The sequence below is a fragment of the Streptomyces sp. 1331.2 genome, from assembly GCF_900199205.1.
In the GTDB taxonomy this organism is placed as follows: domain Bacteria; phylum Actinomycetota; class Actinomycetes; order Streptomycetales; family Streptomycetaceae; genus Kitasatospora.
In genome coordinates this window covers 7,401,760-7,517,102 of sequence record NZ_OBMJ01000001.1, presented here as the reverse complement: position 1 = coordinate 7,517,102, position 115,343 = coordinate 7,401,760, and the positions used below count along the sequence as shown (strand labels likewise).

The window sequence follows — 115,343 nt, the reverse complement described above, 5'->3', positions numbered from 1 at the left end:
CCTGTCGATCCTGGTCACGGTGTTCGGCACGGCCAGCCGCAACGAGGCCCGCCAGCAGGTCGGGGCGTTCCTGCGGCAGGCGACCCCGCAGCAGGCGCTGCAGTTCAAGGCGACCGGCAAGCTGCCGGCGCCGTACTCCTCGCAGGTGCTGGTGCACGGCATTGCCAGTGCCTTCCAGCTGGGCCTGGTCTTCGCGGGCCTCGCGGTGGTGATCGCCGCGCTCGTCATCAAGGTCCGCCGGCCACCGGTGCCGACCGGCGTCAGCCCTTCGGGGGACGGCACTTGACAGGGCGTCGGGGTGGACGGAAGAGTCCTATCAGCAATGGTTTTCATCTTCGATAACCATGCAGTGGCGGCTGCGCCGACGGCCGCCCACCGAAGCCCACGCACCCCCGAAAGAGGACCCCATGTCGCTCGACGTCTCCCCCGCCCTCCTCGCCCAGGCCCGGGAGGGCCGCGTCGACCAGGCCGACTTCCTCGACACCGTCCGCACCTCGCTCCCCTACGCCTACCAGGTCGTCGCCGGCCTCAGCACCGAACTCGCGGCCGGCGACGAGGAGTTCACCACCGACAACACCACGCCCAGCGACGACGAGCGCGCCCAGCTGCTGCGCGCGCTGGCCAGCAACGCCATCCGGGGCAGCCTGGAGGACCACTTCGGCGTGAAGCTCGCCTTCGTCAACTGCCACCGCGTCGCCGCCTTCCGCCCCGGCGCCGAGGACAGCGAGGCGTACCGCGAGTTCACCTCGCTGCACAACCAGATCCGCAACCAGAGCCCGGAGCTGCGCAGCTGCTGACGAGGACCGTACGACGGCCTTGACCGAGGCCGTACCGAGGCCGTACAGGGGGTCCGCGCGAGGGTACGCACCCCGGCGCTGACCCCTCCGTACGTGGCGCCGTGTTGCGCGCCGTTGCGGGCCGGTGTCCGGATCGCCCGCCGATCTTGTCCGGGCGGGCGGGCGCCGCCTACGGTCGGGAGGCAGCACGCCGCCCGGCCCTCCGGGGCCGGCCCGCCCCCCGCCTCGCCCCTGCCTCACACCCGCCTCACACCCCGCGGAGCCGCCCACCATGTCGACGGAACCCCGCCCGCTGCGGAAGCTCGGCTTCCTGACCATCGGGCTCTTCGACGAGACGGACCCGCGCCCGGGCCACGAATCCACCCTCGACCTCATCACCCTCGGCGAACAGCTCGGCTTCGACAGCGCCTGGCTGCGCCACCGCCACCTCCAGTTCGGGATCTCCTCCCCCGTCGCCGTGCTCGCCGCCGCCACCCAGCGCACCAGCCGCATCGAGCTCGGCACCGCCGTCACCCCGCTCGGCTGGGAGAACCCGCTGCGGCTCGCCGAGGACCTGGCCACCGTGGACGTCCTGTCCGGCGGCCGGCTCAACCCCGGTTTCAGCGTCGGCCCGCCCGTCCACTACGAGAACGTGCGCGGCGCGCTGTACCCGGACACCGCCGACCACGAGGACTTCAGCCCCCGCCGCGCCGAACGGCTGCTGGCCCTCGTCCGCGGTGAGGACGCCTCCGACTTCGCCGGTACCGAGGGCATCGAGGTGTACTCCCGCCGGGTCCAGCCGCACTCCCCCGGCCTGGCCTCCCGGCTCTGGTACGGAGCCGGCAGCCTGCGCTCCGCCCGCTGGGCCGGGGAGCAGGGCCTCAACCTGCTCACCAGCAGCGTGGTCAAGGCGGAGCAGGACGGCCCGCTCGACTTCGCCGCGATCCAGGCCGGCCTCATCCACGCCTTCCGCGAGCGCCACCCCGACGGCGAGCGCGCCCGGGTCTCCCAGGGCCTGGTGGTCATCCCCACCGACACCGCCACCCCCGAGCAGCGCGCCAAGTACGAGGCGTACGCCCTCGCCCGTACCCCGCGCACCCGCTCCCCGCAGGGCCCGGCCCGACTGCTGTTCGCTCCCGACCTGGTCGGCACGACCGAGGAGCTGGTCGAGCGGCTGCACGCCCACGCCGGCTACCGGGAGGTCGACGAGGTCGCCTTCGCCCTGCCGTTCAGTTTCGAGCACCGGGACTACGTGCAGATCCTCACCGACCTCGCGACCCGCCTGGGCCCGGCCCTCGGCTGGCGCCCCGCCCCGACGCCCGGCGTGGGCTGACCGGTCGGCCCACCGGGCACCTGCGACCGGCTCCGGAGCATCCCCTGGTCAGATGAATAAGCGCTTGCTTAGAATCGGGCGCGTCGGGTTCCCGAACCGAGCCGAACGCGCCCCCAGGAGACGTCATGACCGCAGACACCGCAGACACCGGAGCCAACCGCCAGGTCCGCCTCGCCCGCCGGCCGGTCGGGGAGGTGCGGGCGGAGGACTGGACGCACACCGGCGAGCCGGTCGGGGTGCCCGGGGACGGGGAGTTCCTGGGGCGGACGCGGTACGTCTCCCTGGACCCGGCGATGCGCGGATGGCTGGACGACCGGCCGTCCTACCTGCCGCCGGTGGGGCTGGGCGAGGTGATGCGGGCCGGCTCGGTGGTGGAGGTCATCGCCTCGAACCACCCGAAGTTCCGCGTCGGCGACCACGTCGTCGGGGCCTTCGGCGTGCAGGAGTACGCGGTGTCGGACGGCAAGGGCGCACTCGTGGTCGACCCCGCGCTCGCGCCGCTGTCCACCTACCTCGGCGCCCTCGGGATGCCCGGCATGACGGCCTACTTCGGACTGCTCGACGTCGGGGCGCTCAAGGAGGGCGAGACCGTGGTCGTCTCCGGCGCCGCCGGAGCGGTCGGCAGCATCGTCGGCCAGATCGCCAAGGTGAAGGGCTGCCGGGTGGTCGGCATCGCCGGCGGCCCCGAGAAGTGCGCGCTGCTCACCGAGGACCTGGGCTTCGACGCCGCCATCGACTACCGCGCCGAGGACGTCCGCAAGGCGCTGCGCACCCACGCCCCGGACGGCATCGACGTCTACTTCGACAACGTCGGCGGCCCGATCCTGGACGCCGCACTGACCCGACTCGCCATGCACGCCCGGGTGGTGATCTGCGGCGCGATCAGCCAGTACAACAACGAGAGCGCCGTCCAGGGCCCGTCCAACTACCTGTCCCTGCTGGTGCGGCGAGCCCGGATGGAGGGCTTCGTGGTCTTCGACTACGCCCGCCGCTACGCGGAGGCCGCCGCCGAGATCGCGGGCTGGATCGGCGACGGCCGGATCAAGGTCAAGGAACAGGTCGTGGAGGGCACGGTGGACGACTTCCCGGAGACCCTGCAGATGCTGTTCCGCGGCGAGAACACCGGCAAGCTGGTGCTCCGCCTGGGCTGACCGACGCCCTCCGGGCCCGGTGCGCGGGGCAGGGTGCCCGCGCACCGGTGCGGCACGACACGTGTCAGGGTCGATCGGCCGGCGCCGGCTGGGGCTCCGCGTCGAGCAGCCGCACCATGTGCAGCTTCGCGACGGCCAGTCCGTCCACCAGGACGGCCCTCGGCTCCCGGCCCCAGGCCTCGAAGCCGCAGGCGGTGTAGAGCCGCAGCGCCGCCTCGTTGCCCTCCGAGACGGTCAGCAGCACCTGCCGCAGCCGCCCGTCCTCGGCGGCCGTCCGCAGCACCTCCCGCACCAGCGCGCGGCCGATCCCCCGCCCGCCGGCGGCGCGGGCCACCGCCATGCCGTACAGCGTGCCCTTGTGCCGCTCCTGGCTGCGCCGGGACACCTTCAGCCCGGCGGTGCCGACCAGGGCGCCGGTGTCGTCGAAGGCCCCGAGCAGGGCGCCCGGCCCCTGCTCGGCCTCGGCCAGGCGGGCGAGCGTCGCCGCCAACGGCTTGGCGCGCTCCTCGGCATGACCGGAGGTGAAGGCGGTGGGCGTCTCGCGCAGCGCCTCCAGTCGGAAGGCCCGGTACGGTTCGGCGTCCGCACGGCCCAGCGGGCGGATGGTGACGGTCGCCCGGGCGGTGATGTGCTCAGCCGAGGCGGACACGGGTGCACCTCGTCAGGTACGGCAGGGCGATGGCGTCCCGGCCCGCGAGGTCCGGGTGGGTGGCGAGCAGCTGCTCGACGTCGGCCAGCAGGCGGGCGCGTTCGGCTTCCGGCAGGGCGATGACGTAGCTGCGGGAGGCGACCATGTCGATGATCCCGGCCCGGGTGGTCTCGTGCTCCCAGCGGATCTCCAGCCGCTCGGGCGGGCCGAAGGGGGCCGGGAGCACGGGCTCGGTGTCGATCCGCTGCCGGGTCGACCGGTGCATCAGTGCGCCCAGTTCGGCGGCCCAGGGCTCGGATTCGTCCCGGACGTTCCACACCAGGGCGAGGGTTCCGCCGGGAGCGAGGACCCGGGCGATCTCGGGGACGGCGAGCGCCGGGTCGAACCAGTGCCAGGCCTGTGCCACCACGACCGCGTCCACGCTCCCGTCCGGCAGCGGGATGTGCTCCGCCGAGCCGGCCCGTACGGCCGCCTTGGGCACCGTCGCGGCCAGCTGGGCGCGCATGCCCGCGTCGGGCTCGACCGCCACCACCTCCAGGCCCGCGTCGACCAGCAGCCGGGTCAACTTGCCCGTCCCGGCGCCCAGATCGAGCACCTTGCGGGCCTGCCTGGGAACCGCCGAGCCGATCAGCGCCTGGGGGTAGCCCGGCCGCCCGTGCTGGTAGGAGGCGGCGGCGACGCCGAAGGACCGCGCCCGCAGCCGCTCCGCCCACCGCCGGGTCGCCCCCTGCCGGGTCATCCCGCAGGCCTGCCCGATCTCCTCCCAGGTGGCCTCCTGCCCGCGCCGCAGCTCCTCGACCAGCTCCGTCCGCCGCTCCTCCAGCGCCGCGACCACCTCCGACAGCCGACGAAGCCCCGCGATGCCGCCGGCACCGGCCACCTCCGCCGCCACCCGCCGACCAAGATCGTTCGTCTCCATGGCCCCGCACCATAGGGGCAGTCGCAGCGCCCCGTCAACTGTCGCTGCTTCTGCAGGCAACAAATGTTGCCCACCACCTCACCCCATCCCCCGCACGGGTGATCATCGAGCCACCCCTTGACCGAGCACACCCGCCTTAGCACGAACTCCCGGCGGAACGCGGGGACTTGGGGCGGAAACCCTTAGCATGAGCGAATCCTGGCCGGGTTGGCGGTGCGGGGGCGGCGGGGCGAGAAGCCTGGTGCCGGACGGCGGACCGCCGCGAGCGGGACTGGTGTGCGAGATGTCGGTCATGTCCGGCAGGTCGCCACAAGTCGGTTGAGCGACAGTATTTTTGAGTCTCGGTCAGGAATGTCCTGAACTTGGCTATGCTGCAGCACCACGCCTCCGGAGCCGGTCGCCGTCCGTCCCCCTACTGTTCCGATCGTTTGAGGATTGCTGAATGCTTCGAGCTGGATCGTCACGCGCCAGACGGCGCCCCACGCCCCTGCTCGGCTGGCTGCTGCCGACCGCCGTGATGGCGACGGCGGTGGCGGTCGCCGCGGCGGTGGTGTCCGCCGGGGCCCGGGCCGGGGTGCTGTGGTGCGGGGCGACGGGCACCGTGCTGGTGGCGGTGGTGGCCGCCGAGTCGGCGCGCCGGGGGCGTGCGCTGGGCGAGCTGCGCGAGCACCACACCCGGAAGGTGGAGGACCTGGAGCGCCGGCTGGCCGGACAGGAGGACGAACTCGACCGGCTGGCCAAGGTCGAGCTGCGCAGGGTGGTCGCCGGTGCCCGGTACGGGTACTCGATGGACATCCTGCTGCAGCCGATCCGGCAGGAGGACGCGCCCGTCTCCCCGCGGTTCCGCAAGTCCCTGGTGGCCGTCACCCGCGGCATCGCCACCGCCGTCGACGACGAGGTCAGCCGGCGCGACTCCGCCGAGCGCGCCTTCGTCAACATCTCCCGCCGGGTCCAGGCCATCATCCACCGGCAGGCCAAGGACCTGCGGGAGATGGAGGACCGGCACGGCAACGACCCGGCGGTCTTCGACGACCTGCTGCGCCTGGACCACGGCAACGCGCTGACCGGCCGCCTGGCCGACAGTATCGCCGTCCTGTCCGGCGCCCGCCCCGGCCGCCAGTGGAACCGGCCGATCGCGCTCTACAGCGTGCTGCGCGGCGGCATGTCCCGGATCCTGGAGTACCAGCGGGTCGACCTGCACCCGGTGACCCAGATCTCGGTCACCGGCCCGGCCGTCGAACCGCTGATCCACGCCGTCGCCGAACTGCTCGACAACGCCACCCGGTACTCCCCGCCGCACACCCACGTGCACCTGAGCGCCTCCGAGGTGCAGAGCGGGGTCGCGATCGAGATCGAGGACGGTGGCCTCGGCCTCACCGACGAGGCCACCGCCCGCGCCGAGCGCGCGATGCGCGAGGCCATGGTCTCCAAGGACTTCGACGACCTGACCGAGTCCCCCCGGCTGGGCTTCGCCATCGTCGGCCGGCTCTGCCAGGCGTACGGCTTCCAGGTCTCGCTGCGCCGCTCCGCGTACGGCGGGGTGCGCGCAGTGCTGGTCGTACCGCAGGAACTGCTCACCACCGCTCCCCCGACCGGCCGGGCGCACGGCATCGGCGCCTTCTCCGGCCCGCGCCCGCTCCCGGCGAACTCGGCCCGGCACGCGGCACGGCCGTGGGGCGCCCGGACGACCTCGGCCGGGGTCGGGCCGTCGTACGGCTCGACCAACCCGTGGGGGTCCTCCGTCGCCGCGGGCGGGGACGACGAGGTGATCGTCACCGAGCGGACGGCCAACGGCCTGCCGCAGCGCCGCCGCCACGTGCCGATGGGCCGTTCCTTCGGCACACCGGCACGCGGCACCGCGCAGCCCGCCGGGCCCGCCGCGGGGCCGGCCTCGGGGCCGGTGGCGGGCTCGACGGCGCACCCGGACCAACCGGCGTACCCGCCGCAACCGGCGCAACCGGCCCGCCCGGCCAAGGAGCCGAAGCAGCCGGGCCTGTGGCTGGAGGCGTTCATGGACGGCTACAAGGGCACCGGGACGTCCGCCGGCGGCAGCGGCCCGGCCACGGGTCCGACCGGACCCACCAGTGAAGAGACCGCAGGGAAGGGCGAGCAGTGATTCCGCACCGCAGCAACATGGACTGGATCCTCAACGACCTCGCGGACAGCGTCCCGTACGTACGCCACATCATCGTGCTGTCCGCCGACGGCCTGCGGATCGCCCAGTACGGGGCCGACCCGGACACCGCCGACCGCCTGGCCGCGGCCTGCGCCGGACTGCAGAGCCTGGCCGCCGCCGTCGGGCACGAGTTCCCGCACGGCAACGGCGCGATGCGGCTGGTGGTGATCGAGGTGGACGGCGGCTACTTCTACCTGATGACGGCCGGGGACCGCGCCTACCTTGCGGTGCTCGCCGACGAGGGCGTGGACGCCGGTCTGGTCAGCCACCAGATGCGCGACCTGGTCGCCCGGATCGGCGAGCACCTGTCGACGCCGCCGCGCAACCCCGAGGTGGTCGCGTGAACCGGCCCCCGGCCCGATGCCTCGACGGCAGGGCGGGCACATGAACGAGCACAGTGAGGCGCTTGCATGACGGCAGACCAGGGCGGCTGGGACGGCCCCGAGCCCGACCGCCTGTACGTGATCACCCGCGGCCGCAGCGGGCCGTCCGGGCCGGGGGTCTTCGACCTGGTCACCCTGATCGTCTCCCGCGGCGAGCCGACCCCCGCCCTGCAGCCGGAGCACGCGGCGATCCTGCGGCTGTGCCGCTCCCCGCTCTCGGTGGCGGAGGTCTCCGCCTACCTGGAGCTGCCCACGAGCGTGGTCACCGTGCTGCTGGCGGACCTGCTCGACGACGGGCTGATCGAGGCCCGCGAAGCCGCCGTGCCCACGGCGGAACTCCCCGACCGTGCCCTGTTGGAGGCGGTGATCCATGGACTTCAGCGACTCTGACACGGTGGTCGGCCCGGACGGCGCGGACCTGCTGCCGGACTCCGTGACCACGGCGGTCAAGGTGGTGATCGTGGGCGGGTTCGGCGTCGGCAAGACGACGCTGGTCGGCTCGGTCAGCGAGATCCGCCCGCTGACCACCGAGGAGACCATGACCCAGGCCGGGGTCGGCGTGGACGACCCGACCGGGGTCGAGGCGAAGACCTCCACCACCGTGGCCATGGACTTCGGCCGGATCAGCATCAACGACCGGCTCGTGCTGTACGTCTTCGGCACGCCCGGGCAGGAGCGGTTCTGGTTCCTCTGGAACGGCCTGTTCGAGGGCGCCCTGGGCGCGGTGGTGCTGGTGGACACCCGTCGGCTGGAGGTCAGCTTCGAGGTGATCGGGCGGCTGGAGGAGCGCGGCGTGCCCTTCGTGGTGGCCGTCAACGGCTTCCCGGAGGCGCCGGCCGTCCCGGTCGTCGAGCTGCGCAGCGCGCTCGACCTGCCGCCCGAGGTGCCGATCGTCACCTGCGACGCGCGCAGCCGCGAGTCCAGCCGGGACACCCTGATGACGCTGATGCACTACCTGTACGAACTCGCCGCCCCGCGGGTCGGCTGACGCCCCGCCGACCACCCACATTCGCCAGCCCGAAACCGTCCCCCTCCCCTTGACCGGAGCCCCTGTGACCACCCCGTTCCCCGACGCCGCCCCCACCCCGCCGCCCGGCTGCCCGGCCCACGGCCGAGGCCCCGAACCGATCGGCCCGATCGGCCCCGGCGGCCTGCGGCGCCTCTACGGTCCGGACGCCGACGCGGACCCGGCGGGCCTCTACGAGAAGCTGCGCGCCGAGTACGGCGAGGTCGCCCCCGTCCTGCTGCACGGCGACCACCGGGCCTGGCTGATCCTCGGCCACGGCGCCAACATCACCGCGATGCGCGCCCCCTCGCTGTTCTCCCGGGACTCCCGTCTGTGGACGGCCTTCCGCACCGGCGAACTCCCGGTCGACTCCCCGCTGATGCCGGTGATCGCCTGGCAGCCGATCTGCGTCTTCGCGGACGGCGAGGAGCACCGCCGGCTGCGCGGGGCCGTGCTGGACGGCCTGAACCGCTTCGACCGGCGCGGCATCCGCCGCCACGTCCGGCGGTTCACCACCGACCTCGTCCAGGTCGTCGGGCCGACCGGCCGCGCCGAGCTGATCACCCAGTTCGCCGAGCACCTGCCGATGCTGGTGATGACCAAGCTGCTCGGCATGCCCGACGAGTACGGGCCCCAACTGGTGGACGCCGCCCGGGACCTGATGAAGGGCACCGAGACGGCGATCGCCAGCAACGAGTACGTGGTGGCCGGTCTGCGCCGGACCATCGCCATCAAGCGCGAGGACCCCGGCGACGACCTGACCAGCCACCTGCTGGCGCACCCGGCCGGGCTGACCGACGACGAGGTGATGGAGCACCTGCGGGTGGTGCTGCTCGCCGCCAACGAGACCACCGTCAACCTGATCGCCGACTCGCTGAAGATGGTGCTCACCGACCCGCGCTTCCGCGCCCACCTGTCCGGCGGCCAGATGACCCTGGGCGAGGCGCTGGACCAGGTGCTCTGGGACTCCCCGCCGATGTCGCTGGTGGCCGGCCGCTGGGCGACGGCCGACACCGAGCTCGGCGGCCAGCAGATCAAGGCCGGGGACCTGCTGCTGCTCGGGCTCGCGGCCGGCAACCTCGACCCGGTGGTGCGGCCCGACCCGACCGCCCCGCTGTACGGCAACCGCTCCCACCTGTCCTTCGGCGCCGGGCCGCACGAGTGCCCGGGCCAGGACATCGGGCGGCACGTCGCCGAGGCCGCCATCGACATCCTGCTCACCCTGCTGCCGGACGTGCGGCTCGCGGTGGAGGAGGAGGAACTGGTCTGGACCTCGTCCTGGATCTCGCGCCACCTGACGGCGCTGCCGGTGGAGTTCACCCCGCGCGACATCGACCCGGACCCGGTGTCGGTCGCCGAGGCGGAGCGGGCGGCCCAGCTGGCGGCAGAGGCGCAGCGGGCGGCGGACACCGCGCTGGCCGCCCGGATCGAGGCGGCCGGGGCCGCCGCCGGGACGGAGGGGGCCGGAGCCCCGACCGTCCCGGCGCAGCGGCGCCGCTGGTGGACCGTGCTGGCCGGCGTCTTCCGGCGCTGAGCGGTCCGCGTCCAGGGCCCCGGGGGCGCCGGCGGCGTCAGCCGTCGCGCCCGTCCCGCCCGTCGGTGCGGCGCCGGTACAGGGTGAAGGTGTCCACCGGGGTGAGGTCGCCGTGCGGCCCGTCGAAGGTGTAGTAGGTGACCTTCATGGTGGTGGTGCCGCCGCGCCGGTCGCCGGGGTCGACCTCGAAGGCGGCGAAGCCGTGGGCGTGTTCGCGGTCCTGGACGGCCGCCCACGGCGCGTCCTCGGTGAGCCAGACCGACTCCCGGTAGGGCGCGCCCGGCTTGGGGTCCTCCAGGCCGACGACCACTCGGCCCTTGGGCTGCGGGAAGAGGTCGTCCTGAGTGGTGGCGGCGTTGCCGCCCGCGCCGATGATCATGTGGACGGTGCCCCGCCCGGTGTCGACCATGTCCTTGCGGGTGTCGGTCGGCACCGGGGTGCGGGTGTCGTTGGGCAGGGTGCCGCGGACGGGGTGGGAGCGCTCGTAGTAGTGCTCGTGGCCGCAGACCACCAGGTCGACCCCGTAGGCGTCGAACAGCTCGCCCCAGGTCTCGCGGATGCCGAGGTCGCTGCCGGCGCCGTGCATGGAGCTGGAGATCATCGGGTGGTGCATGCAGACCACGATCCAGTCGATCGCCCGGCTGCCCCGGGCGGCGCGCAGCTCGCGTTCCAGCCAGCGCTGTTGGGCGCCGCCGGAGTAGCCGCGCAGGTAGCGGTCGCCGGAGTTCTGGATGGCCACGTCGTCGTTGGCGAGGCTGATGAAGCGCACCGAGCCGACGGTGAAGGCGTACCACATGCCCCGGGTCTCCTCGTCGGAGGAGGCCGAGGAGTCGGGAAGGGAGAAGTAGGCCTGGTAGCCGAGGGCGCCGATCGGGCCGTTGCCGCCCTCGTTCTCGTGGTTGCCGACGCAGGGCATCCAGGGGCGCAGCCGGGTGGAGCGGCTGTTGCTGATGAACCAGTCGGCCCAGGTCGCGGTGCGGCTCTGGCCGTGCCGGCCGGCGTAGGAGGAGTAGCAGAGGTCGCCGTTGACGAGGTTGAACAGCGGCCCGACGCGTTCGACGGCGGCGACGATGTCGGCGCTGGCCGAGGTGCCGACCTGGCTGCTCATGTACACCGGGTACTTGCCGAGCGGCGAGGGCATGCCGTCGGGGAAGTTGACCAGGCGCCGCAGGTTGGGGGCGGCCTGGTCGCCGAAGCTGGTGAAGGTGAACGGGGCCCGGCCGCGCGGCGCGGTGGTGAAGGTGCCCGTCTCGGGGGTCGCGCCGTCGTGGCCGGCGCTGTAGAGGTAGGTGGTGCCGGGGCGCAGGCCGGTGAGGCGGGCGTGGTGGACGTACACCTCGACCTTGTCGAGCGAGTCCCGGTAGGTGCGGGTCTCGGCCTGGACGACCCGGCCGAGGCCGCCGTCCGGTGAGCCGTAGCGCACCTGGGGGCGGCGGACGGACTGCGGGGTGAGCCAGGAGACGGTCATCTCGGTGCCGGCGTCGGTGCCGAACTGCAGGTGCAGGCCGGTCACTCCGGCCGTTCCGGCGCGGTGCGGGGTGGTCAGTAACAGCGGGCTGGTGGGGGCGTCGTCGGCCGGTCCGGCGGCCGCGGGTTGCGCGGCCGCCGTCGAGCCTGCTGCCACCAGGGCGGCGGCTCCGGCCGCCGAGGTGCCCTTGAGGATGGACCTGCGTGCAATGGTCATGGAAGCTCCGCCTGTCGAGTGGGGGGTTCGACGGGCAGTCACTTTAATGACATGTACGCGTAAAGACGATCGTTTCGACGAATCCGGCCGCAAGGAGACGGCGAGACACCCCTTAAAGCTTGCGGGCCAGCCCCCCGTACACCGAGACCTCCTCGTCGGCCAGGATCGGGGTCGCGGCGTCCCCGAGCTCCGGGTGCCAGCGGTTGATCAGGACCACGCCCGGCTCCTCCAGTTCCAGCCCGGCGAAGAAGCGCTCGACGCCCGCGTGCGAGCGGACGTGCACCTCGATCCCCGCCTCGGCGTAGCGGCGGGTGCCGATCGCGGCCCGGTCGGGCGAGGTGTCGGCGGTGCCGGCGGTCAGCGCCAGGAAGCTGCCGACGGGCAGGGCGTCCAACAGCTTGCGGACGGGCGGGTGCGCGGCCTCGTCGGAGAGGAAGTGGACGATGTTGATCAGCGTCAGCGCGACCGGCTCGTTCAGGTCCAGGGTGGCGGCGACCGCCGGGTCGGCCAGGAACTGTTCGGGCTCGCGCAGGTCGCCCTGAACGTAGGCGGTGCGGCCCTCGGGGGTGCTGGAGAGCAGTGCGCGCGAGTGGGCGAGCACGATCGGGTCGTTGTCCACGTACACCACGCGGCACGCGGGGTCGACGGACTGGACGATCTCGTGCAGATTGGGCGCGGTGGGAATTCCGGTGCCGACGTCCAGGAACTGGCGGATGCCGTGCACCTCGGCGAGCCGGCGGACCATCCGGTGCATCACCGCGCGGGCGGCGGTGGCACCCGCGCGGGCGCCGGGCAGGTCGGCGAGGACGCGGTCGCCGACCTCGCGGTCCGCCGGAAAGTTCGTCTTCCCGCCGAGCAGGTAGTCGTAGACGCGGGCGGAGTGCGCCCGGTCGGTGCGCAGGTCGACCTGCGGCGGCTCCTCGAATCCGACGTCCGTCAGCCAGCTGTCCGCGGCATTGAACTCCGGTACGTCCTCGTCCGGCGCATTGGTGTCCACGCGCTCGCCCCTCCCCGTTCGGCGGTCTGTCCGGACCACTCAACCACAGCCGATGATCATCCGTCAGGCGGTTCCCGGTGAACGGCGGGCGCCGGTCTGCGCCTCCCGGACGGCGGTGGCGAAGGAGGGCACCTTGACGGCCGTCAGCAGGCCGAGGGCGGGGCCCAGGGTGCAGAGGGTGACGTACCCGGGGATCACGCCGAGCCAGTGCCGGCCGCTCAGCCACTCGGCGAGCAACGGGAAGGTGCCGCCGAACGCGGCGATGGTGGCCGCGTTGACCACCCCGAGCCCGACCGCCCGCACCTCGGTCGGGAACAGCAGCCCGGTGAAGACGTTGAGCGTGCCGAGCACCGTCGCCACCAGCATCCCGAGCAGGACGGCGACGACCTGGAACGGCAGCCAGCCCTGGCGCAGCCCGGCGAGCAGCAGCCCGACCAGCGGGATCGGCAGGGCGAACCCCAGCCGGGCGACGGGCAGCAGGCCGAAGCGGTCGGCGGCGGCGCCGGTGAGCAGCATGGTGGCCAGCACCACGCCGAGCACCACGGTCATGAAGGAGGCCGCCTGCTCCTTGTCGATCACGTGGTAGGCGGCGGCGTACTGCGGCAGGTAGACCAGCGCGAAGTAGTAACCGACCGTCCCGCCCAGGGTGTTGAGGAAGACGGTCAGCACCGCCCAGCGGTGTTCGCGGAGCATCCGCAGGAAGGGCGGGCGGGCCGCCGTCGCCGTCCGGGCCCGGGCGCGGTGGAATTCGGCACTCTCCGGCGCCCACCGGCGCACCCAGACGGCAGCCAGTCCGAGCAGTGCGGCCACCATGAAGCCCCAGCGCCAACCACCGTTCTCCAGGCCGGACTTGCCGATGGTGTGGATGAGCAGGGTGAGCACCCCGAAGGAGAGCAGCGAGCCGAGGATGATCCCGCCGTAGGAGACGGAGCTGAAGGCGAAGCGGTGCCGGGGCGGGGCGGTCTCGGTCACGTACGCGGCCACGCTCGGCGCCTCCCCGCCGAAGGCGAGCCCCTGCACCACCCGGGCGAGGACGGCCAGGACGGCCGCCCAGACGCCGATCGCGCGCTGGCCGGGGACGGCGGCGATGCCCAGGCTGGCGGCGGCGATCACCGCCATGCCGAGGCTCAGGGCGAAACGCCGCCCCCGGGTGTCGCTGAGCCGGCCGATCAGGTACGAGCCGACCGGCCGGGCCACGAAGCCCACCGCGAAGGTGACGTAGGCGCCGAGGACCCCGCTGATGCCGTGCTTGCCGTGGCCGAAGAGGTCCGCGGCGAAGTAGGGCGCGAGGACGGCGTAGATGTTCCAGTCGAAGGACTCGACCACCGAGCCCACCGTGGCCGCCGCCAACTCCCTGCGCCGGCCGCCGGTTTCCGGGCTGTCACGGAGCGGGGTGACCGCACTGCTTTCTGTCATGGCCCCAGCATGGCACCGTTCGGGGCGCGGCGGAATCGGTCGGCCCGGCTTCGGCCGACGGCACCGGCCGGCCCGGCCCGGCCCAACTCCCGGGAATACCAATGTGACTGATGTGACCACCTGGTGATATTTGTGTGCGGTGCATTCCATGATCACCCACTCCTCGCGGCGCGCCCTGCCCGCCGCCGTCGCGGCCCTCACCGCCGCCGCCCTGCTGGCCGGCTGCACCGGCGGGAGCAGCGACAAGGCCGCGTCCACGACCGCCGCCACCGCCGCCACGCCGAGCGCGACCCCGACGCCCACCCCGACCGCCAAGCCCACCGGCGCCGCCGACCCGGCCCTCAAGGCCTTCTACGGCCAGCAACTCGCCTGGGCGGCCTGCCCGAAGGACCCGCAGAACGACGCGGACACCTCGGCCCTGCAGTGCGCCACCCTCAAGGTCCCGCTGGACTACACCGCGCCGGCCACCGGCACCCTGGACGTCGCCGTGGTGCGCAACCCCGCCACCCAGCCCGACCAGCGGATCGGCTCGCTGCTGCTCAACCCCGGCGGCCCGGGCGGCTCCGGCGTCCAGATGGTCACGTACGGCCCGAAACGCTTCGACGGCCCGCTGCACGACCGCTACGACCTCGTCGGCTTCGACCCGCGCGGCGTGGCCGGCACCAGCCCGCTCAAGTGCCTCGACGACCAGGCCAGGGACGACTGGCTCGACACCGACGCGCCCGGCGCCGACCACGGCAAGCAGCTCGCCGACGCCTGCCAGGCCAAGTACGCCCAGGTACTGCCCTTCGTCAGCACCCGCAACACCGCCCGGGACATGGACGTGCTGCGCGCCGCCCTCGGCGACCAGAAGCTCAGCTACCTCGGCATGTCCTACGGCACCTACCTCGGCTCGCTCTACGCCGAGGAGTTCCCGGACCGGGTCGGGCGGCTCGTCCTGGACGGCGCCACCTCGCCCTCCACGCCCCTGGTGCAGCACAACATCGAGCAGCAGGCCGGCTTCGAGCGGGCCCTGAAGGCCTTCGCCGCCGACTGCGTCACCAAGGACCCGTGCCCGCTCGGCACCGACGCCGGCGCCGCCCCGCAGAAGCTCGCCGACTTCCTCGACGGGCTCAAGGACAAGCCGCTGAAGACCACCCAGGGCCGCACCCTCACCTCCAGCGCGGCCTGGACCGGCGTCATCAGCCGGCTCTACGGCGGCGAGAAGGCCTGGAGCAGCCTGCGCAACTCCCTCGGCTGGGCCATGGTGCGCGGCAAGGGCGACGACCTGCTCGCCATCGCCGACGGCTACAACGGCCGTGACAAGGACGGCCGTTACGCGCCCTCCGCGGACGCCTACACCGCCATCCACTGCGCCGACGGCGCCACCGACGCCCCGGCCGGCGAGCAGCTGCAGGCCGCACTGACCGACCTCGCCGCCAAGGCCCCGCTGGTCAGCAAGCACGACCCGCTCGCGGCGCTGTTCGACCCGGACTGCCGGATCTGGCCGTTCCGCGCCACCGAGAAGCCGCACGTCATCACGTCGGCCGCCGCCGCGCCCATCGTGGTCGTCGGCAGCACCGGCGACCCGGCCACCCCGTACGCGTGGTCCGAGAAGCTCACCGCCGAGCTGGGCAACGCCGTCCTGCTCACCCGCGACGGCGAGGGCCACACCGCGTACGGCGCGAGCACGTGCATCCGCGCCTCGGTCGACGCCTTCCTGGTGGACGGAACCGTGCCGACGGCGGGGACGCACTGCCCGACGGACTGACCCGCGGCGTGCCAGGGCCTGCCCGGCAAGAGCCGCCGGACAGGCCCTGGCGAACGGTCCCGTGCGCCCGGCCCGCCGGCCGGGCGCACGGGACCGCTGTGCGTCCGGTGTCCGGGGTCAGCCGCGCGGCAGGACCAGGGACTGCACGTCCGGCAGCTTGCGCCAGTCGCTGGAGACGATGCCGGCGTGCGCCTTGGCCAGCTGCTCGACGCGGGCCCGGGCCTGGTCGGCCGTCGGGTCGGTGCCGCTGATCTGCGGCGCGACGTTCTGGGCGTCCGTCATCACCAGCAGGTAGTGCGCGGCGTCGTACCACGCGGTGTCGATGCCGTTGACGTAGGTCGCGGCGTCGCCGTCGAAGACCACGAACCACGGGCGGATCGAGGTGTCCGCGCCGGTGTACTGGGCCCGCGGGTCGCCCGCCGTGGCGCCGAGCACCGACGGGAAGACCTGGGCCTGGCCGATCCGGCCCGCCGCCGCGAGGTCGCGCAGGTGGCGGCCGTACTCGACGTCGGTGTGCAGGGTGTCGAAGGGGTTGCTCAGCTCGACGGTGCCCGGGATCGCGTACAGCAGAACCTTCCCGGCCAGCGCCGAACGGCTCGGCCAGTTGCCCGCCCGCACGGCCTCGTCCAGGGTGGCGTAGGAGCCGCCGCCGGGCTTGGCCAGCAGGTCGGCCGGGCGCAGCACGGCGGAGCCGAGGTGCTGGGCTATCAGCGCGTCCAGCTGGTCCGGGCCCATCCCGAGGTTGGCGGAGAAGCCCGGCTTCAGCTCCAGCTTGATCACCAGCGGCCCGGCGGCCGGGTGCGCGGCGAGCCAGACCCGCACGTCGTCCAGGCAGTTCTCCAGGTTCTTGTTGGTGCCGCCGCTGTACAGCTGGGAGGGCGTGGTCGCGGCGGTGCAGTTGTTGCTGTTGCCGAGCGGGTTGGAGTGGCTGACCTTCCACTCCTTGGTCACGATGTTCGGCCAGAGGTCCAGCTCGATCATCCCGGTGCCGGTGTCCAACCCCTGGGCCAGGTACGGGAAGGCGGCCGGGTCGTAGGTGTTGTGCAGGCCGACGGTGGTGGCCGAGCCGAACGGCAGGTCGCCCGTGCCGCTCGCGGTGGCGCCCGCCGGTGCGGCGTCCGCGGGGACGGTGGCCAGCAGCGCGGCGGCGCCGGCGAGCAGGCCGGCGGCGAGGAATCCGGACAGGGTACGGCGTGCGGTCATTGGGAACCCCCGAGGTTCGGAACGTGCCAGGGCGCCCTCTTCCGGGCGACCTGGCGAAGCATCGCCGACCAGGGCGTGCTTCGTGTGAAGAAGGCACGACAATAGCGTGACGGCTGAGCTGCTTCTCCCCCGCACCCCTCCCCTTCCGTCACCTGCGCTGCTTCCGCCACTTGCGCCCACCAACGGTGGTGACGGGATGTCACGGGATAGCGTGGGCGCGCGAACAGGGTGCGGTCCGTCCGCACCGAGGCGCCGAGCGACACGGAGGAAGCCGATGTCCCTGGTCCGGGTCCACAATTTCTCGATCTCCCTCGACGGCTACGGCACGGGCGAGGGGCAGAGCCTCGACTCGCCGTTCGGCCATGCCGCCGACCACCTGCACCGCTGGTTCTTCGACACCCGGACGTTCCGGCAGCTGCAGGGCCAGGAGGGCGGCGCCACCGGCGTGGACGACGCGATGGCCCGCACCTGGGGCGACGGCATCGGCGCCGAGATCATGGGCCGCAACAAGTTCGGCCCGCAGCGCGGCCCCTGGCAGGACGAGGAGTGGCAGGGCTGGTGGGGCCCCAACCCGCCGTTCCACACCCCGGTGTTCGTGCTCACCCACCACCCGCGCCCGAGCCTGGAGATGGACGGCGGCACGACCTTCCACTTCATCGACGCGACGCCCGAGGAGGCGCTGCGCCAGGCCCGGGAGGCGGCCGGCGGCAAGGACGTGCGGATCGGCGGCGGCCCGCGCACCGTCCGCGCCTTCCTGGAGGCCGACCTGATCGACCACCTGCACGTGGTCGTGGTGCCGATCGTGCTCGGCCGGGGCGAACCGCTCTGGGCGGGCCTCGAAGGGCTGGAGCAGCGCTTCACCACCGAGGCGGTGGCCTCCCCGAGCGGGGTCACCCACCTCACCTTCACCCGGCGGTAGCGGGCCGGGTCGCACGAAAGCCGAACGGCGGCCTCCCTGCGAGCTGCAGGGAGGTCGCCGTTCGGCGTTCCGGCCGGATCAGGGGCCGGCTGGAGCAGGGCCGGCCGGAGCAGGAGCCGCCGGAGCGGGGCTGCGCCGATCAGACCCGGTCGGCCGCGATCAGCACGTACTGGAACGAGCCGTCCTTGTAGGAGTTGATGAACGCCTCCTCGATGCCGGTCACCAGCGAGGTGGTGGCGCGCAGCTCCCAGTAGGGCAGGGTGTCCGGGGTCAGGTCGATGACGGCCTGCGGGACCAGGCGGTTGTCGGCCATCGCCCGCAGGTACTCGCGGCGGGAGTGGATGTTGCACTCGAAGTGGGCGTTGATCTGCGAGACCCACTTCGAGGGCTGCCCGTAACGCGGGTTCCAGCAGCCGGTGATGGTGACGTACCGGCCGCCGACGCTCAGCACCCGGGAGTGCTCGGCGAACAGGTCGTGCAGGTCGACGTACATGCTGGACTCGTTGTTCCAGGAGCCCGCGACCGAGCCGGTCTCGAAGGGCATGTCCAGCATGTTGGCGACCCGGGAGCGGACGGAGTCGCCGATGCCGAGCTCGGCGGCGCGCTTGTTGCCGAAGTCGGCCTGCTGGGTGGAGAGGGTCACGCCCTCCACCCGGCAACCGAAGCGCTGGTGGGCCATCACCATCGAGCCGCCGCGGCCGCAGCCGGCGTCGACCAGGAGGCCGTCGGCCGGGATGTCGCCGAGGTGGTCGAGCAGCACGTCGGCCTGGGCGGACTCCAGGCGGTGCAGCTCGGCGATCACCTTCTTCTCCCGCTCGCTGTCGGTCGGGTCGCCGATCGCGGCCTGGTCGATCTCGCCGATGCCGTAGTGGTGGTGGTAGAGGCCGTCGACGTCGCCCAGGCGAAGGTTGACCGGGCGAGCCTCGTGGTCCCAGTAGCGTGCGATGTCGCCCTGGTAGGGAGTCGCCGGGCCGGGGATGGACTTGCCGGCGGTGGTGATGTCGTCGGTCACGGACATGGATCTGCTCCAGAATTCTCACGCATGGTGGTCAGTTGGCGAGCAAAAAACGACTGCCGGGACGGATCGTCACCAGAAGTCGGGCAGGGTGTAACGGAAGGTGTTGGTCTGGTGCCAGTAGTGGTTGCCGTCGAGCCACGCGGACACCCCGCGCAGGAACCGGACGAGGGTCGGCACCGGACAGGCGACGGCCAGCGCGGCCGCCTCGGCCTCGAAGGCGTGCATCAGCTCGTTGTGGACCTCGACGGCCTTCAGGTAGCCCTCCTTGCGCGAAACGCCCTCGCGCTCGGAGATCACCACTGGCAGGTTCAGGTGCACCCCGGGGCTGGACAGCTCCTTGGTGTACGAGTACAGGTCGTTGACGATCGTGGTGGCGTTGCCGGCCAGCGCGATCACCCGTTGCATCGCGGGCAGCGCGTGCAGCTCGGCGGGCAGCTCGTAGCCGCCGACGGTGTCGGTGATCGTCGGGCAGGGGCGGAAGTTGTTGAACTGGCGCATCGCCAGGTACTCCCACACCTCCGGGATGTGGTCCGTCTCCGCCCAGGCGGCCTCGGCCAGGTACCCCATGTGCAACCGCGCCATGTCGTGCCGGAAGCGGTCCGCCTGGGAGGGCGTCGAGGCGCGGACGAAGTACTCCATCGCCGAGTGGTAGGCGCGCCGGGGCGCGTCCGCGGCGAGCGAGGCCTGCCAGGCCGGGTGGTACTCCGGCGTGGTGTGCAGCGCGTCCAGCGCGGTGTGCGCGAGCAGCAGGCGGCTGCCCAGACCGACGGGCGAGCCGCCGAGGTCCTCGCAGTAGCAGTCGTCCACCGCGTTCTCCGCCACCATCAGGCGGGCCGCGAGCATCAGGTGGTCGACGCTGGGCGCGTCGGGATGGCAGGCCACCATGTAGCGCCCGGTGGAGAAGCCGTCGAAGTCCTTCTCCCACTCCGGCGGGTAGAGCTCGATCTCGTCGATCGCCCAGGCCTTGATCTTCAGGCTGAGGGCCTCCACCCGGGCCGGGTCGGGCTCGGCGATCGGGTGGTGGTAGAGGCCGGGATCGGGTCGCCGGCCTTGGGCTTGCCGCCGCTCGGCGGCGCGGAGGCCTCCGGCTGTACCGGCACGGTCGGCACGGCCGGGACGTTCGGCTGCGCCTGGACGGCCGGCTCGGGGGCGGGCGCCTCGGGCACCTCGGTCCGGGGCGTGAAGTGCAGGCCCGAGGTGCCGAGTCCGCTGGGCCCGCGCAGGATCCGGTCCAGGGCGGTGGTGTTCACGCGCTCACCACCGCGGCGGGCGCATGGTCGAGCGGCGTGTCCGCTCTGCCGCGCAGGGGCATGAAGCCTCCTCTGATAAGGATCGCAAGATATGACGGGTCGTCATCCCGTCTGCCACGAAGGGGATCTCCGAACGCGGGCCCCGTCTCGCTCGGTTCCCCACCGTAGGCGCGAAGCCGCGTTCCGGAACGCAACGGACGATCTTCTTAACCCGATAGGGTGAACGTTCATGCTGAGGGCGCCCGGGCGAGCCCCTGTCATGCATCGGTCTGCCCGCCTGCCGCGTCAACCTGGCGACCATTGCCCGTGTCCCGCACCCGCCACCCGCGTTGGGCCGGTCGTGGCAGCGACTGTTCGAAGACAAAAGAGCTCAACCGGCGGCCGGCTGCCACGTGTTGGTCACACCTTCGCCCCGTTCGAAGGGAGCGCGCAGTGGCAGCGATCTCGATGCCGGACTTCTCCCTTCCGTGGCCGGCCCGCCTCGACCCCCGTCCGGAGACGGCGCGGGCACACAGCCTGCTCCGGGTCCGCGCGATGGGAATGCTCGAACCCGTCTGGGACGAGCAGCGGTTCAGCGCGATGGACTTCGCGCTCTTCGCCGCGTGGACGCACCCCGACGCCACGCCCACAGGATGGACGGGGTGATCTTCCAGCGCGCCGCCGGTCCCGACCACGGACGTAAGGAGGAGAAGAATGGGGCGCGGCGCCGAGCGAGGATCGGGGCCAGGAAGGAAGAGCAGCGCATGGAGAGCCAGGCCCGCAGCCGCACCGCACTGGTCGAGCAGCTCATGGAGCGCTATCCCGACGTGCCGCGGGAGGCGGTGATCAAGGAGGACCTGCTGCGCGGCGGGATGGCCTTCGACGAGTCCGCGCTCAGCGGCAGCGCCGGCGCCGACGGGGGCGGCGAGGTCAAACCGAAGTCGTACTTCATCTTCTCCTTCGACCACCGCACCCTGCCCGAGCTGGGCGCTGCCGCGCTCAACCGGCCGCCGGAGGAGGTCGTACTGACCGGCGGGCCGTACGGGCTGCGCCGCACGGTGGTGTCGGTGCGGGTCAACCCGGACTCGCCGTACCGGGTCGGTGCCGGGGAGGACGGCACGCTGGGCCTCTACCTGGACGGCACGCGGATCGCCGATGTCGGCCTGCCGCCGATGCCGGACTACTACCGGCACACGCTGGCCAACGGGAAGTCGGTGATGGAGGTCGCCCCGACCATCCAGTGGGGATACCTGATCTACCTCACGGTGTTCCGGGTCTGCCAGTACTTCGGCGCCAAGGAGGAGTGCCAGTACTGCGACATCAACCACAACTGGCGTCAGCACAAGGCCGCCGGCCGCCCGTACACCGGGGTCAAGCCGGTGGAGGAGGTGCTGGAGGCGCTGGCGCTGATCGACGAGCACGACACCGCCCGGGCCTCCCGGGCGTACACCCTCACCGGCGGCGCGATCACCTCGCACGTCGGCGGCCGGGACGAGGCCGACTTCTACGGGCAGTACGCCAAGGCCATCGAGGAGCGCTTCCCCGGCCGCTGGATCGGCAAGGTGGTGGCGCAGGCGCTGCCACGTGAGGACGTCCAGCGTTTCCACGACTACGGCGTGCGGATCTACCACCCCAACTTCGAGGTGTGGGACAAGCGGCTCTTCGAGCTGTACTGCCCCGGCAAGGAGCGCTACGTCGGCCGCGACGAGTGGCACCGCCGGATCCTGGACTCCACCGAGGTGTTCGGCCCCGAGAAAGTGATCCCCAACTTCGTCGCGGGCGTGGAGATGGCCGAGCCCTTCGGCTTCGCCACGGTGGACGAGGCGATCGCCTCCACCGAGGAGGGACTGCGCTTCTTCATGTCCCACGGCGTGGTCCCGCGCTTCACCACCTGGTGCCCCGAGCCGACCACCCCGCTGGGCAGGGCCAACCCGCAGGGCGCGCCGCTGGAGTACCACATCCGGCTGCTGCAGACCTACCGCGCCACCCTGGAGGAGTTCGGCCTCTCCTCCCCGCCCGGCTACGGCCCGGCGGGCCCGGGGAAGGCGGTCTTCTCGGTCAGCTCCTTCATGGACTCGCTGCCCGCCTGACGCTACCGGGGATCGGGGCCGCCACCGCGACCGGCGGCGGCCCCGATCCCCGGACCGGTCAACCGACTGGCTGCGGGCGGACGGTGAGGATCTGCTCGGCGCGGCCGATCGGCCCGTGCTCGTCGTGCAGGACGGTGCTGGTGACGCCGTGGCCGGCCGGGCCGAAGCTGACCCTGGTGTCCAGGCCGGTCCAGCGGCCCTCGGGGCGGCGGAAGAGGTGGATCGTCAGGTCGGTGTTGGGGAACATCCACGCGGTGGGGCTCTGCCGGACGGCGATGCCGTTGGCGGTGTCCACCAGGGCGACGAAGGAGGCCTGCGGGCTGCTGGGCTCGCCGGCGACCAGCCCGACCGGGGTGGAGATCCAGGCGGCGGCCCGGCCGGGGGCGCGCTCGCGGCGGCGGACGTCGATCGAGGCGATGTAACCGCCGCCCCACAGCTCGCTCATCGCCCAGGGCTCGAACTCCTCGGGGGCCGGGATCGGTTCGTCGTGCGTCCCGGCGACGGCGGCGGTGTCGAGCTCTGCGAGGAACCACGCGCGGGCCCGGACGACGGCGCGCTCCCCGATCACCACGGTGGCCTCGACCAGCTCGATGGTGCGCCCGGGCCGGACGGTCTCCACCGTGATCTCGAACTCCTCCAGGGCGATCAGGCCGAGTATGTCGAAGCTGATCCGGGCCAGCGCCAGGCTGTCGCCGGTCTGTCGGCGGTCGGCCCCCTGGGAGTCGGCGCGGTGGCCGTCGGCGCGGTGGCAGTCGATGGCGTGGACGATCAGGCCGGCCAGCGGGCTGAAGTGCTGCTCGTCGGGGTGCCAGGCACCCTGGGCGTGCGGGGTGGGCTTGTAGCTGTGCTCGCCGGTGCGCTGGTAGTAGCTCTCGGGCGCGGTGGTGGGGGTGGTCACGGGCGCTTCTCCTCGGGCCGATCGTGGTGCGCCGGGCGGGGCGCCGACGGGTTGCGACGGCGCCCGACCTCGGCGTTCAGGATCGTAAGGGGCCGAACCGCCGCCCGGCCGTGGCGGTGACGCATCCCACACCCGGTGCGCCCTCGGACAGCGCGCGGGCAGCCGGCGGGCTGTCAGTGCGCGACGAGCGGGTAGTGGTCGGAGAGGTCGGTGTAGGTGTAGCTCTTGCCCCAACTGCTCACCGTCCAGGGCGTGCTGTGCACCCGGGCGACCTGGTTGGTGTACTGCTGGGGGCGGGCGTGGTCGGCGCGGTAGAGAACGTAGTCGAGGTCCTCCTTGGGCTCGCCCGGGTAGCGGTAGGCGGCGACCGAGTTGTCGGCGGTGTCGAAGGAGTACGGCCAGCCGGTGCGGGCGGAGGCCGGGGCGAGGTTGCCGTTGGTCAGCAGGGCCTGGTACTCGGAGCCGTGGGAGTCGATGTTGAGGTCGCCGGCGAGGACGATCGGCTCGTCGGCGGGGATCCGCTTGCCGTCCAGGAAGGTGCGCATGGCAGTGAGCTGCCTGGCCCGGATGTCCGCCGCCTGGCCGCTGGAGCAGCCCGAGTCGGTGGACTGCAGGTGGGTGCCGACCACGTGGGTGCGGCGGCCGTCGACGTCCAGCACCGCGTAGGCGAAGCCCTTGTTGGACCAGTAGTCCGAGCCGCAGGCGTCCTTGTAGACGTACTGCTCCTTGTGCAGGATCGGCCACTTGCTGAGCAGGGTGACCCCGCCGTCCTCGGGGGTGGTGGAGCTGTAGCTGCCGGAGGTGGCGTCCCAGCCGCTCGTGGACCGGCCGACCACGGGCGTGTGGTACGGGTAGGCGGCCGAGGCCTTGGCGACCAGTGCGTCGGAGGCCGCGTTGTCGAAGGCCTCCTCCAGGACGACCACGTCGTGGCCCTGGAAGAAGTCCGCCGCGGCGATGGCCTGCGCCCGGTACTGCTGGCCCCAGTTGGGGTAGAGGTTGGTGCTCATCAGGAAGACGTTGTAGGTGAGCACGTCGAGCGGGGGCGCGGTCGTTGGTGCGGTCTCGGCCGAGGCGGGGGCCGCGCCGAGCGTGGCGATCACGGTGGCGGCGGCACCGGCGGCGAGGGCACGGCGGACGGACGAGAGCGACATCTGGGCTCCGTGGGGTCGGGGGAACAGCGGGGAACAGCGGGGATGTGACGTGGACCCGCCGGACGACGGGATGGTACGTATCCAATGTGCTTGTCCGTACGGTCCGCAAGACCTCGGACGAGCACCGGGTGAACTCGCGGGTAACGTCGACGGTGACTCCACGTCAGCTTCACACCGGATCCACGGCCGGCCCGGGGCCGGGCCACCCGGGTTCCCAGCCGTCCGGGCCCGCCGTCACACTGTCGCAGGCACGGAAAGCGACAGCACCGAACGGGGGATCCATGGCCGGGAAGAAGAACGGGAAGAAGAAGCAGAAGCGACCGCTCGCGGAGGGGGTCGTCCGGCCCCCGAAACGGGTCCGCAGACGACCCGAGCCGAAGCTGTCGCCGCGGGCCGTCCGCCGCACGGCATGGCTGGTCGGGCTGCTCACTCCGGTGCTGATGATCGGACTGGCGGCGCTCGGTACCAACCCGGACTACGCGGTCCTCGGCGGCGTCCTCGCCTTCCTGGTGTTCGTCGCGGGCTTCCTCGGCCTGGGCCTCGTCCGGCCCGGCGGCTGGGTCATCTGGCCGGCCGTCCTGTTCGGGGTGCTGCTGCTGGTGCTGCCGGTGTCGAGCCTCCGCGCGCAGATCATCGCCCATCGCGGGGTGGAGACCGAGGTGGTGGTCACCGCGGCCCACAGCTCCCGGGACAAGAGCGGGAGGGTGAGCTGGACCTGCGACATCCGCCGGGCCGACGGGCAGCCGCTGCCGCACGGCCAGGTCGGCGGCTTCGGCTGCTCGGCCCGGGCCAAGGACACCACCGAAACCGTACTGGTCGACCCGGCGGGCTGGGCCCCGCCCGCCCCCACGGACGAGGACCTCTCCTTCCGAGGCAGCGGCGTCTACGTCGTCGCCGTACTCGCCGCGCTGTGGGGCCTGCTCACTCTCGGCGCGGCCCGGCGCACGCTCCGGGAGCCGAACGCGACCGCGGGTCAGAAGGCCGACCAGGAAGGCAGGGTCGGTGCCAGGGCGGGCGGCAGGGGAGGCGGCCGGGGCGCCGTATGAAGCGCGTACACCCCCTGTCGGGGCCCGGGGAGGCAGGCGTAGGGTGCGCGGTGTGAACGAACTGATCTTCCGGGGGAAGGACCTGTTCCGTCCCTCGTGGTCGAACCTCATTCCGGTGCTGCTGGTGCTCGGTCTCCAACTCGGCCTCGGTGCGTGGAAGCTCGGCCCCCTGGGCACGTTCTGGCTGGTCTTCGGGACCTTGGCGCTCGGCGTGCCGCTCTTCGTCATCAGCTGGCGCTCCTGGAGCCGGGTCGGCACCGACGGCATCACCATCAACTGGGGTGTCGGGCGCGGCCGTACCCACCCGTGGCACGAGGTCCGGTGGGTCGACGTGCGGGAGACCAAGGGCAACGGCTCGACCTCCTACGCGGCGCGGATCCATCTCACCCGCGGGCGGCGCCGCTCGCTGCCCGGCCTCCAGACCAGCGCGATCTACCCGGCCGTGGACTTCGACGTGAACTTCCAACGGCTGGTGAACTGGTGGGAGTTCAGCACGGACCCGACGCAGCGCAGCCGGCCGGGGAAGCAGCTGCGGGACCGGGTGACGCCCACGGTGTTCGGTGTGATCCTCGGGCTCGTGCTGTCCGCCGGGGTCATCGTCGTCGTCATCCTGCAGGGGCCGTAGCGCGGTCGGCGCGCCGGCCGGACAGCGATCGGCCCCGGCTCCCCGTGCGGGAGCCGGGGCCGACCTGTGTTCGGCCTGCCTGCGGCGAGGTCAGCGCTGCGGCGGGTACGGCTGCCCCTGCGGCGCCGGGTACGGCTGCTGCGGCGGGTACGGCTGGCCCTGCGGCGGGTAGGGCTGCTGGGACGGGTAGGGCTGGCCCTGCGGCGGCACGTACGGCTGGCCCTTCGGTGCCGGGTAGGGCTGCGGGGGCGCCGGGTACGCCTGCTGCGGCGGGTAGGGCTGCCCCTGCGGCTGGGGGTAGGGCTGGCCCGGTGCCATCGGGTAGGCCTGCTGCAGGGGGTACGGCTGCCCCTGCGGCGCGAGTTCGAAGGGCTGCGAGCTCGGGTCGATCGACCCGGGCGGGAAGGCCGCGCTCAGCTGGTCCATCTCGGCCCGCCAGTAGCGGTGGATGTTCAGCCGGGTCGGCTTGGCCTCGCCGGGCAGCTGCAGGTACATCCGGCTCCAGAGGGAGGCCCGCTTGACCTGGCTGACCGGGAAGGCGTGGCGCGGGTAGACCGCGACCACGTCGCCGGGCCGGTTGGTCCAGCGGCTGGCCGTGTTGACGACCACCGAGCTGTTGGTGAGCGTCAGGAAGTAGAACCGGCGGGTCAGGGCGACGATCAGGCCGAGCAGCGGCACCTCGTCGAAGACCGCGTTGAGCCACGGGCTGGGGCCGGTCTCCACGTGCACGCACGCGATGAAGGCCTCCCCCGGTGGTGCCACCTGCGAGAGCTTCTCGATGACCTGGGCCTTCTGCTTCGCCCGGCGTATTGCCATGCTTTCGGTACCTCTTGCCCGTCGGGTCCGCCGACCTTGCTCGGCGGAAAAATCGGCTGAGGCTAGCAGGTGGTGACGAGGCCTTGAACAGCCCGTTTAGGCAAAGCTTTTGCCCCTTTTTCCCATCGCCGCCGGACGGTTAAAGCCTGGGACAAAAATTCGCGCGCAGCCTTGCCGATAATGTGATCAGATGTGTATGCACTGTGGCGCTGCGAGCCACAGGGGAGGAAAGGCCCGGTCGTCCGATCAGGCCCAGTCACACAGGAGTTGTGCACCATCAACACCGCCATCCGCCGGGCCGCCCGCGGTGCGATGCCCGTCGCCGTCACCGCTTCCGTCCTCGCCACCGGCCTCGCCGCCTGTGGCACCGTCGAACAGCTCTCCGCCGCCCAGAAGGTGTCCAAGGCCTTCGGCAAGGTCGGTGACGGCAAGTCGGCCGGCTTCAAGCTCTCCATCGACGCCACCCCCGAACAGATCCTCGCCTTCGACAAGGCCACCGGAGCCGGGAACAAGGGCCTCGTCGGCACGGCCACGGGCGGAAAGGGCGCCGGCCGCAAGGGCTCCGGCGGCGGGCTGGACGAGCAGAGCGCCAAGGCGATGTCCGGGCTCGCGCTCTCCGTCGCGATCTCCGCCGACAAGCCGCTCAAGGACATCGAGGCCTTCAAGAGCGCCGCGGGCTCCGGCGGCAGCAACGACCTGACGCTCGACAGGTCGGTGCGCGTCTCCTACGTGCTCTCCGACCGCAGCGGCACCGCGCTGCTGGAGTACCGCCAGGTCGACGCCAAGGGCTACCTGCACGTCGACGCCAAGGGCCTGGTCAAGCTGACCGGCGAGGACCCGTCCCAGGTGGACGCCGCCGGCAACGACCTGCCCGCCGACCTGGGCGCGGTCAAGGACGTGCTGGCCGGCAAGTGGGTCGCGCTCGACCTCCAGGAACTCGCCGACGCCGCGAAGAAGTCCGACGGCAGGAAGGCCGCGCCGAGCCCGGTGCCCAGCGCCGACCCGGAGGCCGCCAAGCAGCTGCTCAACTCGCTCAAGGACGTGCTCGGCCGCACCGTCACGTACGAGGACAAGGGCACCAAGGACGGCGCCGACCACATCTGGATGAGCGCTCCGGCCCGCCAGCTGGTGGACGAGCTGTTCAAGGCCGTCAGGCCGGTCGCGGACAAGTTCCCGCAGCAGTTGGGGAAGTTCCCGGCCCAGGCCCCGACCGACGTGCCGGACCGCAAGGTCGGCGTCGACCTCTACCTGAAGAACGGCGCCCTCTCCTCGGCCACCTTCGACCTCGCCCAGCTGCAGAGCAAGGTCGAGCCGGGCGTCAACTTCCCGGTGAAGCTCGCCTTCGACCAGTCGGCCCCGGACGTCCAGGCCCCGGCCGGCGCGACCAAGCTGACCAGCGACGACCTGATGAAGGCGGTGCTCGGCCTGGCCGCCGGCCCCGGCGCCGGCCTCGACCCCAAGGACGCGGGCGGCGCCCCGCCGCTCACCCCCGCGGCACCGCTGACCGACGCGCAGCTCAAGGAGCTCGCCAAGCTCGGCGTCCCGGAGGAGCAGGCGCGCGCCTTCAACACGCTCGGCATGACCTTCGAGGACATCAAGGAGATCGCGCAGGAGGGCTGATCCGCTCCTCTGCCCCGCTCCTCCGGGTCCGGCACGACCGGCCGACCGCCACCCGCGGTCGGCCGGTCGCATTTCCGGCCCGTTCTGCCCTTTCTCCGGCCGTACTCCGGCCTTGTCACACCCGCGTGCGGCGCCGGGCCGACAACTCGACCCGGCCGGAGCGGAGGTGGCTGCGGTGGCCGTCGGTGAACTCCAACCGCAGGCTGCGGTCGGCCTGGACGTCCACCACGACGGCGCTCTCGACGGCGGCGTAGGACGTCTCGCGGTATATCCACACCCGGTCCCCGACGTGGAACTCCGCCGTCTCCGAGACGATCACCGCGCTCACCTCCGCTCCGCTCCGGCCCCCGCACAGGGAGGTACGGACGGAACGCCCCTGCTGCTCAGGCGTGGGCGGCGGCGCAGTCGGGGTGGCCCCAGCTGCTGCCGACCTTGGTGATCTTGTCGCCCTTGGCGTACGGGCGGCTGCACGGGCAGGTCCCCGGGTAGCGGGCGGCCAGGGTGCGGGAGGTGCCGGTAGCGGTACCGGTACCGGTGCTGCGCGTCTTGGGGGCCTTGGGGGCCTTGGTGGCGGCCGCCGGGTCCGGTTCGGGCAGGTTCGCGGCGGTGCCCGAGGCGTCCTGCTGGGTGCGGGCGGCGTCGCTGGCGGCCTTGTCGGCAATGGCGTTCAGCGGGTCGCCGTCGACCTGGTGGGCCGGCACGTACACGAAGGTGACGTCCCGGCCCTCCAGCAGCGCGTCGATCGCCTGGATCAGCTCCTGGTTGGCGACCGGCTTGCCGGCCGCCGTCTTCCAGCCGTTGCGCTTCCAGCCCTTCAGCCACTTGGTCACCGAGTCGCGGGTGTAGGTGCTGTCCAGCCGGACCTCCAGCGGCACCGCTGGGTCCGTCGACGCCAGCAGCCGCTGCAGCGCCGTCAGTTCGCCCACGTTGTTGGTGCTGTGCCCGAGCGCTCCGGACTCCCAGCGCTGGGGCGCCCCGGCGGCGTCCGCCACCACGTAGGCCCAGCCCGCCGGACCGGGGTTGCCCTTGGCTGCTCCGTCACACGCTGCAATGACTCGTTCGACCATGCCCCGATCATGCCTGCTCGGACCGGCCCGGGCCAAAGTCGCCCGGTCGCCCGATCGCCCAGGAGCGCCGAGCGGTGACGGCTCCCGGGGCGGGCTGCGCCGCACCCGGGGCGGCCTGGCAGGATCTCTCGCCATGGCATCCAGCGCGACACCCGGGACCTCCGGTCCCGGCCCCGACCCCAGCCCCCGGCAGCGGCGCGGCCGGGGGAAGAAGGACGACCTGCCCTGGCCGCGCCGCCCGCTGCTGACGGCCCTGTGGATCCCGGCCGCGACCCTCCTGCTGCCGGTCGGCGGGGCGCTCGGCGCCTTCGGGCCGTGGCTGCTGCTGCCCTCCCTGGCGCTGGTCCTCACCGGCTTCGTCGGCCTGGTGTACGCCGTGTTCAGCCTCTGCCAGGTCGGCCCGCTGCGGTTGGCGGCCCTGGCGCTGCTGCTCGCCCCGGCGATCGGCGTGCCGCTGCTGAGCATGAGCACCGCCCAGGCCACCGTGCTCGGCCTGCACGGCGTCGCCCACCCGGGCACCGTCACCGGCGTGCGGGTCAGCCACGGCAAGACGACCACGTACAGCTGCGCCGTGCGCTACGCGGACGTCCCGGGGCGCGGCAGCTCGGTGCGGTGCGGTGCCTGGGACGCGGTGGGTGAGCAGGTCAGCGTCACCGAGGACCCCGACGGCCTGGTCGACCCGGAGTTCACCTCGGCCGCCACCGGCGGGCGCTTCGACCTCTCCCTCGTCGGGCTCTCCGACGCCGCCCTCCTCGTCGTCGCGGGCTCGGCGGCCGGCCTCGGCGCCGCCGTCCATCTCCTCCGCGCCCGCCGCGCCTGCTCGCTGCAGCCCCCGCAGCCGCCGTTCCCGCCGCAGCCACAGCCACAGCCACAGCCACAGCCACCGAAACCGTTTGCCGGGTGAGCCGGGTACGGACGATCATCCCGACATGGAACCTCTGGAACACCCGCAGTCCGTGATCGTCCTGGACGGGCTGACCCTGCGCCGCTTCGCCGGTGAGGCCGACCTGCCCGAGCTGTTCGCGGTGATCGACGAATCGCTGGAGCACCTGCGGCCGTGGATGCCCTGGGTCGCCGAGCACAGCCGCGCCACCACCGCCGAGTACCTGGCGACCAGGTCCGAGCAGTGGGAGAACGGCCGGGACCACGCCTACGCGATCGTGCTGGACGGTGCGATCGTGGGCGCCTGCGGGCTGTACCGGCGCGAGGACGGCCCGGACGACGTCCGTGAGATCGGCTACTGGCTGCGCCCGTCCGCGACCGGGCGCGGTCTGGTGACCCGGGCCACGGCGGCCCTGGTCGACCAGGCCTTCCGCCTCCCCGGCGTGGAGTTCGTCGAGATCGTCCACGACGCGGCCAACCACGCGAGCGGCGCCGTCCCGGCCCGGCTCGGCTTCACCGAGCACCTGCGCCGCCCGCGCGAGGTGGCCGCCCCGGCCGAGAGCGGTGAGGAACTGGTCTGGCGGCTGACCCGCGCCCGGTGTGGGGCCTCGGCGGTGGCCGCGGGGTGACCCCGGCGGTCCGCGGCTGTGGGGGAGGCACGCGGACCGCCGGGCGCGCCCGGCCGGACGGGACGATCCGGCGGCGCCGGGGAACGGACGCTGCGAAGGCCTTGCCTCCGCGCGGAGCGCCCCTTTCGAACCCCGCTGCCCAGCCGCGGACCCTCACCCGCGACCTCGTGCGTCCGTTCCCACGCCTCGGAGACCTCCCTGGGCGAGCCCGATAACAATTTCTTCGGATCTCCCCACCGGCAGGTGAGTTGACGATCGATCCCCCGGACGGACCCTCGGCCCGGAGGCGCCCGCCCGGACGGCGGATCGGCGCGCTGGTCCAACGGCGCGCGGGTCCGCCGACACCCGGCCAGGAAGCTTGTACCGAAAGGTCCGTTTCCCCATACTTCCGGTCAGCGCCTGTCAGGGGCAGATCATCCGTCGTGCTCCCGGACGGCACCGGCCGGAATCCGCCCACCGCCTGACCGCGCCTCACGGCCCCCCCACCCCCCGGGGGCCTCTCACTCCCGGAGGACATCGGTGAGGACCAAGCGCAGGACCCCCCGCCCCGGCACCGCTCGACGCCGCACCCGCCTGCTCGCCGTGGCCCTCGGCCTGCTGACCGCCACCGCGGTCGCCGTGCCGGGCGCCGCGGCCGCCCCCGGCCGCACCCCCACCCCGGTCCCCGCCCACGCCCCCGAACCCGAACGGCTCGCGGCGCTCAGCGACGCCGTCCTGAACGCCGAGGTCGACGGCACCGCGTGGTACGTCGACCAGACCGCCGGACGCGTCGTGGTGACCGTCGACAGCACCGTGACCCCGGCCGGGCTCGCCAAGATCATGAGCGCCGCCGGCCCCGACTCGACCGCGCTGACCGTCCAGCGCGTCCCCGGGACGTTCACCCCACTGGTCGCCGCGGGCGACGCCGTCTACGGCGGCAAGTACCGCTGTTCGCTCGGCTTCAACGTGGTCAGCGGCTCGACCTACTACTTCCTCACCGCCGGACACTGCGGCAACGTCGCCCCCGACTGGTACACCGAGGCGGCCCACACCAACCGGATCGGGCCGACGGTCAGCTCGACCTTCCCGTCCCACGACTACGCGCTGGTCCGTTACGACAACAGCGCCCTGCTCCACCCCGGTGGCTTCACCTCCGCCCCGAACGCCGTGGTCGGCGAGTCGGTCAAGCGCACCGGCTCGACCACGGGCACGCACAGCGGCAAGGTCACCGGGCTCAACGCCACCGTCCGCTACACCGACGGCGGCACCGTGACCGGCCTGATCCAGACCAACGTCTGCGCCGAACCGGGCGACTCCGGCGGCCCGCTGTACGACGGCACCAAGGCGCTCGGCCTCACCTCGGGCGGCAGCGGCGACTGCACCTTCGGCGGGACGACCTTCTACCAGCCGGTGAACGCGGCGCTGGCCGCCTACGCCTCGTACGGGGTGAACGTCTACTGAGCGGTCCCCGAACCGACCGGCCGCCGGCCCGCTGCACGAAGCAGCGGGCCGGCGGCCGTGGTCGGGTCGGCACCCCCGGGTGAGCCGTCAGCCCGCGTACACGTCCTCGACGTACCGCCCGCCCTCGATCAGCCCCTGGAGCCAGGCCTGGGCCCGCTGCTCGTCGGCCCCCGGCGTGCGCTGCCGGTACAGCTCGCGGAAGGCGGCCCGAACGCCCGGGGCCATCCGCCCGCCGTCGCCGCACACGTACACCTCGGCGCCCGCCGCGAGCAGGTCCCAGACCTCGGCCGCCTCGGCCGCGAGGCGGTCCTGCACGAAGCGCCGCCCGGCCTGCGGCCGCTCGCTGAAGGCGGGCCGCATCGAGACCGCGCCGGCCCGGTCGGCCGCCTCCAGCTCGGCCCGGTGCAGGTAGTCCGCGTCCGGGTCGTCGCAGCCGAAGTACAGCAGCGCCGGGGCCAGTTCGGCGCCCTCGGCGAGCAGGGCGCGGCGGTCGGCGACGGCGCCGCGGAAGGGCGCGAGGCCGGTGCCGGCCGCGATCATCACCACCGGGGTGCGGTGGGCGATCCGGAAGGCCTCCCGGCAGGGCTGGACCCGGGCCAGGACGGTGTCCCCGACGGCCAGCCGGGCCAGGTGGCCGGAGCCGGTGCCCCGGTAGGTGCCGCGGCCGGAGCGGGCCGGGGCGGCGAGCACGGAGACCATCAGGTCCACCTCGCCCGCCCCGCCGGTGGGCGAGGAGGAGATCGAGTAGTGCCGGGGCCGGATCGGCGGCAGCAGCTCCAGCAGCACCGGCCAGCCGAGCGCGCCCCGCAGGGCCGGGAAGTCCTCGATCAGGTCGAGCAGCGTGCGCGGGTCGTCCTCGGGCAGGGCGCGCAGGGCGGCCTGCTCGGGCGGGCAGGGGTTGTGGTCGGCCAGCGCGGCGCGCTGGGCGGTGCTCGGACGGTCCTGCAACTCGACGTGGTGGGTGAGGAGTTCGCGCACCGTCAGCGGCCGGTCGACGGCCAGGCCGGTGCGCCGGTGGGCCACGATGTTGAGCACCGTCTCCGGATCGGCGCCGAACAGCCCGGCCGCGCGCTCGACCAGGGCCGGGTCGTTGGCCGGCAGCACGGTGAGGTGGTCGGCGGTTCGGTAGCCGGTGCCCTCGGGCAGGGCGAGGCGGACCAGCCGCTTGACCCGGGGGTAGCCGGGGTCGGTCAGGCTGTCGACAGCGGTGACGGTCAGCTCGGTCATGCCGTGCCGGGCGGCCAGCGCGTCCAGCGGGCCGCCGGCCACCTCGGTCACCGTGTACGCGGCCTCCTGCTGCGGCCCGGCGGGGGCGTCGGCGTCCCCGTACCGCTCCAGCAGGGCGGTGCGCAGCGCCTCGGTGAACTGCCGTACGGTGCCGGACAGGTCGCCGGAGGCATCGGCCTCGGCACGGGCGAGCAGCCGGGTGCCGCCGAGGGCGGCGAGCCGGTCGTCGATCAGGGCGGGGATGCGCTGGTAGGTGGCGGCGTAGGTGCGGTCGCCGATGCCGAGCACCGCGTACTCGACACCGTCCGCGGCCCCGTCCGGCCGGCCCTCCTGCTGGAGGCGGCGGACGAAGGCGACCGCGTCGTCGGTGGGCTGCCCGTTGTACGAGGCGGCGGTGATCACCACCGGCCGGTCGGTGGGCAGGCCGTCCGCGTACGCGTCCAGCGGGGCGATCGCGGTGTCGCAGCCGAGGTCCGCGGCGACCTCCGCGAGCCGACGGCTGAACTCGCGGCAGGCGCCGTAGTTGGAGCCGTGCAGGAGCAGCAGCCCGGTGCCCTGGCGGACCCGCCCGGGGCGCTCGGCGATGGTTCCGCCCTGAACGTCGGTAACGGCCTGAGCGGCGGCGGCCGCGGGGGCGGGGGTGCGCCGGGCGAGGGCGAGGGTGAACTCGTCGGGCTTGATGGTGAGGGTCTGCTTGATGGTCAGCCGGTAGTCGGCGTGGTCGATCAGCCGGTAGCGGTGGACCAGCATGCCGAGCAGCATGGTCGCCTCGTGCAGCGCGAACTGCCGCCCGATGCAGGCGCGTTCGCCGGTGCCGAAGGGCTTGAAGGCGTGCGGGGAGCGGGCCGCCTCGGGCTCGTCGTCGAAGCGGGAGGGATCGAACAGCTCGGGGTTGTCGCCCCAGGCCGGGTCGCGGTGCAGCATCGGGGTCGACACGAATACCGTCTCCCCGGCGCGCAGCGGGATCCGGCCGCCGAGCAGGGTGTCCTCGCGGGCCTCGCGGCTGAAGGCGGGCGCCGTCGGCCAGAGCCGCAACGCCTCGTTGAGGACCTGGCGGGTGTACCGCAGCCGTCCGACGTCCTCGTAGGAGGGCTCCGGGTCGGCCTGATCGCCCCAGAGCTCGTCCACCTCCCGCTGCACCTGCCGCAGCACGGCCGGGTGCTTGACCAGGTAGTACAGGGCGAAGGAGAGCGCGCCGGAAGTGGTCTCGTGGCCGGCGATCAGGAAGGTGATCACCTGGTTGCGGATGTTCTCGGCGTCCAGCCGGGTGCCGTCGGAGGGGCGCACCGCGCCGAGCATCAGGCCGAGCAGGTCCTCGGCAGGGCCCTGGGCGCTCTCCCCCGCGCGGGCGGCGATCACCTCGTCCACCACGGCGGCCAGGTAGTCGGCGTCGGCCCGGAAGGCCGCGTCGCGCTCGCTGTGGTCCAGCTCCGGGTCGCGGGTGAGTCGGGTCATCGCCCAGTCCAGGCAGCGCACCATCGCCTCGACGAAGGGGTGCGGCTCGTCCCGGTCGAAGGAGCCGAAGTCGAAGCCGAAGCCGGCCAGCCCGATGGTGTCCAGGGTCATCCGGGTCATGTCGCCGGGCACGTCCACCGGCGCTCCGGCGGCGGAGCGGCCGTCCCAGGAGTCGATCAGTCGGCGGGCCACCCGCAGCATCACAGGGTGGTAGGTGCGCATCGAGCCGAGCGCGAAGGCGGGCATCAGGATGTCGTGCGCCCGCGCCCAGTTGGGCTCCTCGTTGTACGCGGTGAACAGGCCGTCGCCGGTGAACTGGCGGACGTTCTCCAGCGCGGGGCCGATCGACTTGGTGAACCGGGTCTCGTCGGCCAGCTCCTCCACCAGCTCCAGGCCGCTGACGATCAGGCTGTCCCGGCCGTGCAGCCGCTGGACGAAGGCCGGGCCGTGCTCTCTGGCCAGGTCCATGGTCCGCAGTGCCGGGACGGCGACGGGCGGCATCGCGGAGATGTCCACCAGGGGGACGGCCGGGGTCGCGGTGGCGGCTCCGGCTCCTGCTTCCGCTTCGACAGCGGTTTCGGCCCTCGCCTCGGTCATGGTGTCGGTCATCGGTGGTGGTCCCTCCCACAGCAGGAAATGTGCGGCTCCCTCCACTCTCCGCCCACCGGGAGGGAGGCCCGCCCGCGGCCACTACATGATTGTGTAGTACCGGGGGCGTCCGCGGACTTGCCCACGGACCGTCAGCTCTGGTGCGCGCGGGCGCCACGGGGAGGAGAACCAGCGATGCGACCGACCGAGGAGTGCGGCCCCGTGCCGGAGGACCCGCAGCATGCCGTTGTGGTCTGGCGCAACCGGGCGCTGCGCCTGCTGGACCACGTGCCGCTGCCGATCGCGGTGGTCGAGTTCGGCGGCCGGACGCTGATCGTCAACCGGGCGATGGCGGCCGAATTCGGGCTGTTGCCGGGGCAGTTCCGCAGCCGTAAGATCCTGGAGTTCTTCACCCTCCGGGACAGCGACACCCTGCAGGCGCTCGCCGAGGCCGTCCGGCTGCACCGTCGCTCGCGGTACCCGGCCCGGGTGTCCTGGACGCCCGCCTGCGGCGGTGAGCGGCAGGGCGTGATGACCGTCGACCTGGTCAGCGACAGCCCGGAGCAGACCCCGAACCTGCTGCTCTCGCTGCACACCGTGGAGCCCGTCCCGGACGTCCCGCCGCCGCGCCCGCGGGCGGAGGCCAGCCCGGTCGAGGCGCGGATCCTCGCCGCGGCGGCCCGGGGCGCCACCACCGCGCAGATCGCCCGGGAGATCGGCCTCACCACGGACGGGGTGAACTACCACCTCGCCCGGCTCTCCCGGCGCTGGCGGGTGCCCAACCGCACCGCCCTGGTCGCCCGCGCCTACGCCACCGGCGTCCTGGCCGCCGGCACCTGGCCCCCGGAGCCCGCGGTGAGCTGATCACCCGTCAACCCACGCAGCGCAGGGCTGCCCACAGGTCGAGCCGGTCCTCCAGCGTCAGCAGGTTGCGCCCGGTCAGCTCCTCGATCCGCTTGATCCGGTAGTGCACCGTGTTGACGTGCAGGTGCAGCGCCTCCGCGGTCCGTGACCAGGAGGCGCTGTGGCGCAGGAAGGCGTCCAGGGTGTCCAGCAGGGAGACGGTGTTGGTCCGGTCGTGCTCGATGAGCGGTGCGAGGACCCGGCGTCGGAAGTCGGCGGTGATCTCGGCGGGCACCCCCCGCAGCAGCGTCTCCAGGGAGGTGATCCGAGAGCAGCGGCCGACCGCACCCGGCGGTTCGGTGTACAGGGCGTAGCGGGCCTGGACGAGGGCGGCCCTGAGGTCGTCGGCGGCGGGTTCGACGGTGGCGCCGATGCCCAGGCGCAGGCGCCGCCGGCTGGGGAGTACGGCTTCCAGGCGCGGGAGCAGGCGGTGCAGGGTCTGCGCGATCTGCTCCTCGGGGGCCGGGGAGAGGGCCACCGCGCCGCCCCGGCCGTCGGGGGCGGCGACGAAGGGGTCGGGCAGTTCGTGCAGCGCCTCGGCGAGTGCGGCGGCCGTCCAGGACTCGGGGAGGCCGTCGATCCGCGCGGCGACCGGGGTGAGCCGACGGCGGGCGGGGAGACCGGAGAGGGCGAGCCCGCGTTCGGCCTCGGTGTCGGCGCCGGAGTCGAGGAGTTCGATCAGCCGGGTGCCGGTGTGGCGCTGGGCGGTGGCGGTGGCCCGGGCGCGGGTGGCGAGCGGGGTGAGGAGTTCGGCCAGGCCGTGCAGCATGGTGGTCGCGGTGGGGCCGGGTTCGCTGTGGGGCTGCAGCAGCCAGCCGTCGAAGGGCGAGTCGCCGGGCAGGCCGACCGGGACGGGCGCCGTCGTGCTGCGCGGTGAGGTCCGGGGCTCGGTCCAGGGCGTGGTCGGTGCCGAGGAGGCCAGGACCCGGCCGGCGCCGGTGGTCAGGGAGCAGTCGGGCAGTCCGAGGTCGGCCACGGCCCGTTCCAGGACCTCGTCCAGGGCGGCTTCGGCGCGGATGAGCCGGCTCAGGGCGCGGCGGGCGGCGGCGGGCAGGGCGGCCTTGCCCTCGTCGGTCGCCTGGAGGTCTCCCCACAGCCGCAGGTAGACGCGGTCGGTGACGGAGCGGAAGCTGATGCCGGCCGGGACGGACAGCAGGGGGATGCCGTGCCGGCGGCAGGCCTCGACCAGTTCGGGCGGGACGGTGCCGTGGGTGCCCTCCCCCGCGAGGAGGGCGGCGACCTCGGCGATGCGCAGCGCGTTGGCGAAGCGCATCGCCGCCTGGCCCTCGTCCGGCCGCCACCAGACGAGGCCGGAGAGGACGAGTTCGCCGCGCTGCAGGTAGCGCGCCGGGTCCTGGAGGTCGGTGGAGGTCACGCCGGTCACCTCGCGGTCGAGCAGGTGGGGGCCGGCCCAGGCGACCTCGATGTGGAGGTCGTCCAGCTCCAGGAGGTCTCCGACGATCATGCTGTGCTCCTTGTGCACCATGCGTGAGTGGGGTCTCGCACATGCGATGGCTGACGCGTGTCAGGCATCGTAAACACAAGGAGCATCGTACGGTTCTCCTCTTGTGGGATCACCTGAGCACGGGGTGTGCGAGGGGGGCGCGGTCCGGTGGTCCCGACAGTGGAACGCCGCCCGTCAGGGCGCCGCGACGTCCCGGCAGTGCTCGCCGAGCCGGCGGTGCGCGTCGAGCGCCCGCCAGACCTTGTCCCGCAGGAACGGCGCCTCGGTGAAGCGGATGCCGGTGGCGTCCCGCAGGGCGTTGGCGAAGGCGGGCGGCACCGGGTTGAACGGGCTCTCGGACATCGACTTGGCGCCCAGCGGCCCGATGGCGTCCGAGGTCTCCGAGAAGTGCACCTCGGTGCGCGGCACGTCCGCGAAGGCGGGCAGCCGGTAGCGGCGGAACGCGGCTGTGGTGACCTCGCCGCGGTCGTCGACCAGCACCTGCTCGAACAGCGTAGCCCCGAGCGCCTGGGCCACCCCGCCCTCGACCTGGCCCCGGCACTGCAGCGGATTCATCACCCGCCCGGCGTCGGCGCCGTGGACGCTGCGCAGGATCCGGATCTCGCCGGTGTCCGGGTCCACGGCGATCCGGAACCACTGGGAGTTGAACGCCACCGAGCGCGGCGAGCCGCCGAAGTGGCCGTCGGCGGCGAGTTCCACGCCCCGGCCGCGCGCCGCCTCGAACACCTCCTTGAGCGGCACCGTGCGCCCGTCGCAGTCCACCGCTTCGGCGGTGAGCCGCAGCAGGCTGCGCGGGGTACGGGCGTACTCGGCGGTGAAGGAGAGGATCCGCTCGGCGAGCGCGTTGGCGGCCTTCATCACCGCCTTGCCCGCGACCACCGTGCCGGCCGAGCCGAAGGCGCCGGTGTCGTGGCGCACCAGGTCGGTGTCGGACTGCCGGATGGCGATCCGGTCGACGGTGGTGCCGAGCGCGCCCGCGGTGATCTGCTTGTGCACGGTGGTGGTGCCGTTGCCGAACTCCGCAGTGCCGACGGCGATGTCGTAGGTCCCGTCCTCCAGGAGCGTCACCCTGGCGTCGGCGATGTGCCCGCCGGGCGGGCCGCAGGCGATCGCCGCCATGGCGAAGCCCTGGCCCACCAGCCAGCCCTCGGGGGCGAGTCCGGCGCTGGTGTCGTTCGCGAGGGCGTCGCGGACGACCCCGAGGCACTGGTCCAGGCCGTAGGAGGCGATGTGCAGGTCCTCCTCCTCGCCGAGCGGGCCCTCCATGTGCTCGCCCGGGCCGATGACGTTCTTCTCCCGCAGCACCAGCGGGTCGATGCCCAGGCGGCGGGCGAGTTCGTCCATCGCCGACTCCACGGCGAAGGTGACCTGCCCGAGGCCGTAGCCGCGGAAGGCGCCGGCCGGCACGGCGTTGGTGTAGACGGAGTAGGCGTCGACCTTCTTGTGCGGCGCCCGGTAGACGCCCATCGACTCGCCGATGCTGTGGAACATCACCGCCGGCCCGTGGTTGCCGTACGCGCCGGTGTTGGCGACCACCCGGAACTGCAGGGCCGTCAGTGTGCCGTCGCTCCGGGCGCCCAGCTTGACGGTGATCGTGAACGGGTGCCGGGTGGTCGCGCCGTGGAACTGCTCGGCGCGGGTGAACTCCAGCTTGACCGGCCGGCGCAGCCGCAGCGCCGCCAGCACCGCGATGTCCTCGGTCAGCATCTCCTGCTTGCCGCCGAACCCCCCGCCGACCCGGCCCGCCACCACCCGGACCTGCTCCATCGGCAGGTCGTACAGATCGCACAGGGCGCGCCGGGTCAGGAAGGGCACCTGGGTGGAGGAGCGCACCACGATCCGCTCCCCCGCCGTCTCCGCGTCCTCTCCCACCGGTTCGAAGTAGACGACGCAGCCGTGCGTCTCCAGGCTGGCGTGCTGCACCCGCTGGGTCCGGAAGGTCTCCTCGTAGACCACGTCGGCCTCGGCGAAGCCCCGTACCACGTCGCCCAGTTCGCCGTGCGCCTCGCCGCAGACGTTGTCCTGCGCCCGGGCGATCCGGGACTCCGGGCCCTTGGGGTGGATCACCGGGGCGCCCGGCAGCATGGCCTCCTCCGGGTCCAGCACGTACGGCAGTTGCTCGTACGTGACGGCGATCCGGCGGCAGCCCTCCTCGGCGGCGCCCTCGCTCTCGGCGACCACGGCCGCCACCCGCTGGCCGACGAAGCGCACCACGTCGTCCAGCACCCGGGTGTCGTCCGGGTCCTCGGTCGGGTGCTCGTGCCGGGCCGAGGAGTACAGCTTCTGCGGCGCGTCCTCGTGGGTGAACACCGCGACCACGCCGGGCACCCGCAGGGCGGCCGAGGTGTCGATGGCGACGATCCGGGCGTGCGGGTGCGGCGAGCGCAGCAGCTTCAGGTGCAGCAGGCCCTCGACGTCGAGGTCGAAGGTGTAGCGGGCGGTGCCGGTCACCACCTGCGGCCCGGCGGGCGCCCCGAGGCTGCGGCCCACCGCCTGGCCAGCGCAGGGCCGTTCGGTGTGCCGGACCCCGCGCAGGGCGTCCTCGATCGCCCGGTAGCCGGTGCACCGGCACAGGTTGCCCTTCAGTGCCCGCGGCAGGTCGGCGAGGTGCTCCTCGTCGAAGGCGGAGGCCGTCATCAGCATGCCGGCCGTGCAGAAGCCGCACTGGAAGCCCTGGGCGTCCAGGAACTTCTGCTGCACCGGGTGGAGTTCGCCGCCCTCGGCGGCCAGCCCCTCGACGGTGGTGACGGCCCGGCCCTCGGCGCGCAGCGCCGGGTAGAGGCAGCTGTGCACCGGCTCGCCGTCCACCTGCACGGTGCAGGCGCCGCAGTCGCCCGCGTCGCAGCCCTTCTTGACCCCGAACCAGCCGCGCTCGCGCAGGTAGGTGCGCAGGCACTGGCCGGGGCGCGGCTCTGCGTCGAAGTCCTCGCCGTTGACCCGGATGGAGAAGCTCACCGTCCGTCCTCCTCGGTCGCTTCGTTCCGGTGCGCGATGGCGGCCGGCGTCTCGACCAGTTCGCGGCGCAGTTGCTCGGCCAGCCGGAAGGTCATGTGCCGCCGCCAGGCCGGGTGCCCGTGGATGTCGTCGTAGTACTCCTCCGGCGCGATCCGGTACGCGACGGCCTCGCGCACCGCCTCCGCATTCGGCGGCACCGGGAAGCGCAGCCGGATCGGGCGCACGGTGGAGGCCGTGACCGTCAGCACCAGCTCGCCGTCGAGCGGGTCGCGGGTGCCGATGAGCAGGGCGCCCGAGCGGCCGAGCCCGTAGAGGGAGGCCTGGCGGAAAGCGGTGCGCCGCTGCAGGGCCCGGGCGGGCAGCAGGATCGAGCGGAGCAGGTCGCCGGGGCGCAGGTCCTTCACCCCGGCGCCGGTGACGAAGGCCTCGACCGGCACCTGCCGCACGCCGCCGGTCTGGGAGAGCACGGTGCAGACGCCGTCCAGGGCGGCGGTCAGCGAGATCATCGGCCCGGCCGGCAGGCCGTTGCACAGGTTGCCGCCGACGGTGGCCATGTGCCAGATCTTCCACGAGGCCAGGAAGGCCCGGCAGCACTGCTCGAACAGCGGGGCCGCCGGGCGGTCCAGGCCGCGGGCGAAGCGGGACAGCTGGGCGATCGTGCAGGTCGCCGCGATCTCCAGGTCCCCGGCGGGGGTCAGCCGCACCGGCTCCCAGCCCATCCGGCTCAGGTCGATCAGCCGGCGCAGGTGCGGCTGCGGCTCGGAGAACAGGTAGGTCCCGCCGCCGAGCCAGGCGTCCCCCGGGCGCCACGTCCCGCGCTGCCGCGCGTCGCGCAGCTCCGTCACCGTGTTCAGGTCCACGTACCCTCACCGTCCTCGATTGATCGACACGGCGATTGAAGCAACGTCCGACCAGGCGGAACGAGTGGTCGCGCGCACCAGCCCCCGGCGCCCGGACTGGGTGATCGACCAGCGCATGGACATGGCGACCGGGCGGCGGGGCTCAGGGCCCCGGGCGCCGGACGGCCTCGATGAAGCCCCGGCCGGAGGGGGCCGACAGCGGGCGGCCGTACATCTCCCCGACCTGGTCCAGGGTGGTGAGGCCGGTGGTCCAGCCGTGCCGGTCGAGCCACCCGTGGGTGTCGGGGCCCAGGCCGCCCTGCCAGAGCCCGGTGACGTGGGCGAGCGCCGGGTCCTGCGGCACGGCGCTCAGGTCGCCGCCCTTCTCCAGCAGCAGCCGGCTGCCCGGGGCGGCCAGGCCGGCGACCGTCGTGAGCAGCGCGGCGGCCTGCTCGGACGTGAGGTAGACCAGCAGCCCCTCGGCCAGCCAGGCCGAGCGGCGCGCGGGGTCGAAGCCGGCCCGGACCAGGCGGGCGGGCCAGTCCGCCTCCAGCAGGTCGGCGGGCAGGACGGTGCGCCGGCTCCTCGGCTCGGCGCCGAGCCCGGTCAGGACCTGCTCCTTGAAGGCCAGCACCGGCTCCAGGTCGAGTTCGAACACCCGGGTGCCGGCCGGCCAGTCCAGCCGGTGGGCGCGGGTGTCCAGGCCCGCCGCGAGCAGCACGACCTGGTCGGCGCCGGCGGCGAGGAGGCGGTCGTCGTAGTGGCGGGTACGCAGGATGCTGTGCACGACCAGGGCCTTGGCGAGGTCGCTGCCCGGGCCGCCGGTGGGCATCGGCACCCGGGCGGCGGTGACGAACGCGGCGGCGTACGGGTCGACGAAGAGCGGATCGGGTCGCGCGCTCTCGTAGGCCCGCACCCGGGCGACGGACAGGGCGGTGCGGGACACCGGGCTCAGCGGTTCGGAGGTCGACATGTCCGGCAATCTACTCGGCCCTTACCCGGCCGATTTCCACAACTGCGCTACAAGGCGTGCAGGTTGCTCCCGTGACGGGCCGCATCCCTGAGATCATCCAGCCGGGGCACCGGGGAGGTGCCGGGGACGTGACCGATGGGGGTGCGGATGAACGCACGGATCGAGGACGCACGGATCGAGGACGCACGGCCGCCCGGCAGGTCCCGGCGGGTGGCCTGACTGATCGCCCGGGTGCTGGCCCGGACCCTGCTGCTGGCGGCCGGCCTGGCCGTCGCCGCCGTCGGCTTCGGCTGGTTCGTCGACGCGCACCGCGAAACGGTCGCCTACCTCAGCGCACCCGCGTGCGGCAGCCCGGCCGCCGTGCCGGGAGCGCCCTGCACGGCCCACGAGACGGGCACGGTGAGGGCGAAGAGGATCGTCAACGGCAACGACGACACCGAGTACGAGCTGACCGTCGCCCGGGAGACGGTCACCGGCGGCTTCTTCGACGTCGGCGCGGCCTTCTACGAGGACGTCGCGGTCGGCACGTACGTGGACCTGACGGTGTGGAACGGCCGGGTGGCCGAGCTCTCTTACCACGGCCACCGCGCCCGGAACCCGGACACCCCCTGGCTGGCCTCCTTCCAGGTCGCCCTGGTGGTCGCCGCGGGTGCGACGCTCACCGTCTACGGTGTGGGCGGCCTGCGCCGGGACACCTGGAAGTTCCCGCTGATCGCGTACGGCTTCTTCGTGCTCGCCGCCTTCTTCGGCAGCCTCATCTTCGTGGGGGCGCAGTGGCCGCTCGCCCTCGTCCTCGGCATCCCCGTCGCCTGCTGGCTGTTGCTGACCGCCATGGTCACGGGGGCCAACCTGGCCGGCTGACCGGCCCGGGCCGTGACCGGCCGCCGGTGCGCGATGGGATACTGGACCGGACGATTCCGCGGGTGAGGGGTGGCGCATGAGCAGCAGACTGCGGGTGCTGCGGAAGCAGAACCGGCTCAGCCTGGAGGCGCTCGCCGAGCAGGCCGGTGTCACCAAGAGCTACCTCTCCAAGGTCGAGCGCGGCCTCGCCGACCCGTCGATCTCCACCGCGCTCAAGCTGGCCCGCGCGCTCGGAGTGGACGTCGGGCGGCTCTTCTCGGACGAGGTGGAGCCCGAACTCGTCACCGTGGTACGCGCCGAGGAGCGCACCCCGATCGCCGCCGGGGCCGGCCCCGGCGCCCCGCACTACGAGGGCATCGCGACCGGCCTCAGCGGCAAACAGATGGTGCCGTTCGTGATGTACCCGCCGACCGACGCGACCGGATCGCCGTACAAGTCCCACGACGGCGAGGAGTTCCTCTTCGTCCACGCGGGCACCGCGGAGCTGGAGTTCCCCGAGCGGACCGTGCGGCTCGGCCCCGGGGACAGCGTCTACTTCAACTCGGCGCTCCCCCACCGCTGTCGGAGCACCGGCGCGGAGCCGGCCGAGATCCTGGTGGTCATCCACGACGACCCGGCCGGCCCCTCCGAGCGGGTGCCCACCCTGCCCTGAGGCCCGGCGGGGCCGACGGGCCGACGTCCCCGGCTTCCGCCTGCGTGCGTGGCCGATGCGGTCACGCCGCCGGGACGGCACCCGCGTCGGCCAGCAGCCACGCCAGCTGCGCGGTGCCGTCCTCGTCCAGCGGCAGCAGCGGCCGCCGGGGCTCGCCGACGTCCAGGCCCTGCAGCGCCAGCCCCGCCTTGACGGTGGCCGGCAGCCCGCCGCCGAGCAGGAACTGCAGTACCGGCAGCTGGCGGTAGAACACCCGGCGGGCGGTGTCCGGGTCCCCGGCCAGTACCGCGCGGTACAGCTCCAGGGTGAGCTCCGGGATCACGCAGGGCGCCGCCGTACACCAGCCGGCCGCCCCGGCCGCGAAGGCCTCCAGTGCCAGCGGGTTGGAGCCGTTGTAGAACGGCAGTGCGCCGCCGGAGAGTTGGGCGAGGCGGTGCATCCGCTGGAGGTCGCCGCTGCTCTCCTTGACCATGGTGATGTTCTCCACCCGGTCGACCAGCCGGTGCAGCAGCTCGGGCGAGAGGTCGACCCCGGCGGTGGCCGGGTTGTTGTAGACCATCAGCGGGATGCCGATCGCCCCGGCGACCTCCTGGAAGTGCCGGGTGACCTCCCTCTCGTCCAGCCTCCAGTACGACAGCGGCAGCACCATCACCACGTCGGCGCCCACGTGTTCGGCGTAGCGGGCCCGGCGAACGGCGCCGGCGGTGGTGAGCTCGGCGATGCCGACCACGGTCGGCACCCGGCCGGCGACGGCGGCGACCGAGGCCTCGGCGGCGTCGTACCACTCCCGGTCCTCCAGGTAGGCGCTCTCGCCGGCGGATCCCAGCGGGGCGATCGCATGGCAGCCGGAGGCGACCAGCCGGTCGATCAGCTCGGCGAGTCGGGCGAGGTCCGGACTGCCGTCGGTGCGGGAGAACGGGGTCACCGGGTAGGCGATGATCCCTTCGAGCGGGGTGTCGGTCATGTCAGCGTCCGTTCCGGTCGGAGGCGGGGCGGAGGTGCCGGGGGTGGAGGTGCCGGGGGTGGAGGTGCCGGGGGTGGAGGTGCCGGGTGTGGAGTTGCTGGTGGTGGAGGTGCTGGTGGTGGAGGTGGTGCCGTCCAGCGCGTCGCCGTGGCCGGCTCGCAGGGCGCGGCGGGCGTAGTAGGCGAAGTTGGCCTGGCCGCGCTTGGGGGTGGAGATCCAGTCGTGCGCCTCCCGCGCCAGCAGGTCGGGGATCTCCCGGATCCTCCCGGCGGCGCTCGCCGACAACTGCAGCTGGGCGGCCCGTTCGAAGAGCAGCGCCAGGGTGCAGGCCTCCTCGACCGTGCCGGCCGCGACCAACTGCCCGTGGTGCGCCAGCAGGAGCGCCCGCTTGTCGCCGAGCGCGGCCGCGATGAGCTCGCCCTCCTCGTTGCCGACGGGGATGCCGGGCCACTTCTCCAGGAAGGCGCAGTCCTGGTACAGCGGACACGTGTCCATGTGGGAGACGACCAGCGGGGTCTCCAGCATGGACAGCGCGGAGATGTGCAGCGGGTGGGTGTGGATGATGCAGTGGACGTCGGGGCGGGCGCGGTAGACCCAACTGTGGAACCGGTTGGCCGGGTTGGCCATCCCGTCGCCCTCCAGGACGTTCAGGTCCTCGTCCACCAGCAGCAGGTTGGTCTCGGTGATCTCGTCGAAGCCGAGCCCCAGGCGCTGGGTGTAGTACGTGCCCGGGCGCTCGGCGCGGGCGGTGATCTGCCCGGCCAGGCCGGAGTCGTGTCCTGCGTCGAACAGGATGCGGCAGGTCAGGGCGAGTTTCTGCCGTACCGTCCAGCCGCTGTCGGGGATCGCCTCCCGCATCCGGCGGTGGGCGAGGTCCACCAGTTCGCTCTTGTCCGCCTCGAATGTGTCGGTCATGCCGTGGCTCTCCTTCACGTCCCGGTGCTGACGGCCCCGCGCGGCGAGGACACGACATTCACCATAGGACACACCGTGTCCTGCGTCGACCGTCCCTCCGCTCGCGGGCACTCGGCAGGGACCGACGGCAGTGGCGGGAACGCCGACGGCCCCGCCGGACAGGCCCGATCGCCCGTCCGACGGGGCCGCGTGCCCCGTACGGTCCTGCCCGGCCCCGCCTACAGCCGTTCGGCCAGCGCCCGGTGGACGCGCCGCCAGGCGTCGGCCGTCGCGGCGGCGTCGTGGTCCGCCGGACGGTCGGCCGCGAAGCCGTGGCGGGCCCCCGGGTAGGTGACCAACTCGTGGCCGACCCCGGCCTCGGTAAGCCGGCGCTCGGCCTGCTGCCACTCCTCCGGCGGGAGGATGTGGTCCAGCTCGCCGCAGAAGCCCAGCAGGTACACGCCGTTGGCCGCGATGCGCTCGGCCGTCTCCAGCGGCGGCACCGGGCCGACCAGCGGGAAGCCCGAGGTGAGCAGCCAGCCGGGGTAGAACACGGCGGCCAGCTCGAAGCGCAGCTCGGTGGCGGCGCGCACCGCGATGTGCCCGCCCATGCTCGTCCCGACGAAGGCCACCCCGTGCCCCTCGGCCAGTACCGTGGCCGCGGCCAGCGCCTCGGCGGCGTCGGCAACCAGTTCGTCGCGGTCCAGGGCGCGCATCAGCACCAGGCCGGCCTCCCGTTCCTCGGCGCTGTACCCGAGTTCGGTGCGGCGGGCGTTGCGCCAGTAGAAGTCCGGCGCCACCGCCACGTACCCGAGGCCCGCCAACTCGGCGCAGACGCCCCGGAGGTACGGGTTGACCCCGTACAGCTCGGAGCAGACCACCACCGCGCCGCGCACCTCGCCCTCCGGGCGGTGCACGTACGCCTCGATCCCGCCGGGCGTGCCCAGCTCCTGCCACTGGCCCGTCGTCTGACCCGTCGTCTGACCCGTCATCGGATTCCCCGTTACCCCGTCGATCGGCTGGAAAGTGTCGCTGCGCATCGTAGTACCGGCCTCCGCACCCTCGGCTCCGGCTCCGGCTGGCTCCGGATCCGGCTCCGGCTTCCGGACAAGGGCTTGGTATGAGCACGGCAAAGACTTCCCGCCGCCCCCTCCCCGCACCTGGACGGGCCGGCCGCCGGGCTGATGTGGTGTCGGGGCTCACACGCACGTACGGACCTCCCACACCCTCACACTCGGGAGCAGACGCATGCGCACATCCTTCAAGGCCGCCGCCCACACCCTGGCCGCGCTGGCCCTGGCCGCCTTCGGCACCACCACGCTGGCCGGCGGCGCCCAGGCCCAACCCGCCCCCACGGCAGCCCACTTCGGCGCCAAGCCGCTCCACTCCGGGGCCGCCCAGCGGACCGCCGCGAGCGCCGGCAACACCCTGTCGGTCCGCTCCAGCGCCAGCCAGGGCGTGGTGTCCCCCACTCCGAAGGTGTACCTGGTCTTCTGGGGCTCGCAGTGGTCCTCCGACCCGGCCGGTGTGGCGCCCGACCTGCAGAAGATGTTCAACGGCCTCTACGGCAGCCAGGACACCTGGGGCACCGTCCTCGACCAGTACTGCGAGGGCGTCGCCAAGGGCACCACCACCTGCGGCACCAAGGGCACCCACGTCCAGCACCCGGCCTCCTCCCCGCTGGCCGGCGTCTGGTTCGACAACTCCGCCGCCGCACCCGGCAGTGCGACCGCCACCCAGCTCGCCGCCGAGGCCGGCAAGGCCGCCGCCCACTTCGGAAACACCACCCAGGCGCCCAACCTCAACGCCCAGTACGTGGTCGTCTCCGCCACCGGCACGCACCCGGACGGCTTCCCCAACTCCGGCTTCTGCGCCTGGCACGACAAGACGAGCAGCGCGTACGGCACCCTGGCCTACACCAACCTGCCGTACATCCCGGACCTCGGCGCCGGCGCCTGCACCACCTTCACGGACGGCCGCCTGCTCTCCGGCATCGAGTCCACCGAGACGCACGAGTACGCCGAGACCGTGACCGACTTCTGGCCCAGCATCGGCTGGAACGGCGGCGGCGGTGAGATCGGCGACGAGTGCGAGAACATGGACGCCTACGTCACCTTGAGCACCGGCACCTTCGACCTCCAGGGCCTCTGGTCCAACAGCGCCAACTCCTGCGTGACGCACGGCTAGCAGCACCTCCACAGGATGCCGGCCGGTGGCTACGGCGCCGCCGACCGGCACCCGGCCGGACCGATTCCTCCCGGCGGGCCCCGAGGGACGATAATGCGGGGCGGCCGACGGCCCTCGTGGCGCAGACTCAGGCCGAGCACTTTTCCGACCGGAGGATGGATTTCATGGCTGACCGGCCCCTGACGATGATGGCGGTCCACGCGCACCCCGACGACGAGGCCACCGGCACGGGCGGTGTCCTCGCCCGGTACGCGGCGGAGGGCATCCGTACGGTCCTCGTCACCTGTACCGACGGCGGCTGCGGCGACGGGCCGGGGGGCGTCAAGCCGGGCGACCCCGGGCACGATCCGGCGGCCGTCGCCGCCCTGCGCCGGCGGGAGCTGGAGGCGAGCTGCGAGATCCTGAAGGTCTCGCACCTGGAGCTCCTGGAGTACGCCGACTCCGGGATGATGGGCTGGGCGGCCAATGACGCGCCCGGGTCCTTCTGGCGCACCCCGGTGGCGGAGGGCGCCGCCCGCCTCGCCGAACTGCTGCGGCAGTACCGACCCGACGTGGTGGTGACCTACGACGAGAACGGCTTCTACGGCCACCCCGACCACATCCAGGCGAACCGCATCACGATGGCCGCCCTGGAGCTCACCGGGATGACGCCGAAGGTCTACTGGACGACGGCGCCGCGCTCGGCGATGCAGCGCTTCGGGGAGGTCATGCGCGAGCTCGGCGCGGACTGGGAGGAGCCGAACCCGGACTCGGAGCAGGACCCGGCGAAGGCCGCCGAGACGCCCGAGATGCCCGAGATCGGGCTGCCGGACGAGGAGATCACCACCTGGGTGGACACCACCGAGTTCGGCGGCCAGAAGTTCGACGCGCTGGCCGCGCACGCCAGCCAGGGCGAGAACATCTTCTTCCTGAAGATGGGCAAGGAGAGGTTCACCGAGCTGATGGGCGTGGAGACCTTCGTCCGGGTCCACGACACCACCGGCGCGGCTCTGCCCGAGAACGACCTGTTCGCCGGGCTGCGCTGAGCCGCCCCGTCGGCCCGGGACCGGCACCCCCGGTCCCGGGCCGACGGTTTTCCGGGGCCCCGCTCCCCGGCCGACGGCAAGCCGCTCAGGGGCGCGCGAGCCTGGCGGCCAGGTCGGCCAGGCCGAGCGAGCCCTGGGCGAGCACGCCCGTGTGCCAGGCCCGGAGGTCGAAGTCGGCGCCCAGCCGGTGCCGGGCCGCTTCCCGGCCGTCCAGCCAGGTCCGTTCGCCGAGCTTGTAGCCGATGGCCTGGCCGGGCCAGCCGAGGTAGCGGGAGATCTCGCTGGTGCGGCGCGGGATGTCGCTGCCGTGGTGGGCGGCCATGAACGCGGTGGCCGGCTCCGGGGTCCAGCGTTCGCCGGGGTGGAAGCCCGCCCCGCCGGTGGCGGAGTCGGCGGGGATGGCGAGTCCCAGGTGCATGCCGATGTCGACGATCACCCGGATGATCCGCAGCATCTGCTTGTCCAGGTGGCCGAGGCGCCGGGCCGGGTCGGTCAGGAAGCCCAGTTCGTCCATCAGGCGCTCCGCGTACAGCGCCCAGCCCTCCTTGGGGTCACCCCGGCCGCGCGGCGGCGACGCAGCGGGCGGCTCAGCCGTTGCCGAAGAAGCCGAGCGCGCCCACCGCGCAGACGCCGCCGGCGCCCATGAACACCGGGGTGAGCACCTTGATCTCCACCCAGCTGCCGGCTCGGAACCGTAGGCCCTTGGGCGGCCCGACCGGGTACCAGCGCTTGCGTCCGATGGGGATCGGCCACAGCACCGGGCAGCCGGAGACGGTCAGTGCGTCGCCGAGGCAGTGGACCAGGGCGCCGAGGGCGATCGGCAGCCCGATCCACAGGTACTCCTGGCCGGGCTGGTCGAACAGCCAGCCGGAGCCGTTGCCGGGCTGGTCCAGGACGTCGGCGAGCATCCACGCGCTGGTCGCGCCGAGCAGCCATACCAGGACGTCGCTGGAGACCCGGGCGTGACGCCAGAGCAGTCCCTCGATCGCGAGCACCATGTGGACGAACAGCACGGCCAGCACGCCCCAGCGGCCGCCGTACACGGCCACGGCTGCGGCGCCCGCCCCGCACAGCACGGCCCAGAGCCAGGTGTGGGTCAGCGTCCGGTGGCCGCCCGAGCGCCGGGGGTCGCCCTTGCCTCGGGTGGTCTTGTAGACGGCGTGGGACAGGTTGTCGATCACCTCGCAGAGCGCTCGGGAGACCGGCCCGAACGCCCGGGATATCGTGGCCGCCTTGTGGTCGAGGTCCGGCGCGAGCGCCGCACCCGCGCAGATCAGCGCCCCGGCGAGGAGGACCGGCCAGGGCATCGGCTCCCCCAGTCCGGCCGCCGCCGCTCCCACCGCCAGCCAGGCGGCCGCGCCTGACAAGGAATGCGCCGGTCCCATCATGTCCGTACACCCACCGATCCTTCAGTTGCGTCCCCGTCGCGAGGACCTGACATCACGGCAGCCTATCCGTCCAAGATCACCAACCGATCCGCAGGAGCGGCGGGCAGGCCGGCCCGCGGCGCGGACGGGCGCCGCGGTCCGGGAGGGCGGAGGTCAGCTAGCAGATCCCGCGGCTGTAGTCGAAGGTCGCGGCGTTCTGCGAGTACTGCCACTGCGGGGCGAGCAGCTGCTGGTCGAGCTGCGCCGCGGCGGTGCGGTTCTCCACGACGTAGCCGAAGTCCTCCAGCCAGGCCGGGTAGAGGTTCTTGGAGCCGATGAAGAAGGCGGAGCCGTCGACCGAGACCAGCTTGTGGTGCAGCGCGTAGGGGTGGCCGTCGGCCCAGGTCGAGGTCGGGGCGGCGCGGAACGGGGCGAGCTGGAGGTTGCTGCACATCGCCGACTTCGCCTGCGCCGGGTCGCCGAGGCGGACGGTGAGGCGGGCCCGGAGGGTGTCGCTGATCTCGTTCAGGGACTTGATCTGCGAATAGCCGCCGCTGCCGACGGTGCCCCGGTTACCCGGGTCGCTGACCACGATGCGCACCTTCACGCCGTCGGCGAGCTTGGCCGCGAGCAGGTCGAAGAGCCGGACGTCGTAGCGGGGCAGCGGTGGGCAGGTGCCGGTGACGTCCTGCTGGGAGATGTCGATGCGGCTGCCGGCGCTCGCGATCAGCGCGCGCAGGGCGGCCTCCTCCGGGTTGACCGTCTCGTAGTCGCGGTCGGCATTGGTGTTGTCGTGCAGGCCGATCGGCCCGCACTTGACGTCGTCGGCGGCAGGCACCGGGCCGGGGCGGTAGGCGGAGGCGGAGTCGGTGGCGCGGATCCCGACGCCCAGGCCGCCGACGGCGATCACCGACTGGTCGCCGGTGGAGGGCACCCGGTCGGCCGGCGGGTTGCGGCGCTTCTCCAGGTCGGGGGTGCAGGCGGTGCCGCCGGTGGAGGCGTACCAGGCGGCCGAGAACGTCCCGGTGTTGCGGCAGGTCCAGTCCCACAGGGTGTCCAGGTACGCGCCGGCGGAGGCGGCGGCCGGGCCGTTCAGCGCGAGGTCGACGTCGGTGACCGGGTGGGCGGTGTCCAGGTAGTCGTTCTTCCAGTTGTTGATCCCACCGGTGATGACGCTCTGTCCGTCGACGACCAGCAGCTTGGAGTGGTTCCAGGAGAACGCCGTCTTGGCGGTGGTCATCGAGGCGACTTCGAGGGTGACCCGGCCGGCCGCGGGCCCGAGCTTGGCCACCAGCTCGTCCCGGTACTTCGACGGGAGCGCGGTGATGTTGTACAGCGGCGCGGCCCCGGCGAGGATCCGCACGTGCGGCGCGTTCCCGGCGGCCACCGAGGCCTTGAGGCCGTCCACGATGGCGTCCTGGAACGCGCCGTCCGGGAACGGCGCCAGGGTCGATATGTCGACGGTGCGGGTGGCGCGCGAGATGTTCTCGCGCATCTTGTCGAGCAGTCGGCGGGTGCCGGTGCGCTCGGTGCAGGACGGGTCGCCCCAGCAGCCGGGGGTCTGGAGCAGCCAGCCGCCCGGGTCGCCTGCCGGAGCGTCGAGCCGGTTGCCCGCCGTCCGCTGCCACACCGTTCCCGCCAGCCCGGGGGACACCTGACGCAGCGCCTGCTCCACCGCGTCCAGGTGCGGGGTGGCAGCGGCCGGCGGGGCCGGAGCCGGCGCGGGAGCGGGGACGGGGGCGGCCGACGCGGGTGCGGAGGGAAGCGCGCAGACGGCCGCGACGAGGGCCAGCGCGGGCCCGGCGAGACGGCGGCCGGAACCCCGGGGGTGGTGCTCGAACACGAACGAATCCTTCATGAGAAAGCCGGGGAGGGTTCACCCGGACGGCACCATTTAATTACCTTGAGGTAACTTGATGCAACGTCAGGGCCCCACCGGGGCCGCACACGACGGAACCCCCGCCCCTCAGTCCTCGCCCTCGACGTCGCCGGCGTCCGCGTCCGCGTCCGCGTCCGCGTCCGCGTCGCTGAGCCCGAGCCGCTGGTGCTCGATGTGGTAGACCGCCTGGTCCAGCAGGGCCGCCACGTGGTTGTCGTAGAGCGCGTCGACGACCGAACGGCCCCGCCGCGTCCCGACGACCAGGCCGAGGTTGCGCAGCAGGCGCAGCTGGTGCGAGCAGGCGGACTGCTCCAGGCCGACCTCGGCGGCCAGTTCGGTGGCGGCACAGGGGCCTTCGCACAGCCGGGAGAGGATCAGCAGGCGGGAGGGGGTGGCGAGCGCCTGCAGGGTGGTGGCCACCCGGGCGGCGCTGGCGGCGTCCAGGCGGGTGTGCGGGACGGCAGTGGCGGCGGCGCTCTTCCTGGTCGCGCTGCCGCTCCAGCTCACCGGCGCTCCCGCCTGGGCCTAGGGCCCGCTGTACGCCCTGGCCTACGCCGCCGGCGGCTGGGAGCCCGCCTGGGCGGGCCTGCTGGCCCTACGCGAGAAGACCCTCGACGTCGACCTGCTGATGATCGTCGCCGCACTCGGCGCCGCCGCCGTCGGGCAGGTGATGGACGGCGCCCTGCTGATCGTCATCTTCGCCACCTCCGGCGCCCTGGAGGCGCCGCCCACCGCCCGTACCGCCGACTCGGTGCACGGACTGCTCGACCTCGCCCCCGCCACCGCGACCCGGGCTGCGGCCGCCATCGTCACCGCGCTGACCCGGCTCACCGGCACCGCGCCGGTGCTCGTCACCGGCGACAACCCGCGCGCCGCCGCCCGGCTGGCCGCCGAGCTCGGGACCCCCGACGTCCGGGCCGGGCTGCTGCCGCAGGACAAGGTTTCCGCCATCCGCGAGCAGGAGCAGGCCGGACGCAAGGTGCTGGTCATCGGCGACGGCGTCAACGACGCCCCGGCGCTGGCCGCCGCCCACGCCGGGATCGCGATGGGCCGGGCCGGCTCGGACCTCGCCCTGGAGACCGCCGACGCGGTGATCGTCGGCGACGAGCTCGCCACCGTCCCCGCGGTCGTGGCGCTCTCCCGCCGGGCCCGTCGCCCCGTCGTCCAGAACCTCGCGATCGCCTCGGTGTTCATCACGGCCCTGGTGCTCTGGGACCTGGTCGCCGCCCTCCCGCTGCCGCTCGGCGTGCTCAGCCACGAGGGCTCCACCGTCCTCGTCGGCCTCAACGGCCTGCGGCTGCTGCGCGAGACGGCCTGGACCAGGGCCCGCGCCGAGGCCGGAACCGGCAGCTGAACACACGACGGCCCGGGGCCCTCCCCTCGTCGGGTGCGGGCCCCGGGCCGTCGGTCCGTCAGCTGACGGCCGCCGTGGCAGCCGTGGCGGCGGTCACCGCGGCGATGGCCGCGATGGCGACGTGCATGTTCCGGATGGCCTGGCCGACGGAGTCGCCCGCCCAGTCGCCTGCGGCGATCTCCGCGAAGCGCATCTCGACCCGCTTGCGCGGGAGGTCGGGGAAGGCCAGGCCGTGCAGCCGGGCGGCGTGCAGCAGGGCTATCAGGGTCGCCGTGCGGACGTCCGGCGCCGCGTGGTGCCGGATCACCGAGGCCAGCCGCTCGCGCAGTTCCCGCTCCACGGAGCCGTCCGCCTCCGGGTAGCGGCGCACCGGGAAGAGGCCGAGCAGCCGGTGGCGCTCCTCCACGACCAGACCGCGCTGGCACAGCCGCAGCACCGTGGCACGGACCGCGGTGGCGTGATCCCTGGTCAGCCACTCCGACGCCTTCGCCTTGCCGGGGGCCTTGCGCCCGATCCACTCCACGAGCCGCTCCAGGCGCTCGTCCAGCAGCGGATCGCCGGTCGGGGTCGGGTCGGTGACGGCCAGCCGGCCTTCCTCGACCGCGATCCGCCCGGCCATCGCGAGGTCGGCGAGGAAGCTCCCCGCCACCGCCCATCCGGCGCTCGAACCGTCCTTCGCCACACCGGACTCGTCGTCCAGCGAGAGCAGCATCAGCTCCTCGGCGAGGGTGACGTGCATGTGCCATTTCCTTTCCCTGTACGGACCGGCCACCCCGCAGCGCCGCGACCGGCCGCCGAAACCCGGGTGTCCTCAGCCAGCAACGCCCGCACCACCGGCCCGGTTCCCGCCCACGCCAGGAAACATCAGGTGCGGGAACGTCAGGTACGGGAGCGTCAGGTACGGGAGCGTCACGTACGGGAATGTCAGGACGGCGGCGCCGTCTCCCGGTCCGCCGCGCCGACCGGCACGTCCGGGTGCCGGAACCACGACCCCTGGACCACCCACTGCACCAGCATCAGCACCGCGCCCAGCAGCAGCGCGCCCAGCCCGATCACGGTGACCCCGCCGACCTCGCCGATGCCCGGCAGGTCGATCGAGGTGGCCCCGTAGTGCGGGTCGGCGTAGACGTCGAAGGCGCCGTAGGCGAAGAAGTACAGCAGCATCACGCCGCCGGCCAGCGGCAGCACGCCCTTGAACAGGAAGTCCCGGACGCTGCGGGTGAGCACTCGGCGGTAGTACCAGACGCAGGCGAAGCCGGTCAGCCCGTAGTAGAAGGCGATGCCGAGGCCGACGGAGGCGATCGAGTCGGCCAGGACGTTGCCGCTGATCGCGGTGAGCAGCACGTAGAAGGCGATCGAGACCAGGCCCATCGCGACCGTCGACCAGGTCGGGGTCTGGTGGCGCGGGTGCACCCGGGCGAAGCCGGCCGGGATGGCCCGGTGGGTGGCCATCGAGAAGGTGGTGCGGGCGGTGGGCAGGATGGTGGTCTGGGTGGAGGCGGCGGCCGAGGTCAGCACCATCAGGATGAGCAGCCGGCTGAGCACGGCGCCGATCCCGGTGGTGCCGAACACCGCGTCGCCGAGTCCGGAGAGCACGTCCCCCGAGTGGTCGGGGTTGCCGAGGCCGATGCCGTCCGTCCCGACCCCGGCGAAGGCCTGGGCGGAGGTGGCCACCAGGGCGTAGATGAGGAGCAGCAGCACGGTGGAGATGACCGCGGCCCGGCCCGGGGTCCGCGTCGAGTCGGCGGTCTCCTCGTTGACGGAGACGGCGGTGTCCCAGCCCCAGTAGATGAAGACGGCGGCGAGCATGCCGGCGGTGAACGCCGAGGTCGAGGGGATGTGGAACGGGTTGAACCAGGCGGCGGAGACCGGGATGGCGGTCGCGGGGGCGCCGGAGCCGTACGACTTGACCAGCGCGGTGACCGAGAAGACGACCAGCATGACCACCTCGACGGCCAGCAGCCAGCGCTGCAGGGCGGCGGAGAGTTCGATGCCGACGTAGCAGATCGCGGTCATCACGACGATCCACACCACGCCGGCCGTGGTGGTCCAGGCCTTGTCGTCGGCCAAGGAGTCGAGGCCGACCAGCCGGAACCCGTACACCCCGGCGATCTGGGCGAGGTTGGCCATCACGATGATGTCCGCGACGACGATCCCCCAGCCGCCCATCCAGCCGGTGCGGGGGCCGAAGGCCCGGGCGGCCCAGGTGAAGGTGGTGCCGCAGTCCGGGTCGGTGGCGTTCAACTCCTTGTAGGCGTAGGCGATCAGCAGCATCGGGACGAACGCCAGGATGGTGATGATCGGTGCCTGGAGGCCCACGCCGACCACGATGATGCCGAGGGTCGCGGCGAGGCTGTAGGCGGGGGCGGTGGAGGCGAGGCCGATGCAGACGGAGGACAGCAGTCCCAGGGCGCCTGTCTTGAGGCCCTTCTCGCCCGCACCGGAGCCGGTGGGGACGCCGGTCGGGGGGCTGGTCGGGGAGGCCGGCACGGATCCCACTCCCTTGGGTGCACGGCGGGGGCCGCGAGGACCGATGTGGTCGTCACAGCCTAGGGCCTGTCCGGCGGATCTTGTCGGATCAGCGCGCGGCGTCGGGCGCCCGGCAAGATCCGCCGGACAGGCCCTGACGCCGCCGGGGCGGGTCGGCCGTCCGGAGGAGCCCGGCCGGGCTCCTCCGGGGGTGGCCCCGCGGTTACTGCGGCGTGACGTAGGCGCCGGAGATCCCGCCGTCGACCAGGAAGGTGTTTGCGGTCATGAAGGAGGAGTCGTCCGAGGCGAGGAAGGCCACCGCGGCGGCGATCTCCTCGGGCTCGGCGAAGCGGCCGAGCGGGATGTGGACGAGCCGGCGGGCGGCCCGCTCCGGGTCCTTGGCGAAGAGCTCCTGCAGCAGCGGGGTGTTCACCGGGCCGGGGCACAGGGCGTTCACCCGGATGCCCTCGCGGGCGAACTGCACGCCCAGTTCGCGGGACATCGCGAGGACGCCACCCTTGGAGGCGCTGTAGGAGATCTGCGAGGTGGCCGCGCCCATCACGGCGACGAAGGAGGCGGTGTTGATGATCGAGCCCTTGCCCTGCCGCTGCATGTGCGGGATCGCGTACTTGCAGCACAGGTAGACGCTGGTGAGGTTGACCTCCTGGACGCGCTTCCAGGCGTCCAGGCCGGTGGTGAGGATGGAGTCGTCGTCCGGCGGGGAGATGCCGGCGTTGTTGAAGGCGATGTCGAGCCGGCCGTACTCGTCCACGGCTCGCTGGAAGAGCGCCTGCACCGCCTGCTCGTCGGTGACGTCGGCCTCCAGGAACAGGCCGCCGACCTCGTTGGCGGCCTTGGCGCCGGTCTCGGCGTCGAGGTCGACGCAGACCACCTTCGCGCCCTCGGCGGCGAACCTGCGGGCGGTGGCCAGGCCGATGCCGCTGCCCGCGCCGGTGATGACGGCCACCCGGCCGTCGAGTCGCTGGGTCATGCTGATCATTCCTCTCACTCTTCCGTGGAGATGAAGACGTTCTTGGTCTGGGTGAAGGCGTCCAGGGCGTCCGGGCCGAGCTCGCGGCCGAGGCCGGACTGCTTGAAGCCGCCGAAGGGCGTGGTGTAGCGGACCGAGGAGTGCGAGTTGACGGAGAGGTTGCCGGCCTCGACGCCGCGGGAGACGCGCAGCGCGCGGCCGATGTCCCTGGTCCAGACGGAGCCGGACAGCCCGTACTCGGTGGCGTTGGCGATCCGCAGGGCGTCCTGCTCGTCGCGGAACGGGACGACGGCGACGACCGGGCCGAAGATCTCCTCGGTGAAGGCGGGGTCGTCATGCCGTACCGGCGCGAGGACGGTCGGGGGTACCAGAAGCCGGGCCCCTCGGGGGCGGTGCCGCGGAGGGCGACGGCCGCGCCGTCGGGGACGTAGGAGGCGACCCGTTCCCGGTGGGCGGCGGAGATCAGCGGGCCCATCTCGGTCTTCTCGTCGGCCGGGTCGCCGACCCGCACGCCCCGGACGGCGGGCTCCAGCAGCGCCAGGAACTCCTCGAACACCGACGCCTGGACCAGGATCCGGGAGCGGGCGCAGCAGTCCTGGCCGGCGTTGTCGAAGACGGCGTACGGGGCGGTGGCGGCGGCCTTGGCGAGGTCGGCGTCGGCGAAGACGATGTTGGCGCTCTTGCCGCCGAGTTCGAGGGTGACGGGTTTCACCTGGGCGGCGCAGCCCGCCATGATCTCCTTGCCGACCCGGGTCGAGCCGGTGAACACCACCTTGCGCACGTCGGGGTGGGTGACGAAGCGCTGTCCGACCACCGGGCCGCGTCCGGGCAGGATCTGCAGCACGCCTTCCGGGATCCCGGCCCGGAGGGCGAGTTCGCCGAGGCGCAGGGCGGTGAGTGGGGTGAGTTCGGCGGGTTTGACGATGACGGTGTTGCCGGCGGCCAGGGCCGGGGCGAGGGCCCAGGCGGCGATCGGCATCGGGAAGTTCCAGGGCACGATGACCCCGACGACGCCGATCGGCTCCTGGAAGGTGAGGTCGATGCCGCCGGCCACCGGGATCTGGCGGCCGAACAGCCGCTCGGGGGCGGCGGCGTAGTACTCGATGACGTCGCGGGCGTTGCCGGCCTCCCAGCGGGCGTTGCCGATGGTGTGGCCGGCGTTGGCGACCTCCAGGGCGGCGAGGTGTTCGCGGTCGGCGTCGACGGCGGCCGCGAAGGCCCGCAGCAGTCGGGCCCGGTCGGCGGGGGCGACCGTGCGCCAGGTGTCGAAGGCGGCGCGGGCGCGGGCGATGGCGGCGTCAGTCTCGGCGAGGCCGGCCATTTCGACGGTGGTGATCACCTCCTCGGTGGCGGGGTTGACGACCTCGTGGAGGTCCGGTTCGGTCATCGGGCGGTCTCCCTCAGTGGACGGTGCGGTGGCCGGCGGTGATCAGGGCGTGGAACAGGCGGGGGTCGTCGGGGTCGGTCTCGGGGTGCCACTGAACACCCAACGCGAAGCGCCGGTCCGGCAGTTCGAGCGCCTCGACGGTTCCATCGGCACTTCGGGCGGTGACCTGCAGTCCGGTACCGAGCCGGTCGACGGCCTGGTGGTGGTAGCAGGAGACGTCGGCGGCCGGCCCGAGGACGGCGGCGAGCCGGCTGCCGTCCGTCACGGTGACGCGGTGGTGGACGAAGCGGGCGGGGACGTGTTGGTGGCTGTTGTCGGGCAGGTGCTGCAGCAGGGTGCCGCCGAGTTCGACGTTGAGCAGCTGCATGCCGCGGCAGATGCCGAGCAGTGGCAGGTCCCGGGCCAGGGCGGCGTGCAGCAGGCTGCTCTCCCAGTCGTCCCGGGGCCGGTGGGGCGGCCCGGTGCGCGGGTCGGCGGCGGCCGCGTAGCGGGCCGGGTCGACGTCCGGACCCCCGGCGAGGACGAGTCCGTCCAGGACGTCGAGCAGGTGGCCGACGCCTCCGGGTTGCGGGGGCAGCAGCACTGGCGTGCCGCCCGAGCGGGCCACGGCGTCGACGTAGGTCTGGGGCACGAGGGAGGCGCGCTGGTGCCAGACGGACCAGGCGGCGTCGTCCTGGTAACTGGTGATGCCGATCAGCGGCCGGCGGCGGCCGTCGCGTCCTGTCAGGTCGGTGCCGGTCACAGTCGCTCGAATCCGCGGCGCCGCTCCCAGTCGGTCACCGCCCGGTCGTAGGCGGCCAGTTCGGTGCGTCCGGCGTGGGTGTAGTGCCGCACGACGTCCTTGCCGAAGGCCTCGGTGGCGGCGGCGCTGCGTTCGAAGGCGTCGACCGCGTCGCGGAGGGTGGCGGGCACCCTGGGGGCCTGGGAGGCGTACGCGTTCCCGGTGAACTCCGGTTCGAGCTCCAGCTGTTGTTCGACGCCGTGCAGGCCGGCGGCGATCAGGGCGGCGACCGCGAGGTAGGGGTTGACGTCGCCGCCGGGGACGCGGTTCTCGAAGCGCAGCGACGGGCCGTGGCCGACCACGCGCAGGGCGCAGGTGCGGTTGTCGCGGCCCCAGGCGATGGCGGTGGGCGCGAAGCTGCCGGGCACGTAGCGCTTGTAGGAGTTGACGGTGGGAGCGAGCAGCAGGGCGAAGTCGGCGAGGCAGGCGAGTTGCCCGGCGAGGAAGTGCTCCATGGTGCGGGAGAAGCCGTGCGGGCGGTCGCCGGCGAACACCGGCGCGCCCTGCTCGTCGCGCAGGCTGAGGTGGATGTGGCAGGAGTTGCCCTCGCGCTCGTCGTACTTCGCCATGAAGGTGAGGCTGCAGCCCTCCTGGGCGGCGATCTCCTTGGCGCCGGTCTTGTAGACGGCGTGGTTGTCGCAGGTGGTGAGGGCGTCGGCGTACTTGAAGGCGATCTCGTGTTGGCCGAGGTTGCACTCGCCCTTGGCGGACTCGACGGTGAGGCCGGCGCCGGCCATGTCGTTGCGCAGCCGGCGCAGCAGGGGTTCGATCCGGCCGGTGCCGAGGATGGAGTAGTCGACGTTGTACTGGTTGACGGGGTGAGGCGGGTGTAGTCCTTGTCCCAGGCCTGCTCGTAGCTGTCCCGGAAGACGATGAACTCCAGCTCGGTGGCGGCCTGGGCCTGCCAGCCGTAGCCGGCCAGCCGGTCCAGCTGGCGTTGCAGGATCTGGCGCGGGGAGACGGCGACGGGGGTGCCGTCGTGGTGGGTGACGTCGCACTGGACCATGACGGTGGCCGGGTGCCAGGGGACGGCTCGCAGGGTGGCGAGGTCGGGGCGCAGGGTCAGGTCGCCGTAGCCGCTCTCCCAGGAGGAGATGTCGTAGCCGTCGACGGTGTTCATGTCGATGTCGACGGCCAGCAGGTAGCCGCAGCCCTCGGCGGCGCCGGGCACGACGTCGGTCAGGAAGTACTCGGCGGCGACGCGTTTGCCCTGGAGGCGGCCCTGCATGTCGGTCATGGCGAGCACGACGGTGTCGACGGACCGGTCGGCGACGCGGGTGCGCAGCTCGTCGAGGGTGAGTCGGGGGCTGGTCATCGGGTCTCCAGTTCGGTGCCGGGAGTGGGCCGGGGGCTGGTCATCGGATCTCCGGTTCGGGGGCCGGGGCCTCGGGGGCGGACGGCACGGCGCCGGTGTGGGGCCCGGTGAACCAGTGGCGGGCGGAGACGAGCCACCACACGCCGGCGAAGCCGACCACGACGAGCACGGCGACGGGGGTGTAGTTGAAGCTCTCGGCGGTGATCGGGCTGGCGGTGGGCAGCATGAACAGGACGGTGATCACCGCCGTCCAGCCGACGGCGACCACGCCGATCGGCCGGCTCCACCGGCCCAGGTGCCAGGGGCCGCGCGGGAAGTCCTCGCCCTGGCGCAGCCGCAGGTACACCGGGATGACGTAGGAGATGTACAGGCCGATGACGGAGATGGAGGTCACGGCGGTGTAGGCGGTGTTGTTCCAGAGCGCGGGCAGTCCGAGCAGCAGGGCGCCGCCGGTCGCCAGCCAGACCGCGTTGGTCGGGGTCTGGGTGCGCGGGGAGATCCGGTGCCACAGGCGGGAGCCGGGCAGCGCGCCGTCGCGGGAGAAGGCGTAGATCATGCGGGAGTTGGCGGTGACGGAGGCCATGCCGCAGAAGAACTGGGCGCCGATGACGATGAGCAGCAGGACCTGGGCGCCGCCGGAGCCGATCGCGTCGATGAAGATCTGTGCGGGCGGGACCTGGGTGTCGCTGTTCAGCGCGCCGTCGTAGTCGCGGATCGCGAAGGTGATGCCGAGCAGCAGGATCCAGCCCGCCACCAGGGAGACGGTGATGGCGTTGACGATGCCGCGCGGGCCGGAGCGGGCGGCGTCCTGGGTCTCCTCGGTCATGTGCGCGGAGGCGTCGTAGCCGGTGAGGGTGTACTGGGCCATCAGCAGGCCGAGCATCGCGACGTAGAGCTGGTTGTGGAAGCCGGTCTGGTTGACGAACTCGGTGAGGACGAAGGACACGGAGGCGTGCCGCTCGGGGAGGAACGCGAGCGCGCCCACGATGATCGCGACGCCGATCAGGTGCCACCACACGGACACGCTGTTGAGGACCGCGACGAGCCGTACCCCGAGGGTGTTGAGCAGGCCGTGCACCAGCAGGATGACCGCGAAGATCTCCATGGTGTGCTCGGGGGTGGCCGCGACGCCGAAGCGCAGGTCGAGGAAGGCGTTGGTGAAGAACGCGGCGCCGTAGTCGACGCCGGCGGTGACCGCGACCTGGCCGAGGAAGTTGAACCAGCCGGTGAACCAGCTCCAGGCCGGGCCGCGGGTGCGGGTCAGCTTGGCGGACCAGTAGTAGAGCCCGCCGGCCGTCGGGTAGCTGGAGCAGATCTCGGCCATGGCCAGCCCGACGCAGAGCGTGAGCAGCCCGACGACCGGCCAGCCCCAGACGATCAGGGCCGGGCCCCCGGTCTTCATGCCCGTCCCGTACAGGGTGAGGCAGCCGGAGAGGATCGAGACGATGGAGAAGGAGACGGCGAAGTTGGAGAAGCCCGACATCGAGCGGGCCAGTTCCTGGGTGTACCCCAGCTCGCGCAGCCGCTGTTCGTCGGCGGAAACGGGGGCGGTGTCCTCCGGAAACACGGCGGGGGCAGGGTGGTCGGGTGAGCGTGCGTCGGTCATGGGGCACCCCTGGGGGTAGAGGGCGTGCCGGGGGCACGCGGCCACGACGGCGTGGCGCGCTCGCTCCGGCGGGTTCGACGGTCGGACGGCTCTTCAATGGTCTGGAACCAGACCATTGGGTGGGTGAGCAGCATCGTTCCGGCTGGATCGGGGCCGCGTCAAGAGCGGAGCGGCAACAGGAGGCAACGTGTCCGGGAAACCGCATGTCGGTACGATTCCGGCGTGGACGTGGACGTGGACGAAGCGCGGGAACGGGCGCGGCCCGACTGGCAGGCCGACGCGATCCTGCGCCCGGTCCGGACCGGCAACGCCTTCGAGGAGACCGTCGAGCGGCTGCTCCAGGCGGTCAAGCTCGGCGTCTTCGGCTTCGGCGACCGGCTGCCCGCCGAACGGGACCTGGCCGCCCGGCTCGGCGTCAGCCGGGAGACCCTGCGCGAGGCGCTGCGCACCCTCCAGCAGGCCGGCTGCGTGGAGTCCCGCCGCGGCCGCTACGGCGGCACCTTCGTCACCTACCGGATGCCCGCACCGGACGTCGCCGACCTGCGCCGCGCGGCCCGCAACCTCGGCGGCGCACTGGAGGACGCGCTGACCTACCGCCAGGTGCTGGAGGTCGGCGCCGCCGAGGCGGCCGCCCGCCGTCCGCTCTCCCCCGACCAGCGGGCCCACCTGGAGGACCGGCTGACCGACCTGGAGGGCGCCCCCGCGGAGGAGTACCGCCGGCTGGACTCGCGCTTCCACCTCGCCATCGGCGAACTCACCGGCTCCCCCACCCTCGCCGCGGCCATCGCCGAGGCCAGGATGCGCCTCAACGACCTGCTCAACGCCATCCCCATGCTGGACCGCAACATCGCGCACGCCGCCGACCAGCACCGCGCCATGGTCCGGGCGATCCTCGCCGGCGACGGCGACGCCGCCCGCCGCGCCACCGAGGAACACCTCGCCGCCACCGCCGCCCTGTTGCGCGCCTTCCTGGCCTGAGGGAGGCCCCGGGACGTAGGGCACCCGCCAGGGTTCCGTCAACACCGGCCCCGCCACCGGCGCCGACCGGCTACCCTGGGCCGCTTGCCCGATCGACAACCGCCCGAGGAGCCCAGCGCCGTGTCCGACAGCTTCGCGCACCTGCACGTCCACACCGAGTACTCGATGCTGGACGGAGCCGCGAAGAACGGAAAGCTCTTCGCCGAGGCGGAGAGACAGGGCATGCCCGCCATCGCGATGAGCGACCACGGCAACATGTTCGGCGCGTACGAGTTCTTCCACTCCGCCGCCAAGACGGGCGTCAAGCCGATCATCGGCATCGAGGCGTACGTCGCGCCGAGCTCGCGCTTCCTGAAGAAGCAGGTCTTCTGGTCCCCCGGCGGCCAGCGCCCGTCCGGCGCCGACGGCGAGGGCGGCAAGGACGTCTCCGGCGGCGGCCGCTACACCCACATGACGATGTGGGCGCAGAACGCCACCGGCCTGCGCAACCTCTTCAAGCTCTCCTCGCTCGCGTCGATGGAGGGCTACTACATGAAGCCCCGGATGGACCGCGAGCTGATCGCCGCCAACGCGACCGGCATCATCGCGACCACCGGCTGCCCCTCCGGCGAGGTACAGACCCGGCTGCGCCTCGGCCAGTACGAGGAGGCGGTCAAGGCGGCCGGCGCCTACCAGGACATCTTCGGCAAGGAGAACTACTTCCTGGAGCTGATGGACCACGGCCTCTCCATCGAGCAGGACGTCCGCGAGGACCTGCTGCGCCTCGCCAAGCAGCTGAACATCCCGCTGCTGGCCACCAACGACTCGCACTACGTGACCGCCGATCAGGCCGACGCCCACGACAGCCTGCTCTGCGTCGGCGTGGGCAAGAACAAGGACGACCCGAACCGCTTCAAGTTCCAGGGCACCGGCTACTACGTGAAGACCGCCGCCGAGATGCGCGAGCTCTTCCGCGAACTGCCCGAGGCCTGCGACAACACGCTCGCGATCGCCGAGCGGGTCGAGTCGTACGAGGAGGTCTTCACCTACGTCGACCGGATGCCCCAGTTCGACGTGCCCGAGGGCGAGACCCAGGCCTCCTACCTGCGCCAGAAGATCGCCGCCGGCCTGCAGCACCGCTACGGCGACAACCCCAGCCAGGAGGTGCTGGAGCGGATCGAGCTGGAGATGGGCGTGATCACCCCGATGGGGTTCGACGCCTACTTCCTCGTGGTCGCCGACATCTGCCAGTACGGCCGCGACAACGGCATCCCGGTGGGCCCCGGCCGAGGCTCGGCGGCCGGCTCGATGGTCGCCTACCTGACCGGCATCACCCAGCTCGACCCGCTGGAGCACGACCTGCTGTTCGAGCGCTTCCTCAACCCCGAGCGCATCAACCCCCCGGACGTCGACATCGACTTCGACGACCGCCAGCGCGACCAGATGGTCCGCTACGTGACCGAGAAGTACGGCGCCGCGTACACGGCCCAGGTGAACACCTTCGGCACGATCAAGGCCAAGGCCGCCGTGAAGGACGCCAACCGCATCCTCGGCTACCCGTTCTCGATGGGCGACCGCATCACCAAGGCGATGCCCCCGGACGTCATGGGCAAGGGCGTGCCGCTGGCCGACCTCTTCGACGAGAAGCACCCCCGCTACAACGAGGGCACCGAGATCCGGGCGCTGTACCAGAACGAACCGGACGTCAAGAAGATCATCGACACCGGGCGCGGCATCGAGGGGCTGATCCGCGGCACCGGCGTGCACGCCGCCGCCGTCATCCTCTCCTCCACCCCGCTGCTGGACCTGATCCCGCTGCACATGCGGGACAAGGACGGCGTGATCATCACCGGCTTCGACTACCCGTCCTGCGAAGCCATGGGCCTGATCAAGATGGACTTCCTGGGCCTGCGGAACCTGGGCATCATCGACCACTGCATCAAGATCGTGAAGGCCAACCGGGGCATCGACGTCGACATCGAGAAGATCCCGATCGACGACCCCACCACCTACCAGCTGCTCGCCCGCGGCGACACCCTCGGCGTCTTCCAGCTCGACGGCGGCCCCATGCGCGCCCTGCTCAAGCTGATGAAGCCCACCGAGTTCGCCGACATCTCCGCCGTCTCGGCGCTGTACCGGCCCGGCCCGATGGGCATGAACTCGCACACCAACTACGCGCTGCGCAAGAACGCCCAGCAGGAGATCATCCCGATCCACCCCGAGCTGGAGGAACCGCTCAAGGACGTCCTCGGCCCCACCTACGGCCTGATCGTCTACCAGGAGCAGGTCCAGCGCGCCGCGCAGGTGCTCGCCGGCTACTCGCTCGGCCAGGCCGACCTGCTCCGCCGGGCCATGGGCAAGAAGAAGAAGGAGGTCCTGGAGAAGGAGTTCGTCCCCTTCCACGCGGGCTGCAAGGAGCGCGGCTACTCCGACGAGGCCATCCAGGCGGTCTGGGACGTCCTGGTCCCGTTCGCCGGCTACGCGTTCAACAAGTCCCACTCCGCCGCGTACGGCCTGGTCTCGTACCAGACCGCCTACCTGAAGGCCAACTACCCGGCCGAGTACATGGCCGCGCTGCTCACCTCGGTCGCGGACGACAAGGACAAGATGGCCGTCTACCTGGCCGAGTGCCGGCAGATGGGCATCAAGATCCTCTCCCCCGACGTCAACGAGTCGGTGGTCGACTTCACCGCCGTCGGCAGCGACGTCCGCTTCGGCCTCAAGGCCGTCCGCAACGTCGGCGTGCCCGTCATCGAATCCCTCGTGAACACCCGCCAGGAGAACGGCAAGTACACCTCCTTCGCCGACTTCCTGGACAAGGTCGAGCTGGTGGTCTGCAACAAGCGCACCGTCGACTCCCTGGTCAAGGCCGGCGCCTTCGACTCCCTCGGGCACACCCGGCTCTCGCTCAGCACCGTCCACGAGAGCGCGATCGACGCCGTCACCGGCGTGAAGAAGCAGCAGGCCATCGGACAGGACGACCTCTTCGGCGCCCTCGACGGCGGCGACGGCGCCCCCGCCATCGGCCTCGACTTCCAGCTCACCGACAACGAGTGGCCCCGGCGCCAACTCCTCGCCCTGGAACGGGAGATGCTCGGTCTCTACGTCTCCAGCCACCCGCTGGACGGCGCCGAGCACATCCTCTCCCAGAACCGCGACACCTCGATCGCCGAACTCCTCGGCTCCGGCCGCTCCGAGGGCGAGGTCCGCCTCTCCGGCCTGATCACCGCCGTCGACCGCCGGATCAACAAGGCCGGCAACGCCTGGGCCATCATCACCCTCGCCGACCGCGACGGCTCCGTCGAGGTGCTGTTCTTCCCCGCGACCTACAACCTGATGGCCGAGCAGATGGTCGAGGACAACGTGATCTCGGTCCGCGGCCGCCTCAACGAACGCGACGGATCGCTGAGCATCTTCGGCCAGGAGATCACCACGCTGGACATCTCCTCCGCCGAGCTCGGCACCAAGCCCCCGGTCCAGATCACCGTGCCCGCCTCCCGGGTCACCCCCCAGGTGGTCGCCGAGCTCAAGCTCGCCCTCCAGGCCCACCCCGGCGACGTCCCGGTCCGGCTGCTGACCACCAACTGGGACAAGAACACCCTCTACGAGCTCGGCTTCCGGGTGAACCCCGACAACGGGCTCGCCTCGGACATCAAGACCCTCCTCGGCAACCGCGCCTGGGCCGGCGCCACCGCCCGGTCCTGAGCCCTCCACACGGGAGCGGGAAGTCGGCCGGGCCGACTTCCCGTTCCCGTCGTTCCCGTCGTTTCCTCTCGTTCCCGTCAGCCCAGCCGGCCGACGTGCGCCAGTGCCCGCTTGAGCAGGATGCCCTGGCCGCCCGGCATCTCCTGCAGCACCAGCGGCGAGGCGGCCTCCTCCGGGCTGAACCAGACCAGGTCCAGCGCGTCCTGCCGGGGCCGGCAGTCCCCGGCCACCGGGACGACGTAGGCGAGCGAGACGGCGTGCTGCCGGGGGTCGTGGAACTCGGTGGCGCCCAGGGTCGGGAAGTACTCCGCGACGGTGAACGGCTGCAGCGAGGCCGGGATCCGGGGCAGCGCCACCGGCCCGAGGTCCTTCTCCAGGTGCCGCACCAGCGCGTCCCGGATCCGCTCGTGGTGCAGCACCCGGCCGGAGACCAGCGTGCGGCTGACCGTTCCGTCCGGGCCGATCCGCAACAGCAACCCGACCTGGGTGACCTCCCCGGCGGCATCGACGCGGACCGGAACGGCCTCGACGTAGAGGATCGGCATCTTCGCCCGGGTGGTTTCGAGCTCCTCGGGAGCGAGCCAGCCCGGCGTGGTTTCCGTGATGTCAGACACCCGTTGATCGTACGTTCCCGCCGGGACCGGTGGGGCGGGAGCCCCGCGTGCGGCATTCGGGTGAACCGGCCCGGTGTGACGCCACTGTGACGCCGGATCGGACGGCGCGGTGACAGACCGTCGTGAGACTGCGGGGGATCACTGACGAGAGGAGCGCCCATGCCCACCGCACCCACGTTCCCGGGCGTGTACGTCGAGGAGGTGCCAAGTGGTGTTCATCCGATCGTCGGTGTGCCCACCGCGATCGCAGCCTTCATCGGCTGGTTCCCACGCGGTCCGATGAACCGCGCGGAGGAGGTCCTCTCCTTCGCCGACGTCGAGCGGAAGTTCGGCGGCCTGCACCCCGACAGCGACACGTCCTTCGCACTCCAGCAGTACTTCCTCAACGGCGGCGCCCGGGCCCACGTGGTCCGCGTCGCCGCCCCGGGAAGCGGCAGCGACGCCCTCGGCACGGCCCACGCCGACGTCCCGCAACGCGGCGGCGCCGCCGCGTTCACCGTCACGGCCCGGGACGAGGGGAAGTGGGGCAACAACCTGCGCGTCCAGGTCCTCGCGGCGACCGAGTCCGACCGGTTCGACCTGGTGGTCAGCCTGCTGAGCGACGACACCGCCGACGCGACCGTCGCCCGCCAGGAGATCTACCGGGGACTGACCGCCGACAGCGCCAAGACCGCCGACCCCTTCTACGTCACGACGGCCGTCAACACGGCCTCCGAGCTGGTCACCGTGAGCTCCGTGGCCGGAAAGCCCGTCCCCAGCGGGCTCCTCTCCTCCCCCGTGGTCGATCCGTCCACGCTCCAGGCGGGCCCCCTGAACATCGACGTGACGATCGGCGGAGCCGGGGCCACCGCGAGGAAGATCACCTTCCCGGGCAAGCCGGACACCATCGAGACGCTGGCCGCGACCCTCCAGTCGGCGCTGCGGACCGCCGTGGCGAACAAGCCCGTCTGGTCCCAGGCCGTGGTTCGGGTGGTCCTCCCCGACACCGACCCCCACAGCCCCGACTTCGGCAAGAGCCGGCTCCAGATCCTGCCGGGTGCCGCCTCCGCCCTGCCCATCACCGTCGACAACATCGCCGGCGACAACACCGCGACCGATCTCGGCCTGAACGGCGTCACGTCCGAGCACGGCGCCGTCGTCCTAGCCGGCGGCGGCGACGGCGCCCACCCCGGCGCGGAGGAGCTGGTGGGCAGCGAAGTCGGCACGGGATCGGGCATGTTCGCCCTGGAGAACACCGACTTCACGCTCCTGAGCTTGCCCAGCCTCGGCAACCTGGCCGCCGCGGACAGCGACCGCTTCGCCCCCGACGCCTCGGACGACGCCGCGCGGGACGGCGACTACAGCAAGGCCGTCGGCAACGCGATCGCCTACTGCCGCCGCAAGCGCGCCCTGCTGCTGCTCGACCCGCCGAACACCATGCAGAGCCCGACCGCGCTGCGCAACTGGCTCCAGAAGCACAGCAACATCCGCGACGAGTACAGCGCCCTCTACTACCCCCGGCTCGACATCGCCGACCCCACCCGCCAGTACCGCACCCGCTCGTTCGGGCCGAGCGGCACGATCGCCGGCCTGATGGCCCGGATCGACGCGGCCCGCGGCGTCTGGAAGGCCCCCGCCGGGACGGAGGCCAAGCTGTTCGGCGTCCAGGACCTGGCCTACGACCTCACCGACCCGGAGAACGGCACCCTCAACCCGATCGCGGTCAACTGCCTGCGTACCTTCCCCGCCTACGGCCAGGTCTGCTGGGGCGCGCGGACCCTGGCCGGCGGCGACGCCTCCGCGACGGACTACAAGTACGTCCCGATGCGGCGGCTGGCCAACTTCCTGGAGTCGAGCCTGCTGATCGGCCTCAAATGGGCCGTGTTCGAGCCCAACGACGAGCCGCTCTGGTCGCAGATCCGGCTGAACATCGGTTCGTTCCTGCACGGCCTGTTCGTGCAGGGGGCCTTCGCGGGGCGCACGCCGAAGGAGGCCTACCTCGTCCGGTGCGACGCCACCACCACCACGACCACGGACCAGGGGCTCGGCGTGGTGAACGTCCTGGTGGGCTTCGCGCCGGTGCGGCCCGCCGAGTTCGTGATCATCCGGGTTCAGCAGCTCGCCGGCCAGACGCAGAGTTGAGGGGAGCCCACTCATGGCCCAGTTCGCCGTCAACACCAACCGCTTCGACCCGTACAAGAACTTCAAGTTCAGGGTCAAGTGGGACGGCCGCTACGTCGCGGGCGTCAGCAAGGTGAGCAGTCTCAAACGCACCACCGAGGTGGTCGAGTTCCGCGAGGGCGGCGACCCGTCCAGCGCCCGCCGCTCACCCGGCCGCACCAAGTACGAGGCGATCACCCTCGAACGCGGGGTCACCCACGACCTGGAGTTCGAGGCGTGGGCCTCCAAGGTGTGGCAGCACGGCGCCGCCCTCGGCGCGGAGGTCAGCCTCGCGGACTTCCGCAAGGACATCGTGATCGAGCTCTACAACGAGGCCGGCCAACTCGTCATCGCCTACAACGTGTTCCGCTGCTGGGTGAGCGAGTACCAGTCGCTGCCGGACCTCGACGCCAACGCCAACGCGGTGGCCCTCGCCCACATCAAGCTGGAGAACGAGGGCTGGGAGCGGGATCCGGCCGTGGTCGAGCCCAAGGAGGTCTCGTTCTCCGTATGATCCCCGGACTCGGTATCGGCCCGGCGCGCCCGGTACGGCTGCGGCACGGCCTGACGACGCGCCCCGCCACGACGGCCACCGTCCGCGTGCTCACCGGCGCCGACGAGGCGGCCCTCGGCGGCGGGAACGGCCCCGGCGGCGAGCACTGGGTCACCCTGGTGCTCGCCACCGCGGTCGCGGAGCTCGGCGGCAGCCGCCCCGAGCCCGAGGAACTGCGGGCGCTCAGCGTCGGCGACCGCAACGCGCTGCTGCTCGCACTGGTGGCCTCGACGTACGGCTCGCTGGTCGAGTGGGTGCTCGACTGCCCCTCCTGCGGCGAGCGGCTGGACGCCGCCGTCGACCTGGTGGAGCTGCTGGGCGACGCGGCGCACGCCCCCGCCGCGCCGCGCCCGCCGGCGGGCCTGCCCGCCTTCCGGCTGCCCACCGGCGCGGACCTGGAGGCACTGGCCGAACTGCTGCCGGCCGTACCGGGCCCCGCCGTCGGCGACCCGGCCGCCGACGATCCGGCCGAGCAGGCCCGACGGCTGCTGCTGGACCGCTGTGTGACGGCCTGGCACACCGTGGACGAGGCGACCGTCGCGGCCGTCGAGACCACCATGGCGGCCACCGACCCGCTCGCCGACATCGAGCTGCTGCTCTCCTGCGCCGCCTGCGCCGCCCCGGTGCCGGCCGTGCTCGACCCGGCGGCCGAGCTGGCCGCGCGGCTCACCCCGCACCGCCGGCTGATGACCGACGTCCACGCCCTCGCCCTCGCGTACGGCTGGACCGAGCCCGAGGTGCTGGCGCTGCCCGCACCGCGCCGGGCCGGCTACCTGACGCTGATCGCCGACGGCGAAGCCTGGGCGGGTGACCAGTGACGGCACTGGCCCCGACGGGGCTGCTGCGCCGCCTCGTCGCCCGCGCGATGACGGCCGGACCTGCCACCCCGAGCGCGGAGCAGCCGCGGCCCGAGCCGGGCACTCCGCTGCTGCCCAGCACTGCCGAGTCCCACCTGTCCTGGTTCGCCGCCCGGGCCGCGGCCGGCGCGCGCCTGCGGGCCGACCGGGCACCTCGCCCCGCCGATCCGCCCGGGCTCCCGTCCTGGCCGCACGCCGACCAGGACGGGCCGGCGGCCCCACCGGCTGCTGTCCGGGAGTCGCGCGCCGAGGGCAGCGAGCGGCCGGTGCCCACCACCCCCCACGCGTCGCCGTCCGGCGCTCCGGCGCCGCTCCGGCGGTCGGTACCGGCAGCCGCCCCCCAGAGCCTGCCGATCGCACCGCTCCGGGTGGAGCTCCGCACTCCGGCGGTGAGGCCGGACGGGCCCGGGCGAAGCGCCGACGAGCCTGCGGCGGAACCCCCGGCGCACCCGGCGCCGCGCCGCCGCACCCCGGGCGCCGACCCCGCGCCGAACGCCGGGCCGAGCCGGGAGCCCGGCCTCCGGCCGCAGGACCCCGGCCGCGCCGCCCGGCCGGCCGGTCCCGGGCCGCACCCCGACCGTCGGACCGCCGAGCAACCGGCCGCCGCCCCGCCGCTGCCGCCGGCGGTGGTGCTGCGCCCCCGCCCGGGCGACCCGCTGCCGAGCGCGTCGTCCCCGTCGGTGCCGGGCCGGGCAGGCCGGCGCAGCCGGGCCGCCGAGGCGCCCGCACCGGCCCCGGTGGTGGTCCGGATCGGCCGGGTGGAGCTGGTCGTGGCACCCGCCGCGGCGGCACAGGCCCCGGCCGCACCGGCTGCACCGGCCGCCGCTCGGCACCCCGACCTGCTCGCCGCCCACCGTCGGCATGACGGGGGGTGGCCCGGATGAGCAACGCGCTCGCCGTTCCGACCGTCACCGCCTCCCTGGTGACGCTTCTCCAGTCGCGCATCGACGCCGCGTCCGTCATGCCCCGCCCGACCGTCAAGGCCGGGACGCTGGCGGACGACACCAACCTGCCGCTGGTCGGGGTCCACCTGTACCGGACCGGCCGCAACGCCTCACTGGCCGCGGACGACCTGCCGACCCGCCCGCCGTACGGCGGTGCGCCGCGCGAGGTGCCGCGGACGGCGCTGGAGCTGCACTACCTGGTCACCTTCCGGGGCCAGAGCGCCTTCCAGAGCGAGCAGCTGCTGGCGCTGTGCGCGGCCGCCCTGCACGCCACCCCCGAGATCTTCCCGGCCCTGATCGAGCAGGCCGCCACGGACCACCCGGAGATCGCCAGGAACGACCTGGCCCGGGCGCGCGAGCGGGTGCGGCTGCGCCCGGAGGAGCTGAGCATCGACGAGCTGACCCGGCTCTGGGCGCTCTACCAGCCCGGGGCCTTCGCCCTCAGCCTGGCGTTCGTCGCCGGGCCCGTCGTGGTGGAGTCCCCCGAGGCCGCGGGCACCGTGCTGCCAGTGCTGCGGACCGGCCTGGGCGCCCGGCTGCTGAGCGGCCCCCGGCTGGACGTGGTGGCCGGACCGGAGGGCCCCGGCGCGCCGGTCCGGGCCGCCGCCCCGATGCCGGATCTGCGGCTGTTCGGTTCGGCCCTCGCGCCGCTTCCCGGCGAGACGCTCAAGGTGCTGGTCGACGGTGCCGCCGCCCCGGCCACGGTGGTCGACGCCGGGCAGCTGACCGTCCCGCTGACCGGGGCGCGGCCCGGCGAGCACACCGTGCAGGTCCAGCGCCTGACCGCGCCGCTCGACTCCACCGTCTCCCTGACCGCCCCGGCCCTGGCGAGCGCGCCCGTCGCGTTCACGGTCCTGCCGACCCTCGGCGCGGTGACCGCCACGCCCGCCCCGGGTGCGGGCGCCTACGACGGCACCCTCACCGCCGACGTCCTCCCGCCGCTCACCGGGTCGGAGCGGCGGGTGCGGCTGCTGCTCGACCGGGTGCGCCCGGACGCCACCGTGGCGCTCGCGCTCGACGTCACGCCCGCGCCGCAGGCCGCCCTCGGCGTCCGGCTGACGGCCGCGCCGCGCGGCGACTACCGGGTGACGCTGGAGGTCGACGGCGCCCGGAGCCTGCCGCCGCTCGACCTCCACGGACTGTTCCTGCCGCAGGAGGTGACCTTGTGACCACCGTCGGACACGAGCGGCCGGCCACCGCCGCCGACCCGGCCGACCCGCCGCCACAGGCCGCCCCGGGCGCCGTCTGGGCCCGGGACAACCAGCGGCACCTGGTGCTGCACGCCGAGGCCGTCGCCGCCCGGCTGGACGGCCGCCCGGCCGACGCCGAGCGGCCCGAGCGGGCCGCCGCGCTGCTGGCCGCCGAGGTGGCGGCGGACACCGGCACGCCGGTCGCGCTGCACCGGATCGCCCGGCTCTTCGGCCTCACCCGGTTCGAGCAGGACGTCCTGCTGGCCGCCACCGCGCCCGAGCTCGGCCTGCCCTGCGCCACCGGCCCGGCGACTTTCTCCCGGGCGCTCGCCACCCTCCCGGACCCGCACTGGAGCGCGCTGCTGCCGGACGCGCCGCTGCGGCACTGGCGGCTGGCCGACCTGCCGCCGGAGCCCGCGCCCGGCCGGTACGGCGGCCTGGCCCAGCTGCCGCTCGCGGTGGACGAGCGGGTGCTGCACGCCCTGGTCGGGGCGGACACCCTGGACGAGCGGCTGCGCGGGAGGGCGCGGGCGGCCGAGGACCTCTGCCGACTGGCCCCCGGTCAGCTGGCGGCCGTCGGCCGGCTCGCCGCCCTGGTGGCGCCAGGGCCGGTCGGCCGGTCCGGGCCGGCCACGCTCCCCCGCCCGGTCTCGCTGGTCGGCGAGGACCGGCTGACCCGGCGTCAGGCCGCGGTGCAGGCGGCCCGCGCGCTGGGGCTGAGCACGCTGGTGACCGAGGCCGGGGACGTACCGCCCGACGCCCCCACCGCCGAGCTGTACGGGCGGCTGCTCGCCCGTGAGGCGGCGCTGGGCGGGCGGCTGCTGCTGATCGAGGCGCCGGACCGGCCGATCGGCCCGGGCCACGGCCCGGACGGGGATCCGGCGGCCTTCGCCGGACCGGCGCCGACGGTGCTGCGGCTGGCCGCGGACACGGGCTCGTACGGCGTGCCGGTGGTCCTCTCGCTCGCCGAGCCGCCGGCCGGCGCCACCGCGCAGCCCGTCCTGCGGCTGCCGGTCGCGGGCCCGGGCGAGCGGCGGGAGCTGTTCGCCGCCGCCCTGGCGGACTCGGGCCGCTCGGCCGGCCCGGCCGAGCTCGCCGAGCTGGCGCAGTGCACCCCGCTCACCCCGGCCGCGATCGCGCTGGGTGTCGAACGGGGCGTGCGGCTCGCCGCCCCCGGTTCGGGGGCCGTCCCGGTGCCGGACCTGGTAGCAGCCTGCCGGGCCGCCGACGAGCAGCCGCTGCACGGCCTGGCGCGGCTGTGCCGCCCCGGGCGCGGCCTCGACTCGCTGGTGCTGGCCGAGCCCGCCGAGCGGGCGCTGCGGGCGATGCTGGCGCAGGTCCGCCAGCGGGGCCGGGTGCACGACGAGTGGGGGCACCCCGGGCCGGGCGAGCGGGGCCTGGCGGTCACCGCCCTGTTCAGCGGGCCGAGCGGCACGGGCAAGACCACCGCGGCCGAGGCGGTGGCGGCCGAGCTCGGGCGCGACCTGGTCTGCGCCGACCTGGGCCAACTGGTCAGCAAGTACATCGGTGAGACCGAGAAGAACCTCTCCCGGCTGTTCGCCGCCGCCGAGGCGGGGGCGGTGCTGCTCTTCGACGAGGGCGAGTCGCTGTTCGGCCGGCGCACGGCCGTCCACGACAGCCGCGACCGGTACGCCAACCTGGAGGTCAGCTTCCTGCTGCAGCGGCTGGAGACCTTCGGCGGGATCTGCATCGTCACCACCAACACCCGGGAGGCGATGGACTCGGCGTTCCTGCGGCGGATGCGGTTCGTGGTCACCTTCCCCTTCCCGGACGCCGAGCAGCGGGCCCGGCTCTGGGAGCGGGCCTTCCCACCCGGTGTCCCGGTCGACGGGCTGGACCCGGCACGGCTGGCGCAGGTCGCCGTGGCGGGCGGCACGATCGCCCAACTCGCCCTGCACGCCGCGTTCCTGGCCGCCGACGCGGACGAGCCGGTACGGATGGCGCACGTGCGCGAGGCGGTGCGGATCGAGTGCGAGAAGCTGGAGCGCCCGCTGTCCCCGCACGAGTTGCGGGGGTGGGAATGAGTGTTCCGGCCGGGCCGTGGGCGGGCGGCGGCGCCACCGCGCCGATCGAGGTGGAGATCGAGCACCTGGTACTGCGCGGCGTGCGGGAGGCGGACGTGCCGCAGGTGCTGGAGGTCTTCCGCCGCCGGTTGGCGGAGCTGCTGGCCGATCCGGCGGCGCCGCGCACCCCGGTGACCGACGCCCGGGTGCCGGGCCCGGACGACCCGGAGTCCCCCGTCCGGGGCCCGGGCGGCGAGCGGCTGGGGCGGGAGCTGGCGGAGGCCGTGGCGAGGGCGGTGCGGCGATGACCTCCCTGTCCGCCGGCCCCGGCCTCGCCGGAGGGGGCCGGCCACTGGAGGCGGGCACCCGCGACCGACTGTCCGCCAACCTCCGGCACGACTTCACGCCCGTGCGGGTGCACACCGGCCCGGAGGCCGACGCCGCCGCCCGCGCCCTGGGGGCCCGCGCGTACACCGTCGGCCACGACGTCGTCTTCGCGCACGGCTCCTACGACCCGCTCACCGCCCCCGGCCGTGCGCTGATCGCCCATGAGCTCGCCCACGTCGCCCAGCACGGCGGCCGCGCGCACGCCCCGAACCTGCTCGCCGCGGGCGGCAACCACCTGCCCGCCGCCTCGGCCGCGTTGGAGCGGCAGGCCGAGCACGCCGCGGCACTGTCGGAGCGCCCGCTGCCGCCCGGCTGGTCCTGGCAGCGGGCGACCGCGCCCTTCCTCGGCCGGGCCGAGGAGAACCCGCCGCCCGCCACCGTCTGGCAGCCCTTCACCGTCACCTACGCGGGCCAGCAGCGCACCGTCGAGACGGTGCGGCAGCTGCCGGAGGACCCGACCGTCGTCCTGGTGGACCTGGGTGCCTTCGTCCTCCCCCGGGAGAAGGGCCCGTGGCAGAAGGAGTACCAGGCGCTGGCCGCGATGAACGCCAAGGACGGCGGGGCCCTGCAGGCCGTCACCGACGTCAGCGGCAGGTACATCCGGGCCGAACTGTGGGAGAAGCGCGCACCGACCGACGAACTGCGCGCGCTCTGGCTTCAGCGCGTCAAGTGGCCCGCGGAGCTGGCCCGCCAGTGGTGGTACGAGGCGGGCGGGAAGAAGCAGGACGCCGGGGAGTTCCGGCCGGCGTCACAGGCCGACAAGACCCAGATCGACCACGTCATCGAGCTCCAGCTGGGCGGCACCAACCTGCCGAACAACCTCGCGCCGCACGACGCCAAGGACAACATGGCGAGCGGGCGCAGGATCTGGACCGATCTGCGCAACGCCGCGAGCCAAGTCGTCAAGGCGCTCAACCAGCAGAACCCCGACTTCAGGCCCCGCAGTCTGACCCTGCGCTTCTCCGACGTCGTCCAGCAGGGCACCTACGAGGCGCCGGCCCTGGAGACTCTGCCCGTCGCACCGGAGCAGCAGGACGCGGTGATCGCGAGGCGCCGCGGCCGGGCGGTGAACTCCCTCGCCGTGCACAACACCGCCCTGGCCGACCTGCAGGCCGGCAGCCGGCCTCACCAGGCCGACGTCGCCAGGCTGGAGAAGGCCTTCGCCGACCGGACGCCCTACCCGCTCTCGGCCGGGGCCGCCTCCCACGTGCTACGGGTGGCCCCCGAGATCCGGCCGACCGTACCGGACCCGATCGCCGGCGACCAGGCCAACCATGCGGCGCGCGAGCTGATCCCGGGCATGGGGCTGAAGTCGCTGCACCGGACCGTGGACCACCACCACGACACCGTCACCGCGAACTTCGAGGACGTCCGGGCCGGCACCCGGCTCCCGCTGGCGGTCAACCCGCTCAAGGGCGGCGGCGACTTCCGCCTGAACGTGGTGGACCCGGGCGCCACCGGCCGGCTGGCTTTCCCAGACAAGGGCAAGCGGATCGAGTTCACCTACCCGTACCTGAGCACCGGCCACCTGGACCTGCGGATGGCCGAGGAGGGGCTGGTCGGCAAGGGCGCGATCACCCCGAGCATCCCGCTGCTGAACCGCAGGCCGATCGATGTCACCCTGGACAGCCAGGGGCTGCACGCCTCGGTGAGCCCGCCCCTGGACGCGCTCTCGCTGCCGCCGTTCAAGCTCACCGACACCTCGCTGGCGATCTCCCTCGGGCCGGGCTTCACGGCCGGCGGGCACCTGGGCTTCGAACTCGCCCGGGTCGTCACCGGCGACCTGAACGCGGAGGCGGACACCGCCGGGCTGTTCGCGACCGGCACGCTGCACGCCACCGTCCCCGGACTGGACCGGGCCGAGGCCAAGGTGAGGTACCGCCCGGACACCGGGGTGACCGGGCGGCTGGACCTGCGGGCCACGCCCCGCGCCGGGCTGGTGACCGGCGGCTCGGTGGTGGTCGACTTCGCGGGCGGCCGCTGGGGCGCGAGCGGGGAGGTCAACCTGTCGGTGCTGGGCACCCCGATCGACCTCAAGGTGGCCAGGCGCGGCGACCACCTGGTCTACACCGGGCACGGCACCGTCACCGTGCCCGGCCTGAACCCGTTCGACCTGCGGGCCTCCTACGACGGCGAGCGGGTCACCGGCTCGGGGCACACCACCTTCACCGTCCTCGGCCTCGACGGCGAGATGGAACTCGGCTACGACGAGGGCCACTTCACCGGCAAGGGCTCGATCAAGCTCAAGCGCGACCGGGTGAGCGGGAAACTCGAAGCCGTCCTCGACCGGGAGGGGCGGATCTCGGGCAAGGGCGAGGTCGAGCTGCAGATCCGGCCCGGCCTGGTCGGCCGGGCCGCCGTGCTGCTCTCCCCCGACCAGCTGCTGCGGGTCGAGGGCGAGCTGCGCTTCCCGCCGTACCGGTTCCTGGAACCGCGGGGCAACCGCTACCAGATCTTCGACATCCCGTTCCCGGAGATCCCGCTCTTCGCCGTGCCGCTCGGCCCGGTCTCGCTCGGCCTGGTGGCGCAGCTGAGCGCCGCAGCGGCGTTCCGGTACAGCTTCGGGCCGGGCGAGATCAGGGACCTGGTGCTCTCGGCGGCCTTCAACCCGCTGGAGGCCGACACCGACCTGAAGGTCGGGGCCAAGGCCCGGCTGGTGCTCCCTGCCGAGGCGGGCCTGGAGCTGCGGTTGCGGGCGGCGGCCGGCCTCTCGGCGGGCGTGGCCAGCATCACCGGCGGCATCAGCGTCACCGGCGGGGTGCTGCTCAGGGGCGGGTTGAACGCGGAGGCGGAGCTGGTGTACGCCCGGAAGGTGCTGGCCTTCCACGCGCAGGCGCAGATCAAGGTACAGCCGGTGCTCACCCTCGCCATCACGGCGGACATCACGGCCAAGGCGCGGCTGCTGGGCGAGAAGAGCTGGCCGTACGAGCTCGCCGCCTACGCGTTCGACACCGGGCTGGAGTTCGGGCTGATCGCGCCGTTCGACTACGAGTCCGACAAGCCGCTGCGGCTGCCGGAGGCGAAGGACATCCAGTGGATCACCCCGAAGATCGACGTGTTGGCGCTGGCCGGGCAGATCACCGACCGGGTCCGCAGCGGGCTGAAGTTGTAGATGCACGGGATTGGGGTTGTCGATGAGCGAGTTTCCCGGCCGGCCGCGGCTCACCAAGGGGGCGCTGTTGGTGTTCGGGTCGGTCGCGCCCGTCCCGGTGCAGCTGATCGTGTTCCCGCTGAACCCGGACTCCCTCGCACGGCGCTTCGACCTGGGGCAGGCCGTCGGGGCGAAGCCGCCCGCCGGGGCGGGCGAGTCGCAGACTCCCGCGACCACGCCCGTCGAGACGCTGACCGTCTCGCTCGCGCTGGACGCCGCCGACCAGCTGGAGCACCCGGCCGCCAATCCGGTCACGGTGGTCAGCGGGCTGCTGCCGGTGATCTCGGCGATCGAGCAGCTGATCCACCCCTCCACCGTGCTGGCCAAGTTGACGAAGCTCCAGGCGGAGATCGGGCTGGCCGTCATCACGCCGCAGGGGCTGAACTGGACGGTGCTGGTCTGGGGCGCGGGGCGGGTGCTGCCGGTCAAGGTGGCCGGGCTGTCCGTCACCGAGCAGGCCTTCGACGCCAGGCTGAACCCGATCAGCGCCCGCGCGGAACTCCAGCTCACCACGCTCAGCCAGGACGAGCTCAAGGCCGCTCCCGTGTTCATCAGTGCGCTCGCCGACGTGCACGCGGTGGCCCGGGAGGTGTTCTCGGCCGTGAACACCGCGCAGTCCGCCGCGCAGGCGCCGTCCGTCCTTCCGCTCTGACCGCCCGCAGCCGCCCTACCCGTCCTTCGCAGGAGGCCCGATGTCCGACCCCGGAAGCCGCTACCGGGACGTCCCGTCGGCGGTGCACGTCGACGAGCGGGGCCGGGCCCGGCCGTGGGTGACCCTGCGGGTACCGCCGGCCACCGGCCCGACCGTCACCGGCGCGACCCGGCCGCACGACCGGCTGGACCTGCTCGCGTACCGGGCGTACGGCGACCCGGGTGCCTGGTGGCGGATCGTCGACGCCAACCCGGCCACCGCGTCCGCCGGCCCGGCGGCGGTGCTGGAGCCGCCCGGCACGCCGATCGAGCTGCCGCAGCCCGTCTCGCCGGAGGCGCTGTCGTGACGGCCGTGACCGTCGTCCTGCTGGTCGACAACGCCCCCGCCCCGGGCGAGGTCCTGGACGCGCTGCAGGAGCTGGTCGTCGAGACCACCCTGGACGCGCCAGGCACCTTCCGGCTGCGGCTGGGCACCGGGCTGTCCCCGCGCGGCGAGTGGCCGCTGCTCGAAGCCGACCGGTTCAGCGCCGGGCAGAGCGTGCGGATCGGAGCCGTCATCGGCACCGTCCCCCTGCCGGTCTTCCTCTTCGCCGGGTACGCGGCGACCCGCTCCGTGGTGTACGGGGAGAACGCCGGGGACTCCTCGGTGGAGGTCGGCGGCCTCGACGCCACCGGCCTGATGAACCTCCAGGACCGCACCCAGGCCTGGCCCAACCTGCCGGACGCCGTGATCGCGGCCCAGATCTTCGCCGGCTACAAGCTCGTCCCCCAGGTCTCGCCGACCGGTCCGGTGCTGATCGAGCCCGAGGGCACCACGGTGCAGCGCGGCAGCGACATCCGCTTCCTGCGCCGGCTCGCCCGGCGCAACGGCTTCGAGGTGTTCACCCTGCCGCAGGCCAACACCGGCATCGAGGTCGGCCACTTCCACCAGGTCTCGGCCGAGGGCCTGCCGGTCGCCACGCTCGCCGTACGGGCCGGCAGCGCGAGCGGGGTCACCGACCTGCGGATCGGCCACGACATGCTGCGCGCCACCACCGTCACCGCGGACGCGATGGACCTGCGGCACAGCGGTCAGAGCGCCGAGGTGACGGCCGTCAGCTCCACCACCGGCGGCACCAGCGTGCTCTCCGGGCTGAGCCCGACCCCGGTCACCCGGCTCACCGGCACCGCCCTGACCGGCGCGGGGGACCTGCGCACCGCGGCCCAGGCCCTGGTCGACCGGGCGGCCCTGGCGATCGTCGCGGAGGGGACGGTGGACGCCTCGGTCGGACCGCTGCGCCCCGGCGACCCGATCCGGCTGGCCGGGGCGGGCCCCGCCTACAGCGGGCCGTGGCTGGTCCGCAAGGTCGTGCACCGGATCACCCCCAGGGCCTACAGCCAACGCTTCACCGCGGTGCGCAACGCGGTGGGCGATTCGGGACTGCTCGGCGCACTGGGAGGCTGAACGACCGTGCTGGACCACGCACTGCTGGCGATCGGGGCGAGCACCGACCGCTACTTCGGCAAGTACCGGGGGGAGGTCACCAGTGTCGACGACCCGCTGAAGTCGGGGCGGCTGAAGGCCAAGGTGCCCGAGGTGCTCGGCGACGTCGAGACCGGCTGGGCCCTGCCCTGCACCCCGTACGCGGGGCAGCGCTCGGGCCTGTACACCGTGCCGCCGGTCGGCTCCCCGCTCTGGGTCGAGTTCGAGGCCGGCGATCCGTCCCGCCCGATCTGGACCGGCTGCTGGTGGGGGCCGCTGGAGGCGCCCGGCGCGCCGACCTCGCCGCTGCCCAGCCCGGGCCGGCGCGAGCTGGTCAGCGAGACGGGCCTGACGGTGAGCCTGGACGACGACGGCCACACCCTGACGGTCAGCGACCTGACCGGACAGAACCTGCTGGAGATCAAGGCGGACTCCGGCCAGGTGACGCTGCAGGCGCTCACCCAGGTCACCCTGGAGGCCCCGCTGGTCAGCCACGGGCGGCAGGCCGCCGAGCCGGCCGTCCTCGGCACCCAGCTGCTGAGCTACCTGACCCAGCTCGCCACACTCGTCAACACCCACATCCACCCGGGCATGGTCGCCGGGCCGGTGCCCGTGGTGCCGACCCCGCCGGTCGCCCAGGTGCCGCCGCCCACACCGGCCCTGCTCAGCGTCAAGAACCTGGTGGAGTAGCGCAGATGACAGCAATCCGGCCTACGGCCCGTCCTCAAACCCCCGTCGTCCGGGAGCCGTCGTGACCGGGCCGCTCTCCTTCCCGCTGCGCGTCGACGGCACCGGGCGCACCGCGAGCGCCGACCCGGACCGGCACGTCCGCGAGCTGATCGAACTGGTGCTGCTGACCGAGCCGGGCGAGCGGGTGATGCGCCCGGACTTCGGCTGCGGGCTGCGCGCGCTCGTCTTCGCGCCGCTCGGGGACGTCCTGGCGACGGCCACCCAGGCGCTGATCAAGGCCCAGCTGCACACCTGGGCGGACGACCTGGTGGCCGTCGACCGGGTGGACACGGTGGCCCGCGAGGACGGCTCCCTGGTGGTCACCGTGGCCTACCGCCGCCGGGTCGACCGCGGCGCCGGCGTCGTCCAGGTGGTGGTGCCGGCATGACCGAGGCGATCCTGCCGCCCGACCCGCTCACCCGGCGCCGGGCCGAACTCCTGGTCGAGGAGGACCGGGGCAACGGCATCGACTACGTCGAGGTGGATGCCGCCGACCACAGCCGGCTCACCGTCGGCCTGCTGCGCGACCTGCCCGCCGGCGCGGACCCCTTCAAGCTGGTCAGCCGCCCCGACCAGGTGCTGGTCAAGGGCGGCGAGCGGATCCGCGGCATCCGGGTGGTGGCGGTCTCCGTCACCGACGCGCGGACCCTGCTGGTGCGCACCGACGAGCCGGGCGACTTCAGCCGGTACGAGCTGGAGCTGGCCGTCCCGGACCTCGACCCGGTGCTGCGCCGGATCGGCTTCTCCTTCATGGCCACCTGCCCCTCCGACCTGGACTGCCGCGCCCCCGGTCCCGGCCCGGCCGACCCGGGCGGGCCCGAACCGCTGCTCGACGTCACCGCCAAGGACTTCGCGGGCTTCCGCCGGATGCTGCTGGACCTCGCGGCCCAGCGCCACCCCTCGCTCTCCGACCGGCACCCGGCGGACCTCGCCGTCACCCTGCTCGAACTGCTGGCCTTCCACGCCGACCAGCTGTCCTACGCCCAGGACGCGGCCCTGCTGGAGGGCTACCTCGGGCTCGCCCGCCGCCGGGTGTCGGTGCGCCGGCACGTCCGACTGGTCGACTACGCGCTGCACCAGGGCCGCAACGCCGCCACCGCGGTGCACCTGGCCGTCACCGCGCCGATCAGCGTGCCGCGCGGCACCCGGCTGCTGACCACGATCCCGAACCCGCTGGCCGGCCAGACCGGCGCCCCGCCACCCGGGATCCGGACCGAACTGGTCGACGCCCGGGCACTGGCCACGCCCCCGCTGGACGGTTCGGTGGTGTTCGAGACCGCCCACAAGCTGACCGCCGATCCGCTCGGCAACACACTGCACCTGCACCACTGGGGCGAGGACAGCTACTGGCTCCCGGCCGGCGCCACCACCGCCTGGCTCTGGGCCGAGGACCCGGCGCACCCCGCGACCGCCGCCGAGCCGGTGCTGAAGGCCGGTGACCTGCTCGTCCTGGAGCAGGTCCGCTCGCCGCGCACGGGGCTGGCGGCCGACGCCGACCCGACCGCCCGCTGGGTCGTCCGGCTGACCGACGTCCAGCCCGGCAGCGACCCGGCGTACCTGCCCGCTGTCACCAAGGATCCCGACGGCCGGGTGCGGCTGACCGGGCGCACCCACGACGCCGACCCGCAACTGCCGCTGCTCGCCGTCCGGTGGGCCGCCGCCGAGGCGCCCGACCGGCCGGTCTGCGTCCGCGCCGTGCAGACCGACGGCGACGTGCTGGAGGACGTCTCGCTCGGCCGGGGCAACACCGTGCTGGCCGACCACGGCCTCACCGTCGACGGGATCGACGTCACCCCGGAGGGCTGGGACCCGACGGCCGCCGGGCCGCTCGGCGGGCCGCTCGACCCCCGGCTGCGGCTGCCGGACGCCCCGCTGACCCATCAGGCGGGCGCGCCGGACACCGAGCGGACCGACCTGTCCGGCGGGCCGCAGACGGCCGTCCCGTCCCTGACCGTCACCGCCCGGCCGCGCTCGGGCCCGCCCGAGGTGTACTCGCCGGTGCCGGACCTCTTCGACAGCGGGCCCAACGACCTGCACCTGGTCGTCGAGGTGGACGACACCGGGCACGGGCTGATCCGCTTCGGCCGGCCCCCGCTGGGGCGGCCGCCGCTGCAGGCCCAGACCTTCGAGGCCCGCTACCGGATCGGCAACAGCACGGCCGGCAACATCGGCGCCGAGGCGCTGGCGCACATCGTCCTGCCCGACGCCGACGCCAAGCGGGTGCAGACCGTCCGCAACCCCGTGCCGGCCACCGGCGGCACCGAGCCGGAGAGCATCGAGCACGCCCGGCGCCTCGCCCCCGACGCCTTCCGGGCCCGGCAGGAGCGCGCCGTCACCGAACAGGACGCCGTCGACGCCGTGTTGCGGCTGCCGGCCGTGCGCGCGGCGGTGGCCGCACTGCGCTGGACCGGCAGCTGGTACACCTGGCTGGTCTCCGTGCTGCCCGTCGATCCCACGGCGCTGGTGGACACCGGCGGCAGCCACCAGGAGCTCTCCACCGCCCTGCGGGCCGAGGTGGTGGCCGCCCTGGACGCCGTCCGGCTGGCCGGGCAGGACGTGGACGTCCGGCCGCCGCAGTTCGTCGCCGTCGAACTCGCGCTGCACGTGTGCGCCGCCCCGGGGCACAGCCGCGCCGTGCTGCGCCGCGCCGTACGGGACGCCCTGATCGCCGGGCGGCTGCCGGGCGGACGGGCGGGACTGCTCGCCGGGGCGGCGCTCGGCTTCGGGCGGCCGCTGCTGCTCGGCGAGGTGTACGCGGCGGTGGCCGCCGTCCCCGGGGTCGACTCGGTCAAGGCGCTGGCGCTGCGCCGCTACGACGCGCCCGACAACGGGGAACTCGCCGCCGGGCGCCTGGATGTGGCGCCCTGGCAGGTGCTGCGCCTGGACGACGACCCGAGCCTGCCGGAGCACGGCGTACTGCACCTGGAGATCGACGGAGGTACCCCTTGAGACCCCCCGGCACCTGCCCCGGCGGCCTGCCCGAGACGCCGCTGCCGGTCGACAACCCGGCGGGCCTGCCCGCGCTGCGCGCCCGGATCGGCGACTTCGCCTCGTTCCAGCGGACCATGCTGGAGCGGATCGCCGCGCAGCCCGAGCTCGCCGGGCTCACCACGCGGGACCAGGACGACCACGCGATCACGCTGCTGGAGCAGTGGGCCGCGCTCGGCGACGTCCTGACCTTCCATCAGGAGCGGTACGTCAACGAGCACTTCCTCGGCACCGCGGTGCTCGACGAGAGCGTGCACCGGCTGGTCGAGCTGATCGGCTACCGGCCGCGGCCGGGCGTCTCCGCCACCGCGACGCTCGCGTTCACGCTCGCCGCCGGCGCCGCGCTCACCGTGCCGGCCGGGTTCCCGGTGCAGAGCGTGCCGGGACCCGGCGAGCAGCCGCAGACCTTCGAGACGCTGGAGGGCTGCGCGGCCGACTGGCGGCTCAACGCCCTGCCCGCGTACGGGAAGCCGGTCGCGGTGGATCCGCTCGCCGGGGCCGAAGGCGCGCTGGTCCACCCCGCCGACGTGCCGCGCTGGGCCGGGGTGCTGCGGCCGGGCGACCCGATGCTGATCGTGGTCGAGGGGCCGGAGTCGGCGCACGTCAAGATCGGCGGCTCCGGAACGCGGGAGACCGGCTCGGTCCTGCGCACCACCGTCGCCGCGCTGGACGCCGGGCCGGACGGGCTGCGGCTGCGGCTCGCCGCGCAGACCGCGGCAGCGGGCGCGGCCGCCTACCGGCCCGCGCGGTCCCTGCTGGTCAACGGGCACGACGTGCCGGACACCGCACCGCCGATCATGTCCAAGAACGGCGACAAGATCACCTGGGACGTCGGGAAGGCGAGCGAGGTGGAGATCGCGGCCGGTGCGCCGCTGCCGCTGGAGCGCAAGAACGAGTCGCTGGCCGTCGGGACGCCGCTGCTGGTGGTCGACCCCGGGGCGTTCACCCGCGTGGTCCGGGTGACGAAGACCGCGCCCGGCACCGAGCAGCTCCTCGGCGCCACCGGGCCGACCAGCCAGGTCGCCGAGGTGACCGTCGATCCCGAGCTGCCGAAGATCGCGGACCGCCGCAAGGTCCAGGTCGTCCAGCTCGACGGGGAGGCGGTCCGCTGGCTCGGCCTGGACCACCCGGACCGGCTCGGCAACGAGCTCTGGATCCCCGGCCTGGCGGTGGCCACCGCACCGCCGCCCCCGGCCGAGGCCGAGGCCAACGCAGGGGCGGCGGCCGACTCCGTGCAGGTGCTCGGCCCGCCCGGCACCGACCGGGCCGCGGCACCCGTGGTGGCCCCCGCCGACCTGCCCCGGGGCCGGCGGCTGGTGCTCGCGGCGCCCGGCGGGCGGGCCGTCGCCACCACCGTCCAGGGCGGCGTCCGGCTGGAACCGGCCGGGGCGGACCCGGCCGCCGGGGGTGTCCGGGCCGGCGACGCCTGCTACCTGGTGGTGCCGCTCGCCGCACAGCCCGAGGACACCGACCCGCTGGACGCCGCCGCCACCACCCTGCTGGGCAACGCCGCGACGGCGAGCCACGGCGTCACCGTCCCGCACGAGGTGCTCGGCTCCGGTGACGCCTCGTCCGCCTTCCAGCGCTTCGCCCTCGCCCACGGCCCGCTGACCCGGGTGCCCGCGGCCACCCCCGAGGGCTCCGTCACCGCCCTGACCGTACGGGTCGGCGGGCTCGCCTCCCGAGAGGTGCCGCAGCTGCTCGGCGCCGGGCCGGACCAGGTCGTGTACGAGCTGTGCACCGAGGCCGACGGCTCGACCGTCGTGCAGTACGGCGACGGGACGAACGGCGCCCGCCCGCGCAGCGGCGCCGGCAACGTCGTCGCCGACTACCGCTACGGCGCCGGGCTGGCCGGCCGGGTCGGCGCCGGCACCCTTACCCAACCGCTGCACCGGCTGCCCGGGCTCGACGCCGTGGCCAACCCGGCCGCCGCCCAGGGCGGCGCCGACCGGGAGGACGGCAGCGCCCTGCGCGAGCGGGCCCCCGGGACGGTACGGGTGCTCGGCCGGGCCGTCAGCGCGGCGGACTGCGCGGACCTGCTGGTCGCCACCGGCCAGGTGGCCAAGGCCCGGGCCGCCACCGTGTGGGACGGCCGCGGACTGCTGATCGCGGTGACGGTGGCCGGCCCCGCCGGCGGCACCTTCGACCCGGCCGGGCGTCGGCTGCTGGCCCGTACCGTCGCCTCGGCGAGCCCGCCCTACCGGCGGGTGGTGGTCCAGGACTTCACCCCGGTGCCGCTGGTGCTCGCCGTCACCGTCGCCCCGAACCCGGCGGCCGAGGCCGAGACCGTGCTGGCCGGGGTGCGCGCCGCCCTGGCCGGGCGGCTCGGCTTCGACCGCACCGACCTCGCCCGCGCGCTGCACCTGTCCGACCTCTACCTCGCCGCCGCCGCGGTGCCGGGGGCGGCGACGGTCACCGTCACCCGCTTCGGCTTCGCCCGACCGCCCGGGACCCCGGACGCCGTCTGGGCGGCGTTCCTCGCCGACCACGGGGCCGACCCGGCCGACGGCGACCTGCCCGAGCGGCTGCGGCTCCTGGACGTCCGGGCCGGCGCGGGCGGCGGCGTGCTGCCGGCCGAACTGCCGGTGCTCGCCCCCGACCAGCTCACCGTCACCCTGGCGGCGGCGCCGCCCGCACCGACCACCGGCGGCCTGACATGACGCCCCCGCACCCGCCCGTACCGTCCCGGAGGTGGCTCACATGACCGCCGCAGACCAGCTCTACGCCCGGCTCCCGGCCGTCATCCGGGCCAGGGACGCCGAGGTCGGCGAGCCGCTGCGGGCCCTGCTGGCCGTCATCGGCGAGCAGGCCGACGCGCTCGCCGCCGACATCGCGCGCGGCTACGAGGACCACTTCATCGAGACCTGCCAGGACCAGTACGTCCCGTACCTGGCCCGACTGGTCGGCACCGTCCCGCTGTACGACGCCTCGACCGCGCAGGACGACGCCACCGCCCTGGTCGAGTTCGACGACCTGCGCGGCCCGCGCCTGCTCCCCTCCGCCGGGGCGAGCGCCCGCGCCGACGTGGCCCGGACCATCGCCGTACGGCGGCGCAAGGGGACCGTCTCGGCGCTCGCCGACGTCGCCCAGCACGCCTGCGGGTTCCCGGTGCGGCTGGTCGAGGGCCTCGCCCGGACGGCCTGGACCCAGCACCTGCGGCACACCCGGCCCGACCTCACCACCACCCGGCTGCCGACCCGGCTGGACAGCGCACTGGCCGGCACGCCCTTCGACCGCACCACCCGGCTGGTCGACGTGCGCCACCCGGACGGCCCGGTCGGCTGGTACCACCCGGCGCACGTGACCGTCGCCGTCCACCGCGAGCGCGCCGCCGCACTCCAGCGGGTGCCGGCCCGCGAGGCCGACCAGCCGTGGCGCTACCGGCTGGACCCGCTCGGCCTCGACCGCCCGCTGTTCACCCGGGGGAACCGCACCGCCGACCTGCCGCCCGGCCTCGAAGCCGCCGCCGTCCCGGCTCCGCTGCGCCCCGCCCTGTTCGAGGCCGACCTGCTCGCCCACCCCGACACCTCGGCGGCGGGCGGCCCGCTGCCCTCGCCCACCACGCTGTACGGCCCGGTCGGCGACCAGGCGAACGCCCCGGCGGCGAGCCTCGGCGTCTGGTTCGACGACCGCTTCGGCACTCCCACCGCCGACCCGGCCGACCTCGGGCAGGTCCACGCCACCGTGCTCAGCCGCCGGCTCGACCCGTGGCCGGCGGCCCGGCCGGACGGCGCGGTGCTCGCCGTCGACGTGCGCAACGGTCGGGTGGCGGTGGGCTCCGCCCTCCCGCTGCCCGCCGTGCTGCGCGGCTCCTTCTTCCACGGCGCGGCCGGGCTGGTCGGCGGCGGAGACTACGACCGCTCCGGCTGGCTCGCCGCCGGCGAACCCGACCAGCTGCTCACCGTCGCCGCCCATGACGCCGACCACACCACGCTGACCGACGCGCTGGCCGCCTGGGCCGCCGGCCCCGCCCGCCACACCGTCATCCAGGTCCTGGACAGCGAGGACTACGCGCTGCCCGCCGGAATCACCGTCACCGGGCGCAGCCTGGTCATCGAGGCGGCCGACCTGCAGCGGCCGGTGCTGCGCCCCGCGCCCGCCGACGGCACCCTCACCGTTCGCGGCGACGGCACGCTGACGCTGTCCGGGGTGGCGCTGGACGGCCGGATCGCCACCGGGCCGGCCCTCGCCCGGCTGCGGCTGCTGCACTGCACGCTGCTGCCCGGCGGTCCGCGCGACCAGACCGGCGCACCGGTCGCGGACGGGCCGAGCATCACGGTGGCCGGGCCCTCCCCCACGCTCCGGATCCAGCTCGCCTTCTGCCTGCTCGGGCCCGTCCTGCTGGACGCCCCGGCCGACGAGGTGCTGCTGCTGGACTCGGTGGTCGCCGCCGGCCCGGCCACCGGCACGGCCGGGGCCACCGAGGCCGTCGCGGGCGCCGGCGCGCCCGGGACCGGGCTGCGGGCCGAGCGGTCCACCTTCCTGGGCACCGTCGCCGCCCGGACGGTCGACGCGAGCGAATGCCTGTTCACCGCCCGGCTGGTGGCCGCCCGCACGCAGCAGGGCTGTCTGCGGTACAGCTACCTGCCGCCGGACGACCCGGCCCGCCCGGCCGAGGCCAGCCGCACGCCCCGCCGCTTCGCCTGCCAGCCCGACCTCGCCGTCGCCCGGGTGCTGGCCGCCGACCCCCAGGCCACCGGCGCCGCCCGCGCCGCCCTGGTGGACGCCGAGCAGCGCCGGGTGCGCCCGGTGCTGGTCTCCCGCCACTACGACGACCCGGGCTTCGCGGAGTTGGACCCGCGCTGTCCGGCGGAGATCGCCGCCGGCGCGGAGGACGGCAGCGAGATGGGCGCCTACTGCCACGTCAAGGAGCCCCAGCGGCTGGACAACCTGCGGCGGCGGCTGGACGAGTACCTGCCGGCGGGCATCACCGCCGGCATCACCGTCATCGTCTGACCGCCGCCGTCCTCCGGGAGCCCCGACGCATGTCGGGGAGCCCGCCCCGCGCCCGGCGCGTCCTCCGCGCGCGCCGGGCAACCGATGCAGCGATCTCGAAGGAGCCGTACATGCCGGGCGACTACACCCGTCTCAGCTTCGACCCAGCCGCGGACTACAGCCGGCCCCGGGCCGAACAGGGCCGGATGCTGCGGGACGCCTACCTCAACGAGCTGGCGGACGGCCTGGACCACCGCCTGCGGGCGCTCGCCCTGGACGTCCTCGGCCCGTGCACCTCGCCGCTCGACCTCGACACCGGCGGCGCCCCTGAGGCGACCGGGTTCCGGATCGAGGCCACCGCCGACGGCAAGTCCTTCACCATCGGCCTCGGCCGCCTCTACCTGCACGGCCTGGCTCTCGACAACCACGGCGAGGTCGGCCCGCAGGAGGGGCCGGGCCCGCACGTCGAGCCGGGGCTGCAGGACCTACGGGCCGCGGCACCCGTCCGGTACGCCGACCAGCCGTACCTGCCCAACCCGCCGGACCTGACGCCCGGCCGTCACCTGGTGTACGTCGAGGCCTGGGAGCGCGAGGTCACCGCGGTCGAACGGCCCGAGCTGATCGATCCCGCCATCGGCGTGGAGACCGACGCCCGGATGCAGACCGTCTGGCAGGTGAAGGTACTGCCGAAGGACGCCGACGACGTCGACTGCGGCACGGAGGACCCCGACATCCCGGGCTGGGTGGCGGCCACCGCGCCCTCGGCCGGCCGGCTCTCCACCAAGGGCGTGGCCGTCCCCGCCTCCACCGACCCGTGCAGCGTGCCGCCGGACGCCGACTACCTGGGCTGGGAGAACCGGCTCTACCGGGTCGAGGTGCACAACGACGGCATGCTCGCCCAGGCCGGCTTCAAGTGGGCCCGCGACAACGCGAGCGTGGCCGCCGCCGTGACCGACGTGGACGACACCCGCACGGTACTGACCGTCTCCCGGACGGGGCGCGACGACGTCCAGCGGATCCGGGAAGGCGCCTGGGTGGAGGTGCTGGACGACGACCGGGAGCTGTCCGGTACCCCCGGCTTCCTCGCCCGGGTGGTGACCGTCGACCGGCTCGACGACCCCACCCAGCAGGTGACGCTCTCGGCCGCGCTGCCGGCCGACCTCGACCCGGCCGACCACGGTCGGCGGACCAGGCTGCGGCAGTGGGACCACAGCGGCCCGCTCGTCGGCGCCGACGGAACCATTCCGGTCTCCGCCGCCACCGGCGGACTCGTACTGGAGGACGGCGTCCGGATCATCTTCTCCGACGCCCCGGCCGGCGGCACGCTGCGCACCGGCGACCACTGGACCTTCACCGCCCGCTCGGCCGACGGCCGGGTCGAGGAGCTGACGCAGGCACCCCCGCAGGGCCCGCACCGCTTCTACGGCCGGCTCGCCGTGATCGACCTCCCGAACGAGGTCACGGACTGCCGGGGCGTCTGGCCGCCGGCCTGCGCGGAGTGCGGGGACTGCACGGTCTGCGTGACCCCCGAGTCGCACGCCGACGGCACCCTGACCGTGCAACAGGCCGTCGACCGGGTGCGCAGGACCGGCGGGCGGGTCTGCCTGGCGGTGGGCCAGTACGAGCTCGACGAACCGGTGGTCCTGAACGGGGCCCAGTCGGTGACCCTCTCCGGGCACGGCTGGCTGACGGTGCTCCGGCACCGGGGAAGCGGGCCGGCGCTGGTGCTGCAGCGATGTCGCGGGGTGACGGTCAGCGATCTGGCGATCCTGGGCGATCCGGTCGAGCGTCCGACCGAGGGGGGCGATGGGGGCGATGGGGGCGATGGGGGCGATGGCGAGTTCCCCGCGATCGGCATCGCGGTGGCGGGCTCGGCCGGTGTCGACCTGCTCCGGTGCGCCATCGCCCGGACCAGCCTGCTGAGCAACGACGGGCCGCAGCTCCTGCAAGCCCTGATCACCGGACGGAACGTGTCCGACCGGGACGTGTCCCACCGGGGCGGGACCGAGGGCGGAGGGACGGGGCAGGGCGACGTCCAGGAGACCGCGATCGCGCTGTCCGGCCTGGTCGTGGGCCTCGCCGTACGCGACTGCGCACTGCTCGCCGATCTCGGCATCACGGCGGTCATCCGGCCGCGGGAGCGCGCCGCTGACGGCCCGCAGCCGCTCGGCGGAGGGGCGTTCCTGATGCTGGCCGGCTTCGAACTCACCGACTCACTGGTCTACGGGGTGGACGGCGGCCTGTTGCTGGACGAGCGCGTGCAGCTCTCCCTCGGCGCCACCCTGCGCGACAACCTGATCGTCGGCGACGGCGGCGCCGGCGTGATTTGGCAGGCCGAATCCCTGAACGCCGCCCTGACCATCCGGGACTGCCGGATCGACGGCGGCGGCGCCGGGATCGAACTCGCCGCGCCCACCAGCGAAATCCGCGACTGCGTGATCACCGCCCGTCCGGTCGGCGACCTCACCACGGGCGGGGGCCGCGACGTGCAGCAGCCCCCGCTCCGGCTGGACGGCACCGGGATCGCCCTCACCGCCCCCCGCCTGGCCGGGGTCCTGTCCGCGGTGTCGGTCACCGGCTGCACCCTGTCCACGGTGGGGCCCGCGATCGCCATGCAACTCGCGCAGCAGGACGTCGTGATCGCCGACAACCGGCTGGACGGCGGCACCGGGGGTGTCGTCATGCGGCCCGGATCGAGCGGTTCACGGGTGGTCGTCCGCGGCAACGAGGTCACCCGGACCGAGCGGCCCGACTTCCCCTTCGAGCCGGGCCAGCCGATGGTCGGCGTCCTCCTGACCGGCGTGACCGACGGCGAGGTGCGCGGCAACCGCATCCACGACCTCTTCCCCGCGACCACCGAGCCGACCACGCTGATGGTCGTCGGCGTCTTCCCCCAGCAGTGCCGCTCCGTCACCGTGACGGACAACATCCTCGACGTGCGGCTCCCGGAAGGGGCGACGGCCCTACTCGTCGCCGGAGTGGTCGCCGTGACCAGCTCCGGCCGGGTCGAGGTGCTGGACAACGTCATCACCAGCGGCGGACGGCCCGACCGCAGCGCCGTCGGCCTCCTCGCCGTGCTGCTCTTCCTCGGCCGCGACCACATCGACACCACCCGCTTCCCGGCACCGGGCTCCCGGGAATCGCTCGACCCGGCAGGCGACGCCGCGACCTTGCTGGCCCGCCTCGGCGGCACCGGCTGGTACGCCGAGCTGAAGCACGGCCTGGCCTGGGTGACCCCCGCCCGGGTCTTCGCCCCGGACGCCTCCGTCCTGCCCGCCGCGACCATCCGGGGAAACCGGATCGAGGCGGACGGGGACTCCGTCGCCGTCCGGAGCGTCCTGGCCGGGCCACTGCTGGTCAACGACAACCTGATCCGCCGCACCGACCAGCACCCGGGTGACGCGAACCAGCGGGCCCTGCTGGACGGCTCCGCGGACAGCACGGTCGTCTCGGCGAACCACCTGGAGACGAGCGCCCTCACCGCCGTCCGGCTGGACGTCCCGGCCAACCGCGTGGCCGTCACCGGGAACGTCGTCAAGGGCGCGTTCCTGGTCGGCGGCCAGGCCCTGCAGCCGCCCTGGGCCGCGATCAACGTCGCGCTGTAGTGGCGCTCCCCGCGCGCACTCCCCCGCGCACACTCCCCCCCGCAACGGAAGGACGGAAGGGCACCATGCACGACAGCACCACCGCACACCTCCGGCAGCTGTTCCGGCAGGAAGCCGACCGGATCGACGAGACCCTGGCGCGGCGCGTCGCGGAGCTGGAGGAACAGCTGGAACTCGCCCGGGAGATCGCCGCCGGTGCCAAGCGCGGGCCGCGGAAGGCGATCGCCGGACAGGCCCGGGACGCGGCCGCGGCGGCGCTGCGCGACGTCACGCGGCTCGCCGCGGACCGGCGGGAGGCACTGGCCCTGGCGGCCGAGGAGTTGGCCGCGCTGCTGCACCCGGAGGGGACCGGCGGGAGGCCGTCCGGGCCGTCCACAGCCGGGTGAGCTGCGCGTCCACCGGGGAACGGCGGGCCACCTCGTACGGGTCACCGCTCCTCGACGCGCGGCGGCGAGCGTTGACAGCGCGTCGGCCGACCGACAAGGTCGGCAGCGTCCGTCCGTGGGGAGCAACAGATGACGCCTGACCAGTCCGGGGCGTGCCTCCGGCCGCCCGGAGCCGACCTCCGACTGCTCGGTTGCTGGCAGCTCGCCCTGGGCGGTCGGACCGTCGAGCTGCCGCCCACCGCCCGCCGGATCCTCACCCTGCTGGCCCTGCGGGGACCGGTCGCCCGGGCGGCGGTCTCCTGCACGCTCTGGCCCGAGGCCGACGAGGGCGCGGCGGCCGGCCGGCTGCGCACCGCGCTGTGGCGGCTCTCCGCCGGTCAGCGGTTGGTCGAGACGCGCGGCGAGGTGCTGGCGCTCGCCGCGGCCGTCCGGGTGGACGTCCGGCGGATGGTCGCGGCCGCCCAGGCGCTGCGTGACGGCGGCGGGGCCGGGGTCGGGGCCGGGGCTGCGGTCGGGGCCGGCGTCGGGGCCGGGGAGCCGCCGGTGGAGCTGTTCACCCAGGACCTGCTGCCGAACTGGTACGAGGACTGGCTGGTGGTGGAACGGGAACGGGTCCGGCAGATCCGGCTGCACGCCCTGGAGGCCCTGTCCGCGCGGATGAGCCGCCAGAAGCGCTACGTGGAGGCGGTCGACGCCGCCCTGGTCGCCGTCCTGGCCGAGCCGCTGCGGGAGAGCTCGCACCGGGCGGTGATCCGGGCGCACCTGGCCGAGGGCAACGTGGCCGAGGCCGTCCGGCAGTACGAGACCTGCCGGGTGGCCCTGCGGGAGCAGCTGGGGGTCGAGCCCAGCGCCGAACTGGCCGGGCTGATGCCGTTGCGCACCCGCACCCTGCCCGCCCGGCGGAGTCCGACCCCGGCGCACTGACGCTCCTCGCGGGCGGTGGGTGGCCCGGGCCCGGAACGACCGTGGCCCTCCCGCCGGGCGGTGGGAGGGCCACGGCGGTGACCCCCGTCAGCGGGAGGCCGGGCGGGCGGTCAGCGGTGTTGGAGGGACTTGACGTTGTCGCCGAAGGTCCAGCCCTTCGAGCCGTCCCAGTTGATCGACCAGGTCATCAGCCCCTTCAGCGAGCCGCCGAAGGCGTTCCACGACTGGCCGACCAGGCCCGGATCCAGGTAGCCGCCGCCGGCGCCGGGCTGGGCCGGCAGGCCGGGGACCTGCTTGTCGTAGGGCACCTTGACGGTGGTGCCCTGGATGGTCAGGCCGTTGTTGAGGCAGGTGGTCTGCGCGGTGAAGCCCTGGACGGTGCCGGCCTGGTAGGAGTCGCCGGAGCAGCCGTACATGCTGCCGTTGTAGTACTGCATGTTCAGCCACCACAGCTGCCCGTTGTCGGCGTACTTCTTGATGATCGGCAGGTAGGCGCCCCAGATCGACCCGTAGGTGACGCTGCCACCGGTCACGTACGCGGTCTCGGGGGCCATCGTCAGGCCGAAGCCCGCGGGCATCTGGGCCAGCACGCCGTCGATGATGCGGATCAGGTTGGCCTGGGAGGCGGACAGCGTGCCGATGCTGCCGCTTCCGGACAGGCCGGTCTCGATGTCGATGTCGATCCCGTCGAAGTTGTACTTCTTGAGGATCGGGACGACGGTCGCCACGAAGCGGTCGGCGACGGCGCTGGAGCTCAGGTCGATGCCCGCGGCGGCACCGCCGATCGACATCAGGACCGTGGCCCCGGCCGCCTTGGCCTGGCACATCTCGGCGGGGGTCGAGACCTTGACGTTGGCGTCCATGCCGTCCTGCCACTGGACGGTGCCGTCCGAGAGGATCACCGGGAAGGCGGCGTTGATGACGTTGTAGCCGTGCGCGGCGATCCGACTGTCCGTGATCGGTACCCAGCCCATGCCGGGGTGGACGCCGTTCGCGGCGCCGTCCCAGTTCTCCCAGTAGCCCTGCAGGACCTTGCCCGCGGGCTTGGGCTTGGTGGGGCAGGTGTCACCGGTCGGCGGGGTGGTGGGGGTGTCGTGGGCGGGGTGGTGGGCGGCGTCGTGGGCGGGGTGGTGGGTGGGGTGGTCGGCGGGGTCGGCGTGGGGCTGCTGCCGCCGGGGCCGCTGAGCGAGACGTCGTCCGCGTAGTAGGTGGGCTGCCCGTACCAGCCGTGCAGGTAGACGGTCACCGAGGTGGTGTTCGGCCCGGTGGTGAAGCCGACGCTGAGTTGGCCGTACGACGGGCTGTTCGGCGTCCAGGTGGACGGCGTGCCGGTGATGCCGGTGCCCGTGGCGCCGAGGTAGACGTAGCTGCCCTGGACGTAGGCGCTCAGCGTGTACTGCGCGTTGGGCTGGACGCTGACGGTCTGGGTGCACTGGGCGGTGTCCGAGCCGGTCGGCGTGGCCTTGAGCGCGGAGGCGCCGGAGTGGACCGGACTGCCGACGGCCGTGCCGGAGCCGCCGGTACAGGCCCAGTCGGAGAGTCCGTTCTCGAAACCGGGGTTGGCCACCAGGTTGGTGGTGGCGGCCCCGGCGGTGACGGAGCCGACCACGGCGATGCCGGCGCCGATGACGGCGGCGGCGCTCACGGCGGCGAGGGTGCGCCTCAGGACGGTCGGCCCGGGCTCGGCTCGGCGGGACTCGCCCGGCGGGCGTGGGGTGTGTGACCTCCGACGGACCATGCTGTGCTCCCTTCCCGCCGAGCGTCATGGACATGACCGACGCGTGGGGGCGTGACGCCCGGCTCTGGGTGAGGTGGGGGGACATGTGGGGCTGTGCCGGACGGGATCGTAGGAGGGGTGGGCAGGCCCGTCAATAGGTCTGGACCAATTCGGTCCGGGGCCAAGTCCCGCTCCGCGCGTCGTCACCGCCACCGTGCGTCGTCACACGAACCACACCCGACCCGCGCAGAAGCCTCGCGCCGACCGGGTGTCGCGAAGCGGTCCGGTGTGCGTACGCTCGCATCCAATCCGATCCGGCCCGGCATCCGGGCGGCGTGGCAGTCTCCGCCGGGATCCCGGTCATGCCGCACCTACGGAAAAGATCCGATGAGTTACTGCACCCCGTGTCGACGCCATCTCAACGGCGCGCTCTCCTGCCCCGGCTGCGGCCGGGCTGCCGGACCCGCTCCCGGGGAGACGCCGGACCCTCACCCCGTACCAGCGGACGAGGCCCCGTCCCCCGAGTCCGCACCGCCCCGCCGGACGTCGGGGCGCTCGGCAGGGCGCTCGGCCCGGCGGCAGGGTGGCCGCGGCAAGGTCCTGGCGGCGTCGGCGGCCGGGCTGGTGGTCTGCGGGCTGGCCACCGTCCTGCTGGCCGGCGGCAGTTCGGACGGTGCGGTGGAGCCGGCCTCCGCGCACACCGGGCCACCCTCCCAGAGCGCCGCGGCCGCTCCCGGCACCCCGACCGCACCGGCACCGGCCACCGCGGCCACGGCCACGGCCCGCCCGCAGCCGTCGGCCACCACCACCCGCCCCAAGCCGTCCGGCGGCACCGCCTCGGCCACGGCGTCCGTCCCGGTCCCGCCGACGCCTCGTCCGGCGGACCCGCCCGCGAAGCCCTCCCCGAGTCCGACCGGCTCGAACCCGCAGCCCTCCACCACCCGGCCGCCGACCACCCCGGTGGTCACTCCGACCTGTGACCGCTTCCTGTTCTGGTGCACCTGAGCGGCGCCGGCGAGGGGAGCAGCCGTTCCGGCTCGGGCGCCGTCAGGCACGCGGGGTGAGGGCGGCGTGGACGGCGAGGAGGGTCAGGTAGCGGCGGTGGACGTCCTCGCGGTCCGACGGTTCGGTGATCGACTCGCGGCTGAGGCGTTCGATCATCTCGGCCTGGGCGAGGAGCACCTGACGCTGCTGCTCGGTCTTCGTCTCCGACATGATCTCCGCGAGGGCGTCGAGCTGGCGGATCAGGATGGCCGGCATGCCGGGGGCGGCCTGGCGGATCTTCTCGAAGGCGCGCTGGACCAGCCGTTCGTAACTCACAGGGGCGGTCATCACCCGGATGTGTCCGCTCTCGTCCCGGTGGACGGGGTCGGGGTACCAGCGGGCGGCGATCCGGCACAGGCCCTCGCCGAGCCAGTCGACGCAGGTCAGGGCGGTGAAGGTGTCGTTCACGGCGGTGGACAGCGCCCGGATCGCGATCTCCACCATCTGGTCGACGGCGAAGGCGATGTCCTGGGCGAGCGTCCGGGTCGAGCCGGTGACGTGGGCGCGGGCGAACCGCCGGGCCACCTCGGGCGCCGCCTCGGCGGGCCAGACCGTGGCGAGCTGGTGCCCCTGCACCAGGAAGTGCCCGGGCCGGTGGTCCAGCCGGATGACGGCGTCGAGCTCCGCCGCCATCCGGACCAGCGTGCGGTGCCGGACGAACTGCAGGTAGCCGCTGGCCGGCGCCGGGACGGCCGCGCCGGCGGTGTCGAGCCGGGCGTGCAGTTCGGCCGCCGACGGCCCGGTGGTGACCTCGTCGGCCCGGGCCGGTTCGCCCGCACCCGCCTCGATCGCCGCGGAGAGCTCCGCCGCGATGCTGGCGATGACCCTGGGCAGCTGGATGGAGGTGGCGATGTGGTGGATGAAGTAGATCAGGACGGCCAGGTCGGCCATCACCAGCACCATGCAGACCGTGATGGACAGGTGCGGGACGAGGTCGCCGTGCGAGCCCGGGCCGATGACGACCAGTGACAGGATCGCGAACACGAAGGTGCCGACGAAGGTGCCCAGGGTCAGCTGGGTGGTGCGGTCCCGGATGAAGGTGCGCAGCATGCGCGGGCCGAACTGGGTGGAGGCCAGGGTCAGGGTCACGATCATGATCGAGAACACCACGCCCACGACGGTGATCAGCGCCGCCGCGATGGCGGCGAGCGTCTGCCGGGCGGCGTCGGCGGTGCCGCTGATGACCCAGGACGGCAGGGTGAGGTCCCCGCGGTAGGCGGCGCGGTCCAGGGACCAGGTGGCGACGAACAGCAGCGCGGCGAGCACGACCTCCAGGATCGGTACGACCCACAGGTTGGTCCGCAGCGCCTCGCGGCGCCACTGCGCCTCCAGGTGGACCCCACGGATCACGTCGCCCGCCTCCCGTCCCTGCGGGCCGCGGCGACCCTGCGGCCCGGCCCCGACCCGGGGCATTTCCACCCTAAGCACTCGGGCGCGCGGGGCCGAGTCGAGCGGCCGGACCGGCGCCACCAGGGCCGGGCCGGCCGGAGCGGTCGACGGAACCGGTGGACGGAACCGGTCGACGGGTCAGACGGTCGACGGAACCGGTGGACGGGTCAGACGGTCGACGGAACCGGTCGACGGGTCAGACGGTCGGCTTCCGCGGGGAGGCGGGCGCGCCGGCGACCAGGGCCGTGATCTCCTCGGCGAGGTGCGGGCCGAGCTCGCCCCAGCCCTCCTTGTAGCCGTAGACACCGGCCAGGGTGCGGGCCTCGTAGTCGCCGTTCATGATCTCGACGTCGTCGGCCGTGATGAGGGCCGGGTGGGCGACGCCGACGGCCGACGAGACCTTCATCAGCTCCCTGCGCAGGGTGCGCAGGTAGACGGCGGCCCTGGTCGCCTTCGAGATCGGGTCGAGGCCGTGGGCCAGCCACGGGTTCTGGGTCGCGATGCCGGTGGGGCACTTGTCGGTGTGGCACTTCTGGGCCTGGATGCAGCCGATCGACAGCATCGCCTCGCGGGCCACGTTGATCATGTCGACGCCCAGGGCGAAGGCGACCGCGGCGTTCTCGGGCAGGCCGAGCTTGCCGGAGCCGATGAAGGTCAGCTCGTCGGTCAGCCCCAGCTCGGCGAAGGTGCCGTAGACCCGGGAGAAGCCCATCCGGAACGGCAGCGACACCGAGTCGGCGAACATCCGCGGCGCCGCCCCGGTGCCGCCCTCGCCGCCGTCGATCGTCACGAAGTCGACGCCGCGGTCACCACGCGCCATGAGCGCGGCCAGCTCCTGCCAGAAGCCCATCTCCCCCACCGCGCTCTTGACCCCGACCGGCAGACCGGTCTCGGTGGCGAGCAGTTCGACGAAGTCGAGCATCGAGTCGACGTCGCCGAACGCGGTGTGCCGCGACGGGGAGGCGCAGTCCTTGCCGACGGGGATGCCACGGATCCCGGCGATCTCCGGGGTCACCTTCGCGCCCGGAAGCATCCCGCCCAGCCCGGGCTTGGCGCCCTGGGAGAGCTTGATCTCTATCGCCCTGACGGGTGCGCCGGCGACCACCTCCTTGAGCTTGTCGAGGTTGAAGCTGCCGTCCTCGTTGCGGCAGCCGAAGTACGCCGTGCCGAGCTGGAGGACGAGGTCACCGCCGTTGCGGTGGTGCGGCGAGAGGCCGCCCTCACCGGTGTTGTGCATCGCGCCCGCCAGCGCCGCGCCCTTGTTGAGCGCCGTGATGGCCGCGCCGGAGAGCGAGCCGAAGCTCATCGCCGAGATGTTCACCACGCTCGCCGGCCGGAAGGCCTTGGCCCGCCCGCGCGGGCCGCCCAGCACCTTGGCCGAGGGCAGCGGGGCCTGCGGGTCATGGGTGTCGGGCAGCGCGCCGGCGAAGGTGCGCTGCTTGACGTAGGCGTGCCCCTGTACGTGCTCGACGTCGACCTCGGTGCCGAACCCGAAGTAGTTGTTCTCCTCCTTCGCCGAGGCGTAGATCCAGCTGCGCTGGTCGCGGCTGAAGGGGCGCTCCTCCTCGTTGGAGGTCACGATGTACTGCCGCAGCTCCGGGCCGATCGTCTCCAGCAGGTACCGGGCGTGCCCGAGCACCGGGAAGTTCCGGAGCAGCGCGTGCCTCTTCTGGATGAGGTCGCGGGCAGCCAGGACCGCCACCGCTGTCGCGGCGGCCGCACCGATCTTCCGGGCTCGCATGGACGTTCCTCCTCGATGCACGACTCGACGAATGCTGAATGATCGTAGGAGGTCACCCGAACGGGGCTTCGGGCAGGGGGCAGGCCGGACGCGGGCCGGTCGCGGCAAGGGCTGACCGCCGCCCGGACACGACCGACGGGCCGCCCGGAGGAGGCGGCCCGTCGGTCTGCGCGGTGTCGGTCGCGCGGTGTCGGTCTGCGCGGTGTCGGTCACGGGGCCAGGTCGGCCGGGCTCCGCCAGCTCACCGGACGGGCCCCGTCCGGCGGGCGGTCCACGACCTCCTGTCCGAAGATCCGGTTGATCGAACTGCCCCCGCTCCGCGCGATGTCGGCGCCGTACACGTGCAGCGAGACCGCACGTCCGGTGCCGCCGTTCGACACCCGGTGGATGTCCTCGTCGGGCGGCACCAGGAGCTGCACCCGGCCGGGAGAGCAGGTGGTGCGGGCGGACGGCACCAGCACCTTGCGGCCGGACCGGGGCAGCCGCCACAGCCGGTACGCCTCGTCCACCTCGACGCCCTCCACCACCCCCGACACGCACCAGGCGACGTGGTCGTGGATCGGGGTGGACTGCCCGGGCAGCCAGGTCAGGGCCACCACGGAGTGCGTCCGTCCGGCGTGCAGCAGCCGCTGTGCGTAGCCGTCGGTGTCACCGGCGCACAGGTCGTCGGGAACGATCAGCCCGGCGCGCAGGTACTTGCGCAGGGTGTCGGCGGTGAGCTGGGCGGTCAGCACGTCCGCGGCGGCGTAGCGCGTCAGGTCGGACAGGAACTCGTCGAGGTTGGAGCGCGGTTGCACGCTCTACCGCCCCACACCGGTGAGCGCGCGGACTTCGAGCTCCTTGAAGGTGAGTCCGTCCGTCTCCTCGTCGCGACGGCGGCGCCCGCCGGCCAGCGAACCGAGGACCGCGGCCGCGAACCCGATCGGGATCGAGATGACGCCCGGGTTCTGCAGCGGGACCGGGGCGGTGGTGGTGCAGGAGATCAGCGCCGTGGCGTTGCCGACCTGCTTGCTGGACGCCTCCACCCCGCAGTCCTTCGCCTGGCCGGCCGTCAACTTCACGGCGTGGACCGTGCCACTCGCGCCGCCCCAGCAGATCGGGGAGAGCAGCACCAGGCCGATCGAGCTGATCAGGCCCGCGTAGATGCCGCACTTGGCGCCGAAGGTGGTGAAGCGCTTCCAGAACAGGGTCAGCAGGATCGCCGGCAGGTTGGCCGAGGCCGCGATGGCGAAGGCCAGGGCCACCAGGAACGCCACGTTGAGGTCCCTGGCGAAGATCGACAGGGCGACCGCGACCGCGCCGATGACGACGGCGGCGATCTTCGCCGTGACCAGCTCCTGCCGCTCGGTGGCCTTGCCCTTGCGGATCACGCTGGCGTACAGGTCGTGGGCGAAGGAGGACGAGGAGGTCAGGGTGAGCCCGGCGACCACCGCGAGGATGGTGGCGAAGGCAACGGCCGCGATGAAGGCGAGCATCAGGGAGCCGCCGGTGGTGCCCGCGCCGCCGCCGAGGTGCTGGGCCAGCAGGGTGGCGGCGGTGTTGCCGGACGGGTCCTTCTCCTTGATCGTCGCCGTGCCGACCAGCGCGGCCGCGCCGAAGCCGAGCACCAGGGTCATCAGGTAGAAGACCCCGATGATGCCGATCGCCCAGTTCACCGACTTGCGCGCGTCGCGGCCGGTCGGGACGGTGTAGAAGCGGACCAGCACGTGCGGAAGGGCCGCGGTGCCCAGCACCAGGGCGGTGCCGAGGCTGACCAGGTCGAGCTTCGACCAGCCGTCGGTCGCCCCGTACTTCAGGCCGGGCTGGAGGAAGGCGTCGCCCTTCTTGGAGGCCGTGGCGGCGTCCCCGAGCAGGTGGCTGAGGTCGAACCCGTACTTCGCCAGCACCCAGAAGGTCATCACGGCCGCGCCGGCGATCAGCAGCACCGCCTTGACGATCTGCACCCAGGTGGTGCCCTTCATCCCGCCGACCACGACGTAGACGATCATCAGGGCACCGACCCCGACGATGGTCCAGATCTGCGCGGAGGCGCCCTTGACGTCGAGCAGCTGCCCCACGATCGTCGCCGCGCCGACCATCTGCGCGATCAGGTAGAAGATCGAGACCACGATGGTCGACACACCCGCCGCTGTGCGCATCGGCCCGCTGCGCAGCCGCGCGGCCAGCACGTCGGCCATGGTGAACCGGCCGGTGTTGCGCAGCAGTTCGGCGACCATCAGCAGCGCGACCAGCCACGCGACCAGGAACCCGATCGAGTAGAGGAAGCCGTCGTAGCCGTTGAGCGCGATGATCCCGGCGATGCCGAGGAAGGAGGCCGCGGACAGGTAGTCGCCCGAGATGGCGATCCCGTTCTGCAGCGCGGAGAACTGGCCGCCGCCGGTGTAGAAGCCGCCGGTACCGCGGGTGCTGCGCCGGGCCCAGAGGGTGATGACGAGGGTCACCGCCACCAGGGCGACGAACAGGCCGATGGTCAGGCCCTTGTTCGAGGCCGACTGGGCAGTGGACACGGCGAGTTGATGATGTGTCAGGTGGTGTGTCATGCCTGCTTCTCCGTCAGTTCCTGCAGTTCCTGGTCGCCGACGCGGCCGGCCGGGACGCGCGGACGGGACTGCGCCACGCTCCGCAGGGCCGCGGCCAGCGGGTCCAAGCGCCGTGCGGCGAACCGGCCGTAGGCCAGGGCGATGCCGAAGGTCGAGACGAACTGCAACAGTCCGAAGACCAGGGCCACGTTGATGCTCCCGACGACCTTGGTCGCCATGAAGCCGCGGGCGTAGGCCGAGCAGAGGACGTACGCCAGGAACCAGAGCAGGAACGCCACCGTCACCGGGAACACGAACCTGCGGTAGGCGGCGCGCAACTCGGTGAAACGCGGATCGTCGCCGATCCAGGGTGTGTCACCGCGCGAGGAAGCGGCCGGGTCGATCATGGGAATCCTTCTGAGCAGTGCGGAACTTGCCGATGGCCCGACCGTAGAAGCGGCTGGTAGACAACCGATCAACGTGGCGCCGGCGGGGGCGGAGCGGTCGCTGCTCCGAGTGGAGCTCACGGGTGGTGGAGCGCGCCCGGTGCGCCCAGGCTGGGCAGGGCAATCCCCGCACGAGCCGTGCAGCGGCGGCCGGGGGCACGCGGCGCCGCCCGTTCCGGGGGCGTGAGCGAGACGAGAGCGGATGATGAGACAAGGCGACCGTCCGAGGTACCGACCGTCGGTCTGCGGGTCAGGCGGGAACGGCAGGTCAGGACGAATAGCACGCACCGGGGTGGCGCTCGCCGCGGCCGGTCTGACCGTCCTGGGGGTGGCGGGGGCCGGCCCGACGCCGGCCGGTGCGGTGTCGCCGCCCGTCCGTGCTCCCCGGTCGGGGACGCCGGCGCGGTTCGTGCCCGGGCCCTGCCCGCGGACCTCCGAGCCGGTCCCCGGGCGCTGCGGGATGCTGGAGGTGCCGGAGAGCCGCGCCGACCGCGGCGGACGGACCGTCCGGCTGGCCGTCGCGATCGTCCCGGCGACCTCGGGGAAGCCGGCCGGGGATCCGGTGGTGTTCATGGAAGGGGGCCCCGGCGGCGACGCGTTCGGGAGCATCCCGTTCCTGGTCGCTTCCGGCGTGAACCACGACCGCGACCTGATCGTCATGGCCCAGCGCGGCACGCTCCACTCCCAGCCGGCCCTCCTCTGCCCGGAGATCGACCGGTTCACGGCGGAGGCCGTCGGGCTGCGCTACGACGCGCCGTCGACCGGGCGGCGGCTGGTGCGTGCGGCGAAGGAGTGCCGGGACCGTCTGGCGGCCGACGGGACCGACCTGGACGCCTACAACACGACCGAGAACGCCGCGGACTTCGCCGATCTGCGCAGGGCGCTGGGCATCGAGCGCTGGAACGTCTACGGGTACTCGTACGGGACCGAACTGGCCCTCACCTACCTGCGCCTGCACCCCGAGGGGATCCGCTCGGTGGCGATCGACTCGGTCGTACCGCCGGACATCGTGAGCCTGCCGTGGACGTGGGACAGCGCCCGGGAGGGGATCGGGGCGGTCCTCGCGGCGTGTGCCGCCCAGCCCGTCTGCGGGCGCCGTTTCCCGGACCTCCCGGAGACGCTGACGGAGCAGACGAGGCGGCTGGAGGCGCACCCCCTGCGGCTGACGGCGCAACCGCCGTCGGGAGGGGACCCGGTGGAGGTCGTCCTCGACGGGGGCGCCCTGGTGAACCTGCTGGTCGCCAATGCGGTCAAGGCCGTCGACGTCCCCGCGGCGCTCGACGAACTCGCCCGGGGGAATCCGGAACGCTTCGCGCGGGCCCAGGCCGCGGGCGCGCGGACCGCCGTCGGCGAGACCGCCCACGGCCTGACGCAGTCGGTGGCCTGCAGCGAGTGGGTGCCGGGGTACACGCGGCGCGACCTGCTGGAGGCGGGCCGAGAGGCCTTCCCCGGGTGGCCGGACCGGGTGCTGGCCCAGGCGCCGCAGCTGCCCTTCGAGGACCGGGTGTGCCGGGCCTGGGACGTCGCGGACCGCACCGACGTCCAGCGGGTGGCCACCGTCAGCGACGTGCCGACGCTGGTCCTCTCCGGAACCTTCGACGCCAAGTCCGGGGCGGCCTGGGGACCGTACGCGGCCCGGACGCTGTCCCGCTCCACCACCGTGCGGATCCCCGGCATCGGCCACTGGGTGGTTCCCCAATCCCCCTGCGCGCAGCGCGTCCTGGCCTCCTTCCTGGCGGATCCGACCGCGCCGGACACCGCCTGCGCAGCCGGACTCGCCCCCAAACCGTTCACCATCACCCCTGAACCGGAGTCCGCATGATGTCCATCCGCCCGCCCCGGCGCCGACGCACCGCGCGACGGCTCCTGACCGCACTGGCCGGGGCCACCGCCGGCGTCCTCGTCACCGGCCTCGCCGTCGGCCCCGCCGCGGTGCCCGCCCGGGCCGGGTCCGGCACCGGGGAACCCCTCGGCACGGCCCTCGGCTCAGCCCTCGGCACGGTCGCCCGGACGGTGGGTCACGCCCGCTACGAGCCGGGCCCCTGCCCGCGTACCGCCGACCCGGCCCCCGGGCTGCAGGGGGCCCGCTGCGGGAAGCTCACCGTGCCCGAGGACCGGGACCACCCCGAGGGGCGGAAGCTCGCCCTCGGGGTCGCGATCGTGCCGGCCACGCACCGGACGGCCGACGACCCGATCGTCTGGCTGGCCGGCGGGCCCGGCGACGACGCGGTCTCCGAGATCCAACTGGCCCTCAACGGCCACCTGAACCACGACCGGGACGTGATCTTCATGTCCCAGCGCGGGACCTACTCCGCCGACCCGCCGCTCACCTGCCCGAACATCGACGAGTTCAACGCCCGCGCCCTCGACCTCGCCTACGACGCGCGGTCCACCGGGCGCCTGCACGTCGAGGCGACCCGGGACTGCCGCGACGCGCTGGAGGGCCGCGGGGCCGACCTCGGGGCGTACAACGGCACCGAGAGCGCCGCCGACTACGCGGACCTGCGGGTGGCCCTGGGCATCGAGCAGTGGAACGTGTTCGGCATCTCCTACGGCACCGACCTGGCCCTGCTCTACATGCGGCTGCACCCGAAGGGCATCCGCTCGGTCGGCATCGACGGCGTCCTGCCGCCGTCCCTGGCGGGCGGGGCCGTCGGTTGGAAGGCCGCCCGCGAGGGCTTCGACGGCCTGTTCGACGCCTGCGCGGAGCAGACCGCCTGCGACGACCGCTACCCGGACCTGAAGGGCACCTTCACACGCCTCGTCCGGGAGCTGGAGGCCGAACCGGTCAGCACCACCGTCACCGTCCCGGGCCACCCCGAGCCGGTGAAGGTCGTGCTGGACGGCGGGGCCCTGGTGAACTGGCTGGTCTCCGCCACCCACCTGGCGGCCGGAGTACCCCGCTCCATCGACGAGTTGGCGCACGGCAACCCGAAGCGGGTCGCCGAACAGTGGGCGGGCGGCAAGCTCAGCCCGCAGGCCGTCGGGCGAACCTCCCACGGGCTCGCCTACGGCGTCTTCTGCAGCGAGTGGACGCCCTTCGAGAGCCAGGCCGAGGTGATCCGGGCCGGGCACCGCGCGTTCCCGTCCTTCCCCCGGTCGGTGGTGGCCAACGCCCCGCTGCTCGCCTTCCTCCACAAGGACTGCCGGGCCTGGGACGTTCCCGCGGCGCCGGACTCGGTCCGGGACGTGACCGACAGCGACATCCCGACCCTCGTGCTGTCCGGCGGGTTCGACGCCCAGACCGCACCGAGCAGCGGGCCGTACGCCGCCCGGACGCTCAGCCGGTCCACGGAGGTGACGGTCCCCTACGTCGCTCACGTGGTCTTCGCCGACTCGCCGTGCGCGCAGTCGATCACGCGGTCCTTCTTCGACGCTCCGACCGCCCCGGACACCGGTTGCCTCGCGGGTCTCAAGCCGCCCGCGTTCGAGATCGCGCCGTAAGCGCGACCGGCGGACCGGCCTTCCGGTGAACGCCCTCGCCAGGCTGCGCGGCCACCGCTTCGTCCTCGCCGTCGTGCTGCTCGCCCTCGCCTGCGGGACGGGCATCACGCTCTACCTCGACGAGCGCGAAACCCGGCAGCAGATCCGGGCGCTCGCGGTGCCGAGCGCCCCCGACTGGGTCGAACTGAACGTAGCGTCCCAGGACTTCGACCCCGGGGGCGCTCAGCTGACGCTCTTCGTGGTGGCCGTTCCGCACGGCGGCCTGGCCCAGGGCCCCGGCTCGTCCGCCTTCACCCGCCAGGTGGAGATCACGGTCGGGGCGATCACCAGGACCGTCCTGCGCACGGCGCCCGGGGAGGTGACGGCACCTCAACTCGTGCAGGCCGGACTCTACGGCGGCACCGAGACCGATTACCCCTTCGACCGCTACCGGTTCACCGTCGGCTTCTCGGCCTCGGACGCCACCGGCGCCGTGCCCGTCGGCCTCGTCTTCGGTGACGCGGACCCGTTCTTCGCCGTCCACCCCACCGCCGAACACCCCGCCGCCGACGGCCCGACCACCGGGACCGTGGTCCTGAACGCGCGGGCCACCCGGGCGCGCAGCACGCTGATCCTGGCCTGGTTCATGATCGCCGCGATGTGGGCACTCGCGCTGGCCGTCATGGGCGGCGCGGAGGTGCTGTACCGCGGCCGCCTGGGAATGGTGTGGCCCGCCCTCGGCTGGATGGCGGCGACGATGTTCGCGCTGATCGGCATGCGGAACGCCGCGCCGGGCGGACCGCCGATCGGCTCGCTGATCGACTACGTCGCGTTCTTCTGGGCCGAGGCGATCATCGCGACCAGCCTGACCGCCGCCGTGATCACCGGCACCCGCGTCGAGCGTCGGAAGCGCGGTGCGGAGGCGGCGCGGGCCGCGCGGGCGGAGCCGGGCGGGCCGGGGGAGCAGGGCGAGCCGGGCGGGCCCTGAGACGGGTGCGGGGCCGGCCGGGCGGACTGCCGCTTGCCCGGGCCGGCGGTCGGTGTTCGAGTCGTGAGCGATTTGACTCCGCCGACGATCACCCCGCATAGTGCCCGCATGGCTGGTTACCTCGTTTCGCGCAGGCACGTTGACCTGCGCCGTGTGACGGCGATGAGCTGTCGCCCCAGCTGCTGACGCACGCCCTCTTCCGGCTCTGACGCCGGGCGTCCGCGTCTTTCTCTCGTTCCCTGTTCGGTTTCGCGTTCTGTTTCGCGTTCGGTTCGCGTTCTGTTTCGCGTTCTGTTTCGCGTTCGGTTCGCATTCTGTTTGTCGCCTTCCGCATCCGCACCGATCCGTGCGGCTGTGCGCTGCTGCCCGCCGCCCCCGCCCCGCCCCGTTCCCGGGTGTCCGGGGCCCGGCCGGTCGGCGTGCTTCCCTTCACCATCACCAAGTCTGGAGCCTCCATGCGTCCGCGCCGGATTCTCGTCACCGCACTCGCTGCTCTCGCCTCCCTCGCCTCGCTCACCGCCTGCGGCGGGACCTCCTCGGCGGCCAAGTCCTCCGACAATCCGTACCAGTTGTCGGTGCCGGGGACGATTCGCGTCGGCACCCTCTCGGATGCACCGCCGAACGTGTACCTCAAGGACGGCAAGTTCACCGGCTTCGACAACGACCTGTTCACCGCCGTCGCCGCCAAGACCGGCCTCAAGGTGGAGTTCGCCTCGACGGACTTCTCCTCCCTGCTGTCGCAGGTCGCCAACCACAAGTTCGACGTGGGCAGTTCGTCCATCACCGTGACCGAGGCCCGCAAGAAGACGGTGGACTTCACCAACGGGTACGACTTCGGGTACTTCGGGCTCGACGTCCCCGCCGGCTCGCCGATCACCGCCTTCGACCAGCTCGCCGGCAAGCGCGTCGTGGTCGTCCAGGGAACCGTCCAGGACGACTACGCCACCAAGAACAACCTCAACCCGGTGCGGGTGCCCGACTACAACGGCGCGCTGAACCAGCTCAAGGCCGGGACGGCCGAGGCCTGGATCTCGCCCGCGGAGATCGGCGAGAAGAGCGCACAGGACAGCGGCGGCAAGGTGGTCCTCGCGCAGAAGCAGCTCAGCCCCGCACCGACCGCCTTCGCCGTCGCCAAGGACCGCCCGCAGCTGCTCGCCGCGCTGAACAAGGCACTTGAGGAGGTGATCGCGGACGGCACGTGGACCCGCCTCCAGGAGCAGTACTACCCGGGCCGGCCGGTGCCGGACGGCTTCAAGCCCGGCAGCGGCACGACCGCATTCCCGCCGGTTCAGGCGGCGGCCCCGGCCACGGGCGCCGCACCGGCCACCGCCTCCGCGACGCCCTGACCCACTCCCCCACCCACCGACACGACCCGGACGACAAGGAGGCCGACGTGGACCAGCTGGGCACGCTGGCGGAGACGTTCTTCGACTGGGGATCGATGCGCTCCGCGATCTCCGACCTGCTCACCACCGGCGTGCCCAACACGCTGATCCTCGCGGTGACTTCGGCAGTCATCGGCACGGTGCTGGGACTGCTGCTGGCCGTGGCCGGCATCGCCCGGACGCGCTGGCTGCGCTGGCCGGCCCGGGTCTACACCGACGTGTTCCGCGGTCTTCCGGCCGCGGTCACCATCCTGCTGATCGGTGTCGGGCTGGCCCCGCAGGGGATGCAGATCTGGGGCCCGGACCCCTACCCACTGGGAGTCCTCGCGCTCTCCCTGATCGCCGCCGCCTACTTCGGCGAGATCTTCCGCTCCGGGATACAGAGCGTGGAGGCCGGCCAGTTCGAGGCGGCCCGCGCGCTCGGCTTCTCGCACGCCGCGGCGCTGCGGCTGATCATCATTCCGCTCGGCGTCCGACGGGTGCTGCCGGCCTGGGTGAACCAGCTCATCGCCCTGATCAAGGACTCCAGCCTGATCTACTTCCTCGGCCTGACAGCCGATCAGCGCGACCTCTTCCGGATCGGCCAGGACTCCGCCGCCACCACCGGCAACGAGTCCGCGCTGGTGCTCGCCGGGCTGTTCTACCTCCTCCTCACCGTGCCGCTGACGCACCTGGTCAACGTGATCGACCGACGGCTCAGGAACGGACGGCAACTCAGGAACGGGCGCCGACTGCGGAACGAGCGGCGCGGGGACGGCGAACGGACCGCCGGGACGTCCGCCCCCGAGGCACCGTCGGTGCCCGGTTCCTCCCCCGCACCCGAAGGAGCGGCGCGTGTCTGACCCGCGACCCACCGACAGCGCGCCGACCGGCCCCCGCACCGGAACCGGCACCAGCACCGAGACCGGGACCGGGACCGAGACCGGGACCGGGACCGGGACCGGGAGGACCTTCTCGCCGGTCAGCCTGGCCACTCGTGACCTCCACCTGTCCCTCGGCGGCACCCCGATCCTGCGCGGCGTGGACCTCGACGTCCCCAAGGGGCACACGCTCTCCGTCATCGGCCCGTCCGGCTCCGGCAAGTCCACGCTGCTGCGGACGGTCAACCGGCTGCTGGAGCCCGACCGCGGCGACGTCCTGCTGGACGGCGAGAGCGTCCTGCACCGCGACCCCGACCTGCTGCGCCGACAGGTGGGCATGGTCTTCCAGCAGTTCAACCTCTTCCCGCACCTGAGCGTCCTGCGCAACCTCACGCTTCCGCTCCGCAAGCTCCGGGGGCTCTCCCGTGAGGAGGCGACCGAGACCGCGCGCCGCCGGCTCGACCTCGTCGGACTGCGACACAAGGCCGAGGTGCGCCCCGCGCGGCTGTCCGGCGGACAGCAGCAGCGGGTGGCGATCGCCCGCGCCCTGGTCATGGAGCCCCGGGTGATGCTCTTCGACGAGGTGACCTCCGCCTTGGACCCGGAACTCGTCAAGGGCGTGCTGTCCTTGCTGGCCGACCTCGGGCGCGAGGGCATGACCATGGTGGTGGTCACCCACGAGATGGGCTTCGCCCGCTCGGTGTCCGACGCCGTCGCCTTCATGGACGGCGGAGTGGTGGTCGAGTCCGGCCCGCCCGAGGCGGTCTTCGACGCACCGCGGAGCCCGCGGCTGCGGCAGTTCCTGTCGGACGTGCTCTGAGATGTGCCCTGACCGGGTCCCCGCCGCTCAGGACGGGGAGCGGCGGATCAGGACGGGGAACGGCGGATCAGGACGGGGAACGGCGGACGATCAGCATGTCCTGGGTGTGACCGATGGCGTAGCCGCCGTCGGGGCGGGTGAAGTGCTGCCGGACGTAGGCGGTCAGGGCGGCGCGGGTGGGGCGGGGGTCGAGGGCGGCGAGGTCGGCGACGTTGACCATGAACTCGGCGACGTCCACCGCCTCGGCGAGGTGGGGTGTGCGGTAGTGGAGGTCGAGGGTTTCGAGGGCGTAGTCGTGGGCCGGGTGGCACTCGCGCAGGCGCTCGGCGAGGGGGGCCAGGTCGTAGCGGACGCCGGTGAAGTGGGCGGCCATCCGCATGCAGGGGCTCTCGGGGTTCTGCAGGACGACCAGGAGGGTACCGCCGGGCGCCGTCCAGTCCAGGGCGCGGGTGGCGGTGGCCGGCCACTCCGGTTCGGGGACGTAGTAGAGCACGTGGGAGAGGTGGACGAGGTCGGCCGGCTCGGGCGGCCGGACCCGGTCGAGCCGGTCCGGGAGGACCAGGGCCTCTGGGCAGGTGGTGGCGAGCTTCTCGCGCATCGCCGCGCTGGGCTCGACCGCCACCGTACGGTCGAAGGAACGGGCCAGGTGGGCGGTGGTGCGGCCGTCGCCGGCACCGAGGTCCAGCAGGACCCGGCGGCGCGGCAGGGCGGCGACGAGTTCGCTCAACCGGGCGTGGGTGACGGGCTTTTCGTCCGTCCCGGCGAGGAAGAGTTCGAACGCCCGGCGGTAGTCGGCGCTCGTCACGTCCAGTACGCGGACCGGGTCCGCGTCCCTCGTCCTCGTCTGCACCGGTGGCCTCCCTCTGACGACGTGTCGGGCGGGCACATTGCACCGTGTCGGCGGACGGTACGGGCGCAGGGACGTTCCTGCCCGCGTGTCGCCCGGTGGGCGCGTTCGGCGGGGCGAGCGGCGCGGAAGGTGGCGCGGCGGGCGGGTGGCATGCGGCGCGCGGAGGGTGGGACTGCGATTCCCAGGGAACGGCGTTCCCTTCCTGTGGCCTCGGCGCTCGCGAACGATCTACGGCATGACCACCACCTCCCCGGACCGTACGTCCGCCTCCCCCGCGCCCCCGGCCGGCGACGGGCAGCGCTTCCGCCCCACCGTCATCGCCGTCGCCTCCTCCGCGCTGATGCTGCCCTTCTCGGTGACCGGGGCTGCCGTGGCCCTGCCCGTCATGGCGGCCGATCTGGGCTCCTCGGTCGGCAGCGCGCAGTGGATGCTCAACGCCTTCAACATCGGCTTCGCCGCGCTGCCGCTCGCGACCGGCAGCCTGGCCGACCGGTACGGGCGGCGGCGAATGCTGCTGGCCGGGATCGCCCTGGTCGGGGCGATGTCGCTGCTGGTCGCGCTCGCGCCGTCGATGGTGCTGGTCGACGCGGCCCGGGCCGTCCAGGGCTGCGGGGCGGCTGCGGTGCTCGCCCCGGGTGCGGCCGTGAGTGCGTCGAGCACCTCGCCGGACGGGCGGTCGGCGCGGCCCTGTTCCAGGCGCACGTAGTAGTCGATGCTGAGTCCGACCAGTTCGGCGACCTCCTCCCGGCGCAGCCCCGGCACCCGTCGGCGCCCGGTCGCGGGCAGGCCCGCCTCGGCGGGCGACACCAGCGCCCGCCGGGCCCGCAGGTAGTCGCCGAGGCTGTTCGGGGCCATGATCGATTCGGCCATGTACCTCAGTATCGCCGCGCGTCCGGGGGTGTGGGGCGGCAGGACGGCCCGGGAGGTTATTCGGTGGCCCGGCCTGCGCGGACGCTCCTACAGTGTCCGCCGGATCACTGACGTTCACGGGAGCCGGACATGCGCGTGCACTACCCCCGGACTCCGCATCTGCCCTGGTCACCGGGTGCGGCGGCGGACGACGTACGGACCGGGGACCTCACCGCGCTGGCCGGTACCGAGGTCGTCGTCACCGAGAAGCTCGACGGCGAGAACACCACCCTCTACCGCGACGGGCTGCACGCCCGCTCGCTGGACTCGGCCCACCACCCGTCCCGCGCCTGGGTGAAGGGTCTGCAGGGCCGGATCGGCGGGCGGATCCCGGACGGTTGGCGGATCTGCGGCGAGAACCTGTTCGCCCGGCACTCGATCCCGTACACCGATCTGGAGAGCTGGTTCTACGGCTTCTCGGTGTGGACGGACCGGGACCACTGCCTGGACTGGGACGACACCGTCCGCTTCCTGCGCCGCCTCGGCGTCCCGGCGCCGCGGGTGCTGTGGCGCGGCCGCTACGACGAACGGGCCCTGCGCGCCCTGCGGTCGGACCTGGACCTGGACCGGCAGGAGGGGTACGTCGTCCGGACCGTCCGGGGCTTCCCCCGGGCCGAGTTCGGCGAGCGGGTCGCCAAGTGGGTCCGCCCGCAGCACGTGCGCACCGACACGCACTGGATGCACGCCGCCGTGGTCGAGAACGAGCTCGGCCCGAACGCCGCACTCTGGTCCGTACGGTCCGGCGCACTACCCGAACTCCCCGCCCTGGCAGCCGCTTTGGGTCTGCCCGAACTCAGCTGCCCGCCCACGGAGTCGGCGGAGGCCCTGGTGGAGGAGGTGGCCGAGGTGGCGGCCCGGCTGGACGAGCTCGGCCGCGGTGGGGACGCCCGGCTGGCCGGGGTGCTCGCCACGGCCCTGCGCACCGAACGCCGACCGTCGCTGGCCGCGCGGCTGGCCGGGCCGCTCGGCCTGCCGCTGGCCCGCCGGGTCGCCGACTTGGTCGGGCTGCATCCCGGCCTGCACCAGCCGTACCCGGACGAGGACCGCCGCGCCGGGCTGGTCCGGCTCTCCTGCGCCGCCGACCTCGGGGTGCTGCACGCCGTCGCCGCCGCGACCGCCCCCGGGCGGGCGGAGCGCGAGCAGGTCGCCTGGTCCGCGCTGCACGCCGAGGACGCCGGGCTGCTCGACGACTCACCGCAGGCCCCGCTCGCCCGGCTCCGCTCCGGCCTGCGCGAGGTGCTGGCAGACCTCGACCGGGACGCCGCCGACCGCTGCTGGGCGCAGGCCCGCGAGGCGTACGCGCTCGGCCGGACCTCCACCGCCGAGGAGGCGGTCGCGGCCACCTGGCGTCTGCGGGACGGCCGCTTCCCCCGGCTGGTCCACCTGAGCGGCCCCTCCGGCAGCGGCAAGAGCACCTTCGCAGCCGGGCTCGGCGGTGTGGGCGCCCGGATCAGCCTGGACGACCTCCGCGCCGCGCGGGGCTCGCGCGCCGACCAGCGCGACAACGCCGTGGTGCTGCGCGAGGGCCTGGCCCGGCTGGACGCCGCCCTCGCCGGGGCGGGCGGAAGCGGGCCGGACGGGAGCGGGGTTGGCGGCACCGGATATGGCGGCACCGGCTCGGGCGGCACCGGCTCGGGCGGGACCGGCCGGCCCGTCGTCGTCTGGGACGCCACCTCGCTCAACCGCCAACAGCGCTCCCAGGTCCACGCCGTCGCCCAGCGCCGCGACGCCCTGATCACCCAGGTGGTGCTGGTCGTCGACGAGGACGAACTGCTGCGCCGCAACGTCGTACGGCCGCACCCGGTGCCGGCCGACGTGCTCCGCGCGCAGCTGCACCGCTTCAGCCCGCCCTATCCCGGCCAGGCGCACCGCACCTGGTACGTCGGCGCCGGTGGCACCGTGGAAGACACGGCGGGCACGCTCGACGCCGAGGAGGACTGATGCGTCCCATCGAACAGATCTGCCAGCGCATCCGGTGGGACGCCCGCTTCGACCCGACCCGGTTCACCCTGGGCGTGCGCCAGCGCGACGACCGCCACGAGCGCGTCCCGCTGGAGGCCTTCGCCGCCTCCGGCGACATCCCCTGGCACCGGGTGCGGTGGGTCGAGGCCGACGGCGTCGTGGTCTGGGACCGCGACTCGGGCGTGGACCTGCTCGACACCACCGAGGCCGGGCGCCGCACCCGTCCGCGCCGCCTGCGCTCGCCCTTCTTCACGGCGACGGCCCCGCACGCCTGGCGCCCGGACGGCGGCTGGCGGGCTGTCGACGCCGGGGATGCCGGTGCTGCCGGTGACGCCGCCGGGGCCCGAACCGTACCGGGCGCGGCCGAGGCGGCGGTGAACCTGCGCGTGGTCACCTGGAACACCCTGTGGGACCGCTACGACGCCGACCGGATCGCCACCGCCCGTCGCCGCCCGCTGCTCCTCGCCGCCCTGGCGGCCGCCGACGCCGACGTGATCGCCCTGCAGGAGGTCGAGCCGGGCCTGGTCGCCCTGCTGCTGGACGCG

At 73.5% G+C, this 115,343-nt stretch carries 90 protein-coding genes and 7 pseudogenes (2 of these 97 only partly in view); 55 read left to right on the top strand and 42 right to left on the bottom strand.

Annotated features, from left to right (window positions below; translation table 11 throughout):
* From CRP52_RS32575 to CRP52_RS32560, 4 genes are all read left to right on the top strand, one after another.
* Positions 1-286 carry the end of an MFS transporter gene (locus CRP52_RS32575; RefSeq protein ID WP_097239670.1) on the top strand. 1,259 nt of this gene lie to the left of the window's left edge, so 286 of the gene's 1,545 nt are visible here — the last part of the coding sequence; the start codon falls outside the window, past its left edge; its stop codon occupies positions 284-286.
* Between the two features lie 121 nt (positions 287-407).
* The gene (locus CRP52_RS32570; protein ID WP_097239669.1) at positions 408-797 is read left to right on the top strand and encodes an SCO5389 family protein; all 390 of its coding nucleotides are present in this window, start codon (positions 408-410) and stop codon (positions 795-797) included.
* 271 nt (positions 798-1,068) lie between these two features.
* A complete protein-coding gene (locus tag CRP52_RS32565; protein WP_097239668.1) occupies positions 1,069-2,109 on the top strand; it encodes an LLM class flavin-dependent oxidoreductase in 1,041 nt (346 codons plus the stop codon).
* A 125-nt stretch (positions 2,110-2,234) separates the two neighbouring features.
* Complete coding sequence (locus CRP52_RS32560) at positions 2,235-3,260, top strand: NADP-dependent oxidoreductase (RefSeq protein WP_097239667.1); 1,026 nt, start codon at positions 2,235-2,237, stop codon at positions 3,258-3,260.
* A gap of 64 nt (positions 3,261-3,324) precedes the next feature.
* On the opposite strand, the gene CRP52_RS32555 is transcribed toward CRP52_RS32560, so the two are convergent.
* A complete protein-coding gene (locus CRP52_RS32555) occupies positions 3,325-3,909 on the bottom strand; it encodes a GNAT family N-acetyltransferase (RefSeq protein ID WP_097239666.1) in 585 nt (194 codons plus the stop codon).
* Positions 3,893-4,828, bottom strand: a complete 936-nt coding sequence (locus CRP52_RS32550; protein WP_097239665.1) for a class I SAM-dependent methyltransferase — start codon at positions 4,826-4,828, stop codon at positions 3,893-3,895. The genes CRP52_RS32555 and CRP52_RS32550 overlap by 17 nt, the downstream gene beginning before the upstream one ends.
* 442 nt (positions 4,829-5,270) lie before the next feature.
* Between CRP52_RS32550 and CRP52_RS32545 the strand changes: the two genes are divergently transcribed.
* The 5 genes from CRP52_RS32545 (at position 5,271) to CRP52_RS32525 (ending at position 9,927) form a co-directional block, all read left to right on the top strand.
* Positions 5,271-6,944, top strand: coding sequence for a sensor histidine kinase (locus CRP52_RS32545; RefSeq protein WP_097239664.1), 1,674 nt, complete (start codon positions 5,271-5,273; stop codon positions 6,942-6,944).
* 17 nt (positions 6,945-6,961) lie between these two features.
* A complete protein-coding gene (locus tag CRP52_RS32540) occupies positions 6,962-7,348 on the top strand; it encodes a roadblock/LC7 domain-containing protein (RefSeq protein ID WP_179853003.1) in 387 nt (128 codons plus the stop codon).
* A 66-nt stretch (positions 7,349-7,414) separates the two neighbouring features.
* Positions 7,415-7,777, top strand: a complete 363-nt coding sequence (locus CRP52_RS32535) for a DUF742 domain-containing protein (RefSeq protein WP_097239662.1) — start codon at positions 7,415-7,417, stop codon at positions 7,775-7,777.
* Positions 7,758-8,375, top strand: coding sequence for a GTP-binding protein (locus CRP52_RS32530; RefSeq protein ID WP_097239661.1), 618 nt, complete (start codon positions 7,758-7,760; stop codon positions 8,373-8,375). The genes CRP52_RS32535 and CRP52_RS32530 overlap by 20 nt, the downstream gene beginning before the upstream one ends.
* Before the next feature lie 64 nt (positions 8,376-8,439).
* A complete protein-coding gene (locus CRP52_RS32525; RefSeq protein ID WP_097239660.1) occupies positions 8,440-9,927 on the top strand; it encodes a cytochrome P450 in 1,488 nt (495 codons plus the stop codon).
* Positions 9,928-9,964: 37 nt separating this feature from the next.
* Here CRP52_RS32525 and CRP52_RS32520 read toward each other — a convergent pair whose 3' ends face one another.
* The 3 genes from CRP52_RS32520 to CRP52_RS32510 all read right to left on the bottom strand — a co-directional run bounded on the left by CRP52_RS32520 (position 9,965) and on the right by CRP52_RS32510 (position 14,024).
* Positions 9,965-11,611 carry a purple acid phosphatase family protein gene (locus CRP52_RS32520; RefSeq protein ID WP_097239659.1) on the bottom strand — a complete coding sequence of 549 codons (1,647 nt, stop codon included), beginning with the start codon at positions 11,609-11,611 and terminating at the stop codon, positions 9,965-9,967.
* 112 nt (positions 11,612-11,723) lie between these two features.
* Positions 11,724-12,551 carry an SAM-dependent methyltransferase gene (locus CRP52_RS32515; protein WP_097240518.1) on the bottom strand — a complete coding sequence of 276 codons (828 nt, stop codon included), beginning with the start codon at positions 12,549-12,551 and terminating at the stop codon, positions 11,724-11,726.
* A gap of 120 nt (positions 12,552-12,671) precedes the next feature.
* Positions 12,672-14,024 carry an MFS transporter gene (locus CRP52_RS32510; protein ID WP_179853002.1) on the bottom strand — a complete coding sequence of 451 codons (1,353 nt, stop codon included), beginning with the start codon at positions 14,022-14,024 and terminating at the stop codon, positions 12,672-12,674.
* 148 nt (positions 14,025-14,172) lie between these two features.
* Between CRP52_RS32510 and CRP52_RS32505 the strand changes: the two genes are divergently transcribed.
* A complete protein-coding gene (locus tag CRP52_RS32505; protein ID WP_097239657.1) occupies positions 14,173-15,774 on the top strand; it encodes an alpha/beta hydrolase in 1,602 nt (533 codons plus the stop codon).
* A gap of 117 nt (positions 15,775-15,891) precedes the next feature.
* Here CRP52_RS32505 and CRP52_RS32500 read toward each other — a convergent pair whose 3' ends face one another.
* A complete protein-coding gene (locus tag CRP52_RS32500) occupies positions 15,892-16,977 on the bottom strand; it encodes a phosphatidylinositol-specific phospholipase C domain-containing protein (protein ID WP_097239656.1) in 1,086 nt (361 codons plus the stop codon).
* Positions 16,978-17,251: 274 nt separating this feature from the next.
* Between CRP52_RS32500 and CRP52_RS32495 the strand changes: the two genes are divergently transcribed.
* On the top strand, positions 17,252-17,896 hold the full coding sequence (locus CRP52_RS32495) for a dihydrofolate reductase family protein (protein WP_097239655.1): 645 nt from the start codon (positions 17,252-17,254) through the stop codon (positions 17,894-17,896).
* Positions 17,897-18,035: 139 nt separating this feature from the next.
* Here the strand turns inward: CRP52_RS32495 and CRP52_RS32490 are convergent, their stop codons facing one another.
* The 3 genes and pseudogenes from CRP52_RS32490 to CRP52_RS32480 form a co-directional block, all read right to left on the bottom strand.
* Positions 18,036-18,914 (bottom strand): geranyl diphosphate 2-C-methyltransferase, encoded by an 879-nt coding sequence (locus CRP52_RS32490; RefSeq protein WP_097239654.1) that lies wholly within the window; start codon positions 18,912-18,914, stop codon positions 18,036-18,038.
* 69 nt (positions 18,915-18,983) lie between these two features.
* A pseudogene (locus CRP52_RS32485) lies at positions 18,984-19,997 on the bottom strand (family 2 encapsulin nanocompartment cargo protein terpene cyclase); the annotation flags it as partial.
* On the bottom strand, positions 19,886-20,164 hold the full coding sequence (locus CRP52_RS32480; protein ID WP_097239653.1) for a hypothetical protein: 279 nt from the start codon (positions 20,162-20,164) through the stop codon (positions 19,886-19,888). The pseudogene CRP52_RS32485 and the gene CRP52_RS32480, both read right to left, overlap by 112 nt.
* A 432-nt stretch (positions 20,165-20,596) precedes the next feature.
* Between CRP52_RS32480 and CRP52_RS32475 the strand changes: the two genes are divergently transcribed.
* Positions 20,597-20,809, top strand: a complete 213-nt coding sequence (locus CRP52_RS32475) for a hypothetical protein (protein WP_097239652.1) — start codon at positions 20,597-20,599, stop codon at positions 20,807-20,809.
* A 98-nt stretch (positions 20,810-20,907) separates the two neighbouring features.
* Positions 20,908-22,233 carry a radical SAM protein gene (locus tag CRP52_RS32470; protein WP_097239651.1) on the top strand — a complete coding sequence of 442 codons (1,326 nt, stop codon included), beginning with the start codon at positions 20,908-20,910 and terminating at the stop codon, positions 22,231-22,233.
* Positions 22,234-22,291: 58 nt separating this feature from the next.
* Here CRP52_RS32470 and CRP52_RS32465 read toward each other — a convergent pair whose 3' ends face one another.
* Both CRP52_RS32465 and sph read right to left on the bottom strand, forming a co-directional pair.
* Positions 22,292-23,131 carry a thioesterase family protein gene (locus CRP52_RS32465; protein WP_097239650.1) on the bottom strand — a complete coding sequence of 280 codons (840 nt, stop codon included), beginning with the start codon at positions 23,129-23,131 and terminating at the stop codon, positions 22,292-22,294.
* Between the two features lie 173 nt (positions 23,132-23,304).
* Positions 23,305-24,282: a sphingomyelin phosphodiesterase gene (sph, locus tag CRP52_RS32460; protein ID WP_097239649.1), complete on the bottom strand. Its 978-nt coding sequence runs from the start codon at positions 24,280-24,282 to the stop codon at positions 23,305-23,307.
* Positions 24,283-24,563: 281 nt separating this feature from the next.
* Between sph and CRP52_RS32455 the strand changes: the two genes are divergently transcribed.
* Together CRP52_RS32455 and CRP52_RS32450 are read left to right on the top strand one after the other, a co-directional pair.
* Complete coding sequence (locus CRP52_RS32455) at positions 24,564-25,328, top strand: hypothetical protein (RefSeq protein ID WP_097239648.1); 765 nt, start codon at positions 24,564-24,566, stop codon at positions 25,326-25,328.
* 52 nt (positions 25,329-25,380) lie between these two features.
* Positions 25,381-25,953 (top strand): PH domain-containing protein, encoded by a 573-nt coding sequence (locus tag CRP52_RS32450; RefSeq protein ID WP_097239647.1) that lies wholly within the window; start codon positions 25,381-25,383, stop codon positions 25,951-25,953.
* A gap of 90 nt (positions 25,954-26,043) precedes the next feature.
* On the opposite strand, the gene CRP52_RS38625 is transcribed toward CRP52_RS32450, so the two are convergent.
* Positions 26,044-26,769, bottom strand: a complete 726-nt coding sequence (locus tag CRP52_RS38625; protein ID WP_179853001.1) for a hypothetical protein — start codon at positions 26,767-26,769, stop codon at positions 26,044-26,046.
* Between the two features lie 267 nt (positions 26,770-27,036).
* Here CRP52_RS38625 and CRP52_RS32440 point away from each other — a divergent pair, with 267 nt between their 5' ends.
* On the top strand, positions 27,037-28,389 hold the full coding sequence (locus CRP52_RS32440; RefSeq protein WP_097239646.1) for a hypothetical protein: 1,353 nt from the start codon (positions 27,037-27,039) through the stop codon (positions 28,387-28,389).
* 115 nt (positions 28,390-28,504) lie between these two features.
* On the opposite strand, the gene CRP52_RS32435 is transcribed toward CRP52_RS32440, so the two are convergent.
* Positions 28,505-28,717: a hypothetical protein gene (locus CRP52_RS32435; RefSeq protein ID WP_097239645.1), complete on the bottom strand. Its 213-nt coding sequence runs from the start codon at positions 28,715-28,717 to the stop codon at positions 28,505-28,507.
* 55 nt (positions 28,718-28,772) lie between these two features.
* Positions 28,773-29,456, bottom strand: a complete 684-nt coding sequence (locus CRP52_RS32430; RefSeq protein WP_097239644.1) for a ribonuclease H family protein — start codon at positions 29,454-29,456, stop codon at positions 28,773-28,775.
* Between the two features lie 133 nt (positions 29,457-29,589).
* Here CRP52_RS32430 and CRP52_RS32425 point away from each other — a divergent pair, with 133 nt between their 5' ends.
* The 3 genes from CRP52_RS32425 (at position 29,590) to CRP52_RS32415 (ending at position 32,407) form a co-directional block, all read left to right on the top strand.
* A complete protein-coding gene (locus CRP52_RS32425) occupies positions 29,590-30,360 on the top strand; it encodes a hypothetical protein (protein WP_097239643.1) in 771 nt (256 codons plus the stop codon).
* Between the two features lie 25 nt (positions 30,361-30,385).
* Positions 30,386-30,967: a GNAT family N-acetyltransferase gene (locus CRP52_RS32420; protein WP_097239642.1), complete on the top strand. Its 582-nt coding sequence runs from the start codon at positions 30,386-30,388 to the stop codon at positions 30,965-30,967.
* A gap of 519 nt (positions 30,968-31,486) precedes the next feature.
* Entirely contained in the window at positions 31,487-32,407 is a 921-nt protein-coding gene (locus CRP52_RS32415) for a S1 family peptidase (protein WP_097239641.1), read from the top strand.
* 87 nt (positions 32,408-32,494) lie between these two features.
* Here CRP52_RS32415 and CRP52_RS32410 read toward each other — a convergent pair whose 3' ends face one another.
* Positions 32,495-35,590 (bottom strand): bifunctional cytochrome P450/NADPH--P450 reductase, encoded by a 3,096-nt coding sequence (locus CRP52_RS32410; protein WP_121177832.1) that lies wholly within the window; start codon positions 35,588-35,590, stop codon positions 32,495-32,497.
* A 282-nt stretch (positions 35,591-35,872) separates the two neighbouring features.
* Between CRP52_RS32410 and CRP52_RS32405 the strand changes: the two genes are divergently transcribed.
* Positions 35,873-36,541, top strand: coding sequence for a helix-turn-helix transcriptional regulator (locus tag CRP52_RS32405; protein ID WP_097239640.1), 669 nt, complete (start codon positions 35,873-35,875; stop codon positions 36,539-36,541).
* 7 nt (positions 36,542-36,548) lie between these two features.
* Here CRP52_RS32405 and CRP52_RS32400 read toward each other — a convergent pair whose 3' ends face one another.
* From CRP52_RS32400 to CRP52_RS32385, 4 genes are all read right to left on the bottom strand, one after another.
* Complete coding sequence (locus tag CRP52_RS32400; protein WP_179853000.1) at positions 36,549-38,045, bottom strand: PucR family transcriptional regulator; 1,497 nt, start codon at positions 38,043-38,045, stop codon at positions 36,549-36,551.
* 174 nt (positions 38,046-38,219) lie between these two features.
* On the bottom strand, positions 38,220-41,000 hold the full coding sequence (locus CRP52_RS32395; protein WP_097239638.1) for a molybdopterin-dependent oxidoreductase: 2,781 nt from the start codon (positions 40,998-41,000) through the stop codon (positions 38,220-38,222).
* Positions 40,997-41,860 (bottom strand): FAD binding domain-containing protein, encoded by an 864-nt coding sequence (locus CRP52_RS32390; protein WP_097239637.1) that lies wholly within the window; start codon positions 41,858-41,860, stop codon positions 40,997-40,999. The genes CRP52_RS32395 and CRP52_RS32390 overlap by 4 nt, the downstream gene beginning before the upstream one ends.
* 142 nt (positions 41,861-42,002) lie before the next feature.
* The gene (locus tag CRP52_RS32385) at positions 42,003-42,812 is read right to left on the bottom strand and encodes an SAM-dependent methyltransferase (RefSeq protein WP_097239636.1); all 810 of its coding nucleotides are present in this window, start codon (positions 42,810-42,812) and stop codon (positions 42,003-42,005) included.
* A gap of 231 nt (positions 42,813-43,043) precedes the next feature.
* Here CRP52_RS32385 and CRP52_RS32380 point away from each other — a divergent pair, with 231 nt between their 5' ends.
* Both CRP52_RS32380 and CRP52_RS32375 read left to right on the top strand, forming a co-directional pair.
* Positions 43,044-43,673 carry a hypothetical protein gene (locus CRP52_RS32380; protein ID WP_097239635.1) on the top strand — a complete coding sequence of 210 codons (630 nt, stop codon included), beginning with the start codon at positions 43,044-43,046 and terminating at the stop codon, positions 43,671-43,673.
* Positions 43,674-43,749: 76 nt separating this feature from the next.
* The gene (locus CRP52_RS32375; protein WP_097239634.1) at positions 43,750-44,325 is read left to right on the top strand and encodes a helix-turn-helix domain-containing protein; all 576 of its coding nucleotides are present in this window, start codon (positions 43,750-43,752) and stop codon (positions 44,323-44,325) included.
* 61 nt (positions 44,326-44,386) lie between these two features.
* Here the strand turns inward: CRP52_RS32375 and CRP52_RS40670 are convergent, their stop codons facing one another.
* Positions 44,387-46,204: an aldolase gene (locus CRP52_RS40670; RefSeq protein WP_306458904.1), complete on the bottom strand. Its 1,818-nt coding sequence runs from the start codon at positions 46,202-46,204 to the stop codon at positions 44,387-44,389.
* A 218-nt stretch (positions 46,205-46,422) separates the two neighbouring features.
* Positions 46,423-47,175 carry a dienelactone hydrolase family protein gene (locus CRP52_RS32355; protein ID WP_179852999.1) on the bottom strand — a complete coding sequence of 251 codons (753 nt, stop codon included), beginning with the start codon at positions 47,173-47,175 and terminating at the stop codon, positions 46,423-46,425.
* Between the two features lie 256 nt (positions 47,176-47,431).
* On the opposite strand from CRP52_RS32355, the gene CRP52_RS32350 reads away from it, so the two are divergent.
* A complete protein-coding gene (locus CRP52_RS32350; protein ID WP_097239632.1) occupies positions 47,432-48,370 on the top strand; it encodes a hypothetical protein in 939 nt (312 codons plus the stop codon).
* A 164-nt stretch (positions 48,371-48,534) separates the two neighbouring features.
* Positions 48,535-49,395, top strand: a complete 861-nt coding sequence (locus CRP52_RS32345; RefSeq protein ID WP_097239631.1) for a PIG-L family deacetylase — start codon at positions 48,535-48,537, stop codon at positions 49,393-49,395.
* Positions 49,396-49,480: 85 nt separating this feature from the next.
* Here CRP52_RS32345 and CRP52_RS32340 read toward each other — a convergent pair.
* The 4 genes and pseudogenes from CRP52_RS32340 to CRP52_RS32325 all read right to left on the bottom strand — a co-directional run.
* A pseudogene (locus CRP52_RS32340) lies at positions 49,481-49,939 on the bottom strand (DUF885 family protein); the annotation flags it as partial.
* Positions 49,940-49,982: 43 nt separating this feature from the next.
* On the bottom strand, positions 49,983-50,783 hold the full coding sequence (locus CRP52_RS32335) for a metal-dependent hydrolase (protein ID WP_097239629.1): 801 nt from the start codon (positions 50,781-50,783) through the stop codon (positions 49,983-49,985).
* 157 nt (positions 50,784-50,940) lie between these two features.
* A complete protein-coding gene (locus CRP52_RS32330) occupies positions 50,941-52,605 on the bottom strand; it encodes a phospholipase D-like domain-containing protein (RefSeq protein ID WP_257032969.1) in 1,665 nt (554 codons plus the stop codon).
* Positions 52,606-52,728: 123 nt separating this feature from the next.
* Positions 52,729-53,148, bottom strand: coding sequence for an ArsR/SmtB family transcription factor (locus CRP52_RS32325; protein WP_143685876.1), 420 nt, complete (start codon positions 53,146-53,148; stop codon positions 52,729-52,731).
* A 289-nt stretch (positions 53,149-53,437) separates the two neighbouring features.
* Between CRP52_RS32325 and CRP52_RS41055 the strand changes: the two are divergent.
* A pseudogene (locus CRP52_RS41055) lies at positions 53,438-53,995 on the top strand (HAD-IC family P-type ATPase); the annotation flags it as partial.
* 58 nt (positions 53,996-54,053) lie between these two features.
* On the opposite strand, the gene CRP52_RS32315 reads toward CRP52_RS41055, so the two are convergent.
* The 7 genes and pseudogenes from CRP52_RS32315 to CRP52_RS32285 form a co-directional block, all read right to left on the bottom strand.
* Positions 54,054-54,734 (bottom strand): GOLPH3/VPS74 family protein, encoded by a 681-nt coding sequence (locus CRP52_RS32315; RefSeq protein ID WP_097239627.1) that lies wholly within the window; start codon positions 54,732-54,734, stop codon positions 54,054-54,056.
* 185 nt (positions 54,735-54,919) lie between these two features.
* Positions 54,920-56,485, bottom strand: a complete 1,566-nt coding sequence (locus CRP52_RS32310) for an APC family permease (RefSeq protein WP_097239626.1) — start codon at positions 56,483-56,485, stop codon at positions 54,920-54,922.
* A 202-nt stretch (positions 56,486-56,687) separates the two neighbouring features.
* Complete coding sequence (locus CRP52_RS32305; RefSeq protein WP_218893147.1) at positions 56,688-57,464, bottom strand: 3-oxoacyl-ACP reductase; 777 nt, start codon at positions 57,462-57,464, stop codon at positions 56,688-56,690.
* A 5-nt stretch (positions 57,465-57,469) separates the two neighbouring features.
* Positions 57,470-58,842 (bottom strand): annotated as a pseudogene (locus CRP52_RS32300) (aldehyde dehydrogenase family protein).
* Positions 58,843-58,855: 13 nt separating this feature from the next.
* A complete protein-coding gene (locus tag CRP52_RS32295; protein ID WP_218893146.1) occupies positions 58,856-59,584 on the bottom strand; it encodes a gamma-glutamyl-gamma-aminobutyrate hydrolase family protein in 729 nt (242 codons plus the stop codon).
* Positions 59,581-60,938: pseudogene (locus CRP52_RS32290) on the bottom strand (glutamine synthetase family protein). The gene CRP52_RS32295 and the pseudogene CRP52_RS32290 overlap by 4 nt, the downstream one beginning before the upstream one ends.
* A 40-nt stretch (positions 60,939-60,978) precedes the next feature.
* Positions 60,979-62,544 carry an amino acid permease gene (locus CRP52_RS32285; RefSeq protein ID WP_373560541.1) on the bottom strand — a complete coding sequence of 522 codons (1,566 nt, stop codon included), beginning with the start codon at positions 62,542-62,544 and terminating at the stop codon, positions 60,979-60,981.
* 222 nt (positions 62,545-62,766) lie between these two features.
* Between CRP52_RS32285 and CRP52_RS32280 the strand changes: the two genes are divergently transcribed.
* Positions 62,767-63,522: a FadR/GntR family transcriptional regulator gene (locus CRP52_RS32280; RefSeq protein ID WP_306458903.1), complete on the top strand. Its 756-nt coding sequence runs from the start codon at positions 62,767-62,769 to the stop codon at positions 63,520-63,522.
* A 120-nt stretch (positions 63,523-63,642) separates the two neighbouring features.
* Positions 63,643-67,206, top strand: coding sequence for a DNA polymerase III subunit alpha (gene dnaE / locus CRP52_RS32275; RefSeq protein WP_097239624.1), 3,564 nt, complete (start codon positions 63,643-63,645; stop codon positions 67,204-67,206).
* A 77-nt stretch (positions 67,207-67,283) separates the two neighbouring features.
* Here dnaE and CRP52_RS32270 read toward each other — a convergent pair whose 3' ends face one another.
* Positions 67,284-67,811, bottom strand: a complete 528-nt coding sequence (locus CRP52_RS32270; protein WP_097240511.1) for an NUDIX hydrolase family protein — start codon at positions 67,809-67,811, stop codon at positions 67,284-67,286.
* Positions 67,812-67,979: 168 nt separating this feature from the next.
* Between CRP52_RS32270 and CRP52_RS32265 the strand changes: the two genes are divergently transcribed.
* From CRP52_RS32265 to CRP52_RS32175, 19 genes are all read left to right on the top strand, one after another.
* The gene (locus CRP52_RS32265; RefSeq protein WP_097239623.1) at positions 67,980-69,941 is read left to right on the top strand and encodes a phage tail sheath C-terminal domain-containing protein; all 1,962 of its coding nucleotides are present in this window, start codon (positions 67,980-67,982) and stop codon (positions 69,939-69,941) included.
* A gap of 13 nt (positions 69,942-69,954) precedes the next feature.
* A complete protein-coding gene (locus CRP52_RS32260; RefSeq protein ID WP_097239622.1) occupies positions 69,955-70,473 on the top strand; it encodes a phage tail protein in 519 nt (172 codons plus the stop codon).
* Entirely contained in the window at positions 70,470-71,330 is an 861-nt protein-coding gene (locus CRP52_RS32255; protein ID WP_097239621.1) for a hypothetical protein, read from the top strand. The genes CRP52_RS32260 and CRP52_RS32255 overlap by 4 nt, the downstream gene beginning before the upstream one ends.
* Entirely contained in the window at positions 71,327-72,253 is a 927-nt protein-coding gene (locus CRP52_RS32250) for a hypothetical protein (protein ID WP_097239620.1), read from the top strand. Before CRP52_RS32255 ends, CRP52_RS32250 begins: the two co-directional genes overlap by 4 nt.
* Positions 72,250-73,482, top strand: a complete 1,233-nt coding sequence (locus CRP52_RS32245) for a Pvc16 family protein (protein WP_143685875.1) — start codon at positions 72,250-72,252, stop codon at positions 73,480-73,482. Before CRP52_RS32250 ends, CRP52_RS32245 begins: the two co-directional genes overlap by 4 nt.
* The gene (locus CRP52_RS32240) at positions 73,479-75,548 is read left to right on the top strand and encodes an ATP-binding protein (RefSeq protein ID WP_097239618.1); all 2,070 of its coding nucleotides are present in this window, start codon (positions 73,479-73,481) and stop codon (positions 75,546-75,548) included. Before CRP52_RS32245 ends, CRP52_RS32240 begins: the two co-directional genes overlap by 4 nt.
* On the top strand, positions 75,545-75,835 hold the full coding sequence (locus CRP52_RS32235) for a hypothetical protein (RefSeq protein WP_097239617.1): 291 nt from the start codon (positions 75,545-75,547) through the stop codon (positions 75,833-75,835). Before CRP52_RS32240 ends, CRP52_RS32235 begins: the two co-directional genes overlap by 4 nt.
* A complete protein-coding gene (locus CRP52_RS32230; RefSeq protein WP_097239616.1) occupies positions 75,832-79,026 on the top strand; it encodes an eCIS core domain-containing protein in 3,195 nt (1,064 codons plus the stop codon). Before CRP52_RS32235 ends, CRP52_RS32230 begins: the two co-directional genes overlap by 4 nt.
* Positions 79,027-79,048: 22 nt before the next feature.
* A complete protein-coding gene (locus tag CRP52_RS32225; RefSeq protein WP_097239615.1) occupies positions 79,049-79,717 on the top strand; it encodes a hypothetical protein in 669 nt (222 codons plus the stop codon).
* Positions 79,718-79,757: 40 nt separating this feature from the next.
* Entirely contained in the window at positions 79,758-80,063 is a 306-nt protein-coding gene (locus CRP52_RS32220; protein ID WP_097239614.1) for a tail protein X, read from the top strand.
* On the top strand, positions 80,060-81,160 hold the full coding sequence (locus CRP52_RS32215; RefSeq protein ID WP_097239613.1) for a phage late control D family protein: 1,101 nt from the start codon (positions 80,060-80,062) through the stop codon (positions 81,158-81,160). The genes CRP52_RS32220 and CRP52_RS32215 overlap by 4 nt, the downstream gene beginning before the upstream one ends.
* Positions 81,161-81,166: 6 nt before the next feature.
* Entirely contained in the window at positions 81,167-81,868 is a 702-nt protein-coding gene (locus CRP52_RS32210; RefSeq protein ID WP_097239612.1) for a phage baseplate assembly protein V, read from the top strand.
* Positions 81,869-81,929: 61 nt separating this feature from the next.
* Positions 81,930-82,295 (top strand): GPW/gp25 family protein, encoded by a 366-nt coding sequence (locus tag CRP52_RS32205; protein WP_097239611.1) that lies wholly within the window; start codon positions 81,930-81,932, stop codon positions 82,293-82,295.
* Complete coding sequence (locus CRP52_RS32200; RefSeq protein ID WP_097239610.1) at positions 82,292-84,856, top strand: hypothetical protein; 2,565 nt, start codon at positions 82,292-82,294, stop codon at positions 84,854-84,856. Before CRP52_RS32205 ends, CRP52_RS32200 begins: the two co-directional genes overlap by 4 nt.
* Complete coding sequence (locus CRP52_RS32195; protein WP_097239609.1) at positions 84,853-87,555, top strand: baseplate J/gp47 family protein; 2,703 nt, start codon at positions 84,853-84,855, stop codon at positions 87,553-87,555. The genes CRP52_RS32200 and CRP52_RS32195 overlap by 4 nt, the downstream gene beginning before the upstream one ends.
* A gap of 40 nt (positions 87,556-87,595) precedes the next feature.
* On the top strand, positions 87,596-89,851 hold the full coding sequence (locus CRP52_RS40665; RefSeq protein ID WP_097239608.1) for a hypothetical protein: 2,256 nt from the start codon (positions 87,596-87,598) through the stop codon (positions 89,849-89,851).
* A gap of 110 nt (positions 89,852-89,961) precedes the next feature.
* Complete coding sequence (locus tag CRP52_RS32185; protein ID WP_097239607.1) at positions 89,962-93,435, top strand: DUF6519 domain-containing protein; 3,474 nt, start codon at positions 89,962-89,964, stop codon at positions 93,433-93,435.
* 65 nt (positions 93,436-93,500) lie between these two features.
* Positions 93,501-93,821, top strand: coding sequence for a hypothetical protein (locus CRP52_RS32180; protein ID WP_097239606.1), 321 nt, complete (start codon positions 93,501-93,503; stop codon positions 93,819-93,821).
* 129 nt (positions 93,822-93,950) lie between these two features.
* Positions 93,951-94,745 (top strand): AfsR/SARP family transcriptional regulator, encoded by a 795-nt coding sequence (locus CRP52_RS32175; protein WP_097239605.1) that lies wholly within the window; start codon positions 93,951-93,953, stop codon positions 94,743-94,745.
* 110 nt (positions 94,746-94,855) lie between these two features.
* On the opposite strand, the pseudogene CRP52_RS41050 reads toward CRP52_RS32175, so the two are convergent.
* The 7 genes and pseudogenes from CRP52_RS41050 to CRP52_RS32135 all read right to left on the bottom strand — a co-directional run bounded on the left by CRP52_RS41050 (position 94,856) and on the right by CRP52_RS32135 (position 103,562).
* Positions 94,856-96,483 (bottom strand): annotated as a pseudogene (locus CRP52_RS41050) (carbohydrate binding domain-containing protein).
* A 467-nt stretch (positions 96,484-96,950) separates the two neighbouring features.
* Positions 96,951-97,430, bottom strand: coding sequence for a hypothetical protein (locus tag CRP52_RS38620; protein WP_179852998.1), 480 nt, complete (start codon positions 97,428-97,430; stop codon positions 96,951-96,953).
* Positions 97,431-97,509: 79 nt separating this feature from the next.
* Positions 97,510-98,856 carry a DUF2254 domain-containing protein gene (locus tag CRP52_RS32155; protein WP_218893145.1) on the bottom strand — a complete coding sequence of 449 codons (1,347 nt, stop codon included), beginning with the start codon at positions 98,854-98,856 and terminating at the stop codon, positions 97,510-97,512.
* Between the two features lie 235 nt (positions 98,857-99,091).
* Entirely contained in the window at positions 99,092-100,636 is a 1,545-nt protein-coding gene (locus CRP52_RS32150) for an FMN-binding glutamate synthase family protein (RefSeq protein WP_097239603.1), read from the bottom strand.
* A 209-nt stretch (positions 100,637-100,845) separates the two neighbouring features.
* Positions 100,846-101,433 carry a cysteine dioxygenase family protein gene (locus tag CRP52_RS32145; RefSeq protein ID WP_097239602.1) on the bottom strand — a complete coding sequence of 196 codons (588 nt, stop codon included), beginning with the start codon at positions 101,431-101,433 and terminating at the stop codon, positions 100,846-100,848.
* Positions 101,434-101,436: 3 nt separating this feature from the next.
* A complete protein-coding gene (locus CRP52_RS32140) occupies positions 101,437-103,176 on the bottom strand; it encodes a solute symporter family protein (protein ID WP_097239601.1) in 1,740 nt (579 codons plus the stop codon).
* On the bottom strand, positions 103,173-103,562 hold the full coding sequence (locus CRP52_RS32135) for a DUF485 domain-containing protein (protein WP_097239600.1): 390 nt from the start codon (positions 103,560-103,562) through the stop codon (positions 103,173-103,175). The genes CRP52_RS32140 and CRP52_RS32135 overlap by 4 nt, the downstream gene beginning before the upstream one ends.
* A gap of 499 nt (positions 103,563-104,061) precedes the next feature.
* On the opposite strand from CRP52_RS32135, the gene CRP52_RS32130 reads away from it, so the two are divergent.
* From CRP52_RS32130 to CRP52_RS32105, 6 genes are all read left to right on the top strand, one after another.
* Positions 104,062-105,423: an alpha/beta hydrolase gene (locus tag CRP52_RS32130; protein ID WP_257032965.1), complete on the top strand. Its 1,362-nt coding sequence runs from the start codon at positions 104,062-104,064 to the stop codon at positions 105,421-105,423.
* Positions 105,420-107,045 (top strand): alpha/beta fold hydrolase, encoded by a 1,626-nt coding sequence (locus CRP52_RS32125; protein WP_257032964.1) that lies wholly within the window; start codon positions 105,420-105,422, stop codon positions 107,043-107,045. Before CRP52_RS32130 ends, CRP52_RS32125 begins: the two co-directional genes overlap by 4 nt.
* Before the next feature lie 25 nt (positions 107,046-107,070).
* On the top strand, positions 107,071-108,012 hold the full coding sequence (locus CRP52_RS32120; RefSeq protein ID WP_097239598.1) for a DUF4436 family protein: 942 nt from the start codon (positions 107,071-107,073) through the stop codon (positions 108,010-108,012).
* A gap of 455 nt (positions 108,013-108,467) precedes the next feature.
* Positions 108,468-109,358 (top strand): ABC transporter substrate-binding protein, encoded by an 891-nt coding sequence (locus CRP52_RS32115; RefSeq protein WP_097239597.1) that lies wholly within the window; start codon positions 108,468-108,470, stop codon positions 109,356-109,358.
* 47 nt (positions 109,359-109,405) lie between these two features.
* A complete protein-coding gene (locus tag CRP52_RS32110) occupies positions 109,406-110,239 on the top strand; it encodes an amino acid ABC transporter permease (RefSeq protein ID WP_097239596.1) in 834 nt (277 codons plus the stop codon).
* On the top strand, positions 110,232-111,077 hold the full coding sequence (locus tag CRP52_RS32105) for an amino acid ABC transporter ATP-binding protein (protein ID WP_097239595.1): 846 nt from the start codon (positions 110,232-110,234) through the stop codon (positions 111,075-111,077). Before CRP52_RS32110 ends, CRP52_RS32105 begins: the two co-directional genes overlap by 8 nt.
* A gap of 67 nt (positions 111,078-111,144) precedes the next feature.
* Here CRP52_RS32105 and CRP52_RS32100 read toward each other — a convergent pair whose 3' ends face one another.
* Positions 111,145-111,927, bottom strand: coding sequence for a class I SAM-dependent methyltransferase (locus CRP52_RS32100; RefSeq protein WP_179852997.1), 783 nt, complete (start codon positions 111,925-111,927; stop codon positions 111,145-111,147).
* A gap of 235 nt (positions 111,928-112,162) precedes the next feature.
* Between CRP52_RS32100 and CRP52_RS32095 the strand changes: the two genes are divergently transcribed.
* A complete protein-coding gene (locus tag CRP52_RS32095; protein WP_306458925.1) occupies positions 112,163-112,633 on the top strand; it encodes an MFS transporter in 471 nt (156 codons plus the stop codon).
* Here the strand turns inward: CRP52_RS32095 and CRP52_RS32090 are convergent.
* Positions 112,564-112,797, bottom strand: a pseudogene (locus tag CRP52_RS32090) (helix-turn-helix domain-containing protein); the annotation flags it as partial. The gene CRP52_RS32095 and the pseudogene CRP52_RS32090 sit on opposite strands and share 70 nt — an antisense overlap.
* A 129-nt stretch (positions 112,798-112,926) precedes the next feature.
* Between CRP52_RS32090 and CRP52_RS32085 the strand changes: the two are divergent.
* Both CRP52_RS32085 and CRP52_RS32080 read left to right on the top strand, forming a co-directional pair.
* The gene (locus tag CRP52_RS32085) at positions 112,927-114,777 is read left to right on the top strand and encodes an RNA ligase family protein (RefSeq protein WP_097239593.1); all 1,851 of its coding nucleotides are present in this window, start codon (positions 112,927-112,929) and stop codon (positions 114,775-114,777) included.
* Positions 114,777-115,343: the 5' portion of a poly(A) polymerase gene (locus CRP52_RS32080; protein WP_097239592.1), read on the top strand. Its footprint extends 2,379 nt past the window's final position; only the first 567 of its 2,946 coding nucleotides appear in the window; it begins with the start codon at positions 114,777-114,779; its stop codon lies beyond the right edge, outside the window. The genes CRP52_RS32085 and CRP52_RS32080 overlap by 1 nt, the downstream gene beginning before the upstream one ends.

Excerpts from the sequence above, each read along its gene's own strand:
- CRP52_RS32570 (WP_097239669.1), top strand. The coding sequence starts at position 408 with ATGTCGCTCGACGTCTCCCCCGCCCTCCTCGCCCAGGCCCGGGAGGGC.
- CRP52_RS32565 (WP_097239668.1), top strand. The coding sequence starts at position 1,069 with ATGTCGACGGAACCCCGCCCGCTGCGGAAGCTCGGCTTCCTGACCATC.
- CRP52_RS32560 (WP_097239667.1), top strand. The coding sequence starts at position 2,235 with ATGACCGCAGACACCGCAGACACCGGAGCCAACCGCCAGGTCCGCCTC.
- CRP52_RS32550 (WP_097239665.1), bottom strand. The coding sequence starts at position 4,828 with ATGGAGACGAACGATCTTGGTCGGCGGGTGGCGGCGGAGGTGGCCGGT.
- CRP52_RS32545 (WP_097239664.1), top strand. The coding sequence starts at position 5,271 with ATGCTTCGAGCTGGATCGTCACGCGCCAGACGGCGCCCCACGCCCCTG.
- CRP52_RS32540 (WP_179853003.1), top strand. The coding sequence starts at position 6,962 with ATGGACTGGATCCTCAACGACCTCGCGGACAGCGTCCCGTACGTACGC.
- CRP52_RS32535 (WP_097239662.1), top strand. The coding sequence starts at position 7,415 with ATGACGGCAGACCAGGGCGGCTGGGACGGCCCCGAGCCCGACCGCCTG.
- CRP52_RS32530 (WP_097239661.1), top strand. The coding sequence starts at position 7,758 with ATGGACTTCAGCGACTCTGACACGGTGGTCGGCCCGGACGGCGCGGAC.
- CRP52_RS32520 (WP_097239659.1), bottom strand. The coding sequence starts at position 11,611 with ATGACCATTGCACGCAGGTCCATCCTCAAGGGCACCTCGGCGGCCGGA.
- CRP52_RS32510 (WP_179853002.1), bottom strand. The coding sequence starts at position 14,024 with ATGACAGAAAGCAGTGCGGTCACCCCGCTCCGTGACAGCCCGGAAACC.
- CRP52_RS32505 (WP_097239657.1), top strand. The coding sequence starts at position 14,173 with ATGATCACCCACTCCTCGCGGCGCGCCCTGCCCGCCGCCGTCGCGGCC.
- CRP52_RS32500 (WP_097239656.1), bottom strand. The coding sequence starts at position 16,977 with ATGACCGCACGCCGTACCCTGTCCGGATTCCTCGCCGCCGGCCTGCTC.
- CRP52_RS32495 (WP_097239655.1), top strand. The coding sequence starts at position 17,252 with ATGTCCCTGGTCCGGGTCCACAATTTCTCGATCTCCCTCGACGGCTAC.
- CRP52_RS32490 (WP_097239654.1), bottom strand. The coding sequence starts at position 18,914 with ATGTCCGTGACCGACGACATCACCACCGCCGGCAAGTCCATCCCCGGC.
- CRP52_RS32470 (WP_097239651.1), top strand. The coding sequence starts at position 20,908 with ATGGAGAGCCAGGCCCGCAGCCGCACCGCACTGGTCGAGCAGCTCATG.
- sph (WP_097239649.1), bottom strand. The coding sequence starts at position 24,282 with ATGTCGCTCTCGTCCGTCCGCCGTGCCCTCGCCGCCGGTGCCGCCGCC.
- CRP52_RS32455 (WP_097239648.1), top strand. The coding sequence starts at position 24,564 with ATGGCCGGGAAGAAGAACGGGAAGAAGAAGCAGAAGCGACCGCTCGCG.
- CRP52_RS38625 (WP_179853001.1), bottom strand. The coding sequence starts at position 26,769 with ATGGCAATACGCCGGGCGAAGCAGAAGGCCCAGGTCATCGAGAAGCTC.
- CRP52_RS32430 (WP_097239644.1), bottom strand. The coding sequence starts at position 29,456 with ATGGTCGAACGAGTCATTGCAGCGTGTGACGGAGCAGCCAAGGGCAAC.
- CRP52_RS32425 (WP_097239643.1), top strand. The coding sequence starts at position 29,590 with ATGGCATCCAGCGCGACACCCGGGACCTCCGGTCCCGGCCCCGACCCC.
- CRP52_RS32420 (WP_097239642.1), top strand. The coding sequence starts at position 30,386 with ATGGAACCTCTGGAACACCCGCAGTCCGTGATCGTCCTGGACGGGCTG.
- CRP52_RS32410 (WP_121177832.1), bottom strand. The coding sequence starts at position 35,590 with ATGCCGCCCGTCGCCGTCCCGGCACTGCGGACCATGGACCTGGCCAGA.
- CRP52_RS32405 (WP_097239640.1), top strand. The coding sequence starts at position 35,873 with ATGCGACCGACCGAGGAGTGCGGCCCCGTGCCGGAGGACCCGCAGCAT.
- CRP52_RS32400 (WP_179853000.1), bottom strand. The coding sequence starts at position 38,045 with ATGATCGTCGGAGACCTCCTGGAGCTGGACGACCTCCACATCGAGGTC.
- CRP52_RS32385 (WP_097239636.1), bottom strand. The coding sequence starts at position 42,812 with ATGTCGACCTCCGAACCGCTGAGCCCGGTGTCCCGCACCGCCCTGTCC.
- CRP52_RS32375 (WP_097239634.1), top strand. The coding sequence starts at position 43,750 with ATGAGCAGCAGACTGCGGGTGCTGCGGAAGCAGAACCGGCTCAGCCTG.
- CRP52_RS40670 (WP_306458904.1), bottom strand. The coding sequence starts at position 46,204 with ATGACCGACACATTCGAGGCGGACAAGAGCGAACTGGTGGACCTCGCC.
- CRP52_RS32355 (WP_179852999.1), bottom strand. The coding sequence starts at position 47,175 with ATGACGGGTCAGACGACGGGTCAGACGACGGGCCAGTGGCAGGAGCTG.
- CRP52_RS32350 (WP_097239632.1), top strand. The coding sequence starts at position 47,432 with ATGCGCACATCCTTCAAGGCCGCCGCCCACACCCTGGCCGCGCTGGCC.
- CRP52_RS32345 (WP_097239631.1), top strand. The coding sequence starts at position 48,535 with ATGGCTGACCGGCCCCTGACGATGATGGCGGTCCACGCGCACCCCGAC.
- CRP52_RS32335 (WP_097239629.1), bottom strand. The coding sequence starts at position 50,783 with ATGATGGGACCGGCGCATTCCTTGTCAGGCGCGGCCGCCTGGCTGGCG.
- CRP52_RS32315 (WP_097239627.1), bottom strand. The coding sequence starts at position 54,734 with ATGCACGTCACCCTCGCCGAGGAGCTGATGCTGCTCTCGCTGGACGAC.
- CRP52_RS32305 (WP_218893147.1), bottom strand. The coding sequence starts at position 57,464 with ATGATCAGCATGACCCAGCGACTCGACGGCCGGGTGGCCGTCATCACC.
- CRP52_RS32285 (WP_373560541.1), bottom strand. The coding sequence starts at position 62,544 with ATGACCGACGCACGCTCACCCGACCACCCTGCCCCCGCCGTGTTTCCG.
- CRP52_RS32265 (WP_097239623.1), top strand. The coding sequence starts at position 67,980 with ATGCCCACCGCACCCACGTTCCCGGGCGTGTACGTCGAGGAGGTGCCA.
- CRP52_RS32260 (WP_097239622.1), top strand. The coding sequence starts at position 69,955 with ATGGCCCAGTTCGCCGTCAACACCAACCGCTTCGACCCGTACAAGAAC.
- CRP52_RS32255 (WP_097239621.1), top strand. The coding sequence starts at position 70,470 with ATGATCCCCGGACTCGGTATCGGCCCGGCGCGCCCGGTACGGCTGCGG.
- CRP52_RS32245 (WP_143685875.1), top strand. The coding sequence starts at position 72,250 with ATGAGCAACGCGCTCGCCGTTCCGACCGTCACCGCCTCCCTGGTGACG.
- CRP52_RS32235 (WP_097239617.1), top strand. The coding sequence starts at position 75,545 with ATGAGTGTTCCGGCCGGGCCGTGGGCGGGCGGCGGCGCCACCGCGCCG.
- CRP52_RS32230 (WP_097239616.1), top strand. The coding sequence starts at position 75,832 with ATGACCTCCCTGTCCGCCGGCCCCGGCCTCGCCGGAGGGGGCCGGCCA.
- CRP52_RS32225 (WP_097239615.1), top strand. The coding sequence starts at position 79,049 with ATGAGCGAGTTTCCCGGCCGGCCGCGGCTCACCAAGGGGGCGCTGTTG.
- CRP52_RS32220 (WP_097239614.1), top strand. The coding sequence starts at position 79,758 with ATGTCCGACCCCGGAAGCCGCTACCGGGACGTCCCGTCGGCGGTGCAC.
- CRP52_RS32200 (WP_097239610.1), top strand. The coding sequence starts at position 82,292 with ATGACCGAGGCGATCCTGCCGCCCGACCCGCTCACCCGGCGCCGGGCC.
- CRP52_RS40665 (WP_097239608.1), top strand. The coding sequence starts at position 87,596 with ATGACCGCCGCAGACCAGCTCTACGCCCGGCTCCCGGCCGTCATCCGG.
- CRP52_RS32185 (WP_097239607.1), top strand. The coding sequence starts at position 89,962 with ATGCCGGGCGACTACACCCGTCTCAGCTTCGACCCAGCCGCGGACTAC.
- CRP52_RS32180 (WP_097239606.1), top strand. The coding sequence starts at position 93,501 with ATGCACGACAGCACCACCGCACACCTCCGGCAGCTGTTCCGGCAGGAA.
- CRP52_RS32175 (WP_097239605.1), top strand. The coding sequence starts at position 93,951 with ATGACGCCTGACCAGTCCGGGGCGTGCCTCCGGCCGCCCGGAGCCGAC.
- CRP52_RS32150 (WP_097239603.1), bottom strand. The coding sequence starts at position 100,636 with ATGCGAGCCCGGAAGATCGGTGCGGCCGCCGCGACAGCGGTGGCGGTC.
- CRP52_RS32140 (WP_097239601.1), bottom strand. The coding sequence starts at position 103,176 with ATGACACACCACCTGACACATCATCAACTCGCCGTGTCCACTGCCCAG.
- CRP52_RS32135 (WP_097239600.1), bottom strand. The coding sequence starts at position 103,562 with ATGATCGACCCGGCCGCTTCCTCGCGCGGTGACACACCCTGGATCGGC.
- CRP52_RS32130 (WP_257032965.1), top strand. The coding sequence starts at position 104,062 with ATGCTGGAGGTGCCGGAGAGCCGCGCCGACCGCGGCGGACGGACCGTC.
- CRP52_RS32125 (WP_257032964.1), top strand. The coding sequence starts at position 105,420 with ATGATGTCCATCCGCCCGCCCCGGCGCCGACGCACCGCGCGACGGCTC.
- CRP52_RS32115 (WP_097239597.1), top strand. The coding sequence starts at position 108,468 with ATGCGTCCGCGCCGGATTCTCGTCACCGCACTCGCTGCTCTCGCCTCC.
- CRP52_RS32095 (WP_306458925.1), top strand. The coding sequence starts at position 112,163 with ATGACCACCACCTCCCCGGACCGTACGTCCGCCTCCCCCGCGCCCCCG.
- CRP52_RS32085 (WP_097239593.1), top strand. The coding sequence starts at position 112,927 with ATGCGCGTGCACTACCCCCGGACTCCGCATCTGCCCTGGTCACCGGGT.